Source organism: Actinomyces oris (genome assembly GCF_001937665.1).
Classification (GTDB): Bacteria; Actinomycetota; Actinomycetes; order Actinomycetales; family Actinomycetaceae; genus Actinomyces; species Actinomyces stomatis.
This window is the reverse complement of record NZ_MSKL01000012.1, coordinates 1-81524: the sequence shown is the minus strand read 5'-3', so window position 1 is coordinate 81524 and position 81524 is coordinate 1. Positions and strand designations below refer to the sequence as shown.

Sequence of the window (81524 nt, the reverse complement as noted above, 5' to 3'; positions counted from 1 at the left end):
TTGGGGGGGGGCCCCCCCCCCCCCGGGGGCCCCCCCCGCCGCGACTTCACCGTCAACGCCATGGCGCTGCGCCTGCCCGACCTCGAGCTCGTCGACCCCTGCGGCGGCCTGGCCGACCTGAACGCCGGCATCCTGCGCACCCCCGTCAGCGCCGAGCAGTCCTTCGACGACGACCCCCTGCGCATCATGCGGGCCGCCCGCTTCGCCGCCCAGCTCGGCTTCGACGTCGAGATGGACGTCATGACCGCCATGGAGGAGATGGCCTCCCGCCTGGAGATCGTCTCCGCCGAGCGCGTGCGCGCCGAGCTCGAGCGCCTGCTCATCAGCCCCTGGCCCCGGCGCGGACTGGAGCTGCTGGTCCACACCGGCGTGGCCGACGTCGTCCTGCCCGAGCTGAGCGCCCTGCGCGAGACCGTCGACGAGCACAAGCGCCACAAGGACGTCTACGAGCACACCTTGACCGTCCTGGACCAGGCCATCGACCTGGAGACCGGCCCCGATGGACCCGTCCCCGGCCCCGACCTGGTGCTGCGCCTGGCCGCCATCCTTCACGACATCGGCAAGCCCGCCACCCGCCGCTTCCTGCCCGACGGCACCGTCACCTTCCACGGCCACGACCACGTCGGCGCCCGGATGACGGCCAAGCGCCTGCGGGCGCTGCGCTTCGACAAGCAGACCATCAAGGACGTCTCCCGGCTGGTCGAGCTCCACCTGCGCTTCCACGGCTATGCCGACGCCGCCTGGTCGGACTCGGCCGTACGCCGCTACGCCACCGACGCCGGTCCCCTGCTGGAGCGCCTCCACCGACTCACCCGGGCCGACGTCACCACCCGCAACCGCCGCAAGGCCGCCATGCTGGACCGCGCCTACGACGACCTCGAGGAGCGCATCGAGGCCCTGCGCGCCGCTGAGGAGCTCGCCGCCATCCGCCCCGACCTCGACGGCGGCCAGATCATGGCCGAGCTCGGCGTGGCCCCCGGGCCTGTCGTCGGCGAGGCCTACCGCTTCCTCATGGACCTGCGCATGGAGAAGGGACCGATCGGCGAGGACCTGGCCCGCCAGGCACTGCGCTCCTGGTGGGCGGCCCGCCAGAAGAGCTGAGGGCGAAAGAATGTTTGAAGCGTCAAGGGAGCTGCGGGTCGGCGTCGTCGGCATTGGGGCCCGTTGCTACCTGGCCGCGCTCGCGGACTCCTCACCGGTCCCGGCCCGGCTGGTCGCCGCGGCCGATATCGCCCCCGACGCCGCCGAGCGCGCCCAGCGGCTCCTGCCCGAGGGCGTGGCGGTCGTGGCCGACCACCGCGACCTGCTGGGACACGGGATCGACGCGGTCGTCCTGACCACCCCCGACGACACGCACGAGGAGCTGGCCCGCTTCTTCCTCGAGGCCGGCATCCCCGTCTACCTGGAAAAGCCCCTGGCCATCACCATCGAGGCCGCCGACCGCATCCTGGAGGTGGCCCGGCGCACCGGCACCCGCCTCTACGTGGGCCACAACATGCGCCACATGGAGGTGGTGCGGCTGCTGAAGTCGATCATCGACTCCGGGCGGATCGGCGAGCTCAAGGCGATCTGGTGCCGCCACTTCGTGGGCAACGGCGGCGACTACTACTTCCGCGACTGGCACGCCGAGCGCCGACACGTCACCGGCCTGCTGCTGCAGAAGGCCGCCCACGACATCGACGTCATGAGTTGGCTGGCCGGCTCCGCGCCGGCCCGCGTCGTCGGCATGGGCGGGCTCATGGTCTACGGGGAGGCCGGGCGGCGCCCGGCCGGGACGAGCGCCGGCACCGTCATGCAGGACTGGTTCAGCCTCGAGCACTGGCCGGCCGACGAGGTCGACGACCTCAACCCCGTCATCGACGTCGAGGACCACTCCATGCTCATGATGACCATGCGCAACGGGGTCATGACCTCCTATCAGCAGTGCCACTTCACCCCCGACTACTGGCGCAGCTATACGGTCATCGGCACCCGCGGCCGGGCCGAGAACCTCGGTGACGGGGCCGGCGACGTCGTCAAGGTGTGGACCGAGCGCACGGAGCACTACGCCGAGCGCGGCACCCAGGAGTACGTCATCGCCGAGGAGGGCACCGGGCACGACAGCGCCGACCAGCTCGCCATCGACGAGTTCCTGCGCTTCGTGCGCAACGGCGGGGCCACCGACGTCTCCCCGGTCAGTGCGCGCGACGCCGTCGCGGCGGGCGTGCTGGCCACCCGGTCCCTGCGCTCGGGCTCCGTGCCCTACGACGTGCCCGAGCTCGACGCGGACCTGGCGGCCTACTTCCACCGCGGCCAACACAATCCTCACTCACCGACGGTTTCTTCATAGGCAACGCGGCTCCGCGTCATCTTTGAAGAAAATGTCGGTCTGGACGGTCGGTAGCACGTACAGTGCGAGCCGGGCGGTGCTGGTGTCTCGAGAGGGACCCGACCCGCGGGCAGGACAGGCCGGAGCCGAGGAGAGCGCATGATTCACCACATCACCCTGACCGGGCGCAGCATCGCCCTGGCCTGCGACGGCACGGTGACCACCCAGCACGGGGCCGGCGGCGCCACCGGCGCCGTCTACGTCGAGGCCTCCCACCTGACCCTCCTGCACGACATGCGCGACGGCGAGTTCTACCGCACCGGCCAGAACTCCTGGTCGCCGTCGGGCTGGCGCCGCCTGAGCGAGGCGCCCATGCGCATCGCCGATGAGCAGCGCCGTCGGACCGCCGACGACGCCCCCTGGGACGATCCGGCCCGACACCACTCGGCCTGGATGGCGGTCCTGGAGGACTCCGCCGGGGCACTGCTCGTGGGCTGCCTGGACGGGCGCACGCCGCGCCTGCGCGCCGACACCGCGGTCCTGGAGGCCTTCACCGAGTCCGGCGACCCGGCGCGCTGGGTGATCCTGCCCGGCCCGGCCACCGCCGTCATGGCCCGCTACGCCCGCGAGCTCGGCGAGAGCCTGGGTGGCCGCGAGATCGAGCCGCAGAGCGTGTGGTGCTCCTGGTACTCCTACTACGAGAGCATCTCGCAGGAGGCCCTCGAGCGCGAGATCCCGCAGGTCGCCGACCTGGGCTTCAAGACGCTTCAGATCGACGACGGCTGGGAGGCCGCGGTCGGTGACTGGGAGGCCGGCGAGAGCTTCGGCGACGGCATGGAGGCCGCCGCGGCCCGGATCCGTGAGGCCGGCATGCAGCCGGGCCTGTGGGTGGCGCCCTTCATCGCCCTGCCCGGCTCCCGGGCGGTGCGCGACTACCCGGAGATGTTCGTCCACAACGCCGACGGCGGACTGGCCGTGGCCGGCTCCAACTGGGGCGGCGACTACTACGCGCTGGACACGACCCACCCCACCGCCCAGACCTACGTGCGCAAGCTCATCGCCAAGATCGTCCACCGGTGGGGCTTCAGCTACCTCAAGCTCGACTTCATCAACGCCGCCGCCATCCCCGGCTACCGGCACCGCCAGATCGACCGGGAGGAGGCCTACCGCACCGGGCTGCGCCTCGTGCGCGACACCGCCGGGGAGGAGACCTTCCTCCTGGGCTCCGGGGCGCTCATCATGCCATCCATCGGGTTGCTCGACGCCGTGCGGGTGGGACCCGACGTCGCCCCCATGTGGGAGAACTACGCCTCCGACGACCTGTCCGACGCCAAGGCCTACAACGCCCTGCACGCCGGCATCAACCGGCTCTGGCTGGGGCGGGTCATCGGGGTCGATCCCGACGTCGTCTTCTTCCGCCACCGCCGCAACCTCCTGGACGACACCCAGATGCAGTGGCTGCGCGACGTGGCCGAGGCCAGTCGGTACCGGTGCCTGTCGGACCAGATGACCTGGCTCGACGACGAGGAGAAGGAGGCCGTGCGCGCCTACCTGGCCGCCGAGGACGAGCCCCTGGAGATCCTGGGCCGCTACCGCTTCAGCCTGGGCGAGCGCGAGATCGACCTCACCGAGGCCATCGAGGGCAAGGCGTCGGCCTACCCGCTGTGAGGCGGGGCGGAGGCGGCGTCGGGGCCGGGCGGGAGTCAGGCGGCGGGAGGTGAGGGCGCGCAGCCTCACGACCAAGACCACGCGAAGTCGAGCACGTCAGCAGCTCAGTGTCCACAGCGCTGACATCAGAGGTTCCGCCGTCGACGTGCCCAGCGGGAATCGTTGGAATCCCAAGGCTCCTTCTCGGCCCACGATGCCGGTGCGGGGTTGATGTCAGCGCCATGGACACCGACGCCCCGCCAGGCCGCCGTCAACGTCCCGCTCCTCAGCCGGCCGTAGGCCCCACACGTCTCGACGCACTCGACGGCGGGATGGGTGGTGCGCGAGCTGTCGGCGCAGCCCCGGGCCGGGAGGCCGGCTTCAGTCGAGCCCAGCTGGGACTCCGCCGTCGGGCCGGCCTACTGGGTGGGGGTGCGGCCCAGGGTGAGGTAGCCGGGAAGCGTCTGGTCCTGGCCGGCGCTGGAGAAGCGCAGCGGCTGGCCCGACTCCAGCGGGTTGACCACGCGCACCAGGATCGTGTTCTCCCCGGCCGAGTCCGCCGGGAGCTGCCCGGAGAAGGTCTGGGTCTTGCCGACCTGGATCTTGCGCAGGTCGCCGCTGAGCCTGGTGCGCCCGACCTCCATGCCGTTGGAGGTGTTGATGGCCACCGCCTCCACGTTCCAGTTGTAGTAGAAGGGGGCCACCCCGTTGTTGGCGATCTGCACCTCGACCTTGCCGTTGCGCATCCGCCAGCGCGCCACCGCCAGGTCGTAGCCGGTCTCGGCGGAGGCCTGCACGGCCCGCTCGCGCTCGGTGCCGTTGAGCGTCGTCGTGAAGGCCCAGTTGTCCACCAGCCAGCTCGCGTGCGTGGCCTTGATGGAGGCGTTGATGTCCACCGTTCCTCCGTTGGAGCCCGAGGCCATGCAGCTGCCCGGGTTGCGCACGGAGCACTCCTGGATGCCCGGGTAGACCTCGCCGCCGATCGGGTGCTGCTGCCAGGCCTGGTCCGCCTTGGCCTGCTTCAGCTGCGGCAGGAAGTGCCAGTCGGCGGTGTCCATCGTCGCGTAGCCGAAGGAGTCGTCGTGGTAGCCCACCCCGCGCTTGACCGTCTCCGCGGACGGGTAGCGCGCCAGCGTCGGCGTCACCTGGAAGGCCCCGTCCCAGGTGTCGATGAGGGTGTTCTGGTTCGCCGCCGACGGCATCCAGTTCTCGCCGGAGGGGTTGTCCCCGGAGACCTTGCCGTTCATCGGGAAGGTGTGCCCCTCGCCCCAGAAGCCCACCAGGCCGTGGGTGATGAAGGCCAGGCGCGGGTCGCCGTCGTACTGCTGGCCGAGGGCGGAGACGAAGCCGGTGAGCATCGACATCATCTCGGGGTCGTTGTAGTCCGGCGCCAGCGACTGGCCCGGCGCGTTGCCGTTGACCGTGTACTCGTGGGTCGTCACCGCATGGGAGGTCAGCAGGTAGGCCGGGATACCGCTGGGGCGCCCGGGATAGTCGACGTAGAAGCGCAGCACCGCCTGGTGCCCGCGCGAGGCGATGGCGTCGAGGTGTGCATCGAGCTTGTCCCACGCGTACGAGCCCGGCCCGGTGACGACGTCGCTGACCGGCAGCGTCAGCCACTCCATCGTGTGGGGCAGGGCGTCGTCCTGCAGCGCCGGCGAGTGCGAGGCGTCCGCCGGCGCGAAGGGCATCATGCCCTTGAGCGGATTGGCCTCCGGCGTGGCCGCCGCGGAGACCTCGGTCCAGGCCCGGTTGCAGTTGCAGGCCCGGAACCCGGTGGCCAGGGAGACCACGGCGACGAGCGCCACGAGGATGGCGCCGAATCGCGGCTTGCGTCCCCTGCGGAGCCGGTCGAGCACCTGACGGCTCAGCGGGTGCCGGCGCGCTCCCGCTCCGGATGCGCCGGACGCGTCGTCGGCGCCGGCGTGAGATTCCTGCGCGGCTCGGACGACGGGGGCCGTGGAGCCGGCTGAGGGGGTGTTGTCGTTCTGTGAGTCGATCATGAGAACTTGTCGGTAGGGACCTAAGCGTGAAGGTAACCCTAGCGTTCAGTTGAGCGGTCCACCTGTGCTATCGCCGACAACGTGCTTGGTTGACAGGGTGAGGCGGCTGTGTCACCCATACTTTCGGCGGACGTGAGAATTTCATGCAGCGTTGCGCCCTGTTGCGCCCCGTTCCGGTCGCGGGCCGACGTCGGTGGGCCTCGCCAGGTGGGACGAGATTGCCGCCGCGCGTATAAGCGGCAATGATGACTCCGTGCGCGTCTTCAATTTCTCCGCCGGTCCCGCCCAGCTCCCCCTGCCCGTCCTCGAGCAGGCCGCCTCCGAGCTCACCAGCTGGGGCGGATCGGGAATGTCCGTCCTGGAGGTCTCCCACCGCGGGGCCGACTTCGTGGCCTGCGCGGCCGACGCCGAGGCCACCCTGCGCCGACTCCTGGGCGTCCCCGAGAGCTACCGCGTGCTCTTCCTCCAGGGCGGGGCCAGCGCCCAGTTCGCCGGCATCCCCCTCAACCTGACCGCCCCCGGTGACACGGTCGCCTACCTCAACACCGGCCAGTGGTCCGCCAAGGCCATCAAGCAGGCCGGTGCCTACGAGCTCGACGTCGTCGTGCCCGCCGACGAGGCCGCCTCCTCCTACACGACCACCCCCGAGCCCGGCTCCTTCACGGTCCCCGAGGCGGCCCGCTACCTGCACTACACGCCCAACGAGACCATCGGCGGCGTCGAGTTCGACTACGTGCCCGACACCGGCGACGTCCCGCTCGTGGCCGACTTCTCCTCCACGATCCTCTCGCGGCCCATCGACGTCTCCCGCTACGGCCTCATCTACGCCGGCGCCCAGAAGAACATGGGGCCCTCGGGCCTGGCCGTCGTCATCGTGCGCGAGGACCTGCTGGGGCGGGCCCGCCCGGTGACCCCCACCGTCCTGGACTACCAGAAGATGGCCGACGCCGACTCCATGCTCAACACGCCCCCCACCTTCGCCATCTACCTGCTGGGACTCATCGGCCACTGGATCGAGGACGGCGGCGGCCTGGAGGCGATGGCCGAGCGCAACCGCGCCAAGGCCGAGCTCCTCTACGGCTTCATCGACTCCTCCGACTTCTACGCCAACCCGGTTCAGGAGCGCTCGCGGTCCTGGATGAACGTGCCCTTCACCCTGGCCGACCCCGCCCGCGACGCCGACTTCCTGGCCGGTGCCGAGGCCGCCGGGCTCACCAACCTCAAGGGGCACCGCTCCGTGGGCGGCATGCGCGCCTCCATCTACAACGCCATGCCGATCGAGGGCGTGCGCGCCCTCATCGACTACATGACCGACTTCGCCGCCCGGGCCTGAGCGCCCGCCGTTCCGGCCGGCCTGCGGGCCCGGCCGTCCGTCACACCCCTCCTCCACTCGGACCGTCCTGCAGAAAGTACCTCCGTGACCAGCAGCAGCGTTGACCACAAGTTCCGTATCCGCACCCTCAACGCCATCTCCGGGGCCGGCCTGTCCCGTCTGCCCGATGATCTCTACGAGGTCGGCGGCTCCGTGGAGCGCCCCGACGCCCTCCTGGTGCGCTCGGCCAAGCTCCACGACACCCCCATCGACGACTCGGTCCTGGCCGTGGCCCGCGCCGGCGCCGGCACCAACAACATTCCGGTCGAGGCGCTCACCGAGCGGGGCGTGCCCGTGTTCAACACCCCCGGCGCCAACGCCAACGCCGTCAAGGAGCTGGTCCTGGCGGGCCTGTTCATCGCCTCGCGCAACCTCATCCCGGCGGCCCGCTTCGCCCACACCCTTCAGGGGGACGACGCCGAGATCGCCAAGGCCGTCGAGGCCGGCAAGAAGCAGTTCGTCGGATTCGAGCTTCCCGGCCGCACGCTCGGCGTCATCGGACTGGGGGCCATCGGCGTGCAGGTGGCCAACGCCGCCCTGGGGCTGGGGCTCAACGTCGTCGGCTTCGACCCGGGCATCTCCGTGGAGCACGCCTGGCACATGAGCGCCGAGGTCGAGCGGGCCGACTCCATGGAGGAGGTCTTCCGCCGTGCCGACATCCTCACCGTCCACGTGCCCCTCATCCCCGCCACCCGTGGACTGGTGAGCACCCAGCGTCTGGCCCTCATGAAGGAGACCGCGGTGCTGCTCAACTTCGCGCGGGCCGAGATCGTCGACACCGACGCCGTCGTGGCTGCCCTGGACGAGGGCACGCTGGGCGGCTACGTGTGCGACTTCCCCTCCACGCAGGTCCACAAGCACCCCAAGTGCATCTCCCTGCCCCACCTGGGCGCCTCCACCAAGGAGGCCGAGCGCAACTGCGCCATGATGGCCGTGGACTCCCTGCGCGGCTTCCTCGAGGACGGGCAGGTCCACAACTCGGTGAACTTCCCCGAGGCCGTCATGGCGCGACAGGAGGGCACCCACCGGCTCGTCATCGTCAACCGCAACGTGCCCAACATGGTCGGCCAGGTCTCCACGATCGTGGCCCAGCACGGGCAGAACATCGCCAACCTGCTCAACAAGTCCCGCGGCGAGCTGGCCGTGACGCTGGTCGACGTCGAGGGCGAGATCGAGCTCAAGGTCCTTGAGGAGCTGCGCGCGATCGACGGCGTCCTGTCCGCCCGCTGCATCTGAGCCGGTGCCCCGCGCCATCGGGGACATATCTGTGCGGCCGGGGGCATTCGACGCCGTCGGGGACCGGAATCCTGTCCCCGACGGCGTCGAATGCCCCCGGCCGGAACGACACGCACCTGGCCGCGCGGAATGTCCCCGGCCGATGGGGCCCACACGCGCCAGATGCACCTGTGGGCCCCTGGGATGTCAGAGGTTGTTGATCCAGGCCCGGCGGTGCCCGAACAGCGAGAGTGTGGGCTTGTAGAGGAGCACGTACTGTCCTCCGGCCGACACATCAGTATCGAAGCAGACGTCGCCGCTGACCGAGCCGCCCGCGATGAGCGTGGACGAGGACAGGTGGTTGCTCGACCCCAGGAAGCCGCTGTTGCTGATCGCCCCGGCCGGGTTCTGCAACGTGAAGTCCAGGGCATTGACGTCCAGGGTGTTCTTGGAGCCGTTGGTGATCGTGATGGTCGAGCAGACGGTGGGGCCCAGGGTGGCGTCGCCCGCGGCCACGGTCGTGGCGCTCACCTTGACGCCGTCGTCGTCGATCGTGTCACCGGCGTTTCCGACGACGTCGCCGCTCTGCTTCCCGGGGAAGCTCAAGCCTGAGTTCGAGTCCGCTTTGCCGGCATCGTTGGTCGGCGCCTGCTGCGGGCTGGGGGCGGCCGCGGAGTCCTGGCCGGCGGTCTCCTGAGCGGGCGCGGTGGCCATCGCCTGGACGGAGGGCGGGGTGGCGGTGGCAGTGCCCGAGGCCCCTGAGCCTCCACCACCGTTGAGCGCGGAGGCGATCATGCCGACGGCGACGAAGGCGCCGATACCGGTGAGGATCTTGTGCCGGGCGAACCAGGAGCGCTTCGGCTCGGGGGCTGGCATGCTCATGTCTGCGGCCGGGGCGGGGAAGCCTGCGGCGGGGACACCGGCGGGCGAGGACGGGACTGGGTTGACTGGGCTGGTCATGATGGGTCCTTCGAGATGCGGGAGGTGAGGCACTGAGCGGGATGCGGCAGCGCCTTTCAAGGTGGTGAGTGGTCACTGGAGCTGATGGGATCAGCTGACGGGAACAACGATGGCCCCGGTCGTGCTGCACGCACATCGACCGATGAGTCCGAGGAGGCCATCCGAAAGGGCACTCATGGTGACTGTCCGAAAGGACAAGGCCTCCCGTGTCGTAGCGCTCGAATCGTGTCCTATCGGGCGATCATGCGCGTCAGTGCCCGGATCTACAGTGAGCACATGTCAGTCCCCGGCCACCCGCCCACTCCTGCCCTCGGCACCCCAACCGTGTCGGGCGAGAGTGCTGGTTCCGGGGGCGGTCGGCCCGGGGGTGGTCGGAATGAGCCCGCCTTCGGGGCGCCGGTCCTGCCATACCGGTCGAGTCCGCCCGCCTACCCCTATCCCACCTATCCGAGACATCTGGGATACCAGGGGCCCGCGGGATACAGCGGGCCGTCCCCGTATCCCGCGTTGCCCGCTCATCCCGCTCCTCCCGGCACTCCTGCGGCGATGGGCCCGTACGTCCGCCCCCCGATGACGGCGGCGCCCGCCGGTCCCGCATCGTACGACCCTGCGAGACCGGTGCCCTCGTTCAAGGACTCCCTGTCCCCGTCGCAACGTCGTGCCCTCGAGGTCACCCTGAGGATTCTGCGATCCCTGGGCCTGTTCATCCTGTGCGCCATGGGGTTCCTCATCGCACTGGGAACACGTTTCGATCATGAGCGGCTTCTCAAGGAGAGTCACCCACTGCTCGACGCCGCAGGAATCCTCATGGGGCTGGCGCTTCTCGTGGCGGTCTTCCTGCGTCGGCGCTGGCCGGTGCCCATCACGGTCGCCTCGGCGCTCGCGGGTGCCGCGGCCGCCCTGGACACCACCGTGGGACTCATCGCCTTCACCACCGTGGTGCGTCGGTCCCGGTCCCTGCGCGACCCTGTCCCGTGGGCCACGGGCGCGCTGCTCGCCGTCGGTACCCTGGCGGCGCTCTTCCGGGACGCGAGCTACGGATCCACCGGGAGCTCGATGATCGGCGTCATCACCTCTCCCTCGCCCGACTCCCATGCCGTGACCCATGTGTCGGCGGTGCCGGTGCTGTTCCTCGCGGTGGTGGTCATGTCCCTGCCGGTCGCCGTCGGATTGTGGCTGCGCATGCGTGACGGTGAGAAGGAGGCCCGACGCCGTGCTCAGGAGGCCGCCGACGCCTCAGCCCGGGCCGAGCGCACCGCTCAGGAGCAGACCCGAGCCTCGACCCGGTTGGCCGACACCGTCAGCCTGCAGGCTGAGCGTGAGCGCGTGGCCCGCGAGGTGCATGACGGACTCGGCCACCGCCTGTCGCTGCTCGCCCTCCACGCCGCCGCCCTGGAGCACGGGGTCCTGACGACGTCGGAGAGCTCCCCCGTCCCAGACGGATCGGAAGCCTCGGACTCAGCAGGTGCCCTCGATGAGGAGGATCCGCGGGCCGCCGCCCAGCGCGTGCGGCAGGAGGCCCAGGACGCCATGCGGGACCTGCGTTCCCTGCTCGCCGTGCTGCGCGAGCCAGTGGGGGCGGTCGAGCCCGCCCCGCGCCTGGAGGACCTCAGAGAGGTGGTGGACGGGGTCCTTGCCGCCCACCAGCCGCTCAGCTCGTCGATCTACCTCGACCGGGCTGCGGAGGCCGACGAGGTGCTCTCCCGAGCCGTCTACCGGATCGTCCAGGAGTCCCTGACCAACGCCCGCAAGCACTCACCCGGTATGAGCGTTCAGCTGCGCGTCGAGGGCGGTCCGGACACCGGTATCGACATCACCTGCTCCAACCGGATCTGCCGGCCTGAGCCGGAGGCTCACGACGCGGAGTCCTGTGAGGTGCCTCGGGCCGCCGGCGTCGACCGGGGAGCAGTGTCAGGACCCGGAGTCGTGGCCGGTGACCTCCAGAGCGGCTCGGGCCTGCGCGGCATGGCCCAACGGGCGGAGATCTGCGGCGGCTCCTTCCACGCCGGCCCCGACGGCCAGGGCAGGTTCGTGGTGAGCGCGCACCTGCCCTGGCGCTCCGCGGAGTTGCCTCAGACCGTCCACTGAGCGGTCACCGAGCGGTCACCGAACGGCTCTGCACGGCCCGAGCCGGGAGATACCGGCCGGCGCGCAGTTCACCGGCCTGAACAATCCGGGCGCCTGGGCCGTTGGGATGGTGATTGTGTCGGCGCGCGCACCTAGGCTGGTCCCCGTGCCCGATCCCTCCACCGTCCCGGCCCCCGCAGCCTCCCGGCCCGCGTCCCCCACACCGGCCTCCCCGGTCCGTGTCATCCTCGTCGACGACGACCCCCTGACCCGCGCCGCCATCAAACCGCTCCTGCGGCCACGTGAGGACTACGTCGTGGTCGCCGAGGCCGGTGACGGCCGTGAGGCGATCAACGCCGTGGGCCGCATCGAGGCCGATATCGTGCTCATGGACCTGGGCATGCCCGTCATGGACGGGATCGAGGCCACACGCCAGATCTGTGCCTCACCGCGCCACCCCCACGTCGTGGCGCTGACCACCTGGGACGTCGACGACGCCGTCGTGCGCGTCATTGAGGCCGGCGCTGTGGGGTACCTGCTCAAGTACTCCGCCTCCGAAGAGCTCAATGCCGGGCTGCGTCGGGTGATGGCGGGTGAGTCGGTGCTCTCACCGGGGGCGCTCGCCGAGCTGCTGCGATACGTGCGTTCTCAGCCGATGGCACCGACGTTGGCGGCCTACGACGCCCGCTCCGAGGAGCGGCAGCACGCCGTGGCCCAGGCCCGGCAGGCGGCGGCGGGGCTCAGCCGGCGCGAGCTCGAGGTCATTGCGGCGGCCGCCGAGGGGCTGACCACTGAGGAGATCGCGAGCCGGCTGTACATCTCGGTCTCGACCGTCAAGGCCCACCTGCGCAGCGCGCAGGAGCGGGTAGGTGCCCGCAACCGGGTGCACCTGGCGGTCCTCGCCGAGCGCGCCGGACTGCTGGGGTAGGGGCGAACCCACCCTGAGCGGTGAGGGCCGGTGACTGCGGCCTGCCGGATCCGGGTGCCCCGAGGTGCGCGCGGACGCACCTTAAGGCTCGCGGACTGTCACCGCGAGGCCCGTGCTCGCAGGCTCAGATGCGTCCTCGACGATGCACGGGGCCGGCCATCCGGGCGGAGGGCTCAAGCTCGAACTCGAGACCACGGTTAACTCAGGCGTTCAGCCGCCGTTGTTGTTACCTGCTCCGCCTGGATTGGGCTGCTGGTTGTTATTGCCCTCTCCGTCCTTGTCCTTACCACTACCAGTGGAGACCGTGAGGTTGACGGTGGAACCGGCGGGCACCTGAGTGCCGGCCTTCGGTTCAGTGCCAATGACCTTACCGGCGTCCACATCCTTGGAGGCCTTCTGATCCTGGGTAACGGTGAGACCTAGCTTCTGTAGCTCGGCAGCCGCCTCATCGGCAGTTTTCCCGTTGAGGTCCTTGGGCACGGTCACCGGGCCGTTCGGCGTCGGCGTGGCCGCGGCACCGCTGGAGAAGTGCACGGTGATCGTGTCTCCCGCTGAGGCGCTGGAGCCCGCGGCCGGGTCGGAGGAGACGGCCTTGCCCTGCTCGACATCGGCGGAGGTGACGTCGTCGCCGCGCTTGAACTTCAGGCCGGCGTCCTCGATGGACTTCTTCGCCGTGGCCTCGTCCTGGCCGGCGACATCGGGCACGGAGGTATTGCCGGTGGAGAGCACCAGGTCCACTGCGGTACCGCGCGCAACGGAGTTCCCCGCCTGCGGGTTGGTGTAGATGACCCGGTCCTTCGCGACCGTGGCGGAGTCCTCCAGGGAGGTGTTTCCGCCCTCGAGTCCGGCGTCCTTGAGGGCCTTACGGGCGTCCTCCTGGGTCTTGCCGGTCAGGTCGGGAACCTTGACCATGGCTGATCCGGTGGAGAAGTGGACGGTGACGGTGGAGCCCTGCTCGACCTTCGTGCCCTTCTCCGGGTCGGAGGAGACGGCCAGGCCCTCACTGACTTCGTCGTTGGCGACCTCGTCCTTGGCGAACTTCAGGCCGGCGTCCTCAATGGTCTTCTTGGCCGATTCTTCATCCTGCTTGGAGATGTCGGGGACCTCCACCTTGCTGATGGTGGGGCTCGGCGTCGGGGTGGGCTGGTTGTCGAAGCCCCCGGCGGCCCACAGCCCGGCGACGACGGCTAGGGTCATGAAGAGCAGGAACATGAGGATCCAGACCCAGGCGTGGCTCTTGGGCTTCTCCTCGGGCTCTTCGGCCTCCTTGGCCGCCTGCATCGGAGAGGCCCCGGAGGGCACCTGGGCGAAGGAGGAGGTGGGCTGAACCGGTTCGGCGGCCGGTGAGGCCATGACCGAGGTGGCCGGGGACCAGGAGTCGGCGGCCGGCGCGGCCACGGACATGCCCCGCGCGGCCGCCTGCAGGTCGGCGCGCATGTGGGCTGCGTCCTGATAACGGTCCTCCCGGCTCTTGGCCAGCGACTTGAGGATCACCCGGTCCAGGGACTCGGGGACATCGGCCGCCAGCGAGGAGGGGCGCTTGGGGATCTCCCGCACGTGCTGGTAGGCGATGGCCACGGCGGAGTCGCCCTGGAAGGGCGGCTGGCCGGTGAGCAGCTCGTAGAGGAGACACCCGGTGGAGTACAGGTCCGAGCGGGCGTCCACGGACTCGCCGCGGGCCTGCTCCGGGGAGAGGTACTGGGCGGTGCCCACCACCGTGTGGGTCTGGGTCACCGTGGAGGCGGAGTCCTCAATGGCCCGCGCGATGCCGAAGTCCATGACCTTCACCGCGCCGGTGGAGGTCAGCATGATGTTTCCGGGCTTGATGTCACGGTGGACGATCCCCACCCGGTGGGAGTACTCCAGGGCGTCCAGGACACCGGAGACGATCTCCGCCGCCTCCGCGATCGGGACGGCCTCGCCCTCGCTGAGGAGCTCGCGCACCGTGTGCCCCTCGATGTACTCCATGACGATGTAGGGGACGGTGCGGCTGGCGCCACCGGGCTGGAGGAGCTCCTCCTCGCCGGAGTCGTAGACGGCGACGACGGCGGGGTGGTTGAGCGCCGCCGCGGACTGGGCCTCGCGGCGGAAACGGGCCTGGAAGGTGGGGTCGCCGGCGATGTCCGAACGCAGCAGCTTGATGGCCACGACCCGCGACAGGCGAGTGTCGTAGCCGAGGTGCACCTCTGCCATACCACCACGTCCGATGAGGTCGCGGATCTCGTAACGGCCCGCGAGGACCTGGGGGAACTGACTGGTCACAGTACCTCCTTGACAGGGATGCTCAGCATCAAGGCTGGCACGACCTGATGCGCATGGGCAAGCGTACCTGTGCTGTGCAGGGTGATGAGCGCGAGGGCCGGGATGAGGACTCTCAGGGTCAGCAGGTTGAGACCGAGGAAGGACCGTCCTGAGGCGTGCCGGGCGGTGCGCGACGGCGTCGGCTCCTGGGCCGCGTGACGGCCGGGACGCACCGTGGCCGGCTGGGGCAGCTCGCGGGTCTGCGGGCCACGGCGGCCGGTGGACTCCCAGCTGAGTGCCTCACGGGGATCCCACGCATCCGTGGGCAGGTTCACCACCGCCCGGTCCAGGGCGCGGGCCACCTCGCGGGCGGAGTGCGGCCGGTCGGAGGGCTTCTTGGCGAGCAGCTTGAGGATGATGGCCTGGACCTGAGGCGGGACGGCGTCGGGAAGTGCGGGAACCTCCTCGTTGACGTGCGCGAAGGCGATATCCACCTGGGTGGCTCCGCTGAAGGGGCGCCGCCCCACCAGGGCCTCGTAGGCGATGATGCCCAGACCGTAGAGGTCGCCGGCCGGGGTGGCCATATTGCCCATGGCCTGCTCGGGGGCGAGGTACTGGGCGGTGCCCATCACCATGCCGGAGGCGGTCAGCGGGCGCTGGTTGATGCCGGTGGAGATGCCGAAGTCGGTGAGCTTGGCCAGGCCCTCGCGGTTGATGAGGATGTTGGAGGGCTTGACGTCCCTGTGCACGACGCCGGAGTCGTGGACGACCTGCAGGGCGCGGGCGACCTGTGCCAGGACCGGCAGGATCTCGGCGGGAGACAGGGTCCCCTTCTCGGCGATGATGTCCGACAGGGCGCGCCCCTGGACGAGCTCCATAATGAGCCAGCCGGTCCCGTCCTTCTCCCCGGAGTCCAGGACGACGGCGAGGTTCGGGTGGCGCAGGCCCTGAGAGTTCTTGGCCTCCGCGCGCAGACGGGACAGGAAGATCTCATCGCCGGTCAGCTCGGGGCGCAGGATCTTGGCGGCCACCGCCCGGCCCGAACGCAGGTCGGTGGCGCGCCACACCTGGCCCATACCGCCCAGGGCGATCTGTTCCACCAGCTCGTAGCGGCCCTGGAGCTGGAGCCCAGCAACAGGTTTCACTGGTCCACCGCCGCATCGATGACCTTGGCGGCGACGGGGCCGGCCACCTTGCCACCGGTGGCGCCGTCCTCGGTCTCGGCATTGCCGTCGAGCACGACGGCCAGCGCGATCTGAGGCTTGTCGATGTCGGTGCCGGCGAAGCCCACGAACCAGGTGGTCGGGCCACTGTCCGTGCCGGTCTCGGCGGTACCGGTCTTGCCGGCCACCTGAACCCCGGCGACCTGGGCGCTGGTGCCCGTGCCGTCGGCGACGGCCTTCTGCATGAGGGAGGACAGGGAGGAGGCGGTGGCCGAGTCGATCGGGGTGCGGGCCACCTTCGTGGAGGTGGCGCTGACCTCGTTGAGATCGGGGTCCAGGGTGCGTGAGACCAGGTAGGGGGTCATCTGCTCACCCTTGTTGGCCACGGTGGCGGCCACCATCGCCATCATGAGCGGGGTCGCCTGCACCGATGCCTGACCGATGCCGGCCATCGCGGTCTGCGCCTGCGAGTCGTTGTCCGGGTAGGTCGACGGCGTGACCTTCAGCGGGATGGACAGGTCGGAGTCGAAGCCCCAGTTCTTCGCCTCCTTGGAGAGCTCCTTCTCGCCGACGTTGATGGCGAGCTGGGCGAAGGGGGTGTTGCAGGACTCGGCGAAGGCGTGGGAGAAGGTGGTCCGGCCGCCGCCGCAGGACTCCCCGCCGTAGTTCTCCAGGGAGTGGCTGGTGCCCGGCAGGGTGATGGTGTCGGGGGCGTCGACCTCCTGGTCCGTCGTGATCTTGCCGGTGCGCAGCGCCGCCGCCGTGGTGATGATCTTGAAGGTCGAGCCCGGCGGGTAGCGGTTGCCGGCGATGGCCCGGTTGTCCAGGGGGCGGGAGGAGTCCTGGCTGAGGGTCGTGTTGGCCTCATTGGCGGCGTTCCCGTCCCGAGTGGCGAAGGCCGAGGGATCGTAGGAGGGGCTGGAGACCAGGGCGAGGATGGCCCCGGTGCTGGGGTCCAGGGCGACGACGGCGCCCTCGCGCCCGGCCAGGGCGTCGTAGGCGGCCTGCTGGATCTCGGGCTTGATCGTCAGCTCAACGGCCCCGCCCCGCTGGGAGTCACCGGTGATGAGGGTCTTGATCCGGGAGGAGAACAGGGAGGGGTCGTCCCCATTGAGCACGGAGTTGCCCTCCTTCTCCATGCCGGTCATGGAGGCGAAGGCGGGCGAGAAGTATCCGGTCACCGGGGCGTAGAGCGGCCCGTTGGCGTAGACGCGCTGGTAGTCCTCGGAGCCCTGACCGTCGTCGGACTTCTGGGTGCTGGCGATCGTGGTGCCACCGGCCAGGAGGATCGGGCCCCGCTCGGTGTCGAAGTTACGGCTGACGGTGCGGCGGTTGCGCGGGTCGGAGTTGAGGGCCCCGTTGGCCGACCACGATTCCCACACGGAGGGGCGGGCCAGGCCCTGGACACTGGTGACGGACAGGGCCAGCGTGGTGAACATGACCAGTACCAGGAAGGCGACTTGACGAATCTGTCGGTTCATGGCTGCTGCCTCCTGTCGCTGTCCTCAGTGAAGCCCGGGGCGCGCGATGAGCGCAGGGTCTGCCCGCCCGGTGCGGTGTACGGCGGAGACGGCGCCTCCGGACTGACGGTGACGGCGGGGCGGGCGTCATCCGACGGGCTGCCGGGGCCGGGTGCGGCTGATGGGGACGCGTAGCCTCCGACGTCGGCCTGCTCGGCTCCGGTGGGCGCGTCGTCGACGTCCTCGGCCATTGACTCCTCGGCTCCGGCGTCCTGGACCTGGCGGCGCAGGGAGAGCGGCAGCTCGGCGGTGTCGATGATCCGCGGTGCGTGGGTGGCCGGACGCCGGGCGGCGTCGGACAGGCGCAGCAGGAGGGCCAGGATGACCCAGTTGGCGAGGAGTGAGGAACCGCCGTAGGCCAGGAAGGGCAGGGTCAGTCCCGTCAGCGGGATGAGCCGGGTGACTCCGCCGATGACCACGAAGATCTGCAGGGCGATGGCGAAGGACAGGCCCACGGCCAGGAGCTTGCCGAAGCCGTCGCGCAGCGAGACGGCGGTGCGCAGCCCCCGCTGGATGAGAACGAGGTAGAGCATGAGGATGACGAGCGTGCCGGTCAGGCCCAGCTCCTCACCCAGCGAGGCGAAGATGAAGTCGGAGTTGGCGAAGGTGACGAGAGTCGGTGACCCCTTGCCCCATCCGGCCCCCATGAGTCCGCCGGTGGACATCCCGAACATGCCCGTCAGCAGCTGCCAGGAACCGCCGGCGGCGTTGTACACGGCGTTGTCGGTGGCGTGGAGCCAGCCGTTGATGCGCTGCTGGACGTGATGGAGATGCGTCGCCGCGAACCAGGCCGCCGGGAGGAACAGGGCCGCTCCGATGAGCAGCCAGGAGGGCCGGTCGGTGGCCACGTACAGGACGACGACGAACAGGCCGAACAGCAGGACCGAGGAGCCCAGATCCTTCTGGAGGACCAGGACGCAGATGCTCACGCCCCACACGATGAACAGGGGGCCCAGGTGGCGAGCCCGCGGCAGGCTCATCCACAGCACCTTGCGGCCCGCCAGGGCCAGGTTGTCCCGGTTGGCCACCAGGTAGGAGGCGAAGAAGACCGCCAGCAGCACCTTGGAGAGCTCGGCCGGCTGGAAGCTCATGGGGCCGATCCGGATCCAGATGCGGGCGCCGTTGATGCTCTGGCCGATGCCCGGGATGAAGGGAAGCACGAGGAAGACCAGACCGGACCACATGGCCCAGTTGTCCCAGCGCCTCAGGCGCCGGTAGTCGCGCAGCAGGAGGAGCACGGCGCAGAAGAGGATGACGCCCAGCAGCGTCCAGACGAGCTGCTTGGAGCCCACGTAGAACTGCCACTGCTCGTTGACCTCATAGGCCAGGTCCAGGCGTCGGATCATGGCCAGACCGATCCCGTTGAGTGCCACCGCCGTTGGCAGGAGGACCGGATCGGCCCACGGGGCGTGGTAGCGCACCCACAGGTGCATGAGGACGGTCAGGGCCAGGAAGGCGGTCGCCACGACCACGGTCTGCGTCGGGGAGGAGCCGGTGCGGTTGAGAGCGGTGAGCACGAAGCCGCCCAGGCCCAGGACCAGGGCGACGCCGAGCAGTGCCGCCTCCGCCCACCGTCCCGAGTATCGCGCGGAGCCGGCGGGCTGGATGGTCGCGACGCCCGCGGGGGCGCCCATGGGGCCCGGAGCAGCAGTCATCTCACCCCTCCTGCCCGGTCTTGCCGGGCTGGGTCGGTGTGGCGGAGGCCGGCGACGGGGTGGAGGTGGGTGAGGATGAGGGGGATGAGGGCTTGGCCGTGGGGCCCGAGGTGCTCTGCGGGGCGGCGGCCGGCTTGCGGTAGGAGCGAACCGTCTTGTCCACGTAGGTCTCCGCGTCGCTCATCGACGACTGGGTGACGGTGGCCTCCAGGCGCTCGCGGATGTTGTGATCGAGCTCCTCCACCGGCAGGTCCGCGTAGGTCTTGACCGAGTGGCTCAGCTTGAGGGGGCCGACGGACTGGGGGATCCCCTGGTAAATGGCGACCTCGCCCTTGTAGGTGGAGACGTAGTAGCGGGTCTGGGTCCAGCGGTAGAACAGGGCGCTGGCCCCGACGAGCGTGGCCAGCAGGACGAGGCCGCCCACGAGGACCCGACGGCGGTGACGGCGTCGGGCCTTCTGCTGGGTGGCGGCCTCCGCGGCGATGGCCTCGTTGGCCTCGGAGGACTCCTTCGTAGGGGTGGAGCCGGCCTGCTCCTCCAGGGTGGCCATGAGGGCTGCGGCCTTGGCGGCGGGGCTGGTGGCCTCGGTGTCCTTGGCCTTGGCCTCCCCGTCACCCGCGCGATGGGCGGCGGCGGCACGCTCCTGGGCCAGGCGCTCGGTGGCGGCGCTGCCCACCACCTGCGGGACGGTCTGCGGTTCGGGGTCGTCCTTGACGACGTCGAAGACGACGGCGGTGACGTTGTCCGGTCCGCCGGCGCGCAGCGCCAGGTCGATGAGCTGATCGGCGGCCTGACCGGGGTCGGCGACGCCGGCCAGGACCTCACCGATGGTCTCGGCGGTCACCGGGCCGCTCAGGCCGTCGGAGCACAGCAGCCAGCGGTCGCCGGGAACGGCTTCGCGGATCGACTCGTCGAGTTGGACCTCGCCCTCGGTGTCCCCCAGGACGCGCAGGAGGACCGAGCGCTGCGGGTGCTGGCGGGCCTGGTCCCGGGTGAGGCGCCCGGTCTCCACGAGGTACTCCACGAAGGTGTGGTCGGTGGTGACCTGCGTGAGGGTGCCGTCACGCAGCATGTAGGCGCGCGAGTCACCCACGTGGACCATGGCGAGCTTGTTGCCGCTGCGCATGACGCCGATGCAGGTGGTCCCCAGACCGGCGAGGTCGGGATCCTGCGAGGACAGGGTGACGAGCTCGGTGTGGGCGGCCTGGACGGCGTCGCGCATGAGGCCCAGCAGCTCACCGGCCTGGTGGGAGTCTGCGTCCAAGGGCATGAGGTGCTCGACGGCGACCGCCGAGGCGATGTCTCCGCCCGCGGGCCCGCCCATCCCGTCGCACAGGACGCACAGGTGGGGGCCGGCGTAGCCCGAGTCCTGGTTGGACTGGCGGACCAGGCCGACGTCGGAGCGTGCGGCGAAGCGCAGGGAGATGGTCATGAGCGCAGCTCCAGCGTCGTTTGGCCGATTCTGACAGGAATGTTCATGGGGAGCTCCACGGCGCCGTGCACGGGGCGGCCGTCCATCATGGTTCCGTTGGTGGATCCGAGGTCCTCCAGCCACCAGGCGCCGTCCTTGGGGAAGACGCGGGCGTGGCGCGATGAGGCGTAGGAGTCGTCAAGGACCAGGGTGCAGGAGGGTGAGCGGCCGATGATGATCGACGACGGGCTCAGGGGCACGGTCGAGCCGGCCAGCGGGCCCTCGGTGATGACCAGGCGGGTGGCGCTGCGTCGTCGGCCCCTGGGGGGCGGGCCTGAGGGCTGCTCGGAGCCGCCCGCGGAGCGTCGACGTGACGGGCCGGCGACGGGGGAGTCGGCCATATCGCGGCGCATGACGCGCACGATGAGGTACAGGAAGAACCACAGCAGGACCAGGTAGCCCAGCCGTAGGATCGTGAAGGCGAGTGCGCTCACCCGTTGACTCCGCTGTTCTGGGTGCCATCCCAGAACAGGATCTGGGTGCGGCCGATGGTGAGGGTGTTGCCGTCCACGAGGGTGACGGCGTCGACCCGCTGGCCCTCGACGAAGGTGCCGTTGGTGGAGCCCAGGTCGCTGGCGATGGCGTTGCCGTGCGTCAGGCGGATCTCCAGGTGACGGCGTGAGACGCCGGAGTCGTCGACGATGATGTCCGCCTCCGAGCCGCGCCCGATGACGGTGACCGGTCCGGTGAGCAGGTAGCGCTGGCCGTTGATGTCGACGATCGGGTGCGCCGGGGTGGCGGTGGCGGAGGCGGCCGGGGCGGCGGCGCCGCGCCGCGTGGAGGACTCGATCTCGATCGCCGGGGCGTTGGGGTTGTTGTTGACGAGGAAGGAGACCTCGACCGGGCCGACGAAGGAGTAGCCCTGGTCCGCGGCGTGCGAGGTGGCGACCTCCTCCATCTGACGCACCATCTCGTCCTGGCCCCAGGCGGTGATGCGTTCGATGCTCGGTGGGGTGAGGTGGATGCGGAAGATGTTGGGAACCACTGAACGGTCGCGGGCGAAGGACGCCGCGCGCTTGTCCATGGTCTCGCGGAGCTTCGAGGCGATCTCGATGGGCTCGATGTCGTCCGAGAAACGGGACATGGCGCGGTTCGTGACGTTCTCGACGCCTTTCTCGAACTTGTCCAGGAATCCCATGGACAGTACCTCCCCCAAATATGGTGTGGCGGCCCCCGGGATGGAGCCGGGAGACGGGACTGTCCCGCCTCGCTATGGGCCTGCACGGTCCTGCGTGCAGGCCGATACCGTTCCCATCGTAACGGTAGCGAAGCGATTGCAGGGGAGACGGCCCCCGCTGTGTGAGGTAATTGTGTCGTGAGCGGTCTCACGGCCGGATGTGGTGGTGAGGATTGGACGGCGGCGGGGGTGGCAGGCTAGTCTCATGCTCGCTTCTCGCGCGAGTGGCGGAATTGGTAGACGCGCACGGTTCAGGTCCGTGTGATCTTACGATCATGGGGGTTCGAGTCCCCCCCCGCGCACAGAACGGAAAGGCCCGGGCCGCATGGTCCGGGCCTTTCGCTGTCCCCGTTTCCGGGTCGGCCCTGCTCCGGATCCCGCGGGCCGGCCTACTGTACGAGGGCCGGGATCTACTGGCCGAAGGTTGTGCGTACTGCACGAAGGTCCCGCCTACGTGGAGTATCCCCGACCCTCTTCCAGTAGCACCCCACCCTCGTGTGGTGCGCGCACGGTGCCTGAGCGTCCCCGCCCTTGAAGGGACGCGGTCCGCTCGTGACGGTGCGGCGTCGTTCCGGTGATGACGGGGGAGTCAGGCGGCGGCGGGCCGGGGGTGCAGGCGGTGCAACAGGTACCAGGCGGTCAGGGCGCCGGCCCAGGCGCCGACGGCGTTCTGGCCGACATTGGCCAGCGAGGGGCGCCGCTCCAGCATCGGCAGGAGGCTCTGGAGCACCTCGGCGCTCAGTCCGACGACGCAACCCACCAGCGCCCATATCCACCAGGGGATGTCCCGCCATCCCGCGACGGCGCAGAAGGTGGCCGGCGCCAGCATCACCAGGTTGAGGACGACGTCCTTGCCCTCGGAGCTGAGGAAGCCCGGTCCCATGGTGTCCTTGAGCTCGGCGACCTCGCGTCCGGAGGGCCATGTGACCGCCACGCAGATGACGGCCAGGAGGATGACCGCCGCGACGCGGGCGATCCGCTCGTAGGAGGAGTGGCCCGGGGGGAGGGCCTCGGGCATGTTCGGGCCCGTGGTGCGGCCGGCGGACGGCGCACCGGCCGACGCCGGTAACGTCCCCCAGGAGGTGTCGGGGGAGTCGGCGGAGGTCCGTGCTTCGGGCGCGGGCTGCTGGGCGGGCACGCTCACGACGCTACCGCCCGCCCTCCGGGAACCCTGGAAGGCGGGCGGTAACGATCGGAGCACAGGGGCGAGTTCCCCGGGACTCAGCAGCAGCTGGCGTTGATCTCCGTCTCAGCCTGCTTGGCCCGGGCGCGCCAGAACTCGCGCTCACTCATGGGGCCATGCCCAGAACCGTGCTCGGAGCCGTGGGAGCCCCCGTGCCCGTTGGGGCACTGCGCGTGCTCGCGGGCGTAGCGCTCCAGGTAGCGGTCATAGGCGGACTCCCCGGTCATGTCCCGCCACAGGGTGCGGGCCCGGGTCAGGACCTGGTGCACCCGACGTCGGGCGCTCACCCGATCCGCCGGCTGCGGTGTCGGAGGAGTAGCCGTCATGACTTCTCCGCGTGGGCCTTGTGGGGGATGAGGGCCGGGTCGCCCACCTGCTCGTACTCCCGGGAGACCTTCTTCATGAGCGAGGAGGCGATCATCGTCTCAGGCGCGTAGAAGTTGGACTCCTGGTACGGGTCCTCCGACGTCGTCGTGTCCCGGTTGCGGATCGTCTGGACGATGCGGATGAGGGCGCAGACCATGACGAAGGCGACCATGACCAGGAAGACGATCGACAACGTCCCCTGAATCATCGTGTTGCGCACGATCGCCTTGGTCTCCTCGATCTTGGCCGGGTCGGAGAGCGTGCCCAGCTTGGCGACGGCCTCGCGATGCTGCTGGAAGTAGCCCACGAGCGGATCGGTGGAGAAGATCTTCTGCCACGAGGCCGTGAAGGTGACTGCCGTGTCGAAGACCAGCGGGATCGCGGGGATCCACACCCACTTCGTGTAGCCCTTGCGCACCACCATGACGGTGACCACCAGCAGGGCCACGGCGGCGATGAGCTGGTTGGCGATGCCGAACAGCGGGTAGAGCGTCTGGATGCCGCCGCGCGGGTCGGTGACCCCCATAAGGAGCAGAGCCCCCCAGGAGGCGACGACGACCGCCGTGGTCCCCCAGGCGCCCACGTGCCAGGACGGGTCCTTGAACTTGGGGAAGGCGTTGCCCAGTGCGTCGGAGAGCTGGAAACGGGCCACGCGGGTGACGGCGTCGACGGCCGAGAGGATGAACAGGGCCTCGAACATGATGGCGAAGTGGTACCAGAAGCCCATCATGGCCCGGCCCCCGCCGATCTGGTGGAGGATGTGGGCGATGCCCACCGACAGGGTGGGGGCGCCGCCGGTGCGCGAGACGACGTTGGGCTCGCCGACGTCGCTGGCCAGGCGCTCCAGGGCCTCGGCGCCCGTGTAGGTCTTGGGGGTGCCGTTGTCATCCCAGGAGTCCCACTCGGGGGTGAGCTTGCGGCCCTGGGCGTCGGTGACGCCGAGCTTGGCGACGGCGGCCTCGGCGAGCTTCTCGCAGTGGCGCTCCGGGTCGTCGGTGGTCTTGCAGGGGGCGGCGGCCACCGTCTCGGGGCCGGCGAGCTTGTTCATGGTCGCCGTCGAGGTGTTCATGGAGAAGTAGATGCCCGGGCTCAACGAGACCGCGGCCGCCAGCGCCATGATGGCCACGAAGGACTCCATGAGCATGCCGCCGTAGCCGATCATGCGGACCTGGGTCTCCTTCTCCACCATCTTGGGGCTGGTGCCCGAGGAGACCATGGCGTGCATGCCGGACAGGGCGCCGCAGGCGATGGTGATGAACAGGAAGGGGAAGAGGGTGCCGGCGAAGACGGGGCCCGCGGTGTTGAAGGCGAACTCCGTGACGGCGGCCATCTCCACCAGGGGGCGCACGATGATGATGCCCAGGGCCAGGATCGTGATGGTGCCGACCTTCATGAAGGTCGACAGGTAGTCACGCGGGGTGAGCAGGACCCACACCGGCAGGACCGCGGCCAGGAAGCCGTAGATGATCATGGCCCACACCAGGGTGGTGGGGGACAGGTGCAGGTAGTGGCCGAAGGAGGACTCGGCCACCCAGCGCCCGCCGATGATGACGGCGATGAGCAGGCCGAAGCCGACGAAGGAGACCTGGGTGATCTTGCCGGGCTGGACGAAGCGCAGCCACAGGCCCATCCCGATGGCGATCGGGATGGTCATGCCCACCGAGAAGACGCCCCACGGGGAGGCGGCCAGGGCGTTGACGCAGACCATGGCCAGGACCGCCAGGACGATCATGAGCATGACGAAGACGACGATGGTCGCCACGATGCCACCGATCTTGCCGATCTCGTCAGTGGCCATCTGGCCCAGGGAGCGGCCGCCGCGGCGCATGGAGAAGAACAGGACGAGCATGTCCTGGACCGCGCCGGCCACGAGGACGCCGATGATGATCCACAGAGTGCCGGGCAGGTAGCCCATCTGGGCGGCCAGGACCGGGCCGACCAGCGGGCCGGCGCCGGCGATGGCCGCGAAGTGGTGGCCGTAGAGGACGACGCGGTGGGTGGGGTCGAAGTCGCGCCCGTTGTTGATGCGCTCGGCCGGGGTGGCGTTGGTGTCGTCGGGGCGCATGATGTGCCGCTGGATGTAGAGGGCGTAGAAGCGGTACCCGATCGCGTAGGTGCATACGGCGGTGACCACGAACCAGATGGTGTTGACGTGCTCGCCGCGCACGACCGCCAGCATCCACCACCCCAGGACGCCCAGGGCGGTGATGACCACCCATGTGGCGATTCGTGCGGGTGTCCACCGATTATCAGGACGTATGCCGACGGGGACGCCGTCGGCGTTGCGGATGATCCGCTTCTCCTCCTCCGGTGAGTAGGTGGGTAAGGAGGCTTCTTTCTGGGGCATCGGGATTCCGTTCTCGTCGTCGAGAAAAGGTGTGACGTCATCGTCTCCGGTGACTCCTCCAGGGTATTCCTCCTGGTGGCGGAAGGGAAGCAATGGCGAGTCCGGTGGCGGGGTGCATGTCTTTCACCCCCGACATCAATGCCATTTATCCCACCTATTGAATAATGCTTCCGGTGGCCGCTGTACGGCGTCGCGCATGACGTTGCCGGGCTCGGGCCGAGACTGGTGCGCGGGGTTCGGGGTGCTCGGGGGCCTGCGGCTACCCTGGCGTCGTGTCCGTGCTCCATCCCGTTCTCGACGTCCTTGCGCAGGCGCCGATCCTCATCGTCTTCCTCGTCATCGGCCTGGGGACCGCCGTCGGGCAGATCCCACTGGGACCGATCCGCTTCGGCGCTGCCGGGGCGCTCTTCATGGGCCTCGCAGTGGGTGCCCTCGACCCCCGGCTCGGCGCCGACCTCACCCTGCTGCGCAGCCTCGGCCTGGCCCTGTTCTGCTACACCGTGGGCCTGGCCGCCGGCAACACCTTCTTCCGCGACCTGCGCAGGCAGCTGCCGCTCATGGCTCTGTGCGTCGTCGCGCTCGTGATCGCCGGCGGGGCGGGCGGCCTCTACTCCCACTTGGCCGGTGTGAGCCCCGCGATGGACTCCGGCGCCTACGCGGGCGCCCTCACCTCGCCGGTGCTCGACGCCGCCATCGAGGCGGCCGGCACCCAGGAGCCCGCCGTCGGCTACGCCCTGGCCTACCCCGTGGGCGTGGCCGTGGCCATCCTCATCGTGTCCGGGGTCGTGGGACGCTCCTGGCCCGGGCGACGCGACCCGCGGCCCGCCAGCGCCGACGGCATCACCGCCACCAGCGTCTACCTCCTCCAGCGGGTGGCGCTCGGCGAGATGAAGGCCTTCAAGGAGGGGAGCATCCGCATCTCCTACCTGGAGCGCGACGGCGAGACCCGGGTCGTGGCCCCCGGCGAGGTGCTGCTGCCCGGGGACAAGGTCGTCATCGTCGGGGCGCCGTCCGCCGTCGAGTCCGCCGTGCACGACCTGGGCACCGGGTTTCACAACTGCCTGGCCAAGGACCGCACCGCCGTCGACTTCCGGCGCCTGACCGTCTCCTCGACACGGGTGGCCGGTCGCACCATCGCCGAGGTGGACATGCCCGGGCGCTTCCAGGGCGTCATCACCCGCGTCAAGCGCGGCGACCTGGACCTGCTGGCCCGCGAGGACCTCGTCCTGGAGCTCGGCGACCGGGTGCTGGCGGTGGTCCCCAGCGACGAGCTGGAGAAGGCTGCCGACTGGTTCGGCGACTCCGAGCGCTCCATCGCTCAGATCGACGCCTTCTCCGTCGGGGCCGGCATGGCGCTCGGCGTGCTCCTGGGGCTGGTGGCGATCCCGCTTCCCGGAGGCATCACCCTGCGGCTCGGGGTGGCGGCCGGGCCGCTCGTCGTCGGCATGGTCCTGGGGCGGGTGGGCCGCACTGGCCCCTTCGTGTGGGGGCTGCCGCACGCCGCCAACTCCACCATTCGCCAGCTGGGGCTGCTGTTCTTCCTGGCCGCGATCGGGCTGGCCTCCGGACCGGACTTCGCGGCCTCGGCCTTCTCGATGACGGGGCTCAAGGTGGGGGTGCTCGCCGCGCTCGTCGTGGCGGTCAGCGCCATCGTCCTGCTGACCGGGGCGCGGTGGGCGGGGGTCTCCGCGCAGCGCGCCTCCGGCGGCCTGGCCGGGCTCGTCGGGCAGCCCGCGATCCTGGCCTTCGCCCTGTCCAAACGCGATGACGAGCGCATCGAGGCCGGCTATGCGACTCTGTTCGCCCTGGCCATCGTCGTCAAGATCGTCATGGTCCAGGTCCTCGTGGCGCTGTAAGGGGTGACCTGACGGCGGTGGGCGGGGGAGTGCTTCTCGGGCCACCGGATCCGGGCCGAGTGAGCCCAGAGGTGTCCATATCGGTGACAAAGGAACCTGCGGCCCGATCAGGCCGTCAACGGAACCGCGGAATCATGCGGTTTCTTCGCGGCGGTGTGCACCCGGAGCCCGCCTTTGTCACCGATGTGGACACGCTGCCTCATTTTGAGCCCCGCGCTGCGACCTGCTGAGGCCGCCGCGATACGAGCCGACACGGACGATCAGTCGGTGGCGTCGCGTTCGGCGAAGACCTCGCGTGCCGCGAAGGTCGCGTTGAGCGCCCGCGGGAAACCGGCGTAGACCGAGGCGTGCAGGATCGCCTCGATGATCTCCTCGCGGGTCAGCCCCACGTTGAGCGCAGCCCCGATGTGGATCCTCAGCTGCGGCTCGCAGCCACCCAGGGCCGTGAGCACGCCGATCGTGACGAGCTGGCGGCTGCGTGGGTCCAGGCCGGAACGGGCGTAGACGTCCCCGAAACCGAAGGCCGCGATGTGGTGGCCGAGCGCCGGGCTGATGTCCGCCAGCGAGTCGATGACGGCCTGGGCCGCCTCGCCGTCGACCGAGCGGGCGACCTCCAGGCCGCGCTCGCGCCGGGCCAGGTTCTCGGGGCTGTTGACGTCGTGCTGGGGGTGAGAGGTTTCAGCGGTCATGAGGGGGTCTCCTTGTCAGTCTCGGAAGTGTCGATGTTGTCCGTGGCGGCCTGCCCCTCCAGCTCCCGCGTGTAGGCGGCGATCTTGTAGTCGGTGGCGGACAGCGCCAGCCGGAGCTCGTCGATGCGGGTGCGCAGGCCGTCGCGGTGCTCGGTGAGCAGGGACAGGCGCTCGGGCACCGTGTCCCGGCCGGCCTCGACCAGCGCGACATAGCGCCGCAGATCGCGGATCGGCATTCCCGAGGTCCGCATCCGGGTGAGGAACACCAGACGCCGTACGCCGGCGGCGTCGTAACGACGATGTCCCGAGGCGTCACGGTCCACCCGCACGAGTCCGATCCGCTCGTAGTAGCGCAGCGTGTGGGCGCTGACCCCCAGGTGATCGGCAGTGGTCGCAATGTCCCATCCGGCTGCACCAGGCCCGGTTTCCGGCCCGACGTTGTCACTGGGTGGGACGGAGTCGAGGCGGAGCGCCTCGCGGAGCCGGACGTCGTCGGGCTCGCTGCGTGAAGCGGTCGAGCTGGTCATGACGCAGACCGTAGGACTTCGAGTGCGCTCAAAGGCAAGAACGGACAGAGCGGCGGCCCGGATGGTGCCGCGAGGCTAGCCTGGCCGCATGCTCATCGCCTTTTCCGTGTCCCCGACCACCACTGACGCTCCTGACGGATCGGTCTCCGAGGCGGTGGCCCGAGCCGTGCGCGTGGTGCGCGATTCGGGGCTGCCCCATGAGACGACGTCGATGTTCACCACGGTCGAGGGGGAGTGGGACGAGTGCATGGACGTGGTCAAGCGGGCCTGCGAGGCGGTCGCTGAGGTGAGCCCGCGCGTGGCGCTTGTCCTCAAGGCCGACATCCGTCCCGGTTGGACCGACCAGATGACCGCGAAGGTCGAACGCGTCGAGGCCCGCCTGCGCTAGGCCGACTGAGCGGCGCCCGGCAGACGCCCGCAACCTGCCGCGCCCTGCTGTCGCCTCGATGCCGCGCCCGGGAGCCCGCGCCGGCAGATAGATCGACCAAAACTTCAGAAGCGACCCGGAGCCGCGTCGTTTCTGAAGTTTTGGTTGGTCTGTGAAGAAAATGTCGGTGAGTCCGGTTATGAGACCGCCAGGTCCTCAAGCCATTGCTCGATCGGGCGCGGCCGGAGTCCCAGGAGCTCCTGGGCGCTGCTGTCCTCGGCGATGGTGTTGCCGTCCTGCGCGTTGAGCGCCCGGTAGAGGTCAACGACCGGCGCCGCGGCCGGCCCGAAGAGCGGTGTGATGAGCTCGCCGAAGGTTTCGGGCGTGATGGCCTCGAAACGGACCTCGAGGCCCAAGCGGCTGGAGAAGGCCGTGGCCAGATCCGGTCCCGTCAGTCCGGGCAGGTGGCCGACGCCGACCGTGCCCGTGGTGGGGGAGTCATCCGTGAGCAGGCGGGCGACGACCTCGGCCACATCCAGGTGCGAGCTCCAGGAGACCGGGAACGACGCCGAAAGCGGGTAGCGCAGCACGCCCTCCTCGAGCACGGGGCCCAGGACGACCGGCAGGAGCAGGTTCTCCAGGTAGAGGCGCGGGGCGACCACGGCCGTGGGGACGCCGCTGCCGGTCACGCCGTCGATGAGCGTCATGATGGGGCTGTCCGCGGGCGCCTGCAGCGGTGAGTCCGGCTGGTCGACGATCTGCCCGCTGGTGGAGATGACGACGCGGCCGGGGCGGGCCCGGGTGATCGCCTCGACGACGGCCCGGGCCTGGGCGGCCACCGCCTCGGCTGCGCCCATGGGTAGGTGGACGAAGACGCCGTCGGCGCCCTCATAGGCGGCGGCGAGGGAGTCCGCTGAGGCCAGGTCGACCTGCCGGGCGGCGATGCCGGCGGGGACTGCCTCAGGGTGCCGGACCGCAGCGATGGCAGTGCGCCCGGCGGAGGTCAGAGCGGATAGGACGGGAGAGCCTTGAGCGCCTGTGGCGCCGTGAACGATGTCAGCCATAACTCCATTAGTGCATACGATGCACCAGTTACGTCAACTGCACTATTGGGGTAGGTTTCGATGTCATGAGTGAGGTCGATCTTCCCGAGTGCGGGGTGGCGAGGTTCCTGCTGCTGTTCGACGGGCCGTGGGCGACGCTCATCGTGCGCGAGCTCATGCACGGCCCGCAGCGTTTCGGGGAGCTGCGTGACGCCCTGCCGGGGATCAGCGCGCACACGCTGACCAACCGGCTGCGGATGTTTGAGTCGCGTGGGATCGTCACCCGACACGCCTACCCCGAGGTGCCGCCCCGCGTGGTCTACGAGCTCACCGACCTGGGCAGGAGCCTGCGGCCGGTACTCGATGCGATGTATGAGTGGGGCATCAGCTGCCCGACGTCGGCCTTCACGCCGCAGCCCGACTCGCGCCGGTGAGGCGCGCCTGCGTCAGGCCGACTAAACCGACACATTCTTCATAAACGACGCGGTTCCGGGTCGTTTCTGAAGAAGAGGTCGATCTGTGAAGAAAATGTCGGTGAGGCTCGGGGCCGTCAGTGGATCAGCTGAGCAGAGCCAGGACGACCGCGGCACTGCGGGCGGCGGCCTCCTCAGCGGCGATGTGGAAGTCCTGGCCCGCCTCGGGGCCGCACAGGTCGGACACGCCGCGCACCGAGACGAAGGGGACGCCGGCGCTCGCCGCCACCTGCGCCAGCGCCGTCGACTCCATGTCCGTGCTGAGCGCCCCGGGGAAGATCTCGCGGGTGTCGGCCACGTTCGCGGCTGTCACGAAGGAGTTGCCGGCCAGCATCTGACCGACGCGCAGCCGCGCCGAGCCCGACGACGCCGTGGCGCCGCGCAGGGCCTGCGGGCCCACCTGCTCCAGGCGCTCCAGCAGGGCCGGGTCCCCGGTGAAGGTCTCCGGCTGGCCCGGGGTCTGGCCGCGGGCGTAGCCGAAAGCGGTGGCGTCGGCATCGGTGTAGGCCAGGCTCGCTGAGGCGCACACGTCGCCGACCTCGACCTGTCGGCCGAGCCCACCGGTGGTCCCCGCCGAGACGACGGCGCCGGGGTGGACCTGAGCCAGGACCGTCGCCAGCGCGCTCGCGGCCGCCACAAGCCCGATACCGCTGCGCATGAGGATGAGCTCGCGCTCGTCGTCGGGGAGCTGAAGGGACCAGGCGCGCGCGGAGCCCGGCAGGGTCGGCGCCTGGGCTGCCGCGCGCTCGGGCAGGGCGTCCAGGAAGGGCTGGGCCTCCTCAGCCATGGCGCAGGAGACGATGACGGGCGCGGCACTGGTGCGACTCACACGCTGAGCCTACAGAGGGTGCCCGAGCCCTGAAAGTGTCCAGATGGGACGGCTTTGACGGTTGATCGAATCCGGTATCTGTGAGTAACAGGGTGATGACCTGGGCCTTTGTAAACCGCGGTGCGGCTGCTGTGATTCAAAGTCGTCCCGTACGGACAGATTCGCCGCATGGTGGCTCTGTTGGGGCGCTGTAGAGAGCGTGCAGTGGGGGTCGGCTGGTAGCTGTGGCCTTCTGCCGCCGGGGATGATGTCGATGTGCACCTTGTGAGGGGGCGGGATCTGGCTTCGACGGGAGGCGGGCTCTGGTGCGGAGCGACTCAGGCGTCGTCAGCGTTCGTCGGCGTGCTCAGCCCGATGATGACCGCCTCGATGAGGTCGCGCAGCCTGCTGCCGTCGATGCTCTCGGTGATCGAGTCCATGAAGAGCAGGCTGACGAGGTCAGCCAGGCTCGCCGTGGGGACGGTGGGGCGGCGTCCCATGCGGATGAGCACCTTCTCGACCGTCCCGGACAGTCTGGCGGTGAAGTCGGCGCGAGCCGTCCCGGGGATCGTCGGGCTGTCGGGGTTGCGCAGCTGGAAGAGGGAGTACTCCGTGGTCAGTAGGTAGATGGTGCGGGCCTCGGGGCGGATGGCCTCGAGCAGCTCCATGAGCGAGTCCATTGTGGGAGCGCCCTCGAAGGAGTCGATGGCCTGCGTGACCCGTGACAGCAAGGTGTTGGAGCGCGTGACGATGGCCTCGGTCAGGATGTCCTGGAGCGAGGAGTAGTTGGAGTAGAAGGCGCCCCGGGTGAAGCCGGCCTGCTTGACGACGTCGTCAATACGAGTGCTGGCGATGCCCTTGGAGGCGATGATGTCCGCAGCCGCCTCGATGAGACGGGCGCGGGTGTTCTCCCGCTTGCGCAGTGTGCGCTCGGCTGCTGGCGGGTCGGTGCTCGGTGTCATGAGACCGCCCACCTTACCGGCGCTGTGGGGGTGCGAGGAGTCACAACGTCCTGGGTTTCAATACATACATGTATCCAGTACGTTTGCGTATCGAATTCGATCATCTCCGTACCTTCTGAAAGGGCTGCCATGTCCAACTTCCTCCTATCCCTGGGGCGATGGTGCGCTCGTCACGCCACCCGGGTCCTCGCCGCCTGGGCGCTGCTCATCGCTGCCCTCGGTGGCGTCGTCGCCACCACCGGTATCCAGCTCGACGACACCTTCACCATCTCCGGTACCGAGTCGATGCGGGGCCTGGAGGTCCTCTCCGACCGGCTTCCCCAAGCGGCCGGCACGAGCGAGCAGGTCCTCATCACCAGCTCCAACGGCCGCATCGAGAACCACGCCCCGGCCGTCAACGCCTTCGCCCTTCGGGCCTCGCAGATCGACGGCGTCGCCACGGTCTCCCCGCCCTTCGGGGACAAGGCCACCGGGGTGGCGTCGACCGTCTCCGCCGACGGCACCCACGTGCTCGTCCAGGTGCAGGCGGACGCCTCGGTCGGCTCCATCACCACCGGAACCACGCCGAAGGCCAAGACCGTCGCCCAAGACCTCGATACCCTCGCCGAGCGCACCGAGGCCATGGACTCGTCTCTGACGGTCCAGCGCAGCGGCAACATCGACCAGGAGGTGGGGATCGGTATCTCCGCCGTTGAGCTCGTCGGCGTCGCCATCGCCGCGATCGTCCTGCTCATCTCCTTCGGTTCCCTCGTGGCTGCGGGCACCCCGCTCATCGCCGCCGCCGTCGGTGTGGGAACCGGCATGCTCGGCATCCTCGCGGCGGCGAGCATCACCGACATCAACTCCACCACCCCGGTCCTGGCCGTCATGATCGGACTGGCGGTCGGCATCGACTACGCACTGTTCATCGTCTCGCGGGCGCGTGAGTACCTCGCCGACGGCATCGAGCCGGCCGAGGCCGCAGGGCGGGCCACCGCCACCTCCGGAGGGGCCGTCGTCTTCGCCGGTACCACGGTCATCGTGGCCCTGTGCGGTTTGAGCGTGGCCGGCATCAGGTTCCTGACCACGATGGGACTGGCCTCGGCGGCGGTCGTGGCGGTGGCCGTGCTCGTGGCCCTGACGGTCGTCCCGGCTCTCATCGGCATCCTCGGGAAGCGTCTGCTCCCGCGCCGCGGCAAGGTCGCTGCCAGCGGCGCGGACGCGGACCGGAGGCCGGCGTCCCGCTGGGTGCGCGCTGTGACCCGCCGCCCCTGGATGACGATCGGCGCCGTCGTCGTCCTCCTGGGACTGTGCGCCGTCCCCGCCAGCGGCCTGCGCCTGGCCCTGACCGACAACGGTTTCGCCGAGAAGGGGTCGCAGCAGCGCGAGACCTACGACGCCGTCGCCGCGGCCTACGGCGAGGGCTACAACTCCCCCATCGTCGTGATTGCCGACGTCTCTCAGCCCTCCGGTTCCGTCGCCGCGGTTCAGGGCCTGGCCCGTGACCTCTCCCAGCTCGACGGCGTTGAGGGAGTCTCCCTGGCCACCCCCAACGAGGACGGGACCCTCGCCTTCGTCCAGCTCCGTCCCGAGAAGTCGCAGGCCGACCCCGCCACGATGGAGCTCGTGCGTAACATCCGCTCCCACGCCGGCGACTATGAGAGCCGCTACGGGCTCGACAACGTCATGGTCACCGGCCAGACCGCCGTCGCGATCGACGTCGCCGAGGAGCTCAACGCCGCCCTCATCCCCTTCGGCATCGTGGTGGTGGGCCTCTCGCTCATCCTCCTCATGGTGGTCTTCCGCTCCGTCGCCGTTCCTGTGACCGCGACCCTCGGGTACCTGCTGTCGCTGGGGGCGGGCATGGGCGCGGTGGGCGCCGTCTTCGGTTGGGGGTGGGCGGCCGACCTCCTGGCCGTCTCCAAGGTCGGCGCCGTCATCTCCTTCCTGCCGGTCATCGTCATGGGAGTCCTGTTCGGGCTGGCCATGGACTACCAGGTCTTCCTCGTCTCGCGCATGCGCGAGGAGTGGAGCCGGCGGCGCGGTGACGCGACTTCCGTGACGCCTGCGGCTCGTCGTGAGGCGGCCGCGGCGGCGGTCGAGACCGGATTCCTGGGCAGTGCGAAAGTCGTGGTGGCGGCGGCCGTCATCATGGTCGGCGTCTTCATGGCCTTCGTTCACACCGACAACGTTTACGTCAAGCCCATCGCCCTCGGTCTGACCGTCGGGATCGCCGCCGATGCCTTCCTCGTGCGCATGACCCTCATTCCCGCGCTCATGGCGGCGCTGGGGGAGAAGGCTTGGTGGCTGCCGGCATGGCTGGACCGGCTGCTCCCTGTCGTCGACGTCGAAGGGGAGGGCCTGGAGCAGGCACTGGAGCAGAAGGAGGTCGACGCCGGCCAGTCGGCCCGACCGGAGACGGACTGCGCGGACAATCAGGCCGAGAACGCTGAGGATGCTGCGGATAAGGAGGCCGCTGTCGTGTCCTGAGTCCGGTGCTCGCGGTGGCCGGCGAGGGCGGGTCAGGCGGATTCCCGTCGGCCCGCCCTCACGGGTGGGGACATTCCGCGCGGCCGGGTGCGTGTCTTTCCGGGTGGGGGCGTTCGACGCCGTCGGGGACCGCAATCCCGTCCCCGAACGCGCAGGATGTCCCCGGCTGTGCGGACATGTCCCCGAACGCGCAGATTGTTCCCGCCTGTGCGGGTCGCCCCGCCGGGCCTGGCCTATGACGGCCTACTTGCCCGCAGCCTCGTCGTCCCGGGAACCCGTGGCGGCGGTGACGGCCGCGGCCGGGTTGATGGGCAGTGCCCTGCGCGACTGGTCGCGGCGCAGCAGGAAGTTCCCAAGCCGGATCGGCCAGGCCACGTGGTTGATCCGCGGCCAGCGCAGCATGACGTAGTCGACGGCGTCGTCCACCTCCAGGCGCCGCGTCGAGTTGCCGACCCGTACCCACAGTGCCGCCCCGTCGCGTCCCTTGGCCGGCTTGAGGTAGACCGGCAGTGGGGACGGGGGCGCGGTCACCCGGCACACCTCCGCGGTCCCATCCGGGGTCGGCGCGAAGTCCACCTGCGGCAGCGCAGCCGCGTTCGTGCCCATGCGTGTGCGCCACATGCCGCGCAGCCACAGCTCGAAGCGGTCGGCGTCGGGCTGTTTGAGGGTCGTGTAGTCGGGGCCGAGCCCGATGAGATTGCCGCCGTCATCGACACCGAGCAGGAGTGTGCCGCCCGCGGAGTTCATGAAGGCCGCCACCGTCTTGGCCACGACCTCCTCCATGGCCTCGTCGCGCTTGTCCGTGCGTAGGTTCCAACGCGCTGAGGACTTGAACTCCAGACGGTCGGACTCGCCCATCTGGGCGACCTCCGCGATCGGCAGCAGCGTGCGACGGTGCTGGACGCGCGCCAGCACCGCGGAGGTCGCCACCAGCACCACGACCGCCACGCCGCAGGAGGTCGCCAGCATCTTGATCGAGAACAGGTCGCCCTCGTCGAAGATCCATCCCGCCAGCAGCAGCCCCAGCCACAGGCCGACGAGCGCGATGAGTGTGGCCGCCGCATCCGACACAGCGACCCGCCCGCGCAGCAGGAACCGCGTCAGCCGCCCCACGAGGAAGGACAGCAGGAGCAGCAGCGGCTGGGCGATGACCCACCAGATGAGGACGGGGTTGGCGGGATTGGTGATGGTGACGGTATCGATGCTCTCCACGTGCGTCAGGTTCTCTTCGGGTCGGTGCCTCGCGGCGCGGGCACGGGGTGGGCGGGGGTGGGCTGAGTGAGGCTCAGGATACGGTCGGCGCCGGTGCCGGACCGGGCTCGACGTCGGAGCCCGGTGACGGCGCACCGTCTCACCCCGTCACTCTGCCGGCCACGGTGTTGCCAGGATGTGAGGACTGGCCTCTCCTCGGCTTCTGCCCTCACCGGCGGGGACATTTCGCGTGGCCGGGTGCGTGTTGTTCCGGACGGGGGCATTCGACGCCGTCGGGGACTGCAATCCCGTCCCCGCAGGCGCGAAGTGCCCCCGGCTGGGAGCGAGTGTCCCCGCACGCGCGGGATGTCCCCGACCGCGAGTAAAAGTCCCCGGCCGGGAGAGGCGGATGCCTCAGGCCATGACCCGCGTCCACTCCTCGCGGGCGGCGAGGAAGCCGCGCACCGCCTCCTGAGCGGCGGCCAGCGAGTGGTTCGCCCCCCAGCCGCACTGGACCTCATTGGCCGCCGGCACCTCCTCGGCGGTGAGGATGTCGCGGAAGGTCGCCTCCAGAAGCGGCAGGAACTCCTCGGTCCCCACCCCCAGCATGAGGGCGTAGAAGCCGGTCTGGCAGCCCATGGGGGAGAAGTCGATGAGCCGGTCGGTGTGGTTGCGCATGAGCTCGGCGCTCAGGTGCTCGATGGAGTGCACGGCCTCCATCTCCAGGTGCTCGCGGTTGGGCTGGCAGAACCGCACGTCGTACTTGACGAGCACGTCCCCGCCGGGCAGCTCCTTGCGGTCGGCCACGCGCACGTAGGGCGCGGCCACCTTCGTGTGGTCCAGGTTGAAGGACTCGACGTTCATCCTCGGCGTGCTCTGCTCGCTCGTCTCGCTCATGGGGTCAGCCTACGGGCCGGGGACGAGGCAGGATGGGGGCATGACTTCACTGGCGCGCATCGTCACGGGGCCCGACGGCGCCCCCACCCTGGTCCTGCTCCACGGCATCACCGGTTCCGCGGTCTCGCTGGCCGAGGCCATCGACCACTGGGCGGACCGCGGGTACCGGGTCGTCGCGGTCGATGCCCGCGGGCACGGCTTGTCCCCGCGGTGGACGCAGGCCCAGCTCGAGCGCGCCGGGGAGATCCTCGTGGAGGACCTCATCGCCGTCCTGGAGGATCTGGAGGCCGCCTCGCGCGGACGGGACGCCCTGGGACTGTCGAGGCCGCCCGCCCCGGTCGTCATCGGCCACTCGATGGGCGCGGCCACCGCCATGGTGGCCGCCGGCCGCCGCCCGGACCTGGTCTCCGGCGTCGTCCTGGAGGACCCGGCCCGCTTCGGCACCCGCAGCCCGCGCGAGCTCCTGGCCCGCGGCGCCGCCCGGGAGCGGGCTCGTACCGCCGAGGTCGCCGACCTGCCCGCCGCCGTCGGACGCGCCCTGGAGACCATGCCCAACGCCGAGGCCCTCCCGGGCGTGTGGGCCTCCCAGCGCACTGATCCGGCCCTGCTGCTCTCCGGCGTCGTCACCCCCGAGGTCCCCTGGGACGAGGCGATGGCCGCTCTCGACGTCCCCGCCCTGCTGCTCACCGGTGACCGGCCCGGCAGCGCCCGTGTGGGACGCGAGGGCCTGGAGACCGCCGCCCGCAATCCCCGCATCTGCCCGGTCCTTATCCCCGGGGCCGGCCACCAGGTGCGCCGCAGCGACCCGCAGGCCTTCTACCGCGCCGTCGACACCTGGCTGGCCGAGGTCCTGCCAGTGGGGTGAGGCGAGTCCCCAGGCAGTCGGAGCGCTACCGGAGTGCCGCCGCTGGCCGTCGCCGCGGGTGCGAAGGACGGGGAGCTCCCGCGGCGCGCTGAGGCCGTGGCGTCGGGGTGCGTCGTCGGTCCGTGGGAGGATGCGCCCATGGCAGCTGTGTCGGAAAAAACTCGGAAGGCCTCCGTCCCCGTCCCCGGGGAGCGCACGCAGGGGGAGACCGTCGCCTACCTCCTGGCGGCGCTGACGATCGGCTCGGTGGGGCTCTACCTCATTCAGGACCTCTTCGCCCCGGCTTTCTTCGCCCTCACCCTCGTGGTGACGGTCCGGCCACTGGTGTCCTGGATGACGCGCCATCGGGTACCGCGCTTGGTCGCGGCGACGGCGGCGATCCTGCTCATCTTCACCTTCGTCGTGCTGCTGTTCGCGGCCCTGGCCGTCGCGGTCGCCCAGCTCGTCGACACCCTGCCGCAGTACGCCCCCAAGTTCCAGGCGATCTGGAAACAGGCCGAGACCCAGCTCAACGGCATGGGGGTCGACCAGTCCACGGTGCTCAAGCAGGTCACCGACATCCTGGACACCTCCCAGCTCGTCACGGTGGCGCAGACGGTCCTGGGGCAGCTGACCTCGGCCAGCGCGATGCTCGGCGTCATGGCGATGGTGGTCGTCTTCCTCATGTTCGACACCGCCAAGATCGAGATCCGCGCCGCCGCCCTCAGCGTCCTCAAGCCGGGTATGGCCGCCGCCATGGTCTCCTTCTGCGAGGCGGTGCGCTCCTACTGGATGGTCTCGACGGTCTTCGGTCTCATCGTGGCCGTCATCAATGTGCTGACCCTGTGGTACCTGGACGTACCGATGGCCATCACCTGGGGCGTGGTCTCCTTCATCACCAACTACATCCCGAACATCGGCTTCGTCCTGGGTGTGGTCCCGCCGGCGGTCCTGGGACTGGTGGACTCCGGGCCCTGGACCGCACTGTGGGTGGTCCTGTCCTACGTGGCGGCCAACTTCGTCATCCAGTCCCTCATCCAGCCCAAGTTCACCGGGGACGCGGTGGGACTCAACACGACGACGACGTTCCTGTGCCTGCTGTTCTGGTCCACCGTCATCGGGGCGCTGGGGACCATCCTGGCGGTGCCGCTGACGCTGTTCGTCAAGGCCCTCCTCATCGACTCCGACCCCCGCTCGCGCTGGGTGGGGATCTTCCTGTCCGCCGGCGACTCGCCCGTGCGTGACCCCGATGAGCTCGACCAGGAAGTGCTCGACCAGCTCGACCTCGACGGCGACGGCGTCAGCGAGGCGGATCCCAACCACGGCCGGCCGGTTGTTGAGCGGATCGCCGACAAGGCTGAGAAGGTTGGGGCAACGGCCCAGAGTGCCGACAGCGCCGAAGACGTCGACAGCTCCGTGCCATCCGGCAGCCGTCAACGCTCCCAGGCGGACTGACCGTCTGAGGATGAGCTGGGCGCCCCTGGGAATCGGCGACTGCGCTTCGCCGCGAGAACGTACTTCTCCCGCAGACGACTGAGGTCCACCCCCAGTCATCTGCGGGACAACGCAGTTCTCGCGCGGAAAGTACGTTCTCGATGACGCGATCTGCCGTTCAGCTGGCCGGTGCGGGAGCCCTCGGGCTCAGGCCTCGGCGCGGCCCTGGCGCCAGTAGCCCATGAAGGCCACAGAGCGCCGGTCGATGCCACGTTCGCTGACCAGGTGGCGACGCATCGTCCGCACCGCAGCCGCCTCCCCGGCGAGCCACGCGTACAGGGTGGTGCGCTTGAGTGCGTCCCCGCCCTTGGCGTGGCGCGGCACGTCCCACAGCAGCTCACGGTCGACGTCGATCTCCTCGACCTCCTGCGGCACCCCTACCGGACACAGCTCCTCGGCGGCCCGGCGTACACCCTCGACGAGCAGCTCCCCGTGCGAGCGGCCGTTGCGCCCAGCCACCCGCACCTCGATCCCGGGGTGCGTAGGCAGGTAAGGGGCATCCGCGTCACCGGGCATCTCGACGACGGCGACTCCCCGCGCGCTCGCGGGCAGGTCCTCTAGGATCCGGGCGATCGCCGGTGCCGCCGTCTCGTCCCCGCCCAGCAGGTAGCGCTCGGTCACTTGCGGAGGTACGAAGTCCACGCCCCCGGCATCGCCGTCCCACTGCCGGTTCGGCCCCAGCAGGACCGCCTCGGTACCGACCTCAGCCTCAAGGATCCACCGAGAGGCCGGGCCGAGCGGATCGTGCACCACCATGTCGACGTCCACCTCCGCACGCGTTCCGTCCGGAACCTCCGCCTCGTGGCGAACCGTGCGCGTCGTGTAGGTGCGGATCGGGCACCGGTGCTCCTCGGGCAGCTTCATCAACCGGCCGTACCAGTCCTCGCCGTCGGGTAGCTGCTTGTAACCCGACGCCGGCGCCGGCAGCACCAGCTTGATCCGCTGGTCCCAGCCCGGGTCGGCGTAGTGGACCAGATCATCCCCGATGAAGGTGAAGCGCCGCATGGACGGCGTCACGTCGCGGACTGCCGCCACTGTGACACGGAAGAAGCGGAACGGAGATGTCGGTGAGGCGGACGGTCTGGCTGGGCTCATCTCGGGACTCCTTCGTGCGTCTGGTGGTGTGGTGTTGGGGAAGCGCCCTCGAGGCCGCTCTGAGGACTGCTTGAGGCGGCTATCAGACGGCACCGGTAGTTGGGCGATCGGATGGGGCTGCTCCCGTTCTCCGGTGCCGTGCACGCCATGGCGGCCCTTGGGAAGGATGATGGGCGTGCCGAAGGCCGGACCGGAGATGGGCCTGGAGGGCGGGGCGAGTATGTCGACGCTAACCGAGGTAAGGCATACCTAACAATGGGAGGGTCGGTGCAATAGCGCACGCTGACGCCGCGTCATCTCGCAAGGTTCCCGTAAGAGCCCGGATGGCTGATGGTTTCCAGGCCGACCCGAGGATGGTGCCCGGGTGGTTCAGGGCTGGCGGGCCAGGTCCGCGGCGCCGACGAGCCCGGCCTCCTGACCTCCCTCGGCCAGGACCACCGGAATGGTGGGCCGGTAGGTGCCGGCCGTGAGGTTCTCGGCGAAGGCCTTGCGGGCGGGAGTCAGCAGGATGTCGCCGGCCTCGGCCAGGCCACCGGCGATGACGATGACCTCAGGGTCCAGCAGCGCGCACATGTCCGCCAGCCCCACCCCCAGCCAGTGGGTGAGCTGCTCGTAGCACTCCAGGGCGGCCGGGTCGCCCTCGCGGGCCGCGGCGGTGACGGCCTTGCCCGAGATGTGCTCCGGGTTGCCGCCGGAGAGCTCAATGATGCGGGCCGCGTAGCCGGGGCGGAACTGCGCCAGCTCCCAGCCGTTGACCCCCAGGGCCGTGCCGGCGCTGTAGCGCTCCAGGCAGCCTCGCAGTCCGCAGCCGCAGGGGCGCCCGCCGGGGACGACGTTGATGTGCCCGATCTCCCCGCCGAATCCGGCCGCCCCGCGCAGGAGGTGGCCGTCGACGATGATCGCCCCGCCGACGCCGGTACCGATGGCCACGATGAGGGCGTTGCGCTTGCCCCGGGCCGCCCCGAAGCGGGCCTCGGCCCACCCGAAGGCGTTGGCGTCGTTCTCGACGACGACGGGCAGGCCCACGCCCTCGGAGATGACGTCGCCGATCCGCATCCCGGTCCAGTCCAGGTTGGTGCCGTGCGCCATCGTGTTGCGGTCCGAGGACACCATCCCGGCCGCCCCGATGCCCACGGTGGCCACGTCGGGAAAGTCCTCCTGCAGCCGGTGCACCACCATCGTGATCGTGTCGATGATCGCCTGGCGGCTGAAGGCGGGAGAATCGCGCCGAATCGTCTGAAGAACCTTCCCGTCGTCGTCGACGACGCCGGCCGCGATCTTCGTTCCGCCGACATCCACGCCGATGCTCAGTGCCATGCTCGCGCTCCTTGTTGAAACAACCGTTGTTGACGTTGCCATCCGCGTTGCTGCTCGTCAGACGATCGATGGGACAGGTGGTGGAAGAATAGCGTCCCCCGGCCCGCCGGTGGGGCGAGTCGGGGGATGAACCCTAAGGCGGATCGAGTGAGCCCGCCGCCCGAACCCGTCGTTGCTCCGCTCCGTGGTGGTCAGTTAGCCGACGCCGACGCCGACGCCGGTGCCGCGGGGCTCGTGGCTCCCTTGGCCTCCTTGGCCTTGGCGGCCTGGCTCTTGACGACCGCCGTCATGTAGTCGGCGTCCTGGTAGCCGTTGATATAGGTCTCGCCCACGATCATGAACGGGGTGCCCTGAATGCCGATGGAGTGGGCATGGTTGGTGGCCTCGGAGACGGCCTTGACGGTCTCGTCGGCGGTCATGTCGGCGCGGAACTTCTTCAGATCCGGCACCCCGGCCTTCTTGGCGAAGTCGACCAGGGAGTCCTCGGTGTAGGCCGGGTGGTCCTTGGGGTCGGCGGCGGCGTAGACGGCGTCGTGGAACTCCCAGAACTTGCCCTGTTTGGCGGCGGCCCGCCCGGCCTGAGCGGCCAGGGGCGAGGTCTCACTGATCTGGGCCAGGTCGCGCCATTCAATGCGCAACGTTCCCTGGTCGACCAGCTTGTCCAGCTCGGGCTCGACGTTCTGGGCGAACTGGGTGCAGTAGGGGCAGGCGAAGTCGGAGTAGATGACCATGACGACCGGTGCGTCGACCTTGCCCTTGGCCTGGCCGTCGGCCGGGTCGCGATGGGTCTCGGAGCGGATGAGCTCCAGGGTCTGCTGGTCGGCGACCGGAGGGGCCGGTACGGGCTCGCGGACCGCGGTGGAAGAATCGGAGCCGGAGGCCTGGCTGGTGGCGGCGGCGTCATGGCGCCGGGAGGCGACGTTGTGCAGCAGCACCGCGGCGAGGACGGCCAGGATGACGGCGATGACCACGAGGGTGATCACCGTGGCGCGGTTGGTCCTCGACTGGGTCGGCGTCGGAGAAGGCGGCTGAACACTCATGGCAGCGAGTCTGTCAGAGGAGGCACGCCCCACAGCACGCCTGATACGGCAGATGAGAGCACAGTTCGTCACAGCCGTCTCAGGTTGGTCTCGGAGCGACGTCGTCGCGCATACTTCGACCGAATCTTCACAGGCGACACGTATACGCGTCGTTTTTGAAGATTCGGTCGAAGTGAGTCGGGGCTCCCGGCCGGACGCAGCCCTAGCGCAGTGCTGCGCCGCCGGCCAGCCCGAGTCCGACGGCGCCCAGCGTCGCCACCGTCATGAGGGTCGTGTGCACGATGGCCGGCCCCCACCGCCCTGCCAGTACCAGGCGCGCCCCCTCGACGCAGGCCGTGGAGAAGGTCGAGTACCCGCCCAGGAATCCGGTCCCCAGAACAGTCAGCGCGGTGGCGGCCCAGCTCCCGGAGTGCGGTGGGCCTCCCGCCCACCCCACGAGCACGCCCATGAGGAGGCAGGCCGTCACGTTGACGACGACGGTGCCCCACGGCATCCGCAGCGCCCGCACCCCGGAACGACGCCGCTGCAAGGCGCCCGCTGAGGCGTCCCGGACGGCTCGGCCGCTGAAGCGGCTGACGGCGGTGTCCACGCACCAGCGGCAGGCCGCCCCCACCCCGCCGGCCATCGCCAGGGGGAGCCAGTCGGCGAGCCAGGTCGCCAGTCCGGGGGCAGCGGCCCCGCTCATGACGCCTCCGGGAGGAGACCGCCGTCTGCGTGGCCCGGGCGGTGCAGGCGAGAGGCCAGCCACAGCCCGAGGCCGGCCGCGCCCAGCCCGGCCGCCATCGACCCCACCAGATAGGCGGCGCCGAGGACCGGGTGGCCGGCGTCCCCTCCGGGGGCCAGCAGCCGGTGGCTCTCCAGGATGAAGGTCGAGTGCGTCGTCAGCCCGCCCAGCACCCCCGTGCCCAGGGCCAGCCTCAGGCGGGGACGTCCTTCGCCGAGCGTCCCGAGCAGCAGACCCAGGGCCAGGGCCCCGACGACGTTGAGGGCGAGCGTCGTCACCGGCAGGTGCCCGGGTGCTGTGGGCCAGGCCCGCGCCAGGGCCGCGCGCACCAGCGTGCCCGCGCAACCTCCCGCGGCGACCAGGGCCAGGGAGGCGGCCACTGACGGAGCCCGCCCGACCACTGGCGGGGAGCCCGCAGCGGCCGTGGGTGATGGCTCAGCCTCTGGGTCGGGGACAGCCCCTGGTTTGGGAACGCCCACGGCCTCGGAGGCGTCGTGGGTGTCAGCATCGGCGCCGGGGCCCGCCTCAGTCATCGCGCTTGGCGATCTGGTAGCCGTCCTTGTTGAAGATGAGGGAGTAGGTGGCCCCCCGCGTGGTGTGCCTCTCGCCCCAGGTGGCGGCGTCGGTGGTGCCCCACTGGTTGTTGCTGTTCCGGCTCATGACGATGTACTCCTTGTCGGGGCCGCTCGTGCCCGACCAGGAGACCTCGGCCCGGGGTACCAGGTAGGCCAGCAGCGACAGGTCGGTGACCACCGTGGCCCCCTCGGGGATGGTGGCGATGACCTCGCGGGCGGTGGCCACCCGCCGCGTCTCGGGCTTCTTCGCCTCGTCAGTCTCCTTGGCCTCGGCGCTCAGTGGGTCGAAGTTCTGGTCGGTGGCCTTCCACAGCGGGAGGTAGGGGCCGGTCAGGACCCCGGTGACCACGGCGGTGAGGATGCTCGTCGCGACCACGAAGCGGTGCCGCATCGGCACCGTGAGCCAGGTGGGGAAGGCGGTCGGGTGCCGGTGCGGGACGTCGACGTCGGACTCATCGGCGGTGCTCTCGTCCTCGGAGGTCTCGGCTGAGGAGTCCATGACCTCCCGGCCGTCGACCCCCACCTCTCTGACGGGGCGGTCGGCCACGTAGGAGCCGTGCGCTCGGCGGCGGGCGACGACGTCGAGCAGCGCCCCCAGGGCGATCGGCATGAGGGTGACGTTGTAGTGCCAGTTGTCCCACACCCAGTAGAACTCCACCGACCCCAGGAACCGCCACGCCAGCGTCGGCAGCACCACGAGCAGCCACGGTGAGGTCACCCCGACGATCCCGCTGGTGAGAATCAGCATGACGACCACCTTGACCTTCTGGGCCAGGGCGTCCGGTGAGGTGGGCTTGTCCTGCGAGCTCAGCCCGTAGTCCCACACCCCGTTGATGTTGAAGGCCGGCAGGAACACCAGGATGGAGAAGAGGAAGGCCGCGATCCCGCCGACGATCATGCCCACGCCCAGGCGCAGCCCCCGACGCCGGTTGCGGGCGGCATCGGCCTCAGCGGCGTCGTCGAGGACGTCGGCTCCCCGGCCACCGGCCCCGCTGACCGTGCAGCTGCGGTACCAGGCCGGCACCAGCGAGGTGAGCATGACGGCCACCCCGATCATGAGGACCGTCAGCCCCATGTCCTCCTTGACCAGGACCAGTGGCGCCGACCAGGCCGTCACCGCCACCCAGCGCCGCTCCACGAAGGCGACCGAGGCGCAGGCCAGCATCGGCATGGCGAAGGCGATCTCGTGGAACTGCGCGGCCACGGCTCCCTGCATCCCCCAGGACAGGACGTAGACGAGCCCCAGGGCGCCGCCCACCCACTGATTCGTCAGCCGGCTGGCCAGGCGGGTCAGCGGCCAGGCCGAGACCGCCAACAACAGGTCCTGGGTGATAAGCAGGCTCAAGGGGGTGGGGAAGAGCCGCCAGATCGGCCCCAGGAGAAGGAGAATCGGGTGGAAGTGATCACCCAGGAGGTTGTACCCATCACCCTTGACCGGCACGATCGGGGCCTGGAAGTGGGAGTAGGCCTTGGCCAGCTCGGAGAAGATCGCCAGGTCCCAGCTGGGGACCTGCTTCATCGTCTCCCACTGGACGATCGAGTAGTAGATCATCACCCAGGCGCCGATGACGACGACGATCGCAGCCGGAATCGAGTGGCGGACCTGCTCCTTGAAGTTCACGGCGCTGAGCCTACCCGTGTGAATCGGGGATGAACCTCGTAGCGCTAGGCTCGTGGCGTCACCCACGATCAGGAGACGAGATGTCCCACACGCCGCCGCCCGCCGATTCCACCTCGGCGGCCGAGTCCTCAGCGCCGCCCATGCGGCCTGACCTCGACCCGATGGTGGACCACGACGCCGAGCCCCGGCTCCAGCGCCACCTCACCAACCGCCACGTCCAGCTCATCGCCATCGGCGGGGCGATCGGAACCGGGCTGTTCATGGGGTCGGGAAAGACGATCGCCCTGGCCGGTCCCGGTGTGTTCCTCGTCTACGCGATCATCGGCGCCATCCTCTTCCTGGTTATGAGGGCCCTGGGCGAGGTGCTGCTGTCCAACCTGTCCTACAAGTCCTTCGCCGACGTCGCCCATGACCTCATCGGGCCGTGGGCCGGTTTCTTCGTGGGCTGGACCTACTACGTGTGCTGGCTGGTGACGGCCGTGGCCGAGGTCATCGTCATCACCGGGTACGTGAGGTACTGGTGGCCGGACCTGCCGCTGTGGATCACGCCGGTGGTCACCGTGGTCCTCCTGTTCAGCCTCAACCTCGCCACCGTCAAGGCCTTCGGGGAGATCGAGTTCTGGTTCTCCATCATCAAGATCGTGGCCATCATGGCGCTCGTCGTCGTCGGTGCCTTCATGGTGCTGCGCGGGTTCACGGCGCCCAACGGCGCCCACGCCCAGCTCTCCAACATCTGGAGCGGAGGCCTGTTCCCCAACGGTGCGAGCGGGTTCTTCGGGGCCTTCCAGATCGCCATCTTCGCCTTCGTGGGCACCGAGCTCGTGGGGACCGCGGCCGCCGAGGCCAAGGACCCGGAGATCACTCTCCCGCGGGCCATCAACGCCATCCCGGTGCGCATCGTCCTGTTCTACCTGGGGGCGCTCGCGGCCATCATGGCCGTCACCCCCTGGCAGGAGATCAACCCCAAGGACAGTCCCTTCGTGGCCATGTTCGCCCTGGCGGGGCTCAGCGTGGCCGCCAGTGTCGTCAACTTCGTGGTGCTCACGGCCGCGGCGTCGTCGGCCAACTCCGGGGTCTACTCCACCTCCCGGATGCTCTTCGGCCTGTCCTGGGCGGACAACGCCCCCCACATCTTCCGCAAGCTGACGGCCCGTTCGGTGCCGGGTGTGTCCCTGGCCGTCACCTGCGCCAGTCTGCTCACCTCGATCCCGCTGCTCTACACCTCCAAGTCCATCATCGAGGCCTTCACGACGGTGACCACGGTGGCCAGCGTCCTGTTCATTCTCGTGTGGTGCATCATCGTCGTGAGCTACCTGCGGTTCCTCACCCTGCGGCCCGAGCTGCACCGGGCCAGCGCCTTCCGCCTGCCCGGTGAGCGCTGGGCGGCCTGGCTGTGCCTGGCCTTCTTCGCCTTCGTCGTCTGGACCCTCACCCAGGCCCACGACACCCGTATCGCGGTCTTCGCCTCACCCCTGTGGCTGGTGGTGCTGGGTGTGGCCTGGTTCGTCCACAGCCGCCGACTCTCCAGGCCGCAGGAGCTCCAGTCGTGAGTGCTGGTGGTGGAGGGGCAGTGACACCGAAGCCGTCGGAGGGGTCGACGTCGTCGGCCTCCCTGGAGGACCTGCTCGCTCGCGGGGTGGCTGCGGTCCGCCGGGCGGCCGCCTTCGCCCTGAACCCGGGTGAGGAGCTGCGCGTCGAGGCCAAGGCGCACCGCAACGACCTGGTCACCCAGGTCGACCGCGGCGTCGAGGAGCGCATCGCCGACAACCTGGAGGCCACCGGCATCCCCCTCCACGGCGAGGAGGCGCACCGTGTCGAGGACTTCGAGGACTACCGCGGGCGGGCCTGGGTGCTCGACCCCATCGACGGAACCCTCAACTACGTGGCCACCCACCGCGACTGGGCCATCTCCCTGGCCCTGGTCGACGACGGCGAGCCCGTGGTCGCAGTCCTCGCCGACCCCGTGGCGGGCCGGCTCTACACGGCCATCCGCGGACGGGGCGCATCGGTTCAGCCGCTCACGGTGGAGGCGGCGGGCGCCGACGGTGCGATGCCGCGGACGCTGGAGCCGGTGGAGGACCTGCCTCTGAGCGAGGGCATGCTCATCGCCCACTACCAGCTCACGCAGGACGCGGGCATCGGTCGGGCCATCGAGGCCTCGCGCGGCATGCGCTGCTACGGGGCGGCCGCCCTGGAGATGGCGGAGGTGGCCGCGGGCGGCGCGGTCGTCTACGCCCAGCCGCTGCTCCAGCCCTGGGACGTCGCGGCCGGGGCGCTGCTGTGCACCGAGGCCGGCGTGGTTCTCACCCGGATGGACGGGGCGCCCTTCGATGTGCGCCGCGCCGGCTCGCTCCTCGTGGGCACCCCGACCGCCCACGCCGAGGTGCTGAGGCACCTGCGCGCCGTCGGCGACTGAAGCTCGCAGGGCTGGGCCAGGGGGTGACCCGCCCTCGCGCGTTCGTGCCTTATGCCGCGCGTTCGAGGGTTAAAGGTACGACCGAGCGACCTACCCCGCGAACGCGCGGACGGTCAGCTGGCGGCCGGGGAGACCTGGCTGGAGAAGGTCTCCTTGCCCTGGTTGTCGGTGACGACGGCGGTGACGACGGCCTGCTCATCGGCGGGGACCGTGGTGGTTGCCCGGGCACCGGTGAGGACCTCCTCGGTGCCGTCGGCGTGCTGGAGGTACCAGTCGACGCTCGCGATAGCGCCGTCGGTGTCGGTGGAGGCCGAGGCGTCCAGGGCCAGCTGATCGCCGTTACGGGAGACGCTGATCGCAGCCACGGGCCGGGCATTGGCGGCCTGCGCCTCGACGTCGGCGAGCTGGGCCGGCTGGGTGGTCCGGTTGGCGACGCCCAGGGCCTTGATGACGGCGTCGGCCGTGGCGCGGTGACCGTCGATGTTGGGGTGGAAGCGCCCGGTCTCGAGCAGCCCGAACATCCACGAGCCGTGACGGCCGCACAGCTCGTGGCGCTCGAAGTTCTCAGTGGGGTCGGCGAACAGGTAGCCGTGGCGCAGGGCCGCGGCCTTGAAAGCGGTGTTGAGCTCGTCGGTCTTGGCGTTGATCCAGCGCTGGTCCACCTTGGTGACGCCGTGGCAGCGGCCCAGGAGGAGCCCGCCGGATCCACCCTGCTCGGGGAAGAGGCGCGGGTAGCCGACGGCAACGACCGCTGCGTTGGGGGACCGGGTGCCGATATCGGTCATGATCGACTCGTAGCTGTAGACGCCGTCACGCGTGGTCTTGCCGGCCAGGGCGTCGATGGCGCCGTCGACCGCACCGGTCACCTCCGCGTCGCTGCTGCAGCCGGCCGCTGAGAGGAAGCCCCGGTCTCCACCGCCGATGCAGTCGCCGAGGATCCTGGCGAAGCCGGCGTCATTTCCCCCGATGGAGAAGGTGACCAGGCCGGTGGCGGGGCCGAGTCGGTCGAGCTGGGCGACCTCTCCCCAGGACTCGTTGGCCTCGTAGAAGCTGCGGGTTCGGGCCCCGGAGCAGGCGCCCATCTCCAGGGTCCGCCCGATCCTCTTGCTCACGATGTGCGCGTAGGAGCCTGCTGAGCGCCGGCAGGTGTTGCCGTCCGTGACGTCGGTGCCCTCTGCGTAGGGCGGCACCCCGAAGCCCGAGGCGTAGGAGTCGCCCAGAGCCACGTAGGCCCCCTCCGGCAGGCCGCTGAGGTCGGGTGGGTCGAGATGCACCGCGGGTGTCGCCTGGCTCGCGCCGAGCAGAACCGCGATGACCGTGAGCAGCACCAGCCGCCCGGCCGGGCGGCGCCGACGGCGTGGGTGGTGAGTGGTCGAGTCGGTAGAGCCGGCCTGGTCGGCGGGCTGCGGCGGGGTGCCGGACGCGGGCAAATGGCGCTCCTCGGATCGTGGTAGGGCGTTGAGTCAACCACGACCCGGCAGCGGGACCAAGTCGGCGACTTCGGGAAGGGACGGATGCGCCGTCGGCGCCCTGATGGCCGCGCTTTGCCTTTCTAACAACAGATTCTTCACAGACGACCCGGAGCCGCGTCGTCTGTGAAGAATCTGTCGGTATTGGGCCGGGATTCTGGCTGTTAACTGATGGTGGGGGAGGTCTGGGTGGTGAAGGTCTCCTTGTCCTGGTTGTCGGTGGGGACGGCGGTGACGACGGCCTGCTTGTCGGTGGGGACGGCGGTGACGACGGCCTGCTTGTCGGTGGGGACGGTGGTGGTTGCCCGGGTGCCGGTGAGGTTCTCCTCGGTGCCGTCGGCGTGCTGGACGTACCAGTCGATGCCGGCGATCGCGCCGTCTGTGTCGGTGGAGGCTGAGGCGTCCAGGGCCAGCTGGTCGCCGTCGCGGGTGAGGGTGAAGGAACCGGTGGGGTGCGGAACTCCGCATGCTGGCTTACCTCTGCCTGCTTTACCCAGGATGTGGTGGAGCTGGGCCTTGGAGATCGGCTCGGTCAGACGAGCGCGATTGTCTGCTCCAAGGCACAGCCATCCACAACCGCCTCGCCCAGCCCCAGACGGGCGTAGGCATCGTGTAAGGCCTCCCACAGGACTTGGACACGATCTGCACCGCCGGGCCCTTGCGAGTTTCGTGGATCAGTTACTGTACACTTTGAAAGGGCCGTCCCAAATGTCTCGCTCCGTCGTTCTTACGTGAGTGTGATTGGAACGGAAGTGAGCGGTGGCTGTGCGATTTCCGCAAGCAAGCAGGCTTTCATGTCGAGGCGCTTGCGATGATCCGGGCGTGTAAAATTCGATGTCGAGTTCGCGGCACTTTCCGGCACCGGGGCCGGTGACGCTGAAATCGCGCTCGATAACTGCAGCATTGGCTGATGTCGCCAGGCTACTTGCCAGGATCACGCCAACGACGCCGGCTGTTAATGCCCCCTTGATTGATGTCTTCATTCTATGTCTCCCTTTTTAATGCTGAGGTGATGGTGGGCCGGTGTGCACCACAGTCCTTTGTGGTGCACACCGGCCGATGTTGAACTGTGACTACGCGGATTTCCTGAGCTGTTGTCGACAGTTGCGCGAGAACTGAGGGCTAGGGGATTCAGATACGGTACACTCGGTTACCGATGATCCGCCACTTAGTGTGGTTCGAATTGTAGTGCCGAACTGTTTTGCCAGTACCGCACTTAGTCATGCGTTCGATCCTTGAGTGCTGTGCGGATCCCGGCGTGTAGAACTCAATAGTAATCTCATGGCACTTTCCCGGTCCGGGGCCCGTCACGTAGAAGGGGCCTTTGATAGCGGCGGACGCGGGAGAGGCCATTCCTCCTGCAAGGATGATGCCTGCGGCGCCTGCAGTGATTGCGCCCTTCAGATACTTCTTCATGATCGCTCCTTGTTTCTGTGGTGATGACTAGTGATGTCGTCAGTTGGGTGAATAGCGCAGCCATTCGGAGAGTGTGTGTAACCATGCTATTCGTGCGGTTCGATATGCGCGATGTTGGGTGCTTTTTATTGCGTGATGTGATCCCCTTTCCTGGAATGTTCTGTATTAGAAATAAGGTCGATGGGTGGCAGTGTGGTTGTTCGTCGTGAAAATCGTCAGCAGAACCCAATAAGCCAACATGCCCAATCAAGGCCAGATTTTGGATTAGTTGGATTTGGTAGGCGCCTGGATGGAAGGAAGAAAAACATTGAGACTCCCTTTTAGGTTGATGTGGTCGGTGTGACGAATCAATAGTGGCACCACTTTTACGCCAGGGGATCGGCCGATCGGTTGGGCCATGTGGATGATAGTCGCATTGATAAGATCTAAGACTCCCGCCGCGTATATTGACAGTTTTTGCTTTTAAATGTTTTCGGCATTCCACTGTTATGGAGTGGGGAGGTGAGTCCGTCTCTACGTGACGTTCTGGGCAGTCTCAGAGTGATGGCCGTGCAGATCGCGATCAGAGGAGAGATGTTGAAGCAGAAGCGATTGCCAATACGGGCGCGGTCAACAACACCGCCGATGAGAATGTTACCAATAATGATTATCGCTGCGTTGCTCTGGGGTAGCCAGTCCCGGACCCTATCCCGCGCTGTCGATGATTCGTCGACTTCGGCCGGTTCGGCCGGTACTCGGTGATGTGAGTTGAGCCTAGTACTCGGTCGCTGCGGAAGATGCTTGAAGGCGCCTTTGTCCATTTGGCGGCGGCAACAGGATCGACAGATCTGCCTGCCCTACGTCCCCGCCGATGGGACTGACGTGTGCTTGTACGACGTACACTCCTGCACCTCATACGTTGTGGTCGAGCGCGAGGACGACCTCAAGAAAATCCGCTACTCCAAGGAGAGACAGGATGCCTCAGGTCATTGCTGAGCTACTGGCCTTCCGCAACGGCCTCCCACTTCAGACCGGGTGCAAGGGTGACCGTGCTGAGCCTGTCGTGATCATCCCCATCGTCGAATCCTTACCAAAGCTCATACCATTCGGAAGTCTGTAGCTATCGCTGACTCAGAACCGTTCACAATCGATGTTTCTCACTCGTGATTTCCCGCCATGGCTGGTTAGTTGCATGCCCTCATTTGTCGAAAACTATGCACGTTTATCGGAAAAATTCTAGGCGAGTCCGTGACGCAATGCTTTGACCACTGCGCCTACTCGATCGTGTACTCCAAGTTTAGCGATGAGTGTAGAAACGTGAGTTTTCACTGTTGCCTCACTGACGTTGAGCCGTCTGGCGATTTGCTTGTTAGATAAAGCGTCAATCATGAGTTTCAACACTTCGATTTCGCGAGGTGATAGGCAGCTAAGTTCGGGAGGGCCGGAGGCATCTGCTGCCTTCGTCTCCTCAGTGGGCCTTGGTTTGGCTTCGTCCGCCGTTGATGGAGTTCTCGTGCGTAGCTGGTTTCCAGGGCCGGGGGATAGTACTAAATTTCCTCCGACCGCTTGACGAATTGCTCCGGCGATGGATTCGATCGAGTCTTCTTTCGCGATATAGCCGTTCACTCCGACTGCCAGGGTACGGTCAATTAGTTCTCTATTGATAAACGTCGTGAGTATCAGTATTGCGATGTTGGGCAGCTTTTTGTGAACGATAGTTGATAAGGTGATCCCATCCATTCGGGGCATTTGAATGTCAAGAAGAATGGCCTGGACAGACGAATTCTTGGGCGAGCCGAGAAGTTGGATCACTTCTTCCCCGTCGCTAGCCGTCCAGGCCACAGAAATGTCACTCTGTGCATTGAGAAGCGTGGTGAGTGCGTGGCGAACAAGGGCGTCATCATCGACAATGCCGACATCAATCACGTGGTGTACTCCGTGTCCTTAATCGAGGGGATAGGAATGATTGCGCTGACGAGCCATGTTCCGTCCTCATTTGAGGTCGTGAGTGTGCCATCGAGTGCTGCCAGTCGTTCTTGCATACCCAATACGCCCATACCAGAAGAAGGTAGAGGTGAGGTTCGACTCTCGCGCACAGAGTTGGTGGAAAGCAGCCGGACATGCTGCTGGTTCTGAGAGATAAAGAGACTTGCAGGTTTATTGGGATCGCCATGTCGGATGATGTTTGCGGCCATCTCCCTAAGAACGCGAGACAAAATTGATATTTGACCTCGGTTGAGATTCACGTTGTCCGCTATATGACACTCTATCTGAAACCCTGCGTTGCGAAGATCTTGCGCCACGAGGCGCATGGATGCCTCGATGCTCTGACGTGGCTGCATGGACACCTCAAGCGTAGGAAGTGAAGAGTAGTTGGAACTTTTTCGTAGGGCGTAAAGAAGTATTCGCAGTTCATGGAGGGCGTCGGCTCCGTTTCCGGCAAGTGCAGAGAAGTCATTACGAGCTTCTTGAGGGTAAGATGGATTCTCGGCTGCGAGCCGGGCACGAAGCACGGTTTGCGACATGGAGTAGGCAACGAGATCGTGCATCTCTTTAGCGATCTCATCCCGAACTTCATTTAGACGTTGCTCAGTAGCACGAAATTTGTTTTTCCAATATTTTTCAGCCTGATAAACCGTGACGCCGATTGTGATTAATATTATACCTGAGATGGCGTTAAAAAGAAAAGTCCTTATCTCTTGAGTCGGAGGCTTGGTGGAGGCGAGAGCGAGTGCGTATGCCGACTCATTGAATAGAAAAACTATGGCTAGTTTATTTACGGGCAGAAAGCGACCGAGAAAAAAGTGAAATAGTAAATTGGTTATTATCATGTCGCTGACGGACGCATGCGGTGCGATGAGCAAAACGAGCCAACATACAGAGTATGCAATGCTTGCCGGATGGGGGAAGAAGGGGATGAGCGAACATAAAAGGGGTGCCAGCGTGACGAATGGAATGTCTGAGGGGATCATAACGTCGCGCGCTATTGGTAGGGAGATGTTGATGAGAGCAAAAACTATGCTGATGATAATGTAGGGCGTCGGTACGGTTTGAGAGCTTTTTCTGACATGCTTTAAAATCCTCAAAAGAGCACGCTGGACAGAACGGAACGCTGCTATCACGATGTCCGTCCCCCCTGACTCATGCCAAAAACAACCACACGATCGGATCCTGCTGGTATAGCGTACGACAGGGGCGGAAGGTCAGACAAATTTCGAGTATGGAGTGTCCTCCTCTGACATCAGCGGTGTGCGTCGCTACCCGATCCCGACTTCACATCATCTTCCTGCTGCCTCATCCGAATGGATGAGCGATCGTTCCTTGGTGGGGCCGACCCTCATTCTTTGGTCGGTGCCGCTGGGCACTCGTGGCAGGCGAAGGAACGCTGTGCGGCAGGCACAGGTCGCGTTTGTAGGATGCCGGACATGAGAAGAACAGCGAGGCAGCGCCCGGTCGACTCAGGGCGCGCCAACCCGGCGCAGACGGCTGCGGAGTCCTCGATGACAGGCGGCTCGCCGCGCCGTCGACGTGCGGGGATCAGCGCCTTGGCGGTCCTCGTCGGCGGGTGCCTGAGCGCCTGCGGGACAGGAGTCGCCCCCGCAGCGGGCGGCTCGGCCACCGTCCCGGGCCCGATTCCCTCCGGCCTGGAGTCCTTCTACCGTCAGGCCGTCAACTGGTACCCCTGCGGCGCCGCCGACGGCATGGAGAAGACCTCCGAGAAGACCGCCCAGGCGAGTGCCTCCACGACGACCGCAGCCACGACGTCGGCGCAGACAACGGCCGCCCCGAGTTCCGACGGCGCGACCGAGACGTCCGACTCCTCCGAGGAGGAGACCGATAACGCCAGCTTCAGCTGTGCCGTCATCACTGTCCCCCTCGACTACGCCAATCCCAAAGGTGAGACCATCTCAATCGCCATGAAGAAGCGCGCCGCCACCGGCGGCCACTCGCAGGGCGCCCTGTTCATCAACCCCGGTGGCCCCGGCGACTCCGGGGTCTCCTTCGCCGAGCGGGCGGGCAACGCCTTCAGCCCCGATCTGCTCAGCGCCTACGACATCATCGGCTTCGACCCGCGCGGGGTCGGCTCCTCCACGGCCATCACCTGCTCCAGCGACGACGACTCATCCGGTAGCACCGCCGAGCCCTCCGCCTCCGGGGAGACCTCGGCGTTGCCGTCGGCCTCGAGTGCACCCTCCGCAGGTAGCACGGCTTCCGCAACGGCCTCCGCCGGGACCGCCTCGAGCGGCGACTCCTACGAGGAGTGGGCGGAGTCGACCCGGCAGTCCTTCCAGGAGCTGACCGAGCAGTGTGCCTCCAATACCGAGCCCGCCGCCCTGCTCGACCACGTCGATACCGTCTCCGCGGCCCGGGACCTCGACATCCTGCGGGCGCTGGCCGGTCAGGAGAAGATGAACTACCTGGGCTTCTCCTACGGCACCTACCTCGCCTCCGTCTACGCCGATAACTTCCCCGCCAACACCGGGCGCATGGTGCTCGACGGCGCCATCGACCCCTCCCTGTCCCTCGCCGAGCAGGGGCTGGGGCAGGCCAAGGGCTTCGAGCAGGCGCTGCGCACCTACGTCGACTACTGCCAGGCCTCCGCCGGCTGCCCGCTGAGCGGTGGCACCGACGCCGGAGTCCAGCAGGTCCGTGACCTCATCACCTCCGCCAACAGCACGCCCCTGTCGACCGGTGACCCGAACCGCACCGTGACCGGCTCGGACATCGTCACTGCCCTGAGCGAGTACCTCTACACCACCGAGCAGAACTGGGAGCCCCTGAACAAGGCCCTCGACCAGGCCATCAACCACCGCGACGGCTCGGCCTTCGCGGCCACCGAGGAGCAGGACGCCGCCTCGAAGGACGACAGCGGTGGTGCCTTCCAGGCCGTCACCTGCCTGGACTACCCGGTGGAGGGCGACAAGACGACCTGGGCCGCGCAGTACGAGGAGGCCAAGCGTGTGGCTCCGATCTTCGGGAACACCTCGGTCGGCATGGACCTGGTGTGCAGCGTCTGGGGACACAACGGGACCCGGAAGCCCACGCAGATCCACGCCCACGGCGCCGCGCCGATCCTCGTGGTGGGAACCACCGGGGACCCGGCCACCCCGTACGCCTGGTCGAAGTCCCTCGCTGAGCAGCTCGACTCCGGCCAGCTGCTGACCTGGGAGGGCAACGGACACACCGCCTACGGCGGCGACGCCTCCTGCGTCAACGACGCCGTCGACACCTACCTGATCTCCGGCACTATGCCCAAGGAGGGCCTGACCTGCCGCGGCAGCGAGTAACCGTCGCATGAGCGGGCGGGGCCGGGTTCGCTCGGCCCGCCCGCGCGGAGGCAGCGCCCTCAGGTCCGAGAGTCGACGCGGTTGAGCACCGCAGAGGTGACCAGCACGACGACTGCGCTCAGAACCGCGCCAGTGGCGACCGTGACAGCAGCACTCGTCCAGGTGAGGTCCTGGGCGGCGAAGACAAGGGCAGCACCATCGCTGGTGGCGCCGATCTGCGTCGTGCGAGTGACCAGGGCGTGCGGTAGGAGCCAGGCCGCCGGAATGTGCACCAGCAGCGCCGTCGTTCCCGCTCCCGTCAGCGCCAGCCCGATCGCCACCGGCACGGCGAAGGACCGGGTGAAGGCCGACAGGACCGACTGGACGGCGCACACGGGCGCGCAGGCGACTGCGATCAGCAGCCCCGCCACCAGGTACCGTGACGGCAGAACGCCCGGCAGCCCGAGGACGATTGCCCCGACGGCGGCCGCCGCCATCACCAGGACGAGCTGCATGACGGTCGCGAGCAGCCAGGCAGCAGCGGCCTTGGCCGCCACCGTCCTCCATGTGGGGACGGGGCCGGTCATGAGGGCCAGCCCGTTGGACCCCTGGTGCTCAACCCTCCAGACGAGGGATGCCAGGACACCGAGGGATACGGGGAGCAGCACCATCCCGTAGAAGCCGATGGACCGCACCCACAGGAGCTGCCAGTCCGTAGGACGCACGAGCACGCACGCGCAAAGGACCGAGACCGTCGGCAGCACGAGTACCACGCCCCAGCTCGCCGAGCGGCGCAGCTTGAGGAACTCGATGATGACGGAGGACATCTCACACCCCCTGATGATCGAAACGGGTAGTGACCAGCGCAAACAGTGCGCCCCCGACGCCGGTCAGAACCGTGAGGCCGACCAGGTGCGTATCGAGGTCCACCAGGTCCGTCCCGGCGAAATCCGCAGGGACGATGAGCCCGTAGGCGGTCCACGGGCTCAGGTGCCGCGCCCACAGCGGCATGACCGGGGCGAAGACGCTGAGGAGAATGCCGATCAGCCCCAGCGCCAGCGGCCCGAGCTGGTTCTCCACCCGCGCTGAGACGAGCAGCTGCGCGCCCAGCACGGCGAGGTTGATGGCCGCCAGGCTCGCTACCAGTGCAAGCAGCCGGGGAACCGGAACCGGCGCCGTCAGTCCGACGGCGCGGCCAACGATCATCACGAGCGCTCCCCAGGCCGCCGGGATGGGGGAGATGAGCAGCCCCAAGGCAAGGAGCTTTGCCCGGCACAGCCGGCCCGGGGTGGTGCCCGCGGTCGCCGAGGACATCCAGCCCTGCCCCGAGTGCTCCACCTCCACCTGACGGCTCGCCATGACGGCCAGGAGAAGCGGTGAGGTCAGTCCGACGGCGCCATGGAGACTCGCCATGAGGAGCCGCCACCCGTCGCCGTCGGCGTCGAACCGGTGGTCGACCAGCCCCGAGCTCAAGGCCGACAGAACAGTGAGCGCGCAAACCCCCAGCAGGAGGAACACGGCGATGAGCCCGATCCGCAGGTGGCGCATCTTGGCGTACTCGTTGCGCACGGTGCGCACCGTCATGGCGGTCCTCATAGCCCGCCTCCTCGGGTGAGGGCCATGAAGACGTCCTCCAGGGTCTGCTCCTCCTGGCGGACCTCGTGCACCCCGATGCCCTCGCGGACCAGGAGGGCGACGACATCGGCCGTGGCTTGCTGGCTCAGACCCGGGACACGTAGGAGCCCGTGCTCATAGGTGGACGCCGCACCCCGAGTGAACAGGAGGTGGGCAGCAGCAAGGGGATGCGAGCAGCCCAGGAGCGTGTCCGGCGCGGAGGCGCTCATGAGCTCGGTGCGCGTTCCCTGGAAGAGGAGCCCGCCTCGCGAGACGATCCCCAGTACGGTGGCGATACGGTCGATCTCGCCCAGCAGGTGGGAGGAGACGATGACCGTGACGCCGTCGGACGCCAACGACCTCAGGAGCCGGCGAATCTCCTCGATACCGGCGGGGTCGAGACCGTTCGTCGGCTCATCGAGGATGAGCAGCGAGGGTCTGCGTGCCAGCGCCATGGCGATACCCAGGCGCTGCTTCATGCCCAGGGAGTACTCGCGGACCCGCTTGTCCATCTGCCCGCCCAGGCGCACGGTGTCCACCGCGTCCTTGACGTAGTGGTTGGGAAGATCGAGCAGGCGCTGGACGATCCTCATGTTCTCGGCGCCGGTGAGGTGCCCGTAACCGGGCGGGGACTCGATGAGCGAGCCGATGTGGGCCAGGTGCCGGCGTCGAGTGCTCCGGTTCATCGGTTGCCCGCCGATGAGCACCTGGCCGGAGCTCGGCTCCACCAGGGACAGCAGCATCTTCATGGTCGTGGACTTGCCCGCGCCGTTGGGGCCGAGGAATCCGTAGACGGAGCCCTGCGGTACGCGCAGGTTGAGGCGGTCGACGACGGTCCGCTGTCCGTAGCGTTTGGAGAGATCGATCGTGCGTACGAAGTCATTCATGACCTCGAGCCTCCCCGCCGGTGCGGCTTCCCGCCTCCGCCGCGAGGAGCAGCCTCGACTATGCAATGTGCATACGGGCGCAGTTACGGTGCATACGTTATGCCGACGTCGTGCTTGACGTTTTCCTGACGCAGTGCTTACGGCTCCACGCGCCCGTCCCGTTGCAAGTCCCGATCCGCCCGGCCTGTGTCTTTACGTGGGGAGACCAGGCCCGACTCGTAGGCCAGGACGACCGCCTGCGCCCGGTCACGCAGCCCCAGCTTGCCCAGGATCCGGCTGATGTGGACCCGCACCGTCCCCTCGGCGACACGCAGGTCGCGGGCAATGGCCTCGTTGGACAGCCCGCGGGCAACGAGCACTAGAACCTCGCGCTCGCGGGCGGTCAGATGTGCCACGGCCCGACCCCTGTCATCACCGTCATCGATCACCGGGGGCGGGAGGGTGAAGTGCTCGATGAGTCTGCGGGTGGTGGAGGGAGCCATGACCGCGTCGCCGGCGTGCACATGGTGGATCGCAGCCATGAGCTCCTCCAAGGAGGCGTCCTTGAGGAGGAAGCCGCTGGCGCCCGCCCGGATCGCCTCATAGGCGTACTCATCGAGGTCGAAGGTGGTCAGGACGATTACCCGAGGGCCGCTGGCAGCGCCCTGGACGATGGTGCGCGTTGCGTCAATCCCGTTCATCCGAGGCATGCGCACGTCCATGAGGACGATGTCCGCCTCGACTCGGTCGATCAGATCGACGGCGGCGTGTCCGTCCTCCGCCTCTCCGACGACTTCGATGCCCTCCTGGGTCTCCAGCAGCATGCGGAAACCGAGTCGGTACATCTCCTGGTCGTCGACGAGGATGAGTCGAAGAGTCATGCGTTCTCCTCTGTGCTTTCCGGTGCCGGCTCTGAAGGCGCCGGGGGTTCTGGGAGCTTCGCCTCCGCCCGCTCCTTCCACGGCAGCACCGCTCGGAGGCGGAAGCCGCCGCCGTCGCGTGGCCCGGCCTCCAGGGTGCCTCCGTGGGAGGCGACCCGCTCGTGCATGCCACGGAGGCCGTGACCGGGAACCGCTGGTACGGCACTCGGCGTAGGCAGACCTCCGCCGTCGTCGAGTACCTCGACGACGACGCCCGCGGGCTCCCGGCGCACACGGACCTCGACGCTGCTGACGGTGCCGGCGTGCCGACGCGCGTTGGCCAGTCCCTCCTGGACGATCCGGTAGACGGTCAAGCCGATCCCTGTCGGCAGGTGCAGGGCGTCCGGCACCTCGAGACGGACCGGCAGACCCGTATCTCGGGCTTCGGTCACCAACTCCGCCAGATCCTGCTCACCGGGTTGAGGGACATGCGGAGCCTCGTCCTCCCCTCGCAGGACGGCCAGCATGCGGCGCATGTCACCCAAGGCCTCGCGCCCGGTGTCACGGACGCGGCGCATGGCCACCGCCGCCCGGTCCGGATCCGAGGCGGCCGTCGCTGCCGCGCCGTCGGCGACGACTACCATGACCCCCAAGCCGTGGGAGACGATGTCGTGGATCTCGCGAGCGATTCGTGAACGCTCCTGGTGCTCGGCCTGCTTATGGCGCAGCTCGGACTCACGCAGCCGGTACTCGGTGTTGCGCGCCAGAGCGGCCAGGTGGGCGCGGCGCGTGCGCTTCAGGACGCCTGCCGTCCAGGCCCACAGGACGGCGACGACGCAGAGTGCGGGCAGGCTCAGACGGCTGTACCCCATGCGGATCACAGGGATGAAGGCCCCGACGACCCAGGCGCTGACGAGTGCCGCGCAGGGAAGGGAAACCGCCCATCGGCGGGCGGACGCCAGGTGGTGAACCAGCAGCGCCAGCAGGAGGTCCGCGGGAAGGACGCTGGATCCCGGGCCCATCGGTAGCTGGGCCCAGGCGAGGAGAATCCCCACTGCGAAGGCGACTGTGGGAGAGCGGCGTCGCAGGAACCAGCACAGCCCGAGTCCTGCACTGACTGCCTCCAGCAGCCACAGATGCGCCGTCGACGCCCTGGTGGCCGGCAGGACGAGCTGGCTGTAGCCCAGGATGAGGACAAGCACCGTGAGGTCGACGGCGCGGCGGTGACGCTCCAGCCATTGCTGGGGCCTTAGCACAGAAGCCTCCCCCGGGCTCGACGACGGCTCGGGCTTGTGCTCCATGTCCCCAGGCTACGGGCTGGCCCCCCATTGCCGTCGGTGGGTCTACAGGTCTCCGACCTTCTGGAGGCGCTGGAGGCTGAGCCAGCCCACTGGGATCGGGATCCAGAAGGTCACCAGTCGGTAGACGATCGCCGTGGACAGCGCCACCCCGTAGGGGACGCCGGCGGCGACGAGCCCCGCGGTCAGGGCGAGCTCGACCGGCCCGATACCACCGGGGGAGGGCACGATCGAGCCCACCGTGTTGGAGGCCAGGTAGGTGATGGCCAGGACCGCGAAGGGCACCGTGTAGCCGAAGGCCCACAGGCTCGCGCTGAAGGACAGGATGTAGGACAGGGTCAGCATGAGCGCACCGCCCACGCCCAGCACCAGGCGCACCGGGTTGGACATGACCCACACGAGCCGCGGCCACACCTGGCGGTAGGTGGGTTCGATCTTGGCCCACGCCCAGGTGCGCGCCTTGGGAATGGTCAGAACAACCGCCGCCACCACGACGATGGCGCCCGCGGCGACCAGGACCCAGCCCGAGGGCAGAGTCAGTCCCGTGGACTGGCCGGTCATGGCCGCCAGCACCACGAGCAGCACCACGGTGACGACGAACTGGACCACCTGGACCAGGGCCACTGTGGCCACGCCGACCGCAGTGGGCACCCCCTTGCGGTTGAGGAAGCGCAGATTGATGGCCGCCCCGCCCACACCGGCCGGGGCCACGAGCGAGACGACGGCGCTGGCCAGGTGCACCTCGGTGGAGCGCCACAGGGAGAGCCGCTCGGGGCTGAAGGCCACCAGCGTCAGCCCGGCGCCCACGTAGGTCGCCACGGAGAAGACCAGGGCCGCCAGCATCCACCAGATATTGGCCTGCGAGACGGCGGCGGAGACCTGCTGGAAGTCCATCCCGGCCATCAATGTCCACACCGCGACCAGCCCAACCACCACCATGAGAACAACACGCGTGGAGAAGCGGTTGAGGCGGGCCGGCTCGGCGTCGGCCGTGGGGGTGAGCGCCACGAGGGCGTCACGTAGATCCTGGAGCACCTGCCGGCTGGCACCGCGCCGTCCCATGACCTCGCGGGTCTGGCGCGGCAGCACCACCCGCTGGAGCATGGGGGCGATCGAGGCCAGCTGCGCGATGGTCAGTGAGCGGGAGGCGGCGTCGATGGCCCGCTCGGCACCGACCGCCAGCGCCGTCAGCGCCAGCGCCTGAGCCAGGTCCACGCGGCGGGAGAGTTCGGAGGAGATCGTCTCGCCCGAGGCCCAGTCCAGGAGCCAGAGCCTCCCGGTCGCATCGACGACGACGCTCGATGCGTCGATGCTCCCGTGCGCCAGCCCCGCGGCGTGAGCGCGCTGGAGCTGGCTCCACAGCTGGTCCAGGACGTCGTCGTCGACCTCGGCCCCCAGGTCGCTGATGGACCGGGCGCCGACGACGTGGTCGGTCACGAGCAGCACGGACTCGGCGGCCTCGGCCATGCCCAGTAGGCCGGGGGTGCGCACCTGGGCGCGGCGAGCCTCCATCGTCATGAGGGCGGCGTGCTCGGCGGCCGGGCGCAGGGACAGGTCACGGGTGGGGGACAGGCCCCTGACGCGGATCTGGTCCCAGATGTTGGAGAGGAACCCGGCCACCTGCCGATCGGCGTCGAGGAGGGTGACGTTGCGGCGCTCGCCGGCCGAGTCCCACACGGCGTACATCCGGTGGACCGAGGCCCGCTCCTGAGACAGGGCGTCGCTGGAGGCCTCGGCCAGAACCGCGGCCAGGTCGACGTCGGAGGCCGGCCTGATCGTGTTCGCGTCCGCCGACGTCTCCGTGCTCCCGGCCCCCGCCGTGTCCGACGGCGTGGGGTCGAGGGGGGAGGCGGACGCCCCGCTCGACGATCCGGCGGTCGCGTCGGTGACCTGCTCGTCGGCTGGGGTGGAGACGTCCCCGGCGGGGCGCTCGAGGCTCGCCGGCTCCTGCGGGGCCGGGTTCAGCGGGTTCTCGCGCACCTGCTCACGGACCTGCTCGGTGTAGCCCAGGGGGGCGTCGGTGGTGACGACCCAGGCGCGCGCCTCGGGGGCGCGGTCCATGCGGACCACGCGCACGGCGTCGATCCCGGCCCGACGCAGGGCGCGCACGAGCGTGACCCCGTGGGCGCGGCGGTCCTCCACTCCGAAGACGTAACGGACCAGCAGGCCGACGGTGCGGCCCAGCAGCAGGGACAGCACCGCCCCCGGCAGGGTCAGGGCGCCGCGCAGGACGGCCATGCCGAGGACCACCCACAGGGCCGCCCAGCCCGAGCGCATCACGGTGGAGCTGTTGCGGTCACCGGCACCCGTGAGCAGGCCCGCCATGGAGGCGAAGACCGTGGAGACGCCCAGCTGGGCGGTGCCCGAGGCGGTGACCGTCAGCCCCATGACCAGGGCGGTGGGACCCCAGGCCACGAGGCCGGTCATCGCGGCGATGGCGACCGAGTAGCCGGCGATCCCCGACAGGACGGCCTGGCCGCAGGAGTGCCAGGAGCGGCGCAGGACCCGGTCCAGCAGGACCGCCAGCGGCACGATGAAGGTGGCCAGGCCCTCAATGGTCTGCAGGGGGAAGACGAGGATGCGGCGCAGCACCACCGCCAGGGCGTTCTGGACGTCCTGGGTGACGCCGGTGGTGGTCTCTCGGGCGTAGATCGCCAGAACGAGGACGGCGAAGATGCCCAGGAGCGTCAGGGTCAGGTCGAGCAGGTCCTCGGTGCGGCGCAGGCGGTGCGCGGTGGTGTCCACCAGCAGCGTCGTCGAGCGGGGGGTGGCGGGGCTGGAGACCGCGGCGGGCTCGGCCATCGGGGCGACCCCGATGACGGGGATGCCGACGGGGGAGGTGGAGGCCGACTCGGCTGATGGTGCCGAGGTTGCCGATGGGTTGGATGCCGCAGATGCCTGCTGGGCGACGGCGCTGGGCGGCTCGGTGAGCGTCGAGGCGTGGTCGAGGTCGCCGGCCGGCGGGGGCGAGCCTGGTGCGGCATCTGTCATGGCGGCGATTCTAGGGGGCGAGCCTGTGCACACCCTCCTACGTCGGAAGGAACCGCTCGGCAACGGCTGACTCCTTCAAAGTAGTTTGCAACGCAAACTAGAAGCCGCTATCCTGGAACTGGTTTGAAACGCAAACCACTGTTCACGAGGAGGTCCACCATGAGTGCTGCCACTGAGCACCAGAAGGTTCCGGCGGGGCCCGACGAGGCCCTCGCTGTCATCGACGCCCAGCGGAGCGCCTTTCTCAAGCGGCACGGGATCAAGGCGACCCCGCTCCTGACCGCCTGGGGGCTGGCCTGGCTGGTCGGCTACGCCGCCCTGGCCTTCTACCGCAGGCCGGACTACGGTCTGCCGCTGGCGCCGTACCTGTTCTTCTGCGGCTGCCTCGCGGTGGCCCTGCTGTTCACCTTCGCCTACGTCGTCCCCAAGGCGCGCGGTATCCGCGGTCGGAGCAGTCGCGAAGGCACCTACTACGGCCTCGCCTGGGCTCTCGGGATGCCGCTGGGCGCCATCATCCTGAGTCGAGTGAATGCCTTCCTGGCCACCCTCAACACGAGTCAGGCCAATGAGGTCTCCGGCGTCGTGTCCAACGCCGTGCCCTGCCTCGTCGTCGGCGTCATCTTCCTTATGAGTGCCGCACTGTGGAACGAGACGGTCATGGGGGTCCTGGGCGGCTGGATCCTCCTGGTCACCCTGGTGGTCACGATTGTCGGGATGCCCTGGGCCTGGTGGATCATGTCCGTGGCCGGTGGGGGCGGCATGCTGGTGGCCGCCGTCGTCGGTGCCGCCACAGGATCGAAGTGAGGTGTGTGACATGACCGGAGTGGTGCGGGCGCAACGGTCCGGAGGGGTGGAGGACTCCGGCGGGGCAGCGGAGTCGGCAGGGCCGGCCGGTGCTGGCGCCTCCGCTGCCTCCACGGTCTCCGCCGTCGATATCGACCCTGTCATTCACGCCCAGGCCCGCCTGCGGATCATGGCGACCCTGGCCGCCGTGCCCGTCGGCGACGAGCTGCACTTCCCCCGGCTGCGCGAGCTGCTGGACATGACGGCCGGCAACCTGTCCACTCACCTGTCCAAGCTGGAGGGGGCGGGCTACGTTCAGCAGAACAAGACCTACTCCGGGCGCAGTCCCGCCACGTACCTGGCGCTGACTCCTGAGGGGCGGGTGGCCTTCGAGCGGTACGTGCGCAATCTGCGTGCCCTGCTCGACGCCTGAGGTCCTCGGGGGTAGGTCTCGACAAAGGGGTTTTATTAACCGTTCGGTTAGCGTATGGTGTGAATCAAGTCTCATAGGTGGGTGCCGATGGGGGTGCCGCCGTGAGGCCCTGTCGCAAAGGTCGGCCGGTGTCCGTCGGCCGACCGGACTCCGGGGCGGGCCGCCCGCCCCGCCATTCCCGTCACCGTCGACCACCCAAGGACACACCATGCCTCTCAGTGCACAGACCACGCCCACCGACTCGCCATCCCGTCTCCAGCCCAGCCGTGTCTGCGCCCATCGGCTCAGCCGACGGACCCTGCTCAAGGGGGTGGGCGGGCTCGCCGCCGCCTCCTTCATCGGGGGCGGCGCCGTCGTCGCCGGATCGGCCCCGGCGCAGGCCGCCCTCACCGTGGCCGAGCACGAGGACCACGGCCGCATGCAGTACTACAAGCTGGCCACGTCGTCGGTCGGCTTGCTGCCGCGCGTCAATGTGCTGCTGCCCGAAGGCTACGACACCTCGCGCCGCTACCCGGTGCTCTTGCTGCTGCACGGCGGCGGCGAGAACTACTCGACCTTCGACACGAAGTACGACATCCGCAACCACACCGCGGGGCGCGACCTCATCGTCGTCATGCCCGACGGCGGGGCGGCAGGCTGGTACTCCGACCCCGAGTCCTCCAACGTGGGGCCGCGCAACTGGGAGACCTTCCACATCAAGGAGCTCATCCCCTGGGTCGATGCCACCTTCGCCACCACTGCGCAGGCCTCCGGCCGCGCGGTCTCCGGCTTCTCGATGGGCGGCTTCGGGGCCTTGAAGTACGGCGCGAAGTACCCCGAGCTCTTCGGGTCGGTCTCCAGCCACTCGGGGCCGGCCGACCTGCGCATCCAGGACGGCGCCGTGGTCCACTGGGCGAACTTCACCGCCGGTGCCACCGACCTCAAGGGCGGCACCATCTACGGGATCCCGTGGGACCAGGCGCGGGTGAGCGCCGACAACCCGGTCGAGCACGTGGAGAGCTACCGCGGCAAGCGCGTCTTCCTGGTCTCCGGCACCGAGAGCGATCGGTACGAGAGTGTCGTCCTGCCCAGCCAGCAGAGCTTCGGGAAGGCGCTCGCCGGCGCCGGGATCGGCTACGAGCACTACGAGGACACCGGTGCCCACATCGTGCGCTGGGGCCGCATGCAGCAGGACATCGACTCCCTGCTCAACCACTTCGCCAAAGCCGGGTGAGAGCCGGGCGGGTGCGTTGGGCCGATCTGCTAGCGCACGCCGCCGGTTCGGCGGGCGACGAGGACCAGCAGACCCCACATGACAGCGCCTACGCCGACGGTGGAGAGCAGGAGAGGAAGCGTGCTCGTCGCGTCCAGTTCCCCGGCTGTCATGGCTGTCGATCCCAGAGACAGCGTCATGCTGACAAGCCCTTGGGGAGTGGCGTAGGCCAGAGGGCTCTGTGCCGCTCCCAGGCCGAATCCGATGATGCAGCCGACGAATCCCAGTGCCACCGGTGCGGCGAAGGACCGCATGAGCATGCTCAGCAGTGACTGCAGGGCGATGAGCGGGATGATGCTGACCACTGCCAGAAGATTTGAGGCGACGATGGTGCCGGGCATTGCAAGACCGAGACCCATCACGAATGCTCCTGAGAGCCAGGCCAGCACGATGAACGCCACCTGCATGGTCAGCACCGGAAGCAGAATGACCAGGGTCTTGGCGAGGACGACGGATACCGGGGAGTGCGGGGAGGTCCGCATGGCGTTCCAGCTCGTGCCCCGGTGCTCCATCCGCCAGGCGGCGGAGGCCAGCAGGGCCACACCCAGCGAGCAGAAGAACATCGAGTAGAACAAGGATATCTGGGACGTCAGAACTCCCCATTCCGCGGAGAAGACCGCCTGATTTCGGTAGAAGTTGAAGGTGCCGGTGATAACTGCGAGCAGCGGCAGCAGGACGGCCACCACCCACACCGAGGAGCGCTTGAGCTTGATGATCTCGGAGGCCAGCAGGGACGGGAAGCCACCGCTGCCCACGCTGCGGGCCGTGGCGGGGGTACGTGCAGGAGTGCTCACGGGGGCTACCTCTCGATCCTGTTGAGCCGGTGGGTGACAACGGTGAATATGAGGGCCGTCAGGATGAGGAATCCGGCGATCCACCCCGCCGGGACGTCAATGTAGGTGACGTCCGGCTGAGAGTGCGCGGTGGCGCTCATGGCGGCGGGAGTGATGAGGGCGTAGTACCCCCAGGGGGTCCATTGGACTATCTCAGGTGGTACGAGCAGGGTGAAGATTCCGATGAAGCCGCTGAGTAGCCCGGTGCTCATGACGATCATCTGGTTCTCCACCACGGCTGCGAGCCACAGGAAGTAGGTGCACATGGCCAGGTCCACGCAGATGAGGAGGGCCGTGTACGTGACCCAGGGGCCGACATCGAGCGCCACCGACAGTCCTCTGAAACGGGCGAGCATGATGATGCCCAGACTCTGAACCGTCACGGCTGGGACGATGAGGAGTGACAGCGCCGCGAGCTTGGCCCGGCACAGGGTCCCCGGTGTCAGGCCGGAGGCGGCGGCCAGGTTCCAGCCGGAGCCGGTGTGCTCGATATCCGTCTGCCGACTGGCGAGCACTGAGACGAGGATCGGTCCGACCATCGCGTTGAAGAAGCCTGTTGTCAGTAGCAGCCTTGCCCACGGCATCGCATGTGGGTCATGGGAGAGCTCCGTGAATGACGTGCCGAATAGGTTCATGCTGCACAAAGCCACCGATGCGCTGACGATCAGCATCGTGATCGCAGGGGCGCGCAGCCGACGCATCTTGAGGATCTCGACACCCACGGCCGTCAAGAAGCCAGGTGCGGATGAGCTTTGGGAGCCCGGAGAGTGGTGAGACGACGTCGGAGCAACGACGGCGGGTGCTGACGAGAGTGCGGCGCTGGTCGTCACAGCACACCTCCGCGACCGGTGAGGTCCATGAAGACGTCCTCGAGGCTCTGGGCCTCGCGCCGCACCTCGTGCAGTTCGACGCCGGCGCTCACCAGCCGGTTGATGAGCTCGGCGACCGTCTCCTTCGACATCCCCGGGATGCGCACGCCCTGTGGCGTCAGCGTCGGGCCTGTGGCAGAACCGGTGACGGGAACGGCGGTCGGGTTGGGTGAGGCGGACGCGTCGGGGGCACCGGCCGCCGTCAACGCCGCGAGTGCTTGCGTCGGCACCAGCCCGGCCAGGACCTGAGGGTTCAGGACGGCCTGCGGCGTCGGGGTGACGACGAGCACGTCCGGCACCGAGCGTTCCATGAGCTCGGCGCGCGTGCCCTGGAAGACGAGGCGGCCGGCCGACAGGATGCCGAGCGTGGATGCCATGCGGTCGATCTCGTCGAGCAGGTGGCTGGAGACCATGACGGTGACGCCCTCGTCGGAGAGCTCGACCAGCAGCCGGCGTACCTCCTCGATGCCGGCCGGGTCCAGGCCGTTGGTGGGCTCATCGAGGATGAGTAGCTCGGGCTGGCGGGCCAGCGCCAGCGCGATGCCGAGACGCTGCTTCATGCCCAGTGAGTAGGTGCGCACCAGGCGGTCCTTGTGCTCGGTCAGACGTACGAGCGCCAGGGCGCGGCTGACCTGCTGGTCGCTCAGTCCCTGCATCTTCGCCGCGATCCGCATGTTCTCCGCGCCCGTGAGATGGCCGTAGCCGGGTGGGTTCTCGATCATGGAGCCGGTGCGCGACATGATCTCGGCGCGTGTGGCGGAGCTGAAGGGCCGCCCGAGCACGCTGATCCGCCCGCGCGTGGGCGCCAGGAGTCCCAGCAGCATCTTCATCGTGGTCGACTTGCCCGAGCCGTTGGGGCCCAGGAAGCCATAGACGCTCCCGCGCGGCACCACGAGGTTGAGTCCCTCAACGACAGTGCGCTTGTCGAAGGTCTTGGTGAGGTCGTGGGTGAGGATGACGGCGTCGGAGGCCGCCGCTCCGGGGCCCGGTCCGCCGGCCTGCGGGAGGGGAACCGGAGGGGCGGTCCGGGCTGGCTGAGGCGGCGCTGAAGGCGCTGGTGGGATGCGATGCGAAGTCGTCATGGGAACAAGGCTGCTCGTACCGGGTCGGGCGATCATCAGCCCGTGGTCTGCTTCTGGAACCGGTGACATGGCGAGGCTCATACCCGGGTATGAAATCCCAGCGGCGCCCTCTGGGGCTCGCGATCGCGACGGTACGGTTCAGGCATGAGAAAACGGCTGGGTCGCGAGGCGGCGCGGGCGGACTCGGCGGCACCAGCGCCGACGTCGGCCGGGCGTGTGCCCCCGGCGGGTCCGATCTCAGCCGCCTGGCGCGACCTGCGCTCGGCCCCGTGGACGACGGCGTCCGACGTCATCATCGCGCTGGCCTTCTTCTTCCTGTTGTGCATCAGCCGGCCCGACTCGGCTCCATGGCTCATCGAGGGGGCGGGGCCGGTGTTCCACTCCCTGCTGGTGGGGGCTTGCGCCCTGGCTCTGGTCGTCCGGCGCCACTCCCCGCTGCTCTTCGTCCTGGTGGCCGGCATCTGCCTGAGCGCGCACCTGGTGCTGTTCACGGAGTTCTCCGTCTTCTTCGTCGTGACCGGCTTGATCGCGGTGGAGACGACGCAGTCCCGCCTGGAGGCGCCATGGCGATGGGTGGCGCTCGTCCTCGAGCTCGTGGGCGTGGGCCTGGCGACAACGCGCGTGTACCACCTCATCGGTGGCTACATCCACGCGGGTGAGGCGCGGATGGTCGTCGTCGTCAATATCTGGCTGGTGACGATGGTGACGGCCTTCGTCGGCGCTGCGCGGCGCCGCAGCCGCGACCGTTACAACCGGGCCCTCGAGCGGGCCTCAGTGCTCGAGGCTCAGCAGGCCGCCGAGCGGCGCCTCGCGGTCATTGAGACCCAGCAGCGCATCGCCCGCGACGTCCATGACCTGCTCGGCCACAGTCTCACCGTCATCGCCATGCAGGCCGAGGGCGCCCGCGCCATCTTGGCCACCGATCCGGCAGCTGCCGACGAGGCCCTGGCTGTCATCGGAGAGACCTCCCGCCGCTCCGTCGATGAGGTGCATGCCCTGGTCGACATGCTGCGTTCCGATGCCGATGCCGCCGATGTCGATGCGGCCGCGGCGCCCGGTTCCGCTGCTGGTAGGGGCTCTGATACCGGTGCCGCCGGTGTGGGCGGTTCCGGGGCTGCCGGCCGTCCCTCCGGTGGTACCGGCGGCGGGGCTTCCGGCACTGTTGAGGCCGGAGCCGAGGATGGCACCGGAACCGGAGAGGCGACGTCGGGCCAGCACGTGGAGCTTCTGCGCGAACCGGTGCGTCAGGCGCAGCGGGCGGGACTGCCCGTCACCCTGGAGGCCGACCCGACTGGCCGGATCCCCTCGGCGGTAGCGCAGGTCCTTCACCGGGTGGTCCAGGAGTCGCTGACCAACGTGCTGCGCCACGCTCCCGGTGCGGTCACGAGAGTCTCGCTGCGCACCGAGGCGGGGCTCGTCATCCTCGTCGTCGAGAACGCCCAGGTCCCGAAGTCGCTGGTAGGAGATGCGGACCCTGCGCCGAGGACTGACGACCGTTTGTATCGCCAGAACACCGAGGAGCAGACGGACGCCATGCCGGCGGAGGCGCCGTACGAGTCGGTCGCGATGCCTCGCCTTGCGGTGAGCATCTCCGAGGGCACGAGGCACTGCGGCTTCGGTCTCATCGGCATGCGCGACCGGGTCGCCCAGCTCGGAGGCACCTTCACCGCAGGTCCCACGGCTGAGGGTGGATGGAGGGTGACGACAGAGCTCCCCTGTGTTCCACAGTGAGAGCCGATTCCGCTCGTATGGCGAACCTCGCAGGGTGTCGTCGGCACTTCGTCAGTACAAAACCGCACAAGCCGACCCTGGAGGGCGGATACTTCCGGTGAGTTGCCGTCAAGAAGGAGAGGTGCCTGTGATCCGCCTGGGTCTGGCCGATGATGAGCCGCTGTTCACCATGGGGCTGGCCATGCTGCTGGGGGCGCAGCCGGATATGGAGGTCGTCTGGCGCGCCGTCGACGGCAACGACGCCCTCAGGCGCAACGCCGCCGACCCCGTCGACGTGCTCCTCCTCGATGTCCAGATGCCCGGGCTGGACGGACTCGCCGCGACTCGAAAGCTCATGGCCCGCGGCACCACCGGACGGGTCGTCATCCTGACCACCTTCGACACCGACGGCTACGTCATGGGTGCCATCGAGGCCGGTGCAGCCGGCTTCCTGCTCAAGAACACCCCGCCCCAGGACCTCATCGCCGCGATCCGCACCGTTCACGACGGCGACTCCGTCATCTCCCCGGGGCCCACTCGCCGGCTGCTCACCGCCGTGCGCACCGGCCAGGTCAGCGGCGTTCTTCCCGGGGGCGGTGCTGGGCGCCACGCCTCCGAGGACTCGGTCGAGGCGGTTCGGACCGCCGAGGCCTCCCAGCAGGTCGCAGCCCTCACCCAGCGCGAGCGCGAGATCCTGACACTCATCGCCCTGGGGCTCACCAATCAGGAGATCTGCGACCGGGAGTGGCTGTCCATGCCCACGGTCAAGACCCATGTGAGCCACCTGCTGTCCAAGACCGGCTGCCGCGACCGGGTCCAGCTCGTGCTGCTGGCCCTGCGCGGCGGCGTCGTCGACCTCGACGACGTCCTGGGCCGGGCCTGAAGGCGAGCACTCAGGCCGCTTGCCGCTGCACCAGGACGGCCACGGTGCGCGCGGGAACCGAGATCGTTCCGCTGGCGCGGTCGAAGCCGGTGCGGCGCACCACCTCATCGGCCCCCTCGGCCTGGATGGGGGAGAGGCGGAAGTTCCGGCCCGCCAGCTCGGGCAGCGGCTGAGTGAGCGTCTGCCCCGAGGCGTTGAAGACAGTCAGGACGGCGTCGAGCTCGGGGTCCACGTCGCTCCCACCCCGGGTGTCGTCGATGAGCATGACGATCACCCCCGCCGGCGCCCCGAAGCCCGCCCCCGGGAAGCTCAGCTTGTCCTGGATGAGGCGGGCGGACCCCAGGCTGAACAGTGGCGTCGAGGCGCGCAGCCGCAGCAGGTCCAGGGCCTGGGAACGGGCCGCCGCGATCTCCTCGGGCGAGGGCCGCAGCCAGTCGTCCTGCAGCAGCGGCCCCTGGATGCCCCAGGAGCCCTCATTACGGCTGGCCGGCGGCAGGCCCCGCCCGAAACCATTGGACTGGCCCGTGAAGTCGATGGCATTGAACCAGTCCCCGGAGTTGTAGGAGTCCCGGTCCAGGGACTTGCTGCGCAGCAGCTCAGTGCCCGCGCTCCAGAAGGCCGGCGACTGCGCCAGCGCCACCGTGGCCAGGCACACCGTGTTCATCCGCACCCGCTCGGCCACCGGCATGCCCTGAGGCAGCTTGTAGGCCAGCAGGTCGTAGAGCGTCTCGTTGTCGTGGGCGTCGACGTAGTTGACGTTCTCCTGGGGGTGGGAGGCGAAGGCCGCCGGCGCCCCGTTGTGGATGAGGTCGATCCCGCGGCGCACCGACCCGTCCGAGATCGTCATGACGTAGTCCTTGAGATTGCCCGCCAGCCCTAAGCGCACCAGGTCCGTGCGGTGCGCCAGGTCCGCCGACTGCTCGTTCCAGCTGCGGTGGTCCAGGCCGCTGGGCTGAGTGAGCAGACCGGTGCCGAAGCCCTGGAAGACGCGGTGGTCGGAGTCGAAGGCGCCCCCGCCGTGGACCGCGTCGCGCAGGCGGTCGTTGAAGGCGCCGATCCCGGTGCCGTCGAGCTGACCCTGGGTGGCCTGCACGAACAGGGCATTGCCCGCGACCTCCCCGAAGTTCCAGCCCTCCCCGTACAGGTAGATGGAGCGGCCGTCGACGCCGTCTGCCTCCAGCGTCAGCTCGTCCAGGGCAGCCCGCACACGCTCCATGACGGCGCGCGGGTGGTGGCCCATGAGGTCGAAGCGGAAGCCGTCGACCCGGTACCAGCGCGCCCAGCGCACCACCGAGTCGACCATGAGGCGCGCGCACAGGGCGTTCTCCGTGGCCGTGTTGGCGCAGCAGGTCGAGCTCGTCACCCGCCCGACGGCGTCGAGCCGGTGGTAGTAGCCCGGCACCACCCGATCCAGGACGCTGCGCGGGTCCTGCCCGCAGGCCGCCGTGTGGTTGTAGACCTGGTCGAGGACCACCTGGAGGCCCAGGCCGTGCAGGGCCCCTACCATCTCGCGGAACTCGACGACGCGCGCCCCGCCGTCCTGGTGGTCCTCGGTCGCGTAGGAGCCCTCCGGTGCGCCCCAGTGGAGCGGGTCGTAGCCCCAGTTGTAGGCGTCGTCGTCGGCCACCTCCGCGATGGCCGCCTGCTGGTCGGTCGAGGCCGGGTGAGCGCCGTCGGGGATGTTCGGGGAGCGCTGTGAGCCGCGGTGCTCGGGGATGGTGGCGATGTCGAAGGTGGGCAGCAGGTGGATCGTGTTCATACCGGCCCGGGCCAGCTCGGCCAGGTGGCGCACGCCCGCGGAGTCGGCCACTGTGAAGGCCCGGTAGGTGCCGCGCAGCTCGGGCGGGACGGTCTCGTCGGCGGCGGAGAAGTCCCGCAGGTGGAGCTCGTAGATGCTGCGGGCCGAGTCGTTGCGGACCGCCGGCGCCCGGGTGGCGGCCCACCGCTCGGGGGCCAGATGCGGGTCGGCCAGGTCGACGGCGACCGAGCGGGTCGAGTCCGTCGTCAGCGCCGTCGAGTAGGGGTCGGTGACGATGTTGGTCTCCACGCGCCGAGTGGAGGGCACGTAGACCCGCACCTCCCACAGGTACTGGCAGCCGGCGGTGATGGGGGCGCCGGGCCGGCTCGTCCCGGCCTCGTGGCCGGGGGTGCTCGCGGCGGAGGCGGCAGGGGAGTCAGGACGGTTGGCGACGACCCAGCGACCGTCACCCGAGCGGACCGCCGGAGTGCGTCTCGGCGGGCCGGGAACCTCGGGCACCGAGCCCAACGGGTCGCCGGTCTCCCAGGTCAGGAGGGTCACGGCCTGAGCGGTGGGTGCCCACAGGGCGAAGGAGGGGCAGCCGTCCGCGAAGGTGACGCCCAGCTCGGCGCGGGTGGCGGTCTCGGCGTAGAGGTGATCCAGGAGGATGGCGGTCTGCACCCCGGTGAAGGCGTCGAGGTGGGCGCCACTGACGTCGGCGGTCTCGGAGGGGTCCGGGACCCCGACGTACTGGGCGATCGCGACCTGGCCGGTCAGGGCGGAGGTGACGGCGTCGTCGTCGAGCAGGGGCGTGCCGGCGGCGTCGGTCGCACTCAGGGCGATATAGCCCTCCAGGTGGGGGTGCGCGGCCAGGACGTCGCCGGGCAGGTTCCCGACGATACGCAGGGGCGTGACCGTCGGGGCGGGCATACCGTCCGCGCCCAGGATCCGGCCGTGGATGGCCGCGGCGCCGCCGTCGGGCGCCGTGATGAGACGCATGGCGAGGCCGGAGTCCGGGAGGGGGTCACCGGCGTCGGTGACGACGACCTCGCGGTCCATCCCCCTGGGCAGCAACGACAGCGGCCACGCCAAGGTGGTGGGGGTGACCCAGTAGGCGCGCTGCTCCTCGCTGCCGGCCACGGGTGGGAGGGCCGCGGTGGTGTCGAGTGTGCAGGTGAGCGTGTAGGTGAAGGTCATGGTGGTGTCCTCCCGAGTGGAGGCGCCGTGGTGGGACGCCGCCGGTCCTGCCGGTCGTGTCGCGTGCGGCCCCGTGGTGCGGGGATCGGCGGTGGGACCGCTCACCTCGTAGTCTCCCCTGGGCGGTGGGGCCCTGTCAGCCCGATGGTGGAATTGTCCTGCCCCGCCTGTGGACGTCGGACCGGGCGCCTTGAGCCTGGCAGGTGGACGTCTTTGTCGCCGCCTCAGGCGCTGTGGGCCGCCTTCGTGTCCAAATCGGTGACAAAGGCTGTTCTCGACCTCTGCGTGCCGATATAGAACCGCATGATTCCGCGGTTCTGTCGGCGGCCCGCTTGGGGCGCGGGCTCCTTTGCTGCAGATTTGGACATCCCACGTCCGCTGTGCGCAGTTCCGGTCGTATACGACTGGCCCGGCTCGCCCAGACTGTGGGGCAGACCGGGTCGGACTGTCGAGTCCCGGCTGCGGTGGCCGTCTCGTCTACTCGCTGCTCGCAGCGGGACCGAGGCTGTCGGACGGCTCGGCGGTGCGGATCTTGCTGCCATCCTCCCCGCCGTCCTTGCGCGGTCGGCCCCGCCCACGCATGGGGGCGGCCTTGACGCCGCGTCCGGCGTCGTCGAGCGCGCGGCGCAGCAGGACCTCGATCTGGGCGTTGACCGAACGCAGGTCGTCCGCCGCCCACTTGGCGATGGCCGCGTGGACGGCGGGATCCAGCCGGAGCAGGACCTGCTTGCGCTCTCTGCCGGACACGGCTCAGGCGTAGAGGGAGCCGGTGTTGACGACGGGCTGGGTGCGCTGGTCGGAGCAGAGCACCACCAGGAGGTTGGAGACCATCTGGGCACGGCGTTCGTCATCCATGGTGACGATGTCGTCGGCCTCGAGGCGCTTGAGGGCCTGGTCGACCATGGACACGGCGCCCTCGACGATCTGCTCGCGGGCTGCGATGACGGCGCCGGCCTGCTGGCGCTGAAGCATCGCCTGGGCGATCTCGGGGGCGTAGGCCAGTGAGGAGATGCGCACCTCGACGATCTCCAGGCCCGCCAGTGCCACCCGGGCCGCGACCTCGGCCGCCAGCTCGGCGGAGACGAGATCCGTGCCGCCGCGCAGCGAGGTCTCGCCCGGGCCGGGCTCGTCGTAGGGGTGGGTGGTGGCCACGTGGCGCAGCGCGGACTCGGCCTGCGCCTTGATGAACTCCTCGTAGGCCTCGACGGCGAAGACGGCGCGGGCGGTGTCGGCCACCTGCCACACGACGATGGCGGCGATGTTGACGGGATTGCCGTCCAGGTCGTTGACCTTGAGCTCATGAGTCTCGAAGTTGTGGACCTTGATGGAGACCTTTCTGCCGGCGGTCAGCGGCGGGACGAGCACGAGGCCCGTGTGACGCACGGTGCCAATGTAGCGGCCGAGGAACTGACGGACGCTGGTCTCCCCGGGCACCACGACGGTGAAGCTGCTGAACAGCGGAAGGGCGATGAGGAACCCGACGCTCCCGGCGGCGATGCGTAGCACGGCTCCCGGCTCGCCCGCGTCGGCGGCGACGCCGCCGACGATGAGGAGGGTGATCGATCCGGCGGTGAGCGCCAGGATGAGGAGCAGGGCGAGGAAGGCGGGGCCGGAGCCCGCGGCCAGGGCCGGCTTCTCCGTGATGTCGACGCGGCTGGAGGCGTGCTCGGGAGCGTTGACGGGCTGGTCGGGCGCGTCAACAGGGGCGGGGGAGTCGGTGGCGTGAGACGAGGGTGTGGGCATAAGAACCTCCTTGGGGTAGCAAAATGATATCTATTTTTTGCGGAGGTGCAAGCGGCGCTGTTCGTGCGATGTTGCTGGTGGACCGAGCGGGGTGGTGCGGGTCGGAGGAGTCGGACAGGTGGGTGCCGGTACTGATGTCACCGCCAGGTCCTACGCTCGGGGCATGGCTCGTTACGCGTCCGAACCGGACTCGCCCTCACTGTTCGACGCCGCCGGCCCCGACGGCTCCGGCCTCGTCGACGACCCGTCCCGCCCGCTGGCCGACCGACTGCGCCCGCGGGCGCTCGACGACGTCGTCGGCCAGGACCAGCTGCTCGCCCCGGAGGCCCCGTTGGGTCGCATGGTGGCCTCCGGCCGTCTGTCCTCGATCGTCCTGTGGGGCCCGCCGGGCTGCGGCAAGACGACGATTGCCCGACTCCTGGCCGACCGCACCGGCCTGGTCTTCGAGCAGGTCTCGGCGACCTTCTCCGGGGTGGCCGACCTGCGCAAGGTCTTCGCTGCCGCGGCCCGCCGCCGCGAGATCGGGCAGGGAACGCTCCTGTTCGTCGACGAGATCCACCGCTTCAACCGGGCCCAGCAGGACTCCTTCCTGCCTTACGTTGAGGACGGGACGGTCGTTCTGGTCGGCGCGACCACCGAGAACCCGAGCTTCGAGCTCAACGGCGCCCTCCTGTCGCGCTGCCAGGTCATGGTCCTGCGTCGCCTGGACGAGGCCGCCCTGGCCGAGCTGCTGGCGCGCGCCGAGTCCCTGACGGGCCGCAGCCTCGCTCTGACCGAGGAGTCCCGCACCGCCCTGCTGTCCATGGCCGACGGCGACGGCCGCTACCTGCTGGGCATGGTCGAGCAGGTCCTCGCCGCCCAGGACGCGGCTCTCCGGGGTCCGGCAGGACCGAGGCCGGGCAGGTCGTCAGGGGTGGGTGGCGACCGGTCGAGCAGTGGCGAGTCAGACGGTGCCGGCGGTGAGAGCGGGTCCGGTTCGGGCAGCGGCGCCGGGCGGGGCGGCCTCGAGGCGGGAGGACCCGAGCCGGGCGGCCCGGAGCTGCTCGACGTCGAGGGGCTGCGCGCTGTGGTCGCCTCCCGGGTGCCCTTGTACGACAAGTCCCGCGAGGAGCACTACAACCTCATCTCCGCCCTGCACAAGTCGATGCGCGGCTCCGACCCGGACGCCGCCCTGTACTGGTTGGCGCGGATGCTGGGCGGGGGCGAGGACCCGCTCTACGTGGTGCGTCGGCTGGTGCGATTCGCCAGCGAGGACGTCGGCATGGCCGACCCGGCCGCGCTCCAGATGACGCTGGCGGCCTGGGACGCCTACGAGCGCCTGGGCTCACCCGAGGGGGAGCTCGCCGTCGCCCAGGCGGTCGTCTACCTGGCCACCGCGCCCAAGTCGATCGCCGTCTACCGCGGTTACGGCCGGGCGGCGCGCCTGGCGCGCGAGACTGGTTCGCTCATGCCGCCGGCCCACATCCTCAACGCTCCCACCCGGCTCATGAAGGAGCTCGGCTACGGCGAGGGCTACGAGTACGACCCGGACACGGCCGACGGATTCTCCGGCGCGGACTACCTGCCCGACGGCGTCGAGCGCCAGGCCCTCTACGAGCCCACCGCCAACGGCCACGAGCGCCGCATCCGTGAGCGGCTGGAGTACTGGGAGGGACTGCGGGCGCGCAAGCGCTGACCTCTCGACGCCGAGCCCCGGCTCGGCGGGGTGGGACGGCAGCGTGAGACGGTGGGGTGGGATGGAGCGGAGCCGCTACTCCTCGCCGCGGCGCACGGCCTCCAGCATGAGGGTGGCGACATCGGTGACCCGCACGTCCGCGCCCTCGGAGGCGACGCCGTCGGAGAGCATCGTGGTGCAGAAGGGGCAGGCGGTGGCGATGACCTGCGCGCCGGTGCCGATGGCCTCGCGCGATCGTTCCACGGCGATGCGCGTCCCGATCGTCTCCTCCATGAAGGCGCGCGCCCCGCCGCCCCCGCAGCAGAAGCCCCGCTCGCGGCTGCGTGGCATCTCCACCGTGGTCGCGCCGGTCGCCTCCAGCAGCTCGCGCGGCGGAGAGTAGACCTGGTTGTGGCGGCCCAGGTAGCAGGCATCGTGGTAGGTGATCGTTGGGATCACCGGCTCGCCCGCCGCCTTGCCGGGCGCCTCCCGGTTCGACGACTCTGCCGGGGTCTCGCTCTGAGGCGCTGCGCTCTCTGTGCTCTCCGCAGGAGTATCGGCGGCCGGTGAGTCTTCGGCCGCCTCCGAGGCGGGCGTCGACGTGGCCGGGGATGCGGAGACGGATGGGTTGTCGGGCGCCGTCGAACCGTCCGCGGCCTGTGGCGGCAGGGGGCGCAACCGGCCCTCGCGCACGAGCCGGTTGAGCAGCTGGGTGTAGTGGAGGACCTCGTAGCGGCCCCCGATCTGCGGGTACTCCCGCGAGATCGTGTTGAAGCAGTGCGCGCAGGTCACCACGATCCTCTGCGCCCCGGCCTCGTTCAACGTCTCCACGTTCTGCGCGGCGAGCATCTGGTAGAGGATCTCGTTGCCGGCGCGCCGGGCCGGGTCGCCGGTGCAGGTCTCGGCGTCGCCGAGCACCGCGAAGCTCACCCCCGCGGTGTGCAGCAGCTCGGCCACGGCCCGCGTCGTCTTCTTGGCCCGGTCCTCGTAGGCGCCGGCGCAGCCGACCCAGAACAGGTAGTCGATGTCCGCGGTGCTCTCGACGTCGTCGCCGATGACCGGCACCTCGAAGTCCAGGTTCTTGGCCCAGTCCATGCGCTTGCGCGCCGGCAGGCCCCACGGGTTCCCCTTGGACTCCATCTTGCGGAACATGCCGCCGAGCTCCTTGGGGAAGGCCGACTCCATGAGCACCTGCTGGCGGCGCACGTCGACGACGTGGTCGACGTGCTCGATGTCCACTGGGCACTGGTCCACGCAGGCCCCGCAGGTGGTGCAGGCCCACAGGACGTCGGCGGGGATGACCTCGCCGGCCAGGGGGGCCGGCCGCGTGGCCACGCCCGTCTCGGTGGGGGCGGCCTTGGCGGCCAGCAGCGCGCCGAGCACGTCGCCGGTGTGGGCGGTGCCCGGCTCCAGGCCCAGGTTCGTCTCACGCGCCAGGCCGTCGTGCATGCCCAGCGCCTTGCCGACCAGCCCGCCGGAGGTGGGGCGGGAGGCCACCATCTCCTCGGTGACGTCGTCGGGCTCGACCCCCAGGGCGCTCGCGGCCCGCAGGTAGGGGGCGGCCGCTGCGTGGTGGTCGCGCAGCGCCATGACGAACAGCTTGGGGGACAGGGGCTTGCCGGTGTTCCACGCCGGGCACAGGTCCTGGCAGCGGCCGCACTCGGTGCAGGTGGAGAAGTCCAGCAGGCCCTTCCAGGTGAAGTCCTCGATGCGGCCCACGCCCAGACGCACCTCGGGGCCCTCGCCGGAGTCGGCGGCCTCCATGGCCTCCTCCAGTGCGTCCATGGTGGCCTCGGTCAGGGGCTCGTCGCCGACCATGAGCGGCTGAAGCGGGCCCAGGGCCTTGGAGCCGTCCACCTCGCGGCGCGCGTAGACGTTGAGGATCGCCAGGAACCGGTGCCAGGCCACGCCCATCGAGGGCTGCAGGCCCACGACGACGAACCAGGTCATCGACAGCACCACCTTGATGGTGGCGACGACGAGGATCGCGTTGCCCAGGGCACCGGTGCCCAGGGGGCTGAGCAGGCCGCCGGTCCAGGCCGTCAGCGGGAAGTGCGTCCAGGAGGCCAGAGCCCGCTCGGCCGGGTCGGGGGAGGCGGCCAGATGGGCGTGCTCCAGCATCCGCAGCGCCAGCACGCAGGCGACCACGCCGATGATCGTGGCCTCGACGAACTTTGCCTGGGCCGACGACGAGCCGGCGAAGCGCGAGGTGCGTGGACGTTTGCCGCCGTCGGAGTCCGGGGCGTAGGGCGGGGCGGCCCGGCCGGCCCGAGTCAGGTGCCAGCGCAGGATCGTCAGCCCCACGATCCCGAAAGCGGACAGCCAGCCGATGATCTCGACGACCCAGGCCCACCAGGCGGCGTGCCCGATGAGCGGCAGCGCGAAGTCGGCCCCGCCCAGCACCTGCCCGTAGCCGGCCACGAGCGTGAGGAACAGCAGCGGGAAGGAGACCATGACCAGCCAGTGGGCGGCCTTGATGAAGGGGCGGCCCTTGAAGGCGGTGTGGCCCACGAGCGCACCCAGCGTGAGCGCCAGGCGCCGGCCGACCGGGCGCAGACGCTCCGGCGCGGTCGCGCGGCCCACAGCCATGCGGGCGCCAATAGTGAAACAGGCGCGTGCGAAAACTGCGATACCGATCGTCGTGGCGATGACGACGATGACGACACAGACGATCTGCACGGCACTCATCGGGGCGGGCTTCCTCAGGTCTCCGAAGGCAAAGGCGGAAGCGCTGGGAGATGGCCGGTGGCGCCCCGGAGGGTCGCCTGCGCGGCACACCGTTGGCGCTTCCCTTCAGCCTACCTGTGGGTCGGCGGGGAGCTGGAAGAGGCGGCTGAAGCGCGGCAGAGGAAAAAGTGTCACGATTGGCGACTTTTCGAGGCGCGGCCGGCGGCCCCGAGCCCGGCTGGATCCCCGGAGACTAGCTCTGACCTGCGCAGACGCCGTGGCGCCGAGTGTGCGGAGGGTCTTTGCGAACGGTGTGCCGGCGGGAAAAGTCGCCAATCGTGACACGTAGCCACCAAAAAGTGCCGGCCCCGCGATGGGGCCGGCACGGATGGAGTCCTCAGGCGCTGATGGCGCGCATCGCGTAGGGGGAGTCGGGGCGGCGGGCGCTGTACCACTTGGCGGCCTGGCGCAGCCCGAGCTCACGCACCAGGGTGACGGTGGCCCCGGAGATGATGGCGAAGGTGATGATCTCGGCCAGCTTGTAGTTGAGGAGCTGGTCCTCCTCACGCGGGGCGGGCCGGCCGGAGATCGCCCGCCAGCCGAGCGCCACGACCTTCTCGGCCACGAACCCGGAGGCGAGCGTGGCCACGGCCGCGGTCGCCTTCCACATGAAGTCGGTGGTCTGGTCGATCTCGACGGGGTCCTGTGCGCTCATTGAGTCCTCCTTGCGCCCCGGTCGGGCGGCGTCGTGGGTGCCTGCGTACTGGTGGTGGGCCGGCGGAGTCGGCCCGTTCCGTCCCGATCATGCCGCACCCGGGCCGACGGCGCAGCCAGTGTCCGCCCGCGTGGCGCCGACTGCGGGCCTGCGTGGTCGTACCTTAGGTGTACT

Annotated in this window: 68 protein-coding genes and 1 tRNA gene; 24 read left to right on the top strand and 45 right to left on the bottom strand. The window is 69.2% G+C overall.

The genetic code is table 11. From position 1 onward, the window contains the following. The 3 genes from BKH28_RS05915 to BKH28_RS05905 all read left to right on the top strand — a co-directional run. Nucleotides 1–1101: CCA tRNA nucleotidyltransferase (locus BKH28_RS05915; protein ID WP_075417923.1), on the top strand; the 1101-nt coding region annotated here is incomplete at its 5' end. Between the two features lie 10 nt (nucleotides 1102–1111). Next, nucleotides 1112–2329, top strand: a complete 1218-nt coding sequence (locus BKH28_RS05910) for a Gfo/Idh/MocA family protein (RefSeq protein WP_075417922.1) — start codon at nucleotides 1112–1114, stop codon at nucleotides 2327–2329. A gap of 138 nt (nucleotides 2330–2467) precedes the next feature. Then, nucleotides 2468–3976, top strand: a complete 1509-nt coding sequence (locus BKH28_RS05905) for a glycoside hydrolase family 36 protein (protein ID WP_075417921.1) — start codon at nucleotides 2468–2470, stop codon at nucleotides 3974–3976. Between the two features lie 398 nt (nucleotides 3977–4374). Here the strand turns inward: BKH28_RS05905 and BKH28_RS05895 are convergent, their stop codons facing one another. Further along, complete coding sequence (locus tag BKH28_RS05895) at nucleotides 4375–5958, bottom strand: DUF4832 domain-containing protein (protein WP_075417919.1); 1584 nt, start codon at nucleotides 5956–5958, stop codon at nucleotides 4375–4377. A 253-nt stretch (nucleotides 5959–6211) separates the two neighbouring features. Between BKH28_RS05895 and serC the strand changes: the two genes are divergently transcribed. Beyond that, complete coding sequence (gene serC / locus BKH28_RS05890) at nucleotides 6212–7291, top strand: 3-phosphoserine/phosphohydroxythreonine transaminase (RefSeq protein ID WP_075417918.1); 1080 nt, start codon at nucleotides 6212–6214, stop codon at nucleotides 7289–7291. Nucleotides 7292–7375: 84 nt separating this feature from the next. Further along, nucleotides 7376–8566, top strand: a complete 1191-nt coding sequence (locus BKH28_RS05885) for a phosphoglycerate dehydrogenase (RefSeq protein ID WP_075417917.1) — start codon at nucleotides 7376–7378, stop codon at nucleotides 8564–8566. Between the two features lie 186 nt (nucleotides 8567–8752). Here BKH28_RS05885 and BKH28_RS05880 read toward each other — a convergent pair whose 3' ends face one another. Continuing rightward, nucleotides 8753–9505, bottom strand: coding sequence for a DUF4352 domain-containing protein (locus BKH28_RS05880; protein WP_075417916.1), 753 nt, complete (start codon nucleotides 9503–9505; stop codon nucleotides 8753–8755). 618 nt (nucleotides 9506–10123) lie between these two features. Here BKH28_RS05880 and BKH28_RS05875 point away from each other — a divergent pair. Further along, nucleotides 10124–11593, top strand: a complete 1470-nt coding sequence (locus BKH28_RS05875; RefSeq protein ID WP_256695514.1) for a sensor histidine kinase — start codon at nucleotides 10124–10126, stop codon at nucleotides 11591–11593. A gap of 145 nt (nucleotides 11594–11738) precedes the next feature. After that, nucleotides 11739–12500, top strand: a complete 762-nt coding sequence (locus BKH28_RS05870) for a response regulator (protein ID WP_081380064.1) — start codon at nucleotides 11739–11741, stop codon at nucleotides 12498–12500. A 210-nt stretch (nucleotides 12501–12710) separates the two neighbouring features. Here BKH28_RS05870 and pknB read toward each other — a convergent pair whose 3' ends face one another. From pknB to BKH28_RS05835, 7 genes are read right to left on the bottom strand one after another with little or no spacing between them, the layout of a single operon-like run. Beyond that, complete coding sequence (gene pknB, locus BKH28_RS05865; protein WP_075417914.1) at nucleotides 12711–14762, bottom strand: Stk1 family PASTA domain-containing Ser/Thr kinase; 2052 nt, start codon at nucleotides 14760–14762, stop codon at nucleotides 12711–12713. Next, nucleotides 14759–15886: a serine/threonine-protein kinase gene (locus BKH28_RS05860; RefSeq protein WP_075417913.1), complete on the bottom strand. Its 1128-nt coding sequence runs from the start codon at nucleotides 15884–15886 to the stop codon at nucleotides 14759–14761. Before BKH28_RS05860 ends, pknB begins: the two co-directional genes overlap by 4 nt. Next, on the bottom strand, nucleotides 15883–17385 hold the full coding sequence (locus tag BKH28_RS05855) for a peptidoglycan D,D-transpeptidase FtsI family protein (protein WP_075417912.1): 1503 nt from the start codon (nucleotides 17383–17385) through the stop codon (nucleotides 15883–15885). Before BKH28_RS05855 ends, BKH28_RS05860 begins: the two co-directional genes overlap by 4 nt. Further along, complete coding sequence (locus BKH28_RS05850) at nucleotides 17382–19079, bottom strand: FtsW/RodA/SpoVE family cell cycle protein (RefSeq protein WP_075417911.1); 1698 nt, start codon at nucleotides 19077–19079, stop codon at nucleotides 17382–17384. The genes BKH28_RS05855 and BKH28_RS05850 overlap by 4 nt, the downstream gene beginning before the upstream one ends. A 1-nt stretch (nucleotide 19080) precedes the next feature. Continuing rightward, entirely contained in the window at nucleotides 19081–20511 is a 1431-nt protein-coding gene (locus BKH28_RS05845; protein ID WP_075417910.1) for a PP2C family protein-serine/threonine phosphatase, read from the bottom strand. Continuing rightward, nucleotides 20508–20984: an FHA domain-containing protein FhaB/FipA gene (locus BKH28_RS05840; RefSeq protein WP_003788599.1), complete on the bottom strand. Its 477-nt coding sequence runs from the start codon at nucleotides 20982–20984 to the stop codon at nucleotides 20508–20510. Before BKH28_RS05840 ends, BKH28_RS05845 begins: the two co-directional genes overlap by 4 nt. Then, nucleotides 20981–21688 carry an FhaA domain-containing protein gene (locus BKH28_RS05835; protein ID WP_003788601.1) on the bottom strand — a complete coding sequence of 236 codons (708 nt, stop codon included), beginning with the start codon at nucleotides 21686–21688 and terminating at the stop codon, nucleotides 20981–20983. Before BKH28_RS05835 ends, BKH28_RS05840 begins: the two co-directional genes overlap by 4 nt. A gap of 257 nt (nucleotides 21689–21945) precedes the next feature. Here BKH28_RS05835 and BKH28_RS05830 point away from each other — a divergent pair. Continuing rightward, nucleotides 21946–22029, top strand: a tRNA-Leu gene (locus tag BKH28_RS05830). 287 nt (nucleotides 22030–22316) lie between these two features. Here BKH28_RS05830 and BKH28_RS05825 read toward each other — a convergent pair. From BKH28_RS05825 to BKH28_RS05815, 3 genes are all read right to left on the bottom strand, one after another. Further along, nucleotides 22317–22865 (bottom strand): VanZ family protein, encoded by a 549-nt coding sequence (locus BKH28_RS05825; protein ID WP_256695513.1) that lies wholly within the window; start codon nucleotides 22863–22865, stop codon nucleotides 22317–22319. Nucleotides 22866–22948: 83 nt separating this feature from the next. Next, entirely contained in the window at nucleotides 22949–23236 is a 288-nt protein-coding gene (locus BKH28_RS05820; RefSeq protein ID WP_075417909.1) for a CstA-like transporter-associated (seleno)protein, read from the bottom strand. Continuing rightward, on the bottom strand, nucleotides 23233–25623 hold the full coding sequence (locus BKH28_RS05815) for a carbon starvation CstA family protein (RefSeq protein ID WP_075417908.1): 2391 nt from the start codon (nucleotides 25621–25623) through the stop codon (nucleotides 23233–23235). The genes BKH28_RS05820 and BKH28_RS05815 overlap by 4 nt, the downstream gene beginning before the upstream one ends. A 272-nt stretch (nucleotides 25624–25895) precedes the next feature. On the opposite strand from BKH28_RS05815, the gene BKH28_RS05810 reads away from it, so the two are divergent. Then, on the top strand, nucleotides 25896–27479 hold the full coding sequence (locus BKH28_RS05810; protein ID WP_075417907.1) for an aspartate:alanine exchanger family transporter: 1584 nt from the start codon (nucleotides 25896–25898) through the stop codon (nucleotides 27477–27479). Nucleotides 27480–27739: 260 nt separating this feature from the next. Here BKH28_RS05810 and BKH28_RS05805 read toward each other — a convergent pair whose 3' ends face one another. Further along, nucleotides 27740–28168, bottom strand: coding sequence for a carboxymuconolactone decarboxylase family protein (locus tag BKH28_RS05805; RefSeq protein ID WP_075417906.1), 429 nt, complete (start codon nucleotides 28166–28168; stop codon nucleotides 27740–27742). After that, nucleotides 28165–28695 (bottom strand): MerR family transcriptional regulator, encoded by a 531-nt coding sequence (locus BKH28_RS05800; protein ID WP_075417905.1) that lies wholly within the window; start codon nucleotides 28693–28695, stop codon nucleotides 28165–28167. Before BKH28_RS05800 ends, BKH28_RS05805 begins: the two co-directional genes overlap by 4 nt. 88 nt (nucleotides 28696–28783) lie before the next feature. Between BKH28_RS05800 and BKH28_RS05795 the strand changes: the two genes are divergently transcribed. Then, entirely contained in the window at nucleotides 28784–29083 is a 300-nt protein-coding gene (locus tag BKH28_RS05795) for a thiamine-binding protein (RefSeq protein WP_075417904.1), read from the top strand. A 176-nt stretch (nucleotides 29084–29259) separates the two neighbouring features. Here the strand turns inward: BKH28_RS05795 and BKH28_RS05790 are convergent, their stop codons facing one another. Beyond that, nucleotides 29260–30126 (bottom strand): NmrA family NAD(P)-binding protein, encoded by an 867-nt coding sequence (locus tag BKH28_RS05790; protein WP_075417903.1) that lies wholly within the window; start codon nucleotides 30124–30126, stop codon nucleotides 29260–29262. A gap of 65 nt (nucleotides 30127–30191) precedes the next feature. Here BKH28_RS05790 and BKH28_RS05785 point away from each other — a divergent pair, with 65 nt between their 5' ends. Continuing rightward, complete coding sequence (locus BKH28_RS05785) at nucleotides 30192–30539, top strand: winged helix-turn-helix transcriptional regulator (RefSeq protein WP_075417902.1); 348 nt, start codon at nucleotides 30192–30194, stop codon at nucleotides 30537–30539. A gap of 124 nt (nucleotides 30540–30663) precedes the next feature. On the opposite strand, the gene mtnN is transcribed toward BKH28_RS05785, so the two are convergent. Further along, nucleotides 30664–31407, bottom strand: a complete 744-nt coding sequence (gene mtnN / locus BKH28_RS05780; protein WP_075417901.1) for a 5'-methylthioadenosine/S-adenosylhomocysteine nucleosidase — start codon at nucleotides 31405–31407, stop codon at nucleotides 30664–30666. 317 nt (nucleotides 31408–31724) lie between these two features. Then, a complete protein-coding gene (locus BKH28_RS05775; RefSeq protein WP_075417900.1) occupies nucleotides 31725–32348 on the bottom strand; it encodes a TetR/AcrR family transcriptional regulator in 624 nt (207 codons plus the stop codon). Nucleotides 32349–32477: 129 nt separating this feature from the next. Here BKH28_RS05775 and BKH28_RS05770 point away from each other — a divergent pair, with 129 nt between their 5' ends. Next, the gene (locus BKH28_RS05770; protein ID WP_075417899.1) at nucleotides 32478–34817 is read left to right on the top strand and encodes an MMPL family transporter; all 2340 of its coding nucleotides are present in this window, start codon (nucleotides 32478–32480) and stop codon (nucleotides 34815–34817) included. A gap of 243 nt (nucleotides 34818–35060) precedes the next feature. Here the strand turns inward: BKH28_RS05770 and BKH28_RS05765 are convergent, their stop codons facing one another. Then, entirely contained in the window at nucleotides 35061–36029 is a 969-nt protein-coding gene (locus tag BKH28_RS05765; RefSeq protein ID WP_075417898.1) for an AlbA family DNA-binding domain-containing protein, read from the bottom strand. A gap of 393 nt (nucleotides 36030–36422) precedes the next feature. Then, the gene (locus BKH28_RS05760; RefSeq protein WP_075417897.1) at nucleotides 36423–36905 is read right to left on the bottom strand and encodes an S-ribosylhomocysteine lyase; all 483 of its coding nucleotides are present in this window, start codon (nucleotides 36903–36905) and stop codon (nucleotides 36423–36425) included. A 40-nt stretch (nucleotides 36906–36945) separates the two neighbouring features. Between BKH28_RS05760 and BKH28_RS05755 the strand changes: the two genes are divergently transcribed. Beyond that, a complete protein-coding gene (locus tag BKH28_RS05755) occupies nucleotides 36946–37770 on the top strand; it encodes an alpha/beta fold hydrolase (RefSeq protein ID WP_075417896.1) in 825 nt (274 codons plus the stop codon). Between the two features lie 138 nt (nucleotides 37771–37908). Next, complete coding sequence (locus BKH28_RS05750) at nucleotides 37909–39204, top strand: AI-2E family transporter (protein WP_075417967.1); 1296 nt, start codon at nucleotides 37909–37911, stop codon at nucleotides 39202–39204. A 186-nt stretch (nucleotides 39205–39390) separates the two neighbouring features. On the opposite strand, the gene BKH28_RS05745 is transcribed toward BKH28_RS05750, so the two are convergent. The 6 genes from BKH28_RS05745 to BKH28_RS05720 form a co-directional block, all read right to left on the bottom strand. Next, nucleotides 39391–40338 (bottom strand): siderophore-interacting protein, encoded by a 948-nt coding sequence (locus BKH28_RS05745; RefSeq protein ID WP_075417895.1) that lies wholly within the window; start codon nucleotides 40336–40338, stop codon nucleotides 39391–39393. A 369-nt stretch (nucleotides 40339–40707) separates the two neighbouring features. Continuing rightward, nucleotides 40708–41655 (bottom strand): ROK family glucokinase, encoded by a 948-nt coding sequence (locus tag BKH28_RS05740; RefSeq protein ID WP_075417894.1) that lies wholly within the window; start codon nucleotides 41653–41655, stop codon nucleotides 40708–40710. 191 nt (nucleotides 41656–41846) lie between these two features. Then, a complete protein-coding gene (locus BKH28_RS05735; RefSeq protein ID WP_256695512.1) occupies nucleotides 41847–42695 on the bottom strand; it encodes a DsbA family protein in 849 nt (282 codons plus the stop codon). Nucleotides 42696–42897: 202 nt separating this feature from the next. After that, nucleotides 42898–43380, bottom strand: coding sequence for a fluoride efflux transporter FluC (locus BKH28_RS05730; protein WP_075417892.1), 483 nt, complete (start codon nucleotides 43378–43380; stop codon nucleotides 42898–42900). Continuing rightward, nucleotides 43377–43952, bottom strand: a complete 576-nt coding sequence (locus BKH28_RS05725; protein ID WP_256695511.1) for a FluC/FEX family fluoride channel — start codon at nucleotides 43950–43952, stop codon at nucleotides 43377–43379. Before BKH28_RS05725 ends, BKH28_RS05730 begins: the two co-directional genes overlap by 4 nt. Further along, nucleotides 43945–45615 carry a DUF2079 domain-containing protein gene (locus tag BKH28_RS05720; protein WP_075417891.1) on the bottom strand — a complete coding sequence of 557 codons (1671 nt, stop codon included), beginning with the start codon at nucleotides 45613–45615 and terminating at the stop codon, nucleotides 43945–43947. Before BKH28_RS05720 ends, BKH28_RS05725 begins: the two co-directional genes overlap by 8 nt. Nucleotides 45616–45695: 80 nt before the next feature. On the opposite strand from BKH28_RS05720, the gene BKH28_RS05715 reads away from it, so the two are divergent. Next, nucleotides 45696–47165 carry an amino acid permease gene (locus tag BKH28_RS05715; RefSeq protein WP_178388835.1) on the top strand — a complete coding sequence of 490 codons (1470 nt, stop codon included), beginning with the start codon at nucleotides 45696–45698 and terminating at the stop codon, nucleotides 47163–47165. Beyond that, nucleotides 47162–48031: an inositol monophosphatase family protein gene (locus BKH28_RS05710; RefSeq protein WP_081380062.1), complete on the top strand. Its 870-nt coding sequence runs from the start codon at nucleotides 47162–47164 to the stop codon at nucleotides 48029–48031. The genes BKH28_RS05715 and BKH28_RS05710 overlap by 4 nt, the downstream gene beginning before the upstream one ends. Before the next feature lie 113 nt (nucleotides 48032–48144). On the opposite strand, the gene BKH28_RS05705 is transcribed toward BKH28_RS05710, so the two are convergent. The 6 genes from BKH28_RS05705 to BKH28_RS13180 form a co-directional block, all read right to left on the bottom strand. Continuing rightward, nucleotides 48145–49461, bottom strand: coding sequence for a GDSL-type esterase/lipase family protein (locus BKH28_RS05705; protein ID WP_075417889.1), 1317 nt, complete (start codon nucleotides 49459–49461; stop codon nucleotides 48145–48147). A gap of 203 nt (nucleotides 49462–49664) precedes the next feature. Next, entirely contained in the window at nucleotides 49665–50126 is a 462-nt protein-coding gene (locus BKH28_RS13945; RefSeq protein WP_075417888.1) for a hypothetical protein, read from the bottom strand. A 48-nt stretch (nucleotides 50127–50174) separates the two neighbouring features. Continuing rightward, nucleotides 50175–50483: a hypothetical protein gene (locus tag BKH28_RS13350; protein ID WP_143224085.1), complete on the bottom strand. Its 309-nt coding sequence runs from the start codon at nucleotides 50481–50483 to the stop codon at nucleotides 50175–50177. A gap of 148 nt (nucleotides 50484–50631) precedes the next feature. Continuing rightward, nucleotides 50632–50916: a hypothetical protein gene (locus tag BKH28_RS13345; RefSeq protein ID WP_143224084.1), complete on the bottom strand. Its 285-nt coding sequence runs from the start codon at nucleotides 50914–50916 to the stop codon at nucleotides 50632–50634. 1215 nt (nucleotides 50917–52131) lie between these two features. Beyond that, nucleotides 52132–52821 (bottom strand): response regulator transcription factor, encoded by a 690-nt coding sequence (locus BKH28_RS05695; protein WP_075417887.1) that lies wholly within the window; start codon nucleotides 52819–52821, stop codon nucleotides 52132–52134. Further along, nucleotides 52818–54017 carry a sensor histidine kinase gene (locus BKH28_RS13180; RefSeq protein ID WP_143224083.1) on the bottom strand — a complete coding sequence of 400 codons (1200 nt, stop codon included), beginning with the start codon at nucleotides 54015–54017 and terminating at the stop codon, nucleotides 52818–52820. Before BKH28_RS13180 ends, BKH28_RS05695 begins: the two co-directional genes overlap by 4 nt. A 294-nt stretch (nucleotides 54018–54311) precedes the next feature. Between BKH28_RS13180 and BKH28_RS05685 the strand changes: the two genes are divergently transcribed. Next, nucleotides 54312–56183, top strand: coding sequence for an alpha/beta hydrolase (locus BKH28_RS05685; protein ID WP_075417885.1), 1872 nt, complete (start codon nucleotides 54312–54314; stop codon nucleotides 56181–56183). A 59-nt stretch (nucleotides 56184–56242) separates the two neighbouring features. Here BKH28_RS05685 and BKH28_RS05680 read toward each other — a convergent pair whose 3' ends face one another. The 6 genes from BKH28_RS05680 to BKH28_RS05655 all read right to left on the bottom strand — a co-directional run bounded on the left by BKH28_RS05680 (nucleotide 56243) and on the right by BKH28_RS05655 (nucleotide 63791). After that, nucleotides 56243–56989, bottom strand: coding sequence for an ABC transporter permease (locus BKH28_RS05680; RefSeq protein WP_075417884.1), 747 nt, complete (start codon nucleotides 56987–56989; stop codon nucleotides 56243–56245). A 1-nt stretch (nucleotide 56990) separates the two neighbouring features. Then, complete coding sequence (locus BKH28_RS05675) at nucleotides 56991–57758, bottom strand: ABC transporter permease (protein ID WP_081380060.1); 768 nt, start codon at nucleotides 57756–57758, stop codon at nucleotides 56991–56993. Further along, a complete protein-coding gene (locus BKH28_RS05670) occupies nucleotides 57755–58663 on the bottom strand; it encodes an ABC transporter ATP-binding protein (protein WP_075417883.1) in 909 nt (302 codons plus the stop codon). The genes BKH28_RS05675 and BKH28_RS05670 overlap by 4 nt, the downstream gene beginning before the upstream one ends. Before the next feature lie 137 nt (nucleotides 58664–58800). Continuing rightward, nucleotides 58801–59523, bottom strand: coding sequence for a response regulator (locus BKH28_RS05665; protein WP_075417882.1), 723 nt, complete (start codon nucleotides 59521–59523; stop codon nucleotides 58801–58803). Beyond that, complete coding sequence (locus BKH28_RS05660; RefSeq protein WP_075417881.1) at nucleotides 59520–60803, bottom strand: sensor histidine kinase; 1284 nt, start codon at nucleotides 60801–60803, stop codon at nucleotides 59520–59522. The genes BKH28_RS05665 and BKH28_RS05660 overlap by 4 nt, the downstream gene beginning before the upstream one ends. 42 nt (nucleotides 60804–60845) lie before the next feature. Continuing rightward, on the bottom strand, nucleotides 60846–63791 hold the full coding sequence (locus tag BKH28_RS05655) for a lysylphosphatidylglycerol synthase transmembrane domain-containing protein (RefSeq protein ID WP_075417880.1): 2946 nt from the start codon (nucleotides 63789–63791) through the stop codon (nucleotides 60846–60848). Nucleotides 63792–63950: 159 nt separating this feature from the next. Here BKH28_RS05655 and BKH28_RS05650 point away from each other — a divergent pair, with 159 nt between their 5' ends. From BKH28_RS05650 to BKH28_RS05640, 3 genes are all read left to right on the top strand, one after another. Continuing rightward, nucleotides 63951–64595: a hypothetical protein gene (locus BKH28_RS05650; RefSeq protein WP_075417879.1), complete on the top strand. Its 645-nt coding sequence runs from the start codon at nucleotides 63951–63953 to the stop codon at nucleotides 64593–64595. 10 nt (nucleotides 64596–64605) lie between these two features. Beyond that, on the top strand, nucleotides 64606–65007 hold the full coding sequence (locus BKH28_RS05645; protein ID WP_075417963.1) for a winged helix-turn-helix domain-containing protein: 402 nt from the start codon (nucleotides 64606–64608) through the stop codon (nucleotides 65005–65007). A gap of 208 nt (nucleotides 65008–65215) precedes the next feature. Continuing rightward, complete coding sequence (locus tag BKH28_RS05640; protein WP_081380059.1) at nucleotides 65216–66220, top strand: alpha/beta hydrolase; 1005 nt, start codon at nucleotides 65216–65218, stop codon at nucleotides 66218–66220. Nucleotides 66221–66249: 29 nt separating this feature from the next. Here BKH28_RS05640 and BKH28_RS05635 read toward each other — a convergent pair whose 3' ends face one another. After that, the gene (locus tag BKH28_RS05635) at nucleotides 66250–67053 is read right to left on the bottom strand and encodes an ABC transporter permease (protein WP_075417878.1); all 804 of its coding nucleotides are present in this window, start codon (nucleotides 67051–67053) and stop codon (nucleotides 66250–66252) included. Nucleotides 67054–67058: 5 nt separating this feature from the next. After that, nucleotides 67059–67676, bottom strand: coding sequence for an ABC transporter permease (locus BKH28_RS05630; protein WP_256695510.1), 618 nt, complete (start codon nucleotides 67674–67676; stop codon nucleotides 67059–67061). 25 nt (nucleotides 67677–67701) lie between these two features. Between BKH28_RS05630 and BKH28_RS13795 the strand changes: the two genes are divergently transcribed. Further along, entirely contained in the window at nucleotides 67702–67866 is a 165-nt protein-coding gene (locus BKH28_RS13795) for a hypothetical protein (RefSeq protein WP_256695509.1), read from the top strand. Nucleotides 67867–67918: 52 nt separating this feature from the next. Here BKH28_RS13795 and BKH28_RS05625 read toward each other — a convergent pair whose 3' ends face one another. Continuing rightward, nucleotides 67919–69043, bottom strand: coding sequence for an ABC transporter ATP-binding protein (locus tag BKH28_RS05625; RefSeq protein ID WP_075417877.1), 1125 nt, complete (start codon nucleotides 69041–69043; stop codon nucleotides 67919–67921). 144 nt (nucleotides 69044–69187) lie between these two features. Between BKH28_RS05625 and BKH28_RS05620 the strand changes: the two genes are divergently transcribed. Together BKH28_RS05620 and BKH28_RS05615 are read left to right on the top strand one after the other, a co-directional pair. Continuing rightward, nucleotides 69188–70774, top strand: a complete 1587-nt coding sequence (locus BKH28_RS05620; RefSeq protein WP_178388834.1) for a sensor histidine kinase — start codon at nucleotides 69188–69190, stop codon at nucleotides 70772–70774. Nucleotides 70775–70901: 127 nt separating this feature from the next. Further along, a complete protein-coding gene (locus BKH28_RS05615; RefSeq protein WP_075417876.1) occupies nucleotides 70902–71636 on the top strand; it encodes a response regulator in 735 nt (244 codons plus the stop codon). A gap of 10 nt (nucleotides 71637–71646) precedes the next feature. On the opposite strand, the gene pulA is transcribed toward BKH28_RS05615, so the two are convergent. The 3 genes from pulA to BKH28_RS05600 form a co-directional block, all read right to left on the bottom strand. Then, the gene (pulA, locus tag BKH28_RS05610; protein ID WP_075417875.1) at nucleotides 71647–74571 is read right to left on the bottom strand and encodes a pullulanase-type alpha-1,6-glucosidase; all 2925 of its coding nucleotides are present in this window, start codon (nucleotides 74569–74571) and stop codon (nucleotides 71647–71649) included. A 477-nt stretch (nucleotides 74572–75048) separates the two neighbouring features. Next, nucleotides 75049–75318: a hypothetical protein gene (locus tag BKH28_RS05605; protein WP_075417874.1), complete on the bottom strand. Its 270-nt coding sequence runs from the start codon at nucleotides 75316–75318 to the stop codon at nucleotides 75049–75051. Between the two features lie 3 nt (nucleotides 75319–75321). Continuing rightward, nucleotides 75322–76314 (bottom strand): SPFH domain-containing protein, encoded by a 993-nt coding sequence (locus BKH28_RS05600; RefSeq protein ID WP_075417873.1) that lies wholly within the window; start codon nucleotides 76312–76314, stop codon nucleotides 75322–75324. A 163-nt stretch (nucleotides 76315–76477) separates the two neighbouring features. Between BKH28_RS05600 and BKH28_RS05595 the strand changes: the two genes are divergently transcribed. Next, entirely contained in the window at nucleotides 76478–77989 is a 1512-nt protein-coding gene (locus BKH28_RS05595; RefSeq protein WP_075417959.1) for a replication-associated recombination protein A, read from the top strand. 75 nt (nucleotides 77990–78064) lie between these two features. Here the strand turns inward: BKH28_RS05595 and BKH28_RS05590 are convergent, their stop codons facing one another. Together BKH28_RS05590 and BKH28_RS05585 are read right to left on the bottom strand one after the other, a co-directional pair. Next, a complete protein-coding gene (locus BKH28_RS05590; RefSeq protein WP_075417872.1) occupies nucleotides 78065–80656 on the bottom strand; it encodes a (Fe-S)-binding protein in 2592 nt (863 codons plus the stop codon). Nucleotides 80657–81032: 376 nt separating this feature from the next. Continuing rightward, the gene (locus BKH28_RS05585; protein WP_075417871.1) at nucleotides 81033–81350 is read right to left on the bottom strand and encodes a DUF4235 domain-containing protein; all 318 of its coding nucleotides are present in this window, start codon (nucleotides 81348–81350) and stop codon (nucleotides 81033–81035) included. Between the last annotated feature and the right edge of the window lie 174 nt (nucleotides 81351–81524).

What these genes read in the sequence shown, in the direction of transcription:
- BKH28_RS05845 (WP_075417910.1), bottom strand. Translation starts at nt 20,511, where the DNA reads ATGACCATCTCCCTGCGCTTCGCCGCACGCTCCGACGTCGGCCTGGTC.
- BKH28_RS05655 (WP_075417880.1), bottom strand. Translation starts at nt 63,791, where the DNA reads ATGACAGATGCCGCACCAGGCTCGCCCCCGCCGGCCGGCGACCTCGAC.
- BKH28_RS05590 (WP_075417872.1), bottom strand. Translation starts at nt 80,656, where the DNA reads ATGAGTGCCGTGCAGATCGTCTGTGTCGTCATCGTCGTCATCGCCACG.
- BKH28_RS05600 (WP_075417873.1), bottom strand. Translation starts at nt 76,314, where the DNA reads ATGCCCACACCCTCGTCTCACGCCACCGACTCCCCCGCCCCTGTTGAC.
- BKH28_RS05760 (WP_075417897.1), bottom strand. Translation starts at nt 36,905, where the DNA reads ATGAGCGAGACGAGCGAGCAGAGCACGCCGAGGATGAACGTCGAGTCC.
- BKH28_RS05595 (WP_075417959.1), top strand. Translation starts at nt 76,478, where the DNA reads ATGGCTCGTTACGCGTCCGAACCGGACTCGCCCTCACTGTTCGACGCC.
- BKH28_RS05855 (WP_075417912.1), bottom strand. Translation starts at nt 17,385, where the DNA reads ATGAACCGACAGATTCGTCAAGTCGCCTTCCTGGTACTGGTCATGTTC.
- BKH28_RS05905 (WP_075417921.1), top strand. Translation starts at nt 2,468, where the DNA reads ATGATTCACCACATCACCCTGACCGGGCGCAGCATCGCCCTGGCCTGC.
- BKH28_RS05620 (WP_178388834.1), top strand. Translation starts at nt 69,188, where the DNA reads ATGAGAAAACGGCTGGGTCGCGAGGCGGCGCGGGCGGACTCGGCGGCA.
- BKH28_RS05725 (WP_256695511.1), bottom strand. Translation starts at nt 43,952, where the DNA reads ATGACTGAGGCGGGCCCCGGCGCCGATGCTGACACCCACGACGCCTCC.
- BKH28_RS05675 (WP_081380060.1), bottom strand. Translation starts at nt 57,758, where the DNA reads ATGAGGACCGCCATGACGGTGCGCACCGTGCGCAACGAGTACGCCAAG.
- BKH28_RS05835 (WP_003788601.1), bottom strand. Translation starts at nt 21,688, where the DNA reads ATGGGATTCCTGGACAAGTTCGAGAAAGGCGTCGAGAACGTCACGAAC.
- BKH28_RS05820 (WP_075417909.1), bottom strand. Translation starts at nt 23,236, where the DNA reads ATGACGGCTACTCCTCCGACACCGCAGCCGGCGGATCGGGTGAGCGCC.
- BKH28_RS13350 (WP_143224085.1), bottom strand. Translation starts at nt 50,483, where the DNA reads ATGAAGACATCAATCAAGGGGGCATTAACAGCCGGCGTCGTTGGCGTG.
- BKH28_RS13345 (WP_143224084.1), bottom strand. Translation starts at nt 50,916, where the DNA reads ATGAAGAAGTATCTGAAGGGCGCAATCACTGCAGGCGCCGCAGGCATC.
- BKH28_RS05740 (WP_075417894.1), bottom strand. Translation starts at nt 41,655, where the DNA reads ATGGCACTGAGCATCGGCGTGGATGTCGGCGGAACGAAGATCGCGGCC.
- BKH28_RS05585 (WP_075417871.1), bottom strand. Translation starts at nt 81,350, where the DNA reads ATGAGCGCACAGGACCCCGTCGAGATCGACCAGACCACCGACTTCATG.
- BKH28_RS05625 (WP_075417877.1), bottom strand. Translation starts at nt 69,043, where the DNA reads ATGACGACTTCGCATCGCATCCCACCAGCGCCTTCAGCGCCGCCTCAG.
- BKH28_RS05880 (WP_075417916.1), bottom strand. Translation starts at nt 9,505, where the DNA reads ATGACCAGCCCAGTCAACCCAGTCCCGTCCTCGCCCGCCGGTGTCCCC.
- BKH28_RS05650 (WP_075417879.1), top strand. Translation starts at nt 63,951, where the DNA reads ATGAGTGCTGCCACTGAGCACCAGAAGGTTCCGGCGGGGCCCGACGAG.
- BKH28_RS05805 (WP_075417906.1), bottom strand. Translation starts at nt 28,168, where the DNA reads ATGACCGCTGAAACCTCTCACCCCCAGCACGACGTCAACAGCCCCGAG.
- BKH28_RS05785 (WP_075417902.1), top strand. Translation starts at nt 30,192, where the DNA reads ATGAGTGAGGTCGATCTTCCCGAGTGCGGGGTGGCGAGGTTCCTGCTG.
- pulA (WP_075417875.1), bottom strand. Translation starts at nt 74,571, where the DNA reads ATGACCTTCACCTACACGCTCACCTGCACACTCGACACCACCGCGGCC.
- BKH28_RS05665 (WP_075417882.1), bottom strand. Translation starts at nt 59,523, where the DNA reads ATGACTCTTCGACTCATCCTCGTCGACGACCAGGAGATGTACCGACTC.
- BKH28_RS05660 (WP_075417881.1), bottom strand. Translation starts at nt 60,803, where the DNA reads ATGGAGCACAAGCCCGAGCCGTCGTCGAGCCCGGGGGAGGCTTCTGTG.
- BKH28_RS05640 (WP_081380059.1), top strand. Translation starts at nt 65,216, where the DNA reads ATGCCTCTCAGTGCACAGACCACGCCCACCGACTCGCCATCCCGTCTC.
- BKH28_RS05715 (WP_178388835.1), top strand. Translation starts at nt 45,696, where the DNA reads ATGTCCCACACGCCGCCGCCCGCCGATTCCACCTCGGCGGCCGAGTCC.
- BKH28_RS05735 (WP_256695512.1), bottom strand. Translation starts at nt 42,695, where the DNA reads ATGAGTGTTCAGCCGCCTTCTCCGACGCCGACCCAGTCGAGGACCAAC.
- BKH28_RS05670 (WP_075417883.1), bottom strand. Translation starts at nt 58,663, where the DNA reads ATGAATGACTTCGTACGCACGATCGATCTCTCCAAACGCTACGGACAG.
- BKH28_RS05790 (WP_075417903.1), bottom strand. Translation starts at nt 30,126, where the DNA reads ATGGCTGACATCGTTCACGGCGCCACAGGCGCTCAAGGCTCTCCCGTC.
- BKH28_RS05850 (WP_075417911.1), bottom strand. Translation starts at nt 19,079, where the DNA reads ATGACTGCTGCTCCGGGCCCCATGGGCGCCCCCGCGGGCGTCGCGACC.
- BKH28_RS05630 (WP_256695510.1), bottom strand. Translation starts at nt 67,676, where the DNA reads ATGCCGTGGGCAAGGCTGCTACTGACAACAGGCTTCTTCAACGCGATG.
- BKH28_RS05895 (WP_075417919.1), bottom strand. Translation starts at nt 5,958, where the DNA reads ATGATCGACTCACAGAACGACAACACCCCCTCAGCCGGCTCCACGGCC.
- BKH28_RS05815 (WP_075417908.1), bottom strand. Translation starts at nt 25,623, where the DNA reads ATGCCCCAGAAAGAAGCCTCCTTACCCACCTACTCACCGGAGGAGGAG.
- BKH28_RS05745 (WP_075417895.1), bottom strand. Translation starts at nt 40,338, where the DNA reads ATGAGCCCAGCCAGACCGTCCGCCTCACCGACATCTCCGTTCCGCTTC.
- BKH28_RS05910 (WP_075417922.1), top strand. Translation starts at nt 1,112, where the DNA reads ATGTTTGAAGCGTCAAGGGAGCTGCGGGTCGGCGTCGTCGGCATTGGG.
- BKH28_RS05770 (WP_075417899.1), top strand. Translation starts at nt 32,478, where the DNA reads ATGTCCAACTTCCTCCTATCCCTGGGGCGATGGTGCGCTCGTCACGCC.
- BKH28_RS05680 (WP_075417884.1), bottom strand. Translation starts at nt 56,989, where the DNA reads ATGTCCTCCGTCATCATCGAGTTCCTCAAGCTGCGCCGCTCGGCGAGC.
- BKH28_RS05800 (WP_075417905.1), bottom strand. Translation starts at nt 28,695, where the DNA reads ATGACCAGCTCGACCGCTTCACGCAGCGAGCCCGACGACGTCCGGCTC.
- BKH28_RS05755 (WP_075417896.1), top strand. Translation starts at nt 36,946, where the DNA reads ATGACTTCACTGGCGCGCATCGTCACGGGGCCCGACGGCGCCCCCACC.
- BKH28_RS05730 (WP_075417892.1), bottom strand. Translation starts at nt 43,380, where the DNA reads ATGAGCGGGGCCGCTGCCCCCGGACTGGCGACCTGGCTCGCCGACTGG.
- BKH28_RS05685 (WP_075417885.1), top strand. Translation starts at nt 54,312, where the DNA reads ATGCCGGACATGAGAAGAACAGCGAGGCAGCGCCCGGTCGACTCAGGG.
- BKH28_RS05795 (WP_075417904.1), top strand. Translation starts at nt 28,784, where the DNA reads ATGCTCATCGCCTTTTCCGTGTCCCCGACCACCACTGACGCTCCTGAC.
- BKH28_RS05645 (WP_075417963.1), top strand. Translation starts at nt 64,606, where the DNA reads ATGACCGGAGTGGTGCGGGCGCAACGGTCCGGAGGGGTGGAGGACTCC.
- BKH28_RS05750 (WP_075417967.1), top strand. Translation starts at nt 37,909, where the DNA reads ATGGCAGCTGTGTCGGAAAAAACTCGGAAGGCCTCCGTCCCCGTCCCC.
- BKH28_RS05775 (WP_075417900.1), bottom strand. Translation starts at nt 32,348, where the DNA reads ATGACACCGAGCACCGACCCGCCAGCAGCCGAGCGCACACTGCGCAAG.